The sequence below is a fragment of the Arthrobacter sp. PTI12 genome, assembly GCF_056679915.1.
This window is the reverse complement of record NZ_CM155256.1, coordinates 619,639-733,755: the sequence shown is the minus strand read 5'-3', so window position 1 is coordinate 733,755 and position 114,117 is coordinate 619,639. Positions and strand designations below refer to the sequence as shown.

The 114,117-nt window shown below is 63.5% G+C and carries 108 protein-coding genes, 1 pseudogene and 1 riboswitch (2 of these 110 cut by a window edge); of the genes and pseudogenes, 54 read left to right on the top strand and 55 right to left on the bottom strand.

All coding sequences use genetic code 11. From position 1 onward, the window contains the following. Positions 1–449: the 5' end (the start) of an ABC transporter permease gene (locus AC1MBU_RS03640; protein WP_277358806.1), read on the bottom strand. Its footprint begins 682 nt before the window's first position; the window shows 449 of its 1,131 coding nt (coding positions 1–449); the start codon lies at positions 447–449; its stop codon lies beyond the left edge, outside the window. Beyond that, positions 446–1,378, bottom strand: a complete 933-nt coding sequence (locus tag AC1MBU_RS03635) for an ABC transporter ATP-binding protein (protein ID WP_277358807.1) — start codon at positions 1,376–1,378, stop codon at positions 446–448. Before AC1MBU_RS03635 ends, AC1MBU_RS03640 begins: the two co-directional genes overlap by 4 nt. Positions 1,379–1,593: 215 nt before the next feature. Here AC1MBU_RS03635 and AC1MBU_RS03630 point away from each other — a divergent pair, with 215 nt between their 5' ends. Beyond that, entirely contained in the window at positions 1,594–2,880 is a 1,287-nt protein-coding gene (locus AC1MBU_RS03630) for an aspartate kinase (RefSeq protein WP_479788599.1), read from the top strand. An 8-nt stretch (positions 2,881–2,888) separates the two neighbouring features. Here the strand turns inward: AC1MBU_RS03630 and AC1MBU_RS03625 are convergent, their stop codons facing one another. Together AC1MBU_RS03625 and AC1MBU_RS03620 are read right to left on the bottom strand one after the other, a co-directional pair. After that, entirely contained in the window at positions 2,889–3,167 is a 279-nt protein-coding gene (locus AC1MBU_RS03625) for a hypothetical protein (RefSeq protein WP_346027912.1), read from the bottom strand. 138 nt (positions 3,168–3,305) lie between these two features. After that, entirely contained in the window at positions 3,306–6,380 is a 3,075-nt protein-coding gene (locus AC1MBU_RS03620) for a S8 family peptidase (RefSeq protein WP_479789712.1), read from the bottom strand. 302 nt (positions 6,381–6,682) lie between these two features. Between AC1MBU_RS03620 and AC1MBU_RS03615 the strand changes: the two genes are divergently transcribed. The 6 genes from AC1MBU_RS03615 to AC1MBU_RS03590 all read left to right on the top strand — a co-directional run bounded on the left by AC1MBU_RS03615 (position 6,683) and on the right by AC1MBU_RS03590 (position 12,302). Continuing rightward, the gene (locus tag AC1MBU_RS03615; RefSeq protein ID WP_479788597.1) at positions 6,683–7,657 is read left to right on the top strand and encodes a 3-methyladenine DNA glycosylase; all 975 of its coding nucleotides are present in this window, start codon (positions 6,683–6,685) and stop codon (positions 7,655–7,657) included. A 239-nt stretch (positions 7,658–7,896) separates the two neighbouring features. Next, positions 7,897–8,292, top strand: coding sequence for an SSI family serine proteinase inhibitor (locus AC1MBU_RS03610; protein WP_346027910.1), 396 nt, complete (start codon positions 7,897–7,899; stop codon positions 8,290–8,292). A gap of 193 nt (positions 8,293–8,485) precedes the next feature. Next, positions 8,486–8,743, top strand: a complete 258-nt coding sequence (gene purS / locus AC1MBU_RS03605) for a phosphoribosylformylglycinamidine synthase subunit PurS (protein ID WP_277358811.1) — start codon at positions 8,486–8,488, stop codon at positions 8,741–8,743. Next, on the top strand, positions 8,740–9,516 hold the full coding sequence (purQ, locus tag AC1MBU_RS03600; protein ID WP_056546083.1) for a phosphoribosylformylglycinamidine synthase subunit PurQ: 777 nt from the start codon (positions 8,740–8,742) through the stop codon (positions 9,514–9,516). The genes purS and purQ overlap by 4 nt, the downstream gene beginning before the upstream one ends. An 11-nt stretch (positions 9,517–9,527) precedes the next feature. Continuing rightward, on the top strand, positions 9,528–11,801 hold the full coding sequence (gene purL / locus AC1MBU_RS03595; RefSeq protein ID WP_479789711.1) for a phosphoribosylformylglycinamidine synthase subunit PurL: 2,274 nt from the start codon (positions 9,528–9,530) through the stop codon (positions 11,799–11,801). A gap of 114 nt (positions 11,802–11,915) precedes the next feature. Further along, on the top strand, positions 11,916–12,302 hold the full coding sequence (locus AC1MBU_RS03590) for a DUF1304 domain-containing protein (RefSeq protein WP_479788594.1): 387 nt from the start codon (positions 11,916–11,918) through the stop codon (positions 12,300–12,302). A gap of 6 nt (positions 12,303–12,308) precedes the next feature. Here the strand turns inward: AC1MBU_RS03590 and AC1MBU_RS03585 are convergent, their stop codons facing one another. Continuing rightward, positions 12,309–12,788 (bottom strand): DUF1990 family protein, encoded by a 480-nt coding sequence (locus AC1MBU_RS03585; RefSeq protein ID WP_479788590.1) that lies wholly within the window; start codon positions 12,786–12,788, stop codon positions 12,309–12,311. A gap of 79 nt (positions 12,789–12,867) precedes the next feature. Beyond that, positions 12,868–12,966 (bottom strand): annotated as a pseudogene (locus AC1MBU_RS03580) (MmcQ/YjbR family DNA-binding protein); the annotation flags it as partial. A 58-nt stretch (positions 12,967–13,024) separates the two neighbouring features. On the opposite strand from AC1MBU_RS03580, the gene AC1MBU_RS03575 reads away from it, so the two are divergent. Beyond that, a complete protein-coding gene (locus AC1MBU_RS03575; RefSeq protein ID WP_479788588.1) occupies positions 13,025–13,846 on the top strand; it encodes a DUF1206 domain-containing protein in 822 nt (273 codons plus the stop codon). Positions 13,847–13,863: 17 nt separating this feature from the next. Here the strand turns inward: AC1MBU_RS03575 and AC1MBU_RS03570 are convergent, their stop codons facing one another. The 3 genes from AC1MBU_RS03570 to AC1MBU_RS03560 all read right to left on the bottom strand — a co-directional run bounded on the left by AC1MBU_RS03570 (position 13,864) and on the right by AC1MBU_RS03560 (position 16,093). Then, positions 13,864–14,280 carry a CoA-binding protein gene (locus tag AC1MBU_RS03570; protein WP_277358815.1) on the bottom strand — a complete coding sequence of 139 codons (417 nt, stop codon included), beginning with the start codon at positions 14,278–14,280 and terminating at the stop codon, positions 13,864–13,866. Positions 14,281–14,347: 67 nt separating this feature from the next. Continuing rightward, complete coding sequence (locus AC1MBU_RS03565; protein ID WP_277358816.1) at positions 14,348–15,127, bottom strand: alpha/beta fold hydrolase; 780 nt, start codon at positions 15,125–15,127, stop codon at positions 14,348–14,350. Positions 15,128–15,139: 12 nt separating this feature from the next. Beyond that, positions 15,140–16,093 (bottom strand): aldo/keto reductase, encoded by a 954-nt coding sequence (locus AC1MBU_RS03560; protein ID WP_479788585.1) that lies wholly within the window; start codon positions 16,091–16,093, stop codon positions 15,140–15,142. Between the two features lie 137 nt (positions 16,094–16,230). Here AC1MBU_RS03560 and AC1MBU_RS03555 point away from each other — a divergent pair, with 137 nt between their 5' ends. Next, positions 16,231–17,277, top strand: coding sequence for a D-2-hydroxyacid dehydrogenase (locus AC1MBU_RS03555; RefSeq protein ID WP_479788583.1), 1,047 nt, complete (start codon positions 16,231–16,233; stop codon positions 17,275–17,277). A 25-nt stretch (positions 17,278–17,302) separates the two neighbouring features. Here the strand turns inward: AC1MBU_RS03555 and corA are convergent, their stop codons facing one another. From corA to AC1MBU_RS03535, 4 genes are all read right to left on the bottom strand, one after another. After that, positions 17,303–18,319, bottom strand: a complete 1,017-nt coding sequence (gene corA / locus AC1MBU_RS03550; protein WP_277358819.1) for a magnesium/cobalt transporter CorA — start codon at positions 18,317–18,319, stop codon at positions 17,303–17,305. A 123-nt stretch (positions 18,320–18,442) separates the two neighbouring features. Further along, positions 18,443–18,694: a helix-turn-helix domain-containing protein gene (locus AC1MBU_RS03545; RefSeq protein WP_479788580.1), complete on the bottom strand. Its 252-nt coding sequence runs from the start codon at positions 18,692–18,694 to the stop codon at positions 18,443–18,445. Beyond that, positions 18,694–19,185: a DUF2975 domain-containing protein gene (locus AC1MBU_RS03540; protein WP_479788578.1), complete on the bottom strand. Its 492-nt coding sequence runs from the start codon at positions 19,183–19,185 to the stop codon at positions 18,694–18,696. The genes AC1MBU_RS03545 and AC1MBU_RS03540 overlap by 1 nt, the downstream gene beginning before the upstream one ends. Positions 19,186–19,351: 166 nt before the next feature. Next, entirely contained in the window at positions 19,352–19,993 is a 642-nt protein-coding gene (locus AC1MBU_RS03535; RefSeq protein ID WP_471672786.1) for a nucleoside/nucleotide kinase family protein, read from the bottom strand. A gap of 59 nt (positions 19,994–20,052) precedes the next feature. Here AC1MBU_RS03535 and AC1MBU_RS03530 point away from each other — a divergent pair, with 59 nt between their 5' ends. Then, positions 20,053–20,721, top strand: a complete 669-nt coding sequence (locus AC1MBU_RS03530) for a ThuA domain-containing protein (RefSeq protein WP_479788576.1) — start codon at positions 20,053–20,055, stop codon at positions 20,719–20,721. On the opposite strand, the gene map is transcribed toward AC1MBU_RS03530, so the two are convergent. Then, a complete protein-coding gene (gene map, locus AC1MBU_RS03525) occupies positions 20,718–21,494 on the bottom strand; it encodes a type I methionyl aminopeptidase (RefSeq protein WP_346027900.1) in 777 nt (258 codons plus the stop codon). The genes AC1MBU_RS03530 and map overlap by 4 nt on opposite strands. A 96-nt stretch (positions 21,495–21,590) precedes the next feature. Then, positions 21,591–21,688, top strand: a riboswitch (SAM riboswitch). A gap of 5 nt (positions 21,689–21,693) precedes the next feature. On the opposite strand from map, the gene AC1MBU_RS03520 reads away from it, so the two are divergent. From AC1MBU_RS03520 to AC1MBU_RS03485, 8 genes are all read left to right on the top strand, one after another. Continuing rightward, positions 21,694–22,518 (top strand): ABC transporter ATP-binding protein, encoded by an 825-nt coding sequence (locus AC1MBU_RS03520; RefSeq protein ID WP_277358825.1) that lies wholly within the window; start codon positions 21,694–21,696, stop codon positions 22,516–22,518. Positions 22,519–22,650: 132 nt separating this feature from the next. Then, a complete protein-coding gene (locus AC1MBU_RS03515; RefSeq protein WP_479788573.1) occupies positions 22,651–23,679 on the top strand; it encodes an aliphatic sulfonate ABC transporter substrate-binding protein in 1,029 nt (342 codons plus the stop codon). Next, a complete protein-coding gene (locus AC1MBU_RS03510; RefSeq protein ID WP_479788571.1) occupies positions 23,679–24,593 on the top strand; it encodes an ABC transporter permease in 915 nt (304 codons plus the stop codon). Before AC1MBU_RS03515 ends, AC1MBU_RS03510 begins: the two co-directional genes overlap by 1 nt. After that, positions 24,584–26,626 carry an acetate--CoA ligase gene (gene acs / locus AC1MBU_RS03505; RefSeq protein ID WP_479788569.1) on the top strand — a complete coding sequence of 681 codons (2,043 nt, stop codon included), beginning with the start codon at positions 24,584–24,586 and terminating at the stop codon, positions 26,624–26,626. Before AC1MBU_RS03510 ends, acs begins: the two co-directional genes overlap by 10 nt. Further along, positions 26,616–27,977 (top strand): O-acetylhomoserine aminocarboxypropyltransferase/cysteine synthase family protein, encoded by a 1,362-nt coding sequence (locus AC1MBU_RS03500; RefSeq protein ID WP_479788567.1) that lies wholly within the window; start codon positions 26,616–26,618, stop codon positions 27,975–27,977. The genes acs and AC1MBU_RS03500 overlap by 11 nt, the downstream gene beginning before the upstream one ends. Further along, positions 27,974–28,468, top strand: coding sequence for a CoA-binding protein (locus AC1MBU_RS03495; protein ID WP_277358830.1), 495 nt, complete (start codon positions 27,974–27,976; stop codon positions 28,466–28,468). Before AC1MBU_RS03500 ends, AC1MBU_RS03495 begins: the two co-directional genes overlap by 4 nt. A 196-nt stretch (positions 28,469–28,664) precedes the next feature. Further along, a complete protein-coding gene (locus AC1MBU_RS03490; RefSeq protein WP_479788564.1) occupies positions 28,665–29,438 on the top strand; it encodes an ATP-binding cassette domain-containing protein in 774 nt (257 codons plus the stop codon). Positions 29,439–29,701: 263 nt separating this feature from the next. Next, complete coding sequence (locus tag AC1MBU_RS03485) at positions 29,702–30,550, top strand: hypothetical protein (protein WP_479788562.1); 849 nt, start codon at positions 29,702–29,704, stop codon at positions 30,548–30,550. On the opposite strand, the gene AC1MBU_RS03480 is transcribed toward AC1MBU_RS03485, so the two are convergent. The 3 genes from AC1MBU_RS03480 to AC1MBU_RS03470 all read right to left on the bottom strand — a co-directional run bounded on the left by AC1MBU_RS03480 (position 30,537) and on the right by AC1MBU_RS03470 (position 34,118). Further along, entirely contained in the window at positions 30,537–31,796 is a 1,260-nt protein-coding gene (locus AC1MBU_RS03480) for an FAD-binding protein (protein ID WP_479788559.1), read from the bottom strand. The two genes, AC1MBU_RS03485 and AC1MBU_RS03480, sit on opposite strands and share 14 nt — an antisense overlap. Before the next feature lie 79 nt (positions 31,797–31,875). Continuing rightward, on the bottom strand, positions 31,876–33,390 hold the full coding sequence (gene araA / locus AC1MBU_RS03475) for an L-arabinose isomerase (RefSeq protein WP_479788557.1): 1,515 nt from the start codon (positions 33,388–33,390) through the stop codon (positions 31,876–31,878). Then, positions 33,387–34,118, bottom strand: coding sequence for an L-ribulose-5-phosphate 4-epimerase (locus AC1MBU_RS03470; protein WP_479788556.1), 732 nt, complete (start codon positions 34,116–34,118; stop codon positions 33,387–33,389). Before AC1MBU_RS03470 ends, araA begins: the two co-directional genes overlap by 4 nt. A 186-nt stretch (positions 34,119–34,304) precedes the next feature. Here AC1MBU_RS03470 and AC1MBU_RS03465 point away from each other — a divergent pair, with 186 nt between their 5' ends. Beyond that, the gene (locus AC1MBU_RS03465) at positions 34,305–35,930 is read left to right on the top strand and encodes a xylulokinase (RefSeq protein ID WP_479788553.1); all 1,626 of its coding nucleotides are present in this window, start codon (positions 34,305–34,307) and stop codon (positions 35,928–35,930) included. Between the two features lie 39 nt (positions 35,931–35,969). Here the strand turns inward: AC1MBU_RS03465 and AC1MBU_RS03460 are convergent, their stop codons facing one another. Further along, complete coding sequence (locus tag AC1MBU_RS03460) at positions 35,970–37,019, bottom strand: LacI family DNA-binding transcriptional regulator (RefSeq protein WP_479788551.1); 1,050 nt, start codon at positions 37,017–37,019, stop codon at positions 35,970–35,972. A gap of 662 nt (positions 37,020–37,681) precedes the next feature. Here AC1MBU_RS03460 and AC1MBU_RS03455 point away from each other — a divergent pair. After that, a complete protein-coding gene (locus AC1MBU_RS03455) occupies positions 37,682–38,131 on the top strand; it encodes a GreA/GreB family elongation factor (RefSeq protein ID WP_479788549.1) in 450 nt (149 codons plus the stop codon). On the opposite strand, the gene AC1MBU_RS03450 is transcribed toward AC1MBU_RS03455, so the two are convergent. Continuing rightward, the gene (locus AC1MBU_RS03450) at positions 38,128–38,784 is read right to left on the bottom strand and encodes a cyclodeaminase/cyclohydrolase family protein (protein WP_479788547.1); all 657 of its coding nucleotides are present in this window, start codon (positions 38,782–38,784) and stop codon (positions 38,128–38,130) included. The genes AC1MBU_RS03455 and AC1MBU_RS03450 overlap by 4 nt on opposite strands. Before the next feature lie 73 nt (positions 38,785–38,857). Between AC1MBU_RS03450 and AC1MBU_RS03445 the strand changes: the two genes are divergently transcribed. Both AC1MBU_RS03445 and AC1MBU_RS03440 read left to right on the top strand, forming a co-directional pair. After that, entirely contained in the window at positions 38,858–39,229 is a 372-nt protein-coding gene (locus AC1MBU_RS03445; RefSeq protein WP_346027893.1) for a hypothetical protein, read from the top strand. 29 nt (positions 39,230–39,258) lie between these two features. Beyond that, positions 39,259–39,615 (top strand): VOC family protein, encoded by a 357-nt coding sequence (locus AC1MBU_RS03440; protein WP_346027892.1) that lies wholly within the window; start codon positions 39,259–39,261, stop codon positions 39,613–39,615. Between the two features lie 34 nt (positions 39,616–39,649). On the opposite strand, the gene AC1MBU_RS03435 is transcribed toward AC1MBU_RS03440, so the two are convergent. The 5 genes from AC1MBU_RS03435 to AC1MBU_RS03415 all read right to left on the bottom strand — a co-directional run bounded on the left by AC1MBU_RS03435 (position 39,650) and on the right by AC1MBU_RS03415 (position 45,674). Continuing rightward, on the bottom strand, positions 39,650–40,636 hold the full coding sequence (locus tag AC1MBU_RS03435; RefSeq protein WP_346027891.1) for an AEC family transporter: 987 nt from the start codon (positions 40,634–40,636) through the stop codon (positions 39,650–39,652). Positions 40,637–40,676: 40 nt separating this feature from the next. Further along, the gene (locus tag AC1MBU_RS03430; protein WP_479788544.1) at positions 40,677–42,005 is read right to left on the bottom strand and encodes an enolase C-terminal domain-like protein; all 1,329 of its coding nucleotides are present in this window, start codon (positions 42,003–42,005) and stop codon (positions 40,677–40,679) included. Further along, positions 42,002–43,648, bottom strand: a complete 1,647-nt coding sequence (locus AC1MBU_RS03425) for an aldehyde dehydrogenase (NADP(+)) (RefSeq protein WP_479788542.1) — start codon at positions 43,646–43,648, stop codon at positions 42,002–42,004. Before AC1MBU_RS03425 ends, AC1MBU_RS03430 begins: the two co-directional genes overlap by 4 nt. Before the next feature lie 51 nt (positions 43,649–43,699). Next, the gene (gene kdgD, locus AC1MBU_RS03420) at positions 43,700–44,647 is read right to left on the bottom strand and encodes a 5-dehydro-4-deoxyglucarate dehydratase (RefSeq protein ID WP_346027889.1); all 948 of its coding nucleotides are present in this window, start codon (positions 44,645–44,647) and stop codon (positions 43,700–43,702) included. A gap of 142 nt (positions 44,648–44,789) precedes the next feature. Next, positions 44,790–45,674: a LysR family transcriptional regulator gene (locus AC1MBU_RS03415; protein ID WP_056546006.1), complete on the bottom strand. Its 885-nt coding sequence runs from the start codon at positions 45,672–45,674 to the stop codon at positions 44,790–44,792. Positions 45,675–45,830: 156 nt separating this feature from the next. On the opposite strand from AC1MBU_RS03415, the gene AC1MBU_RS03410 reads away from it, so the two are divergent. From AC1MBU_RS03410 to AC1MBU_RS03395, 4 genes are read left to right on the top strand one after another with little or no spacing between them, the layout of a single operon-like run. After that, positions 45,831–46,835: a Bug family tripartite tricarboxylate transporter substrate binding protein gene (locus AC1MBU_RS03410; protein WP_056546004.1), complete on the top strand. Its 1,005-nt coding sequence runs from the start codon at positions 45,831–45,833 to the stop codon at positions 46,833–46,835. A 38-nt stretch (positions 46,836–46,873) separates the two neighbouring features. Continuing rightward, entirely contained in the window at positions 46,874–47,437 is a 564-nt protein-coding gene (locus AC1MBU_RS03405) for a tripartite tricarboxylate transporter TctB family protein (RefSeq protein WP_277359323.1), read from the top strand. Positions 47,438–47,462: 25 nt separating this feature from the next. Then, positions 47,463–48,977 (top strand): tripartite tricarboxylate transporter permease, encoded by a 1,515-nt coding sequence (locus AC1MBU_RS03400; RefSeq protein WP_479788539.1) that lies wholly within the window; start codon positions 47,463–47,465, stop codon positions 48,975–48,977. 22 nt (positions 48,978–48,999) lie between these two features. Beyond that, positions 49,000–49,401: a universal stress protein gene (locus tag AC1MBU_RS03395; protein WP_056545999.1), complete on the top strand. Its 402-nt coding sequence runs from the start codon at positions 49,000–49,002 to the stop codon at positions 49,399–49,401. On the opposite strand, the gene AC1MBU_RS03390 is transcribed toward AC1MBU_RS03395, so the two are convergent. The 4 genes from AC1MBU_RS03390 to AC1MBU_RS03375 form a co-directional block, all read right to left on the bottom strand. Continuing rightward, positions 49,402–49,665, bottom strand: coding sequence for a glutaredoxin family protein (locus tag AC1MBU_RS03390; RefSeq protein ID WP_479788536.1), 264 nt, complete (start codon positions 49,663–49,665; stop codon positions 49,402–49,404). Between the two features lie 19 nt (positions 49,666–49,684). Next, a complete protein-coding gene (locus AC1MBU_RS03385) occupies positions 49,685–50,383 on the bottom strand; it encodes a FadR/GntR family transcriptional regulator (protein WP_471672752.1) in 699 nt (232 codons plus the stop codon). A gap of 67 nt (positions 50,384–50,450) precedes the next feature. Continuing rightward, positions 50,451–51,584: an L-talarate/galactarate dehydratase gene (locus AC1MBU_RS03380; protein ID WP_056545993.1), complete on the bottom strand. Its 1,134-nt coding sequence runs from the start codon at positions 51,582–51,584 to the stop codon at positions 50,451–50,453. Positions 51,585–51,649: 65 nt separating this feature from the next. Next, a complete protein-coding gene (locus AC1MBU_RS03375) occupies positions 51,650–52,456 on the bottom strand; it encodes a carbon-nitrogen hydrolase family protein (RefSeq protein WP_277359769.1) in 807 nt (268 codons plus the stop codon). Between the two features lie 61 nt (positions 52,457–52,517). Between AC1MBU_RS03375 and AC1MBU_RS03370 the strand changes: the two genes are divergently transcribed. Continuing rightward, positions 52,518–53,012: a DUF427 domain-containing protein gene (locus tag AC1MBU_RS03370; protein WP_277359770.1), complete on the top strand. Its 495-nt coding sequence runs from the start codon at positions 52,518–52,520 to the stop codon at positions 53,010–53,012. A gap of 3 nt (positions 53,013–53,015) precedes the next feature. On the opposite strand, the gene AC1MBU_RS03365 is transcribed toward AC1MBU_RS03370, so the two are convergent. Next, positions 53,016–54,128 (bottom strand): alanine racemase, encoded by a 1,113-nt coding sequence (locus tag AC1MBU_RS03365; protein WP_479788534.1) that lies wholly within the window; start codon positions 54,126–54,128, stop codon positions 53,016–53,018. Positions 54,129–54,229: 101 nt separating this feature from the next. On the opposite strand from AC1MBU_RS03365, the gene AC1MBU_RS03360 reads away from it, so the two are divergent. After that, positions 54,230–54,970 carry a SurA N-terminal domain-containing protein gene (locus tag AC1MBU_RS03360; protein WP_479788532.1) on the top strand — a complete coding sequence of 247 codons (741 nt, stop codon included), beginning with the start codon at positions 54,230–54,232 and terminating at the stop codon, positions 54,968–54,970. 66 nt (positions 54,971–55,036) lie between these two features. Here the strand turns inward: AC1MBU_RS03360 and AC1MBU_RS03355 are convergent, their stop codons facing one another. Then, the gene (locus AC1MBU_RS03355) at positions 55,037–56,326 is read right to left on the bottom strand and encodes an adenylosuccinate synthase (protein WP_479788530.1); all 1,290 of its coding nucleotides are present in this window, start codon (positions 56,324–56,326) and stop codon (positions 55,037–55,039) included. Positions 56,327–56,471: 145 nt separating this feature from the next. Further along, positions 56,472–57,041, bottom strand: coding sequence for a hypothetical protein (locus tag AC1MBU_RS03350; RefSeq protein ID WP_471672747.1), 570 nt, complete (start codon positions 57,039–57,041; stop codon positions 56,472–56,474). A gap of 203 nt (positions 57,042–57,244) precedes the next feature. On the opposite strand from AC1MBU_RS03350, the gene AC1MBU_RS03345 reads away from it, so the two are divergent. The 8 genes from AC1MBU_RS03345 (at position 57,245) to AC1MBU_RS03310 (ending at position 64,789) form a co-directional block, all read left to right on the top strand. Then, positions 57,245–58,129 (top strand): DUF72 domain-containing protein, encoded by an 885-nt coding sequence (locus AC1MBU_RS03345; RefSeq protein WP_479788527.1) that lies wholly within the window; start codon positions 57,245–57,247, stop codon positions 58,127–58,129. Positions 58,130–58,205: 76 nt separating this feature from the next. Beyond that, positions 58,206–59,438 (top strand): saccharopine dehydrogenase family protein, encoded by a 1,233-nt coding sequence (locus tag AC1MBU_RS03340; protein WP_479788525.1) that lies wholly within the window; start codon positions 58,206–58,208, stop codon positions 59,436–59,438. Positions 59,439–59,545: 107 nt separating this feature from the next. Next, positions 59,546–60,325, top strand: coding sequence for a GAF domain-containing protein (locus AC1MBU_RS03335; RefSeq protein WP_277359933.1), 780 nt, complete (start codon positions 59,546–59,548; stop codon positions 60,323–60,325). A 244-nt stretch (positions 60,326–60,569) separates the two neighbouring features. Continuing rightward, positions 60,570–60,809: a hypothetical protein gene (locus AC1MBU_RS03330; protein WP_277359932.1), complete on the top strand. Its 240-nt coding sequence runs from the start codon at positions 60,570–60,572 to the stop codon at positions 60,807–60,809. 122 nt (positions 60,810–60,931) lie between these two features. After that, positions 60,932–61,435: a MarR family winged helix-turn-helix transcriptional regulator gene (locus AC1MBU_RS03325; protein WP_277359931.1), complete on the top strand. Its 504-nt coding sequence runs from the start codon at positions 60,932–60,934 to the stop codon at positions 61,433–61,435. A gap of 228 nt (positions 61,436–61,663) precedes the next feature. Next, on the top strand, positions 61,664–62,743 hold the full coding sequence (locus AC1MBU_RS03320; protein ID WP_479788521.1) for a tyrosine-type recombinase/integrase: 1,080 nt from the start codon (positions 61,664–61,666) through the stop codon (positions 62,741–62,743). 4 nt (positions 62,744–62,747) lie between these two features. After that, positions 62,748–63,068, top strand: coding sequence for a helix-turn-helix domain-containing protein (locus AC1MBU_RS03315; RefSeq protein ID WP_277358996.1), 321 nt, complete (start codon positions 62,748–62,750; stop codon positions 63,066–63,068). 629 nt (positions 63,069–63,697) lie between these two features. Next, positions 63,698–64,789 carry a hypothetical protein gene (locus AC1MBU_RS03310; RefSeq protein ID WP_479788518.1) on the top strand — a complete coding sequence of 364 codons (1,092 nt, stop codon included), beginning with the start codon at positions 63,698–63,700 and terminating at the stop codon, positions 64,787–64,789. A gap of 129 nt (positions 64,790–64,918) precedes the next feature. On the opposite strand, the gene AC1MBU_RS03305 is transcribed toward AC1MBU_RS03310, so the two are convergent. Further along, positions 64,919–65,449, bottom strand: coding sequence for a hypothetical protein (locus tag AC1MBU_RS03305; protein WP_479788516.1), 531 nt, complete (start codon positions 65,447–65,449; stop codon positions 64,919–64,921). A gap of 38 nt (positions 65,450–65,487) precedes the next feature. Then, a complete protein-coding gene (locus AC1MBU_RS03300; protein ID WP_479788514.1) occupies positions 65,488–65,952 on the bottom strand; it encodes a M57 family metalloprotease in 465 nt (154 codons plus the stop codon). A gap of 845 nt (positions 65,953–66,797) precedes the next feature. On the opposite strand from AC1MBU_RS03300, the gene AC1MBU_RS03295 reads away from it, so the two are divergent. Together AC1MBU_RS03295 and AC1MBU_RS03290 are read left to right on the top strand one after the other, a co-directional pair. After that, entirely contained in the window at positions 66,798–67,826 is a 1,029-nt protein-coding gene (locus tag AC1MBU_RS03295) for a trypsin-like serine peptidase (protein ID WP_479788512.1), read from the top strand. An 870-nt stretch (positions 67,827–68,696) separates the two neighbouring features. Continuing rightward, positions 68,697–69,008: a hypothetical protein gene (locus tag AC1MBU_RS03290; RefSeq protein ID WP_346027878.1), complete on the top strand. Its 312-nt coding sequence runs from the start codon at positions 68,697–68,699 to the stop codon at positions 69,006–69,008. A 30-nt stretch (positions 69,009–69,038) separates the two neighbouring features. On the opposite strand, the gene AC1MBU_RS03285 is transcribed toward AC1MBU_RS03290, so the two are convergent. After that, positions 69,039–70,154 (bottom strand): FUSC family protein, encoded by a 1,116-nt coding sequence (locus tag AC1MBU_RS03285; RefSeq protein WP_346027877.1) that lies wholly within the window; start codon positions 70,152–70,154, stop codon positions 69,039–69,041. A gap of 156 nt (positions 70,155–70,310) precedes the next feature. On the opposite strand from AC1MBU_RS03285, the gene AC1MBU_RS03280 reads away from it, so the two are divergent. The 3 genes from AC1MBU_RS03280 (at position 70,311) to AC1MBU_RS03270 (ending at position 72,306) form a co-directional block, all read left to right on the top strand. Beyond that, positions 70,311–71,495, top strand: a complete 1,185-nt coding sequence (locus AC1MBU_RS03280) for a N(5)-(carboxyethyl)ornithine synthase (protein WP_277357346.1) — start codon at positions 70,311–70,313, stop codon at positions 71,493–71,495. A 48-nt stretch (positions 71,496–71,543) separates the two neighbouring features. Continuing rightward, a complete protein-coding gene (locus AC1MBU_RS03275; protein WP_277357345.1) occupies positions 71,544–71,684 on the top strand; it encodes a spore photoproduct lyase family protein in 141 nt (46 codons plus the stop codon). Between the two features lie 148 nt (positions 71,685–71,832). Continuing rightward, a complete protein-coding gene (locus AC1MBU_RS03270) occupies positions 71,833–72,306 on the top strand; it encodes a cupin domain-containing protein (RefSeq protein ID WP_277357344.1) in 474 nt (157 codons plus the stop codon). Positions 72,307–72,384: 78 nt separating this feature from the next. On the opposite strand, the gene AC1MBU_RS03265 is transcribed toward AC1MBU_RS03270, so the two are convergent. The 3 genes from AC1MBU_RS03265 to AC1MBU_RS03255 are packed head-to-tail and all read right to left on the bottom strand — an operon-like array spanning position 72,385 to position 76,440. After that, positions 72,385–73,536 (bottom strand): mannitol-1-phosphate 5-dehydrogenase, encoded by a 1,152-nt coding sequence (locus tag AC1MBU_RS03265; RefSeq protein WP_479788509.1) that lies wholly within the window; start codon positions 73,534–73,536, stop codon positions 72,385–72,387. After that, on the bottom strand, positions 73,536–75,653 hold the full coding sequence (locus AC1MBU_RS03260; RefSeq protein WP_471672732.1) for a PTS mannitol transporter subunit IICBA: 2,118 nt from the start codon (positions 75,651–75,653) through the stop codon (positions 73,536–73,538). The genes AC1MBU_RS03265 and AC1MBU_RS03260 overlap by 1 nt, the downstream gene beginning before the upstream one ends. Before the next feature lie 58 nt (positions 75,654–75,711). Then, complete coding sequence (locus AC1MBU_RS03255; protein ID WP_346027874.1) at positions 75,712–76,440, bottom strand: TetR/AcrR family transcriptional regulator; 729 nt, start codon at positions 76,438–76,440, stop codon at positions 75,712–75,714. 66 nt (positions 76,441–76,506) lie between these two features. Between AC1MBU_RS03255 and ptsP the strand changes: the two genes are divergently transcribed. Next, positions 76,507–78,207, top strand: a complete 1,701-nt coding sequence (gene ptsP / locus AC1MBU_RS03250; RefSeq protein ID WP_346027873.1) for a phosphoenolpyruvate--protein phosphotransferase — start codon at positions 76,507–76,509, stop codon at positions 78,205–78,207. Between the two features lie 91 nt (positions 78,208–78,298). After that, a complete protein-coding gene (locus AC1MBU_RS03245; protein WP_479788505.1) occupies positions 78,299–78,514 on the top strand; it encodes a hypothetical protein in 216 nt (71 codons plus the stop codon). Positions 78,515–78,539: 25 nt separating this feature from the next. Here the strand turns inward: AC1MBU_RS03245 and AC1MBU_RS03240 are convergent, their stop codons facing one another. The 8 genes from AC1MBU_RS03240 to AC1MBU_RS03205 form a co-directional block, all read right to left on the bottom strand. Further along, positions 78,540–81,230, bottom strand: coding sequence for a multicopper oxidase domain-containing protein (locus tag AC1MBU_RS03240; RefSeq protein ID WP_479788502.1), 2,691 nt, complete (start codon positions 81,228–81,230; stop codon positions 78,540–78,542). Between the two features lie 40 nt (positions 81,231–81,270). Further along, a complete protein-coding gene (locus AC1MBU_RS03235) occupies positions 81,271–82,440 on the bottom strand; it encodes a globin domain-containing protein (protein WP_479788500.1) in 1,170 nt (389 codons plus the stop codon). Between the two features lie 105 nt (positions 82,441–82,545). Beyond that, positions 82,546–82,995, bottom strand: a complete 450-nt coding sequence (locus tag AC1MBU_RS03230; protein ID WP_056545952.1) for an RrF2 family transcriptional regulator — start codon at positions 82,993–82,995, stop codon at positions 82,546–82,548. A 57-nt stretch (positions 82,996–83,052) separates the two neighbouring features. Next, entirely contained in the window at positions 83,053–84,291 is a 1,239-nt protein-coding gene (locus AC1MBU_RS03225) for an MFS transporter (RefSeq protein ID WP_056545950.1), read from the bottom strand. 21 nt (positions 84,292–84,312) lie between these two features. Beyond that, positions 84,313–85,065, bottom strand: a complete 753-nt coding sequence (narI, locus tag AC1MBU_RS03220; protein ID WP_056545949.1) for a respiratory nitrate reductase subunit gamma — start codon at positions 85,063–85,065, stop codon at positions 84,313–84,315. Between the two features lie 2 nt (positions 85,066–85,067). Further along, positions 85,068–85,745: a nitrate reductase molybdenum cofactor assembly chaperone gene (gene narJ / locus AC1MBU_RS03215; RefSeq protein WP_479788497.1), complete on the bottom strand. Its 678-nt coding sequence runs from the start codon at positions 85,743–85,745 to the stop codon at positions 85,068–85,070. Then, complete coding sequence (narH, locus tag AC1MBU_RS03210) at positions 85,742–87,442, bottom strand: nitrate reductase subunit beta (protein ID WP_277357334.1); 1,701 nt, start codon at positions 87,440–87,442, stop codon at positions 85,742–85,744. Before narH ends, narJ begins: the two co-directional genes overlap by 4 nt. Beyond that, a complete protein-coding gene (locus AC1MBU_RS03205; RefSeq protein ID WP_479788494.1) occupies positions 87,442–91,158 on the bottom strand; it encodes a nitrate reductase subunit alpha in 3,717 nt (1,238 codons plus the stop codon). Before AC1MBU_RS03205 ends, narH begins: the two co-directional genes overlap by 1 nt. Before the next feature lie 173 nt (positions 91,159–91,331). Here AC1MBU_RS03205 and AC1MBU_RS03200 point away from each other — a divergent pair, with 173 nt between their 5' ends. Next, the gene (locus AC1MBU_RS03200; protein ID WP_277357332.1) at positions 91,332–91,967 is read left to right on the top strand and encodes a hypothetical protein; all 636 of its coding nucleotides are present in this window, start codon (positions 91,332–91,334) and stop codon (positions 91,965–91,967) included. Positions 91,968–91,972: 5 nt separating this feature from the next. On the opposite strand, the gene AC1MBU_RS03195 is transcribed toward AC1MBU_RS03200, so the two are convergent. The 4 genes from AC1MBU_RS03195 to sigK form a co-directional block, all read right to left on the bottom strand. Further along, the gene (locus tag AC1MBU_RS03195) at positions 91,973–93,358 is read right to left on the bottom strand and encodes an MFS transporter (protein ID WP_346027868.1); all 1,386 of its coding nucleotides are present in this window, start codon (positions 93,356–93,358) and stop codon (positions 91,973–91,975) included. Between the two features lie 180 nt (positions 93,359–93,538). Then, positions 93,539–93,961 carry a DUF3151 domain-containing protein gene (locus AC1MBU_RS03190; RefSeq protein WP_056545938.1) on the bottom strand — a complete coding sequence of 141 codons (423 nt, stop codon included), beginning with the start codon at positions 93,959–93,961 and terminating at the stop codon, positions 93,539–93,541. Beyond that, on the bottom strand, positions 93,961–94,980 hold the full coding sequence (gene fbaA, locus AC1MBU_RS03185; RefSeq protein WP_277357329.1) for a class II fructose-bisphosphate aldolase: 1,020 nt from the start codon (positions 94,978–94,980) through the stop codon (positions 93,961–93,963). The genes AC1MBU_RS03190 and fbaA overlap by 1 nt, the downstream gene beginning before the upstream one ends. A 96-nt stretch (positions 94,981–95,076) precedes the next feature. Beyond that, a complete protein-coding gene (gene sigK, locus AC1MBU_RS03180; protein WP_346027867.1) occupies positions 95,077–95,682 on the bottom strand; it encodes an ECF RNA polymerase sigma factor SigK in 606 nt (201 codons plus the stop codon). A gap of 168 nt (positions 95,683–95,850) precedes the next feature. Between sigK and AC1MBU_RS03175 the strand changes: the two genes are divergently transcribed. Next, positions 95,851–96,360 carry a MarR family winged helix-turn-helix transcriptional regulator gene (locus AC1MBU_RS03175; protein WP_346027866.1) on the top strand — a complete coding sequence of 170 codons (510 nt, stop codon included), beginning with the start codon at positions 95,851–95,853 and terminating at the stop codon, positions 96,358–96,360. Here the strand turns inward: AC1MBU_RS03175 and AC1MBU_RS03170 are convergent, their stop codons facing one another. Further along, on the bottom strand, positions 96,361–97,005 hold the full coding sequence (locus tag AC1MBU_RS03170; RefSeq protein ID WP_346027865.1) for a TrmH family RNA methyltransferase: 645 nt from the start codon (positions 97,003–97,005) through the stop codon (positions 96,361–96,363). 69 nt (positions 97,006–97,074) lie between these two features. Here AC1MBU_RS03170 and AC1MBU_RS03165 point away from each other — a divergent pair, with 69 nt between their 5' ends. Further along, positions 97,075–97,854 carry an HAD-IIA family hydrolase gene (locus AC1MBU_RS03165; protein WP_157359012.1) on the top strand — a complete coding sequence of 260 codons (780 nt, stop codon included), beginning with the start codon at positions 97,075–97,077 and terminating at the stop codon, positions 97,852–97,854. A gap of 122 nt (positions 97,855–97,976) precedes the next feature. On the opposite strand, the gene AC1MBU_RS03160 is transcribed toward AC1MBU_RS03165, so the two are convergent. The 4 genes from AC1MBU_RS03160 to AC1MBU_RS03145 form a co-directional block, all read right to left on the bottom strand. After that, positions 97,977–98,975: a thioesterase domain-containing protein gene (locus tag AC1MBU_RS03160; protein ID WP_277357325.1), complete on the bottom strand. Its 999-nt coding sequence runs from the start codon at positions 98,973–98,975 to the stop codon at positions 97,977–97,979. A 10-nt stretch (positions 98,976–98,985) separates the two neighbouring features. Beyond that, positions 98,986–99,549: an orotate phosphoribosyltransferase gene (gene pyrE / locus AC1MBU_RS03155; RefSeq protein ID WP_056545924.1), complete on the bottom strand. Its 564-nt coding sequence runs from the start codon at positions 99,547–99,549 to the stop codon at positions 98,986–98,988. 238 nt (positions 99,550–99,787) lie between these two features. Continuing rightward, positions 99,788–100,621, bottom strand: a complete 834-nt coding sequence (locus tag AC1MBU_RS03150) for a sugar phosphate isomerase/epimerase family protein (protein WP_479788489.1) — start codon at positions 100,619–100,621, stop codon at positions 99,788–99,790. A gap of 557 nt (positions 100,622–101,178) precedes the next feature. Then, the gene (locus AC1MBU_RS03145; RefSeq protein ID WP_056545920.1) at positions 101,179–102,387 is read right to left on the bottom strand and encodes an ROK family transcriptional regulator; all 1,209 of its coding nucleotides are present in this window, start codon (positions 102,385–102,387) and stop codon (positions 101,179–101,181) included. A 240-nt stretch (positions 102,388–102,627) separates the two neighbouring features. On the opposite strand from AC1MBU_RS03145, the gene AC1MBU_RS03140 reads away from it, so the two are divergent. From AC1MBU_RS03140 to AC1MBU_RS03105, 8 genes are all read left to right on the top strand, one after another. Further along, positions 102,628–103,695 carry a sugar phosphate isomerase/epimerase family protein gene (locus AC1MBU_RS03140; protein WP_277357322.1) on the top strand — a complete coding sequence of 356 codons (1,068 nt, stop codon included), beginning with the start codon at positions 102,628–102,630 and terminating at the stop codon, positions 103,693–103,695. Between the two features lie 80 nt (positions 103,696–103,775). After that, positions 103,776–105,026 carry an inositol-3-phosphate synthase gene (locus AC1MBU_RS03135; protein WP_277357321.1) on the top strand — a complete coding sequence of 417 codons (1,251 nt, stop codon included), beginning with the start codon at positions 103,776–103,778 and terminating at the stop codon, positions 105,024–105,026. Further along, positions 105,023–105,916: an SCO3242 family prenyltransferase gene (locus AC1MBU_RS03130; RefSeq protein ID WP_479788485.1), complete on the top strand. Its 894-nt coding sequence runs from the start codon at positions 105,023–105,025 to the stop codon at positions 105,914–105,916. Before AC1MBU_RS03135 ends, AC1MBU_RS03130 begins: the two co-directional genes overlap by 4 nt. Next, entirely contained in the window at positions 105,913–107,400 is a 1,488-nt protein-coding gene (locus AC1MBU_RS03125) for an EboA domain-containing protein (protein WP_479788483.1), read from the top strand. Before AC1MBU_RS03130 ends, AC1MBU_RS03125 begins: the two co-directional genes overlap by 4 nt. A 13-nt stretch (positions 107,401–107,413) precedes the next feature. Beyond that, positions 107,414–108,292 (top strand): TatD family hydrolase, encoded by an 879-nt coding sequence (locus AC1MBU_RS03120; RefSeq protein ID WP_479788481.1) that lies wholly within the window; start codon positions 107,414–107,416, stop codon positions 108,290–108,292. After that, entirely contained in the window at positions 108,292–109,416 is a 1,125-nt protein-coding gene (gene eboE, locus AC1MBU_RS03115; RefSeq protein WP_479788479.1) for a metabolite traffic protein EboE, read from the top strand. Before AC1MBU_RS03120 ends, eboE begins: the two co-directional genes overlap by 1 nt. A 59-nt stretch (positions 109,417–109,475) precedes the next feature. Then, positions 109,476–110,897: an alkaline phosphatase family protein gene (locus AC1MBU_RS03110; protein ID WP_479788477.1), complete on the top strand. Its 1,422-nt coding sequence runs from the start codon at positions 109,476–109,478 to the stop codon at positions 110,895–110,897. A 209-nt stretch (positions 110,898–111,106) separates the two neighbouring features. Next, positions 111,107–113,305, top strand: a complete 2,199-nt coding sequence (locus AC1MBU_RS03105; protein ID WP_479788475.1) for a PQQ-dependent sugar dehydrogenase — start codon at positions 111,107–111,109, stop codon at positions 113,303–113,305. Positions 113,306–113,425: 120 nt separating this feature from the next. Here AC1MBU_RS03105 and AC1MBU_RS03100 read toward each other — a convergent pair whose 3' ends face one another. Next, a protein-coding gene (locus AC1MBU_RS03100) for an ROK family transcriptional regulator (RefSeq protein WP_479788473.1) crosses the window boundary here: on the bottom strand, positions 113,426–114,117 show its 3' portion. 577 nt of this gene lie beyond the right edge of the window; the window shows 692 of its 1,269 coding nt (coding positions 578–1,269); its start codon lies beyond the right edge, outside the window — the gene reads right to left on this strand; the stop codon is at positions 113,426–113,428.

The window sequence follows — 114,117 nt, the reverse complement described above, 5'->3', positions numbered from 1 at the left end:
ACCCCTCCCAGCGCCAGCGCCCAGAAGATAAACGGCGAGCTCAGTGCAAGAAACCCCAGTGACGCAACCCAGGACGCCAGCCATTTACCCCACAGGATCTGCCCTGGCGTGAGCAGCGTGATCTGGAGAATGGCAAGGGTTCCGCCAGTCCGGTCGCCATTGATTGCGTTCGCTGAAAGCCCCGGCGCCACCAGCAGGCCAAAGAGCAGGACAAAGCCGACCACCAGGTCAAACAGGAACGGACCCGCGCCGTCCATGGTCGCCGTCGTCAGTGTGGCGAGCAGGAACACCAGGCCGATCACAAGGAACCAGACGGCCATCATGATGTACCAGGCACGGCCCCGCAGCCGCTGCTTCATCTCCAACCCGAAGATGGTGCGCACTCCCGTCACGTAGCCAAGGTGGTGTGTACTGCTCTCCTGCAGGGACTGGGTCTCCATGGCGCTCATTGCCGCTCCGTATCCAGGCTCATATAAGTCTCTTCAAGGGCGCCGCCCGCAGGCGCGAAGGCGGTGACGACGACGTCCGCCAGGATGAGCGTGCGCAACAGCCACGCTGCCTGTTCGGTGCTGCTGAGGAGCACCTGATACTCGACGCGCCGGGAATCACCGGGCTCCTCGAAGACGACGCCGTGGCTCGTCAAGGCGTCGGCGAGCGCTCCCATCGGTTCAGCCTGAATGCAGTATCTGCGCAGCTGCGTTCCTGCCTCATCCAGTGTCTGGCTCTTCACGGATTCACCGCGGTTGACGAAAACGGCGCGGTCCGCGATCTCATCCAATTCCGACAGGACGTGGCTGGACACAACGATGGTCTTGCCTTCTCCTGCCAGCCGCCTCAGCATGATCCGCAGTTCCACCCGGGAACCCGGGTCCAGTCCGGATGCCGGTTCATCCAGCAGGAGTACCTCCGGGTTGTGAATGAGCGCCCGGGCCAGGCTGAGCCGCTGCTGCTGGCCACGGGACAGTACCCTCGCGGGGGCATCGGCGTAGTCGCTGAGCCGAACTTCTGCCAGCAGTTCAGCGGCGCGGTGAGCTGCCGCCGTCGGGCTCAGTCCGTAGAGCGCACCGACGGTGGTGAGAATCTCCCGGGCCTTGAGGGATTCCCACACGCCCAGCGTGTCAGGCATCCAGCCGACCTTGCGCCGTACGGCCGCCGTGTCCTTCCCCGGATCTGATCCGCCGACGGACAAAGTGCCGGCATCCGGCGCCAACAGCGAGGCGAGGATCAGCAGCAGGGTGGTCTTGCCGGACCCATTGGGCCCGATCAGCGCTGTCACCTCTCCCGGCGGCGCCTCAAAATCGATGTTGCGGACGGCAGCAACCGAACCGAAACTTCGTTGAATACCCCTGGCAATGATTCCCCCATACCCATTGGTCATGATGTGACACTAGCAAGGCACACTGACATCCCGGCACAATTCGACTTCCAATTGGGTGAGCCGAATCCGAACAGTTAACATGGTGTGCGGTTACCGGTGGTTCATTTCGATCCCACGGCCGGTCTCCAGGGCGGGAGCAATCCCGCGCAACTGACCAGTTTCGGGCGCCGAAGACGCCGCCGGACATCATCTCCCAAGTTTCAGCGAGCGTGCGCATGGCCCTAATTGTCCAGAAGTTCGGTGGCTCGTCCGTGGCGGACGCCGAAGGAATCAAACGCGTCGCCAAACGCGTCGTCGAGACACAGGCCGCAGGCAACCGGGTCGTCGTCGTCGTTTCCGCCATGGGAGACAGCACCGATGAACTGCTTGATCTGGCCGGGCAGGTCAGCTCGTCCTCCAACCCGCGGGAGATGGACATGCTCCTCAGCGCGGGGGAACGCATCTCCATGGCACTGCTCGCCATGGCCATCCATGAAGCAGGCTCCAGCGCGCAGTCCTTCACCGGCAGCCAGGCCGGCATGATCACCGATGCCATCCACGGCAAGGCCCGGATCATCGCCGTATCGCCGCACCGGATCAAGACCTCAATCGACAAAGGCGACATCGCGATTGTCGCCGGGTTCCAGGGGATGAGCCAGGACAGCAATGACATCACCACTCTCGGCCGCGGAGGTTCGGACACCACGGCTGTTGCGCTCGCAGCGGCGCTGAATGCCGACGTCTGCGAAATTTATACCGACGTCGACGGCGTCTACACGGCTGATCCGCGTGTTGTCCCTGCCGCCCGGAAGATCGCCACCATCTCCAGCGAGGAAATGCTCGAGATGGCCGCCTCAGGGGCAAAAATCCTGCACCTTCGCTGCGTGGAGTACGCTCGCCGGTTCGGCGTTCCGCTGCACGTCCGCTCATCCTTCAGCCAGCTCGAGGGGACCTGGGTACTGCCCAACCCCGATGACACCATCAAGATTCAAGAGGGAGAACCCTTGGAACAGCCCATCATCTCCGGTGTTGCCCATGATCGGTCAGAAGCAAAGGTCACAGTGGTCGGCGTTCCGGATATCCCGGGCAAGGCAGCTGAGATTTTCGGGATCGTTGCAGGCGCCCACTCGAACATCGACATGATCGTCCAGAACGTTTCGACGCACGGCTCCGGACGCACGGATATTTCCTTCACTCTGCCGATTATTGAAGGCGCAGACGCCCGCGCGGCATTGAAGACCGCCCAGGCGGATGTCGGCTACGAGAGTGTTGAATACGACGAGCAGATCGGCAAGCTGTCGCTCATCGGCGCCGGCATGCGATCAAATCCCGGCGTCTCCTACAAGTTCTTCAAGGCACTGTCCGACGCCGGTGTGAACATCGACATGATCTCCACCTCCGAAATCCGTATCTCGGTAGTGACCAGCGCAGATCTGCTCGACACTGCGGTACGCGCGGTGCATGCCGCGTTCGACCTCGACGGTGAGGCCGTCGCCACCGTCTATGCGGGCACGGGTCGCTAAACCACGCGTCAATCCTCGGTGTGAAGGACAGGCTTCGTGAAGTAGTCCGGGTACTTCTGGACCGGTTCGGTACGGCGCACCGCCTCGTGGTCCGGATGCCTCCGGACGGCGTAGTGATGCCCGTCCGAGTCCACCTCGATGTTGAGTTCAGCGAGTTCAGTTTCTGAAGCCAGCTCGAACTCATCATGCCGGTGTACTACAGGCCCATCGAGATCGTCCCTCTCGGCAGGACCGAGGAAGATCGGTATCGGATTCCTGATCCAGCGGCGCCGGTTTCTCTCAGCCATGGGTATCGCCTTCTCTCTGCGGCTGGTCGAGTACCCACATCTTAAGTCCGTACGGGGTAAAAAGAGCCTGCTGAACGCAGAAATCCCCCGCACCGTTACCAGTGCGGGGGATTTGCTGTGCTTTCCTACCGGCGAATGCTACTTACCGTTTGTCGGAGTAGCGTCCCCCTGAGGGGCAGTGCGCAGCTTGTCTGCATCACCGGTCGATGACACTGCCGTCGGTGCGGCTACACCGTCAGCGCCTACAACAACCGAAACGAACGTTACGGCTGCGGATCCTTCGTAGGTCACGCGACCTACGTAGGAGCCCGGCTCGAGGCCGGTCCAGTTCAGCGTGACTTCACCGGACTCACCGTTGGCGAGCTCCAGCGGGTTCGGCGTGAGCGAGGCGTTGCCCTCATCGGCGCCCAGGATGGCGGCGTTGAAGGTTCCGGCAGTTGCCCGACCGTCAGGGCTAGCGAACAGGTTGACGATCACCCTGTAGGTACCCGGAGTGGGATTCTGCAGGTTCAGGCTCTCGCTTGCCGAGCCCGTAGCTGCCTGATAGGCAATCTGATTACGCGAGTTGACCACGAAGAAGTCAAAGTCCGCAGTCGGATCGGCGGAGACAACGGACAGCTTCGCGAACGGAGTGCCCTCAGGGATAGTCAGGGTACTCACGTAGTTTGATGCGTTCGTTGAGAGGGATAGTCCTCCGCCATTCGGGACCAGTGAGAAGTCTTCATTGGTTGCCTTGGACAAACCGAGAAGTTCCATGGCGATAGGAGCGTTGGATCCCGAGGTTACCGGGATCGTTCCGCTGCCGTCAGGACCCTCGGAGGTGAAGGACACCTCGGACGGAGCCTCTACCGACTGGGGCCGAACTGCAACAGGCGACGTAACCGCTTCCTGCTTGCTCTGCCAGGTGAGCGAGCCCTTGGCGAACTGGCCGAGGGCCGCTGTGTCGTTCTCGAAGGTCACCGTGAAGCTCTGGCTTTCGCCCGGCTTGGTGAACTTCAGGACCGACGGGGTAACCGTCACATCCACACCAGGCACGTTCGCTGATGCGGTGTAGGTGCCCGGCTTCATACCGGTGACCGTACGGGTGACGGTGACCTTACCGGTCAGGTTGCCCACGGCGAAGGACGGGACGTTCATGTCCTTGGCGTCGATGCCCTCGAGGCCATCGACGTCCGCAAAGCCGGTTCCCTCAACGAACTGCAGGTATTCTTTCAGACCGGCGTCGTAGATGAGGCCCGGGCTGAGCACGCCAGAAGGGTTGACCTGGCCTGCGCCGGTTGCGAAGACGTCGCCGTCTACGCCGCCTTCAGCGTTCTTCACGGGGGTTGCAGTGGTCATCATGGCGGACTTGACCGCAGCGGGTGACCACTTGGGGTTCTCGGCCAGAATAAGGGCTCCGACGCCGGCAACATGCGGGGACGCCATCGAGGTTCCGGAAAGGAACCCGAACTCGTCACCACCGGTACCGATCGGTGAAACACCTGCGAGAACGGCCACGCCGGGAGCTGCGATGTCCGGCTTCAGGAGGTCCGAACCCGTTGCGAGCAGCGGACCGCGTGAGGAGAAGCCTGCGATCTGCGGGACGGGAGGCAACGGCTCTCCGGTGGTGTCCTCCGGGACCAGCGCTACCTTGATGTCCGGGTTGGCTGCAACCTTCTCCTTGAGCGCGAGGCTCTGGGGAGCATTGACGTGCACGGTAGGTACCGAGTGCTTGTCCGTGTCCATCGAGGAATCGGTGAGGTTGACCAGGATCATGCCGATGCCGCCCGCTCGTTTCACCTCAGCGGACTTGGCAACGCGGTCAAAGACACCGCGATCACAGACAACGATCTTGCCGGTCACCAGTGCGGGGTCAAGCGAATCGGGTCCACACAGGGCAGGACTGACCCCGCCTGCTGCAGCCGCGTCGGCACTGAGAATAACCGGGCTGGCGGGTACGCCGGCGTTCATGATGCTGGCGCCGCGGAACTTGGTCCCGTCGGAGAACTCGGCAGTGCCCTGCAGCGCGTGGCTGAAGGTGCTCGCGGCGACGGTCGTGACCCATGGCGCACCGTGGTTGACGGTGCTGGCGGTCGGACCGGAGTTACCGGCCGAGGCTGCCACGAAGACTCCTGCGGATGCTGCGCCGAGGAAGGCCAGCGACACAGGATCGGTGGTGGTGGTCGCGCTGCCTGAGATCGAGTAGTTCAGCACGTCTACGCCGTCCAGAGTTGCCTGCTCGATGGCAGCAACTGAGGAGGACGAGTAGCAGCCGCCGGTAGCGGGATCATCATCGGCCCAGCAGACCTTGTAGACCGACAGCTTGGCCGCTGGAGCTACGCCCGCAGACACACCGAAGTCGCGGCCGTCAACGGTCTGCGTGACGCCGCTGTTGCCCGCGGCGGTGCTCGCCGTGTGGGTTCCGTGCGTGTCGACGTCGACCGGGGACAGGAGCTCCTCCGGTGCACGATTCGCTTCGGGAACGAAGCGGATGAAGTCCTCGGCAAAGTACTGTGCCGCAAGAACCTTGGAGTTGCACTCCTCGCCGGTGAAACCTTCGCCGGCCTGGCACTCACCGAGGAAGGTGGAGCCGTCCGCCTTCAACATGGCGATCTGGCCTTCAGCGTTGAGGTAGGGGACGCCGACCTTCGGCTTCGCGTTGCCCTTGAGCGGCTGTACTTCCTCGCCGGCGAAGAACGCGCTGCCCGGTGCGTACCCGGTGTCGATGACGCCGACGACTGTCCCGGCGCCTGCGTTCTTCTCGCCGCTGAACTCGGTCTTCCAGGCACCCTTCTTACCGCGGAGTTCAAGGATGTCCATGCTCGAGTAATCGTCCGGCGCGTTTTCGACGTCCGGAGCAACCATGCGCACGTTCGGATCCTTGGCGAGTTCAACCGCCTGCTCCGATGTCAGCTTGGCACTGAAGCCGTTGAGCGCGGCAGCGTAGGAGCGGTTGATTTCCACACCCTCCTCGGCGGCCACAGCCCGCTGATTCTGCTCCAGGTGCTTCTTGTACTTCTGGAAGTCCTTCTTGCCGGTGAGTTTTTCGCCCTTCGCCGGCTTGGTGGCTTCGATGCCGGGCACACCGCCGTCGTATGTAGCCGCAGGCTCTTCATTGAGCACAACGATGTAGCGGCCGTCCGGGTAGTTGCTGGGGTCCACTTTCTTGACCGGCTGGATCTGCTGGGTAGCAGTAGGACCAGCGGGTGCTGCAGCGGCAGGTACCGCTGTCATGGATCCGAGAATCAGCGGCAGGCCGAGTACGAGAGCTGTAGCTCCACGCAGACCACCTGCCCGCGGATTCCTGTGTTGGGGGTCTTTCACGCGAGAATACCTTTCATCGAAAAAGCGCCCGGACCTGCCGGACTGAAAGCAGCTGGTGTGGGGCTGTGCCCTGAATCACAACCGAGCCTCACATAGGCTACCCCCGAGTAACGTCATGAGGGCATACTCCTGAGCAGATCCTGCCGGTAAACAGAGACTTCCAGCAAAATCGGGTTTTCATAACGCTCGTTCATTCACTTTGGACGGCCAGGATGGTAGAAGACGGTTGCTCGAGGCCATCAGGTGATAATGGTGAGGTGCCACTGACAGTCCTGGCTCCGGAAGAGTGGGAGCCCCGAGCCCTCGCCCATGCCGAGCGTGCTCGCGCCTACACCGAGCCGTACCTGCGTCGCCGCGCGCAACAGCGCAAGCATCCGGTGGAGGACTTCCTCTTCACTTACTACACCCAGAAGCCCGCCCAACTGCTGCGGTGGCATCCGGGTGCGCATACGGTGCTGACCGGACCGGCCGCCGTCGAACGCGCCGGTTGGAAGTTCTACCGCCCGCTCACGGGCAGGGAACAGCAGCAACTGAACCTGAACGACGACGGCGCAGTCATCGTGGATCTGGAAGCTTTCCTGGCTGCACGGCGCGAAGCGGTCGACTTCGCGGGGATCATCCTGTCCGGCACGGCTGCCCGTCCGGCGCAGCTTGGCTGCTTCGGGCTGCATGAGTGGGCCATGGCGTACAAGTCGGAGGACAACGCCATCCGGCACGAATACCTGAACCTCCGGCTTGGCTCCAGCGGGACGGACGAGGTGGTGGAGGCTAACCGCATCCGGTGCACACACTTCGATGCCTTCCGCTTCTATGCGCCGCAGGCGGTCCCGCTGAACGAACTTCAACCGACTCGCACAACACAGCGGACCCTTGAACAGCCAGGCTGCCTGCACGCGAACATGGACCTCTACAAGTGGGCGTACAAGCTGGTGCCGGCGCTTCCGAGCGAGCTCGTGATGGACTGCTTTGAACTCGCCTGGCGGATCCGGATCATGGACATGAAGGCATCTCCCTACGACCTTGCCGAGTGGGGCTACCCTCCGATCGCCATCGAGACGCCGGCAGGCCGGGCAGACTATGTGCGGGCGCAACGTGAGTTCTCGGCTGAATCCCAGCTAAAGCGTGCACAGTTAAGCAAGTACATCAATCAACTTCAGCCGGGAAATCAACCCGGCGTCGGGCGCTGAGTGCGGGGATCACCCCGCGAAAAGGTGCTTCGAGGGTGACTAGGAGTTTTCCCATGGGACTGGCACACGGCGCTGCCGTCAGGATAGCCTGCATCCTTACCGCCACGGCACTTTCGGCTACCCTGGCAGCGTGCGGCACGGCGGGTCAGCCCGCTACGGAGCTGACCGCTGCCCCTCCCACGACGCCCAGTACCGAATCAGCGGGACCATCCTCGTCGCCGACAGCCACGGAGAGCAGCATGCCAACAGATTCACAGAAGCCCACCCCCAGCCTGCCGTCGGACCCCGACGCCGTGGGTACCGCCATGCTGGCCATCAGCATCAAGCCCACCCCGGACTCCCAGCCAACCGAGTATTTCCTCGAATGCACTCCGGACGGCATCGGCGAAACCACAACTGTGCCCAACCCGGAAGCGGCGTGTGCAGCTGTGAAACGTCTGGGCGCTGCCTTCTTCAACGCACAGCCGGACCCCAACCAGATGTGCACCCAGCAGTATGGCGGTCCGCAGACAGCAACAGTCAAGGGCACCGTCGACGGACACCGGGTGTACGCCTCCTTCTCGGCCACGGACGGCTGCGAGATTGCACGATGGAATGCCCTCGAAACCGTGCTGGGCGCTGCCGGCGCACGCTAGTTCTTCGCTGACGCACGCTGATTCCGGGCGAACGGACGCGAGTTTCCGGGCCGGGGAGTTCGGCCGGTAGAATGGAACGGCAAGCTCGCGGAGCGCTGGAACAGGCTGTAAATATCCAAGCGTGAGACGGCACCCGTCGGGCACCCGCATTTAACCGCATTTTCCAGTGCGCACACTTCACAGGAGTTGCCGGATGCCCCGGATCGTTGTTGACGTCATGCCCAAACCCGAAATCCTGGATCCGCAGGGCAAGGCCATTGCCGGCGCCCTCCCCCGCCTCGGATTCACCGGCTTCGCTGAAGTGCGGCAAGGGAAGCGGTTCGAGCTGTCCGTCGAGGGCGATGTCACGGAAGAAGTGCTGCAAGCCGCCCGCGATGCGGCCGCTACCCTGCTCTCCAATCCGGTGATCGAGGACGTGACGCGCGTCGAGGTTATCGAGGACGCCCAGTGACCGTCGAAACTCCGCTGATCGGGCATTCGAATGCCGCGGTGGTGGATTCGAGTTTGTCGGGCGTCCGCGTCGGTGTTGTCACGTTCCCCGGATCGCTCGATGATCGCGATGCCCTCCGGGCCGTCCGCCTCGCAGGAGGCACCGGCGTCGCGCTGTGGCACGGCGACCATGACCTCAAGGATGTGGACGCAGTCATCATCCCCGGCGGTTTTTCCTACGGGGATTACCTGCGTGCAGGTGCAATCTCGCGTTTCGCTCCGCTGATGGAGCAGATCACCGCTGCTGCAACCGGTGGTTCACTCCCCGTGCTCGGCATCTGCAACGGCTTCCAGGTCCTCACCGAGGCACACCTCCTCCCCGGCTCAATGGTCAAGAACAACCACCTGCACTTCCTGTGCAAGGACCAGCGCCTGAAAGTGGAGAACAGCTCGACGGCGTGGACCTCCTCCTACGCCGAGGGCAGTGAGATTGTGGTTCCGCTGAAGAACCAGGACGGCCAGTTCGTTGCCGACGAGCGCACTCTTGACGAGCTTGAGGGCGAGGGGCGCGTGGTCTTTCGTTATCTGGGCGGCAACCCCAACGGCTCACGCCGCGACATCGCCGGCATCACCAATGAGCACGGCAACGTTGTTGGCCTCATGCCCCACCCTGAGCATGCAGTCGAGGCGGGCTTCGGTCCTGACTCCTCAGCTCTCGGTGAGGTTGAGGTCCGCGGCGGCGTGGACGGACTCGGCATTTTCACCTCGGTACTGCAGAAGCTGGTTAACAAGTGACCACAGAGACAATGTCCAAGAAGTTCAATATCGACACGGTCGAGCACGCGGAGCAGACTCCCGAGCAGCCCCTGCCCTGGGCCGAACTGGGCCTGAAGGAAAACGAGTATCTGCGGGTCGTCGAGATTCTCGGACGCCGGCCAACCGCTGCTGAGCTCGCCATGTACTCGGTCATGTGGAGCGAGCACTGCTCCTACAAGTCCTCGAAGGTGCACCTGCGCCAGTTTGGTGACAAGGTCACCGAGGCCATGAAGGAGCACCTGCTCGTCGGTATCGGTGAGAACGCCGGCGTCGTGGATATCGGTGACGGCTGGGCGGTGACCTTCAAGGTCGAGTCCCACAACCACCCCTCGTTCGTGGAGCCCTATCAGGGCGCGGCGACGGGCGTCGGCGGCATTGTCCGCGACATCATCTCGATGGGTGCGCGCCCGGTTGCGGTCATGGATCCGCTGCGTTTCGGAGCTATCGATCACCCGGACACCCCGCGCCTGGTGCACGGCATCGTCTCCGGCATCGGCGGGTACGGCAACTCCCTCGGCCTGCCGAACATCGGCGGCGAGGTGGTGTTCGACTCCGTCTACCAGGGCAACCCGCTGGTCAACGCCCTCGCAGTGGGCGTCCTTCGCCACGAGGACATCCGGCTGGCCAACGCGTCCGGCGTCGATAACCGCGTGGTGCTCTTCGGTGCGCGGACGGGCGGCGACGGAATTGGCGGCGCATCGGTGCTGGCGTCGGAATCGTTTGATTCCTCCAAGCCGTCGAAGCGCCCCGCCGTTCAGGTGGGTGACCCATTCGCCGAGAAGGTCCTCATTGAGTGCTGCCTTGAGCTGTTCAAGGCCTCAGTGGTGGAGGGCATCCAGGATCTCGGCGCAGCCGGTATCTCCTGCGCAACGTCGGAGCTGGCTTCGAACGGCGACGGCGGTATGCACGTCGAGCTCACCAGCGTCCTGCTGCGGGACCCGTCGCTGACTCCGGGCGAAATCCTTATGTCGGAATCGCAGGAACGCATGATGGCGGTGGTGACACCGGAGAATACCGCCGCGTTCGAGGCCATCATGGACAAGTGGAACGTCGAGTACTCCTGGCTGGGTGAGGTCACGGACACCGGCCGCCTCATCATCGAGTGGGCCGGCGAAAAAATTGTCGACGTCGATCCCCGCACCGTTGCCCACGACGGCCCGGTCTACGAGCGCCCGTACTCCCGCCCCGAGTGGCTGGACGGTGTGCAGGCAGATTCCTTCGCCGGAGACCGGCCTTCCGACCTCAAGGCAGCGGTGCTCGAACTCATGGCCTCCCCAAACATGTGCTCCAAGGACTGGATCACCAACCAGTACGACCGCTACGTCCAGGGCAACACCGCCCTGGCCATGCCGGATGATGCCGGTGTGGTCCGCGTTGACGAGGAAACCGGCCTGGGCATCGCGCTCTCCACTGACGCAAACGGCCGCTACTCCTACCTCAACCCTTACGACGGCGCCCGCCTGGCTCTCGCGGAGGCCTACCGTAACGTTGCTACCTCCGGTGCGAAGCCGATGGCCGTCACTGACTGCCTCAACTTCGGATCCCCCGAGGACCCGGAGGTGATGTGGCAGTTTGCCGAGTCCGTTCGCGGTCTCGCTGACGCCTGCCAGGAACTGGGCGTACCAGTGACAGGCGGCAACGTGTCGCTGTACAACCAGACGGGCGGCGTGGCAATCCACCCCACGCCGGTGGTCGGTGTGCTGGGCGTGTTCGACGACGTCGCCCGCCGCACGCCGTCGGGCTGGCGGGAGGACGGGCAGGCTATCTACCTGCTCGGCACCACCCGCGATGAGCTCGACGGCTCCGAGTGGGCAAACCTTCACGGCCACCTCGGCGGGCAGCCCCCGGCGCTGGATCTCGGTGCCGAGAAGACGCTCGCGGCGATCCTCATCAACTCCTCCCGCGACGGCATGATCGATGCGGCACACGACCTCTCCGAGGGCGGGCTCGCCGCCGCACTGTCGGAGGCAGCCCTGCGCTTCGGTGTAGGTGCGCGGATCGCAATTGACGAGCTGTGCGAGCGCGACGGAATTGACGCGTTCACCGCGCTGTTCAGTGAAAGCCAGGCCCGCGCCGTCGTTTCCGTTCCCCGTTCGGAAGAGGTGCGGTTCAACGATATGTGCGCCGCGCGGAACTTCCCGCGTACGCGGATCGGTGTTGTGGATGTCGAGAGCAACGCGCTCGACGTGCAGGGTCACTTCACCCTCCCGTTGACGGAGCTGAAGGAAGCACACGAAGCCACGCTTCCGAAGCACTTCGCGTAAGCCTTCGGGCGAGCGCTGATATGGCAGAGCACCGGCGTACTGCACGCCGGTGCTCTGCCATATCGTTACGTGAGCTGTCCATGGGTAGAGCAACCCAGCAGATAGGGTTGATGTATGACATTTCCGCTGTTGAGTGCGCTTTTCGCCATGATTGCGGGTCTGTTGCACGTGTACATCTTTGTGCTCGAAAGTGTGCGTTGGCGTCACCCGTCCGCGTGGCGGAAGTTCGGGATTGCCTCCCAGGAACACGCAGACATCATTCGGCCCATGGCGTTCAACCAGGGCTTCTATAACCTCTTCCTGGCTGGCGGTGTGATTGTGGGCCTGGCTCTGTCCGGCACCCTCGTTGGTTACGGCATGATTGTCCTCGCGCTGGCAGTCATGGTGCTCGCCGCCGTCGTGCTCGTGGTCACCAACCGGACGCTATGGATTGCCGCCCTGGTCCAGGGAGCCCCTCCTCTTCTTGCGCTGTTGACCCTGCCCATGGTGCAGCAGGCCTGAATCTGCTTACGCTGGACCTGCCGCCAGCTGGCGGGCAGCATTAAGGTACCAGCGGGTAGCGAGTTCCTGGCAGAACCGCGCTACCGGAGCACCGAGACGGTAGAACCAGTTCCCATGCCGGCTGTAGGCGTGCAGTTCGAAGAACACCGAGCCGTCGGCCTCCAGCACTGCAACGAAACTCTCCTCGCCGGTCTCCGGATGACCCGGCAGGGTGGCGTAACCAAAGCCGGCCCGGCGGGCGCCGCGAGCGGCACCGCCGTCGTCGTCGCTGGTTGGGTTCACTTCTTCCACCCATACCACTTCACACGGCGCATCTAGGCGTAAATTGCCCACACCGAACCCCACGGTTACGGAGCCTCCGACGGCGGCTCGTGGTTCCGCCGCGATACGCAGGTTGGAGCGGCGGTGGAGTTCAAACGTGAGGATGCCCTCGGCCAACCGGCGAAAGGCGGCTCCTCCCGTGCCCACCCGGATTCGGTGGCGCATGGGCCGAAAGCCTGCCGGCCAGGCGCCAAGCCGCGTCCACCCTATTGCGGTGTGAGTGATATCAGGCATCACTGCCCTGTGCGCGCACCTTGAAAACGAAGGCTTCCGGCCCGAACGGGAAGTCCTCGAACGTGCCGGGGAAGGCCAGACAGGCCACCCGAAGCTGTTCTGCATCCACGTAGTGAGCCTACAGCGAAGCGGTGACACACTATAGGGACCACGATCAAGGAGTGCACATGTCAGACCTGGGCCGACAGGCGCGGAAGGTTGCAGACGGAGCCGAAGACGCAGCTGATTCCAAGCCGTTCATCATTGCTGCCCGTGCAGGGTATGTCGCGGCGGGCCTGCTGCACATCCTCATCGGCTTGATTGCTGTGCGCGTTGCCTCGGGAGGATCAGGCAGCCCCGATCAGGCCGGGGCCATGTCATCGCTCGCCAGCACGCCGTTCGGCGGGATCCTGCTGTGGGCCTGTGCAATCGGGTGCTGTGCCCTTGCGCTGTTCCTGCTGAGCGAGGTGTTCTTTCCGCCGCAGCGCCTCGACGGCAAGGAGGATGTCATCTACCGGCTGAAAAACGGTGGAAAAGCCGTGGTGTATGCGGCAATCGGAATCGGGTTTGCCCAGTACGCGCTGGGCGGAGGCGGAGGCGGCTCAACCCAGTCGACCAGTGCGGCCCTGATGGCGAGCCCCGCCGGGCCCGCGCTCCTGCTCGCGATCGGCGTCGGTATTCTCATTGTGGCGGGGTACTTCGTCTACAGCGGCGTTACCCAGAAGTTCGAAGAGCATCTGTCAGGCAAGCCCTCGGGCTCGACAGGCAAGGCCATCACCACGCTGGGGACCATCGGCTATGTCGCCAAGGGGATCGCGCTGGGCGTGCTGGGCATTCTGGTCATCACCGCGACCGTCACACACGACCCGGAAAAGTCGAGCGGGTTGGACGGCGCACTCAAGTCACTGCAGGAGCAGCCATTCGGCGTCTACATCCTGGGCGCGGTTGCACTGGGGCTGATCGCGTACGGCGTCTTCATGGTGGTGCGCTCCCGCTACCAGCGCATGTGAGTGCGGGGGCTTCGTGCTTACAGCCCCAACCTCGGAGCCTCGATGGCGGGGCAGGTGTTCATGACAACGTCCAGTCCTGCATCAGCCGCCCGCTGGGCCGCCGCCTCGTCGATCACTCCGAGCTGCAGCCAGACCGCCTTGGCGCCCACTGCGATCGCATCGTCGACCACCGCGCCCACCCGTTGGCTGTTCACGAAGCAGTCGACGACGTCGATCTCTCCCTGCACGTCGGCCAGCCGCTTGTATCCGGTGCGGCCGTAAACGTCGTCACCTTTCAGACTGACCGGAACAACCTCCATTCCGAGCTGGTCGATCAGGAAGCGCGATACCCCCATAGCGGCCCGCCGCGGATTGTTCGAGAGCCCGACGACGGCCCAGCGCGCCGGAGTGGTCAGCAGCCGTTTGATGGTGGCTGGGTCATTGGAGTGCGGCATGGAGTCTCCTTCTCAGACAGGCTGCCAGTGTGGCAGGTTTGCGACCTATAGGTAATATCCAGCCACGCTAGAGATGTGGTGCTTTCCGGGCGATGAACTGTCCGATCCAGTCGACGGTTTCGGGATGGTCGAGATGAAAGCCGTGCCGCCCCTTCGCTACTTTCACCAGTACCGAGTGCGGAATAAGTTCACGAAGGGCCAGTGCGTTGTCCAGCGGGGTGAGGGGATCATCTGTGCCGTGAAGGATGAGCGTCGGCGCCTCCAGCGAGCCGAGGAGGTTCCGCGCGTCGTGCTCTGTGCTTGCACGGAAGTGCCGGCGTTTGGCCTGCTTCGATGCGCGTGATGTGAAGAAAGTCCGGACAGCCGAGCTGTGCGCGGTTGCCCAGTCTGCGTCGAAGAAGAGCGGTTCGAGCTGGGCCGGGTCGCCGCTGGTGAGCGCCCGGGTGGCGTCGGGATCGCGGTTCTTCCCGAGGAACCCGCCCGCCGAGGTGGCAGCGAGAATGAGGGCGCCAACCCGGTCCGGATGATCGATCGCGAGCCACTGCGCAACGCGGCCGCCCATCGAGTGCCCATAAATGTGCGCGCGTTCCACACCGGCGGCGTCGAGGACTACGAGGGCATCGGCGGCGAAGTCCCTGGTGTTGAGGTGTCCGGTGGGGCCGTCATCGCTCTCGCCTACCCCTCGATGGTCAAAGCGAATGACGCGGAAATCCTCGGCCAGACTGGGAACGATCGGTTCCCAGCCGGTCAGCGCGGTTGCCTGGCCGGCGATGAGCAGGAGCGGAGTCCCGGAGCCGTCCGACCGCCAGGCCAGGCGGGTGCGGTCCGCAGTAACCGCGAAGTTCACGGGCCGACCCGCTCAATCGGTGATGGGCGACGGCGGTGTGCCCAGGTTGTCCAGTTCCTCCCAGAACGACGGCGGCACTTCTGCCTGCCGCGCTTGTTCGAGCTGGTCGATGCGCTTCACCGATGAGATGCCGACGATGGTGGAATCGACCAGAGGTGAGCGCAGGGAGAAGTGGAGTGCCGCCGTCGGGAGGTCGATTCCATGTTTGGCGCAGAGGCCCTCGACCCGAGCTACCCATTCGAGGAGTTCCGGCGGGGAATCGTTGTAGGCGTAGGTTGCGCCGCTGGCGGAGCCGCGAGCGAGGAGTCCGCCACCGAAGGGCGCAGCGTTGAACACGCCCATCCCCTGCTCCACTGCCTCTTCGATGAGCGGAAGTGCACTTCGGTCGACCAGCGTGAACCGGTTGTGGGTGAGGAGTACGTCGAAGGCTCCGGTGGCGACGTACTGCCGCATCAGGCTGACAGTTCCTGCGGCGATGCCGATGGCATCTACCAGCCCCTCTTCCTTCAGTTCCAGCATTCCGGCGATTGCGCCACCCGGCGCTGCCGCCTCTTCGAAGGTGATGGAGTAGGGGTCGTGCAGGTGCAGCAGTCGAAGCCGGTCCACTCCGAGCCGCCGGCAGCTCTCTTCGAAGGACCGCCGGACCCGGTCCCGGTCGAAGGAGCCGGTTTCGGGGTCCTGGTCCGCCTTGGTGACAACTGACCGGCCCTCGGCAGCGCCGCCGTTCGCCAGTGCCAGGCCCAGAACTGCCTCGCTTCGGCCCTTTGCGTAGTTGTTGGACGTGTCGACGAGTGCGTACGGGCCGTGCAGCATTGCCTGGGCGAGTTCGATGGCGGCCGCCTCCTCACGGTCCCCGGAGCTGGTTCCGGCACCGAGCGATGAGGTGCCGAGCGTGATGGGACTGGCCAGGAGACCGGTACCGCCCAGCGGCCGGGGATCGACGGGGTGGTGAATCTGCTGGGGCACAGTGTCTCCGTTTCGCGGGTCGAGATGTTTGGCTGGGACTCTGCTTAGGAACTTACCGCGAAGCCCGGGTTCCGGCGAAGAACCGTTGTCAGTGAGCTCCCCTATGCTTTTTCAAGAACCCCTTCGACTGGAGAACCGTGGCCGAGCTTCGCGTCTTTGTACCCACTCCCCTGCCCGAGCCCCTCTGCGAGCTGATCGAAGAGCTGGAGCCGCGCATCGAATTGGTGCGGGACCAGTCGCTGCTGCCTCCTCAGCTCTACGCGGGCGACCACCAGGGCGCCAGGGACTTCCGGCGGACGCCATCGCAACAGGCAAAATACGAACGCCTCATTGACAGCGCGGAGGCCCTGTACGGCGTACCGGGCCAATCGGGGCAGGAGTTGCGCCGCACTGCCCGTGCCAACCCGCACCTTCGGTGGGTCCACACCACGCCTGCAGGCGGCGGCAGTCAGGTGAAAGCGGCGCAGCTCACTCCGGATGAGCTGGAGCGCATCACATTCACCACTTCAGGCGGCGTGCACGCCGAACCGCTGGCCGAGTTCGCAGTGTTCGGCGTCCTTGCCGGCGCGCAGGGCGTGCCCCAGTTACTGGAGGATCAGCGCAACCGCGTCTGGGGAGCACGGCGCCCGGTGCCGCTGGTGGCAAACCAGCGTGTCGCCGTCGTCGGGCTGGGCGGAATCGGGCGCGCGGTGGCGCGCAAGCTGAGTGCGCTTGGAGCCGACGTCGTGGGTGTGCATCGGCGCGAGATTGAAGCGGAAGGTGTCTCGGGCATCGTCCCACCGGAACGCCTTGGCGCTCTTCTTCCGGACGTTGACGCCGTGGTGCTGTGCCTACCCGCTACCGAATCAACCCATCACATGCTCAGCCGGGACCTGCTCGAGCAGGTGAAGGAAGGCATCACCGTGGTCAACGTCGGCCGGGGTGCCACCGTGGACGAGGAAGCGCTCATCGGGGCGCTCAGGGACGGGCGGGTCGGTTTTGCCGCGCTCGACGTTTTCGAACAGGAGCCGCTGCCGGGTGACAGCCCGTTGTGGGAGCTTCCGAACGTCCTCGTAAGCCCCCACAATGCCGGCACATATGAGGAAGAGGAACGGAAAATCGCGGAGCTCTTCGCGGAGAACGCCCGGCGGCTGCTCGACGGCGAACCGCTCCTCAACGTTGTTGACACTGTGGAGTTCTATTGAGCGGGTGTCCCGGTGGGGCGGGGTTCTAGAGCCATTTCTTGCGTTTGAACGTCAGATACAGGCCGACGCCCATCAGCAGCATCAGCGCAAGCGCGAAGGGGTAGCCCAGCGGCCAGTCCAGCTCCGGCATGAATTCGAAGTTCATCCCGTAGACGGTGCCCACCAGGGTGGGCGCGAAGAGGATTGCAGCCCAGGACGAAATGGCCTTGACCTCTTCGCTCTGCGCCAGGCTCGCTTCCGAGAGGTGCCGCATTTCCTCGTTCTGCCGCTGCGTCACGAGGGTCGCATGGACCGAGAGGGCGTTCTGGAGCAGGATCCGGAAGGAGTCGATCCGCTCGATGATGCGCAGCACGTGGTCCTGCACATCCCGCAGGCGGGGCTGCAGTTCCGAATCCATGTCCTCCTTTTCGGCGTCAGCCAGGAGCGCATCGAGCATTGGCCGCAGCGGGTGAGTGGCGCGCTGAAAGCCGATCACTTCGCGGGAGAGGTCATAGATGCGGCGTGCTACGTCAGGAGCGGAGCTGAAGAGCTCGTCCTCGATTTCGTCGATGTCATTCTCGAGCCCCGCGACAACGGGCGCGTACTGGTCAACGACCTCGTCAAGGATTGCGTAGAGCACTGCCTGGGGTCCGAGTGCGAGCAGTTCGGGCCGCGCTTCCAGACGCCGCCGGACCTTCGCGAGGTCGGGTGATTCGGCCTGGCGGATTGTGACAATGAAGTCCGGGCCTACGAAGACGTGCAGTTCCCCGAACTCCACCATTTCCTCGGCATCGAGATACCTGGCCGGCCGGAGGACCGCGAAGAGGGTTTCCCCGTAGCGCTCGAGCTTGGAACGCTGATGGCCGTGCAGCGCATCCTCGACGGCGAGTTCGTGAAGCGCAAACTCATCCGCCACCCGCTGGATTTCAGCATCATCCGGCCGGTACAACCCGATCCAGGCCATTCCGCCGTGATCACGCTTGAGTTCAAACGTCTGGTCCAGATTCTCCGGGTTAGCGGTCCGTTGGCCGTCCACATACACGCCGTTGTCAACGATGGCCACCGTGCCGTCCTCACTCTTGTCTGCTGCGCTCCGCCGCATTCCGTCCGTCGGAAACGGGCTTAGGCGAGTTTCTCACAGCATCGGCGGCCGCTGCGGTACCGCGCCCGAATCTCGGGTGCGCGGTCAGCGCCTGCTGTTGCCGCCGTCGTCGTCGTTGCTTTCCACAGTGCCTCCCAGCTCCCAGCGCAGCAGGTCTCCGGGCTGGCAGTCCAGAATCTCGCAGATTGCCTCCAGGGTGGTGAAGCGGACGGCTTTGGCGCGGCCGTTCTTCAGGACAGCCAGGTTGGCCGGGGTGATGCCAATACGTTCGGCCAGCACACCCACGGGCATCTTGCGCCTGGCCAGCATCACGTCGATGTCCACGATGATGGGCATCAGATGACCTCGTCGAGTTCGCTGCGCAGGTGTTTCGCTTCGGCGTCACGGGCTACGGCTTGGGCGAGCAACACCCGCAGCACCAGCACGATCAGCGCAACACCGCCGATCAACAATGAGGCACCGCAGATGAGCAGGATGACCCCCGGAGCAATTTCCCCCGGAGCCAGGAGAACCGCGAGACCGAACACCAGGACCGACGCAGCGGCGATGGCCCCGAAGATGATGTCGACATACCGGAATGCTCCATCGGAGAAGACCGTGCCGCTGCGGACCATGGTGAGCAACTTCCACAAGCAGACGGCGCTCACTTGAACCGTCAGGATGCCGAAGACGACGATCGCGTTGAACGTGATGCGCAGCCCAGTGGGCACGCCCGACTGCTCAAGATCAGCGGAGATCAGCGGGACCATCCAGAGCTGGATGAACAACGAGCCCGCAATGACCATCGCGATGACGACCTGCAATGCGAGGACGGCCAACTTTCCCATCGGGATTCTCCTTCGATTGATTAACAAGGAGAATATATCGAGAAACGATAGGTGGTCAAGCGTGGAGCAGCCTTGAGGCAGCAAAGGTGCCGGAGATGCGCAGGAACGTGGTGACGTCCCCACGATCCTGCGCATCCCCGGCACCTTTGCGTTCGAACCCGACCGGCTACTCGACCCGAATCACCAGATCCGCCCGGTTCTTCGTCGCCTCGATCAACCGCGCGTTCGGTTCATCCACCCGCTCTACCCACTCCGCCGCCGCAGCCGGACTCTTTCCGAACAGGATGTGCCGCTGGATCAGCCGGTCCAGCCGCAGGTTCTCATCCTGCTCGCAGTACCAGACCTCAGTGCACTGAGCCTGGGCCTGCCGCCAGCCCGGGCGATCGAGCAGCAGGTAATTGCCCTCCGTGAGAATGGTGCGCACCGACGGATACACAGGGATCACGCCGGCAATGGGCTGCTCGATGGTGCGCTCGAAACCTGGGGCATACACTACAGAATCCCGCCGTCCACGAAGCCGCTTCAACAGAGCAGCATAGCCATGCTCGTCGAACGTCTCGGGTGCGCCCTTGCGTTCCAGAAGACCCAGGCGCGCCAGCTCCTGATCGGACAGATGGAACCCGTCCAAAGGAACATGGGCGAAGCGCTGCTGATCCGGGTCGGGTTTGTTCTGGTTCAGTGAAGCCATCAACTGCTCCGCCAAGGTTGTCTTGCCGACTCCCGGCGCGCCGACAATCCCAACAACCACGACGCCGGCCTCACGCGCCGATATGCGCTCTATTCGATCAACAAGTTCCGACAGCGTCACCGTGCCATCCTGACATGTGACCCGGGTCGAGAACGCCGTTTATGGGCAGAATGGGTCCCATGACAACGGCACTCATCCTCAGCGGCACCGGCCGGTACGCGGACCCCTGGCACCCGTTCGCGGAAACTTCCGCGGCCATCGCGGACCTGCTCCGCGGTCACGGACTCACCGTAGAAACAGCCGACGACGTCGACACCACCCTCGGTAGCTTCCGTGACTCTGCTGCCTGGCCGGATCTGCTGGTGGTGAATGTCGGCCTCCCGCGGGACGGCGGCACTTCCCCCGGTACAGATGCCGCCCGTGATGGCCTGGACGCCTGGGAAGCCGGCGGCCGTCCGCTGCTCGCCCTGCACTCGAGCGCCACGAGTTTTGTCGATTCCGAGTCCTGGGAAGCGGCGCTCGGCGGACGCTGGGTACGCGACGTGTCCATGCACCCGGAGTACGGCGCGGCAACCATCCTGCTCGAGGGCTCCTTCCCCGTCGGTATTCCCGACTTCACTCTCGCCGACGAACGCTACAGCTGGCTGCGCACCTCACCGGACGTCGTCGTTCACGCCCGCCACGAACACGAGGGGCACTTGCACCCACTGGTGTGGTCGCTGGAGCGACAGGTTGAAACTGGACCGGCACGAAGCTTCTATGACGCGCTCGGGCACGACGCGGCGTCGTACTCCTCACCGGAACACCACGAACTGATGAAGCGCGCGGTGGACTGGCTGCTTGGCTAGGTCTCTTGTCGCAGGGTCAGGATCTCCGCGCCATCGTCGGTGATCGCGATGGTGTGCTCACTGTGCGCGGTCCGGCAGCCCGTAGCGCTGCGGAGTGTCCACCCGTCGGCGTCGACTGCCAGTTCAGCGGTATCCGCCATGACCCATGGCTCCAGCGCCAGCAAAAGCCCCGGGCGCAGCACGTATCCCCTGCCGGGCCGTCCGGTGTTTGCCACGTGGGGATCCTGGTGCATTGTCGACCCGACGCCGTGACCGCCGAATTCCGTGTTGATCGGATATCCCGCGGCGCTGAGGACTGAACCAATGGCAGCGGAGATGTCGCCGATGCGCGCGCCTGGTCTGGCTGCGGCAATCCCGGCAGTCAATGCACGTTCGGTGGCATCAATCATCGCGACGCTCTCCGCCGGCTTTGACTCGCCAACGATGAAGCTGATGGCGGAGTCTGCGACGATTCCGCGCTGGGAGACGGCGAGGTCCAGGGAGAGCAGGTCGCCGTCGGCAAGCGAGTAGTCATGCGGCAGACCGTGGAGCACGGCATCGTTGACGGACGTGCAGATATAGGCGCCGAACGGGCCGCGCCCAAACGGCGGCTCGTAGTCGACGTAGCAGGACACCCCGCCTGCCTCAGCGATCATCTCTTTGGTCCACTGGTTGATCTCCAGCAGGTTTGTCCCGACCGTGCTGCGGCTCTTCACCGTCTGCAGAATGTTGGCGACCAGCGCACCCGCTTCCTTTGCCCTGGCCAACTCGCTCGCGTTCAGAATTTCAATCATGTAGATGACCCTCTCACGCTGCCGATGTCCGGCTGAAGCGTTCCTTTGTTACGACACATATTGCGCCGGACCCTTGCAAAAGCGTTTAGTGGAATTCCACCATCCCGAGCGGCCGAGAGACCTGGATCGTTGACGCCGCAGCAACCCTTACCTGCTTGCAGGAGAACGGGTGCTACTGCCAGGAGCGATGGAGTTATACATGAGCACCGTTCTTCGAGCGCACCGTACCCAGGCCATTTCCACTGATGGCAACCAGACACTGCCGCTGACTTTCTCTTCGTTGACCCGAAGTTTCGGGAGCGGAAGCGAGCAGCACGTGGTGCTTCGCGACGTGACCCTGGACGTTGAAGCAGGCGAGGTTCTCGCCATTGTGGGCGCCAGCGGTTGCGGGAAATCAACCCTCCTGCGAGCCGCGGCAGGACTGGACGCTCCCACCAGCGGTGCGGTACTCATCGACAGCACAGCAGTGGACGGGATCGATCCCCGCTGCGCCGTCGCGTTCCAGGAACCCCGACTCCTCCCCTGGCTCTCGCTGCGCGAGAACATTGCTATCGGCCTGCCCAGGGAAACCAGTTCCGCCGCGGGCAAGGCGAAGGTGGAGGAGCTTTTGGGCCTCGTGGAACTCGACGGGTTCGCCGGCCACCGGCCCCGCGAAGTGTCCGGAGGCATGGCACAGCGGGCATCGCTGGCACGTGCACTGGCACGCAACCCGGGCGTCCTGCTCCTCGACGAACCCTTCGGCGCACTCGATGCCCTGACGCGGCTGAAGATGCAGGACCTCCTGCTGCGTATCCACCAAACCACCCCGACCACGGTCCTGCTGGTCACCCATGATGTTGACGAAGCGCTGCAGCTCGCCGACCGGGTGATCGTTCTCGCGAAGGAGCCTGACGTCCAGGGTGCAACCATCAGCCGCGTGCTGGAGGTTCCGGGCGACCGTCCGCGCGACCGCGGCTCAGCCGAACTTGCCGCGCTACGCAGTTCGCTGCTGAGCAGCCTCGGCGTCGACAGCCACCAGCACTAACCGCGCGCCTGCGGCCAGTTCGCAGCGCCGTATCCCAGCGCGTGCGGCGCCCACCGTGCCGCCATGTTGCGCCGACACCCCCAAGAACAAGCCCCCTACACCCGTCCCACGCACTCTCCGAAAAGGATCACCATGAAGAGCACCGCACGTTTTCAGTTCGCCGCCACCGCCGCAATCGCCGCCCTCGCCCTTAGCGGCTGCGTTGCCGGGGAAAACGCCGACGGCTCAGTCGGCGAAGCCGCAGCCGCGACCGGCGGAGAACTCACGGTGGACTTCGCCACCTACAACCCGCTGAGCCTCATCATCAAGGACCAGGGCTGGCTCGAGGCCGAGTTGGAAGATGAGGGCGTAACGGTCAAATGGGTCCAGTCCGCCGGTTCGAATAAGGCCAACGAACTGCTCCGCTCCGGCGAGGCCGACGTCGCCTCGACGGCCGGTTCGGCAGCGCTGATGGCACGCGCCAACGGCTCCCCCATCAAGACCATCGACATCTACTCCCAGCCCGAATGGTCCGCACTGGTGACAACGGCGGAAACCGGTATCGAATCGGCGGAAGACCTTCGCGGCAAGTCCATCGCCGCCACCAAGGGCACCGACCCCTACTTCTTCCTGCTCCAGTCACTGGCCGAGCACAACGTTGATCCGAGCGAAGTGACAATCCAGAACATCCAGCACGCCGATGGCTGGGCCGCCCTCAACACCGGCTCGGTGGACGCCTGGTCCGGCCTCGACCCGATCATGGCCGCAGCCGAAGAAGACGGCGCCGAGCTGTTCTACCGCAACGTGGACTTCAACACCTACGGCTTCCTCAATGCCACCGAGTCCTTCCTGGAGGAAAGCCCTGAGCTCGCCCAGGCCGTGGTCAACGCCTATGAGAAGGCACGCCAGTGGGCTCAGGAGAACCCGGAGGAAACCGCAGCGATCCTCGCTGAGGTTGCGGGCATTGAAGAATCCGTGGCCACCAAGGTCATCACCGAACGGTCCAACCTCGACGTCAACGGCACCCCCGGTCGGGCCCAGCTGGACGTGCTCGAGGTAGTCGGCCCGATGTTCGTCGAATCCGGTGACGTCGCAAGCCAGGAAAACATTGACGAAGCCCTCTCCACCCTTCTTGATGACACCTACGCAACCAACGCCGACCCGTCCGCCATTGGAGAGTAATGAGCAACCCTTACCTCACCGGTAACAGCATCGTGCCCGGCGGCGTCGGCACCGGCCCTGCTTCGGTTCTCTCGCCGAAGGGGACGAACTCCCCGAACGGGACAAATCAAAACGACGACGACGGCAGGCAGGGCAATGCCCTCACCCGCCGCAAGCCGCGAGGCAAGGCAGTCGCCAAGCTCGGACTGGGACTGATTGTGCCGCTGGCGCTGTTGGCGGCCTGGCAACTGGCCGCCGTCGTCGGTTTGATCAGTCCGGTCACCTTGCCGGCGCCAACCGCTGTCTTTGACGCCGCCGTCGATCTGATCCAGCGCGGGGAACTTCGCATCCACATTGCAATTTCGACCCAACGCGTGGTCATCGGCTTTCTGATCGGCGCGATCGCCGGTCTCGTGGTCGGAGCGTTTGTCGGCCTGTCCCGATGGGTGGACACCCTGTTCTCGCCGACCATCGGCGCCATCCGCGCCGTGCCGTCACTGGCGTGGGTTCCCCTGTTGATGCTCTGGGTGGGGATCGGCGAGGATTCGAAAGTCATTCTCATCTCCATCGGCGCTTTCTTCCCGGTGTTCACCACTGTTGCCATGGCGTTGCAGCACGTGGACAAGAACCTGGTCGAGGCAGGAAGGGCGTTCGGCCTGAACGATCTGAGGCTGTTCACTACGGTGCAGCTGCCCGCCGTTGTCCCCTCGGTCATCTCGGGGCTGCGGCTGGCGCTCGCGCAGGCATGGTTGTTCCTCGTCGCGGCTGAGCTCCTGGCGTCCTCGATGGGGCTGGGCTTCCTGCTGACCGATTCCCAGAACAACGGACGGGTCGACCGGCTGCTCCTGGCAATCGTGCTGCTGGCAATCCTCGGCAAGCTCACGGACGCGATCCTGGGTGTCTTCGAGAAGTGGGCTATCCGGAAATGGGCGTAACTGCCGTAGATTCCCTTGTTCACGGGGGCTTCACCAACGAGGAAGAGCGGATCGCCTTCTGGGAGGAACAGGCGCGGCGGCTGCACTGGTCCTCCGACTGGCATACGGCCCACACATTCGATCCGGCACGGCAGGGACCGGACGGCGAGCTGTCGGTGCCGCGCATTGAGTGGTTCGCCGGCGGCACCCTGAATGCCGCCTACAACTGCGTGGACCGGCACGTCGCTGCAGGCCTGGGCGACAAGCCTGCCCTGTTCTTCGAGGGCGAGTCGGGAGACCGCCGCACGGTCACCTACTCCGAGCTTCAGGACGAGGTGTGCCGGGCGGCCAACGCCCTGACTACCCTGGGGATCGGCAAGGGCGACCGCGTGGTCATCTACCTTCCCGTGCTGGTGGAGACCGTCGTCGTGACCCTGGCGTGCGCGCGTATCGGCGCCGTTCACTCGCTCGTCTTCGGTGGCTTTTCCGCCGAGGCGCTGCGCTTCCGGGTCGAGGACACCGGCGCCAAACTGCTGGTGACCACCGATGGGCAGTACCGGCGCGGCACCGCGGTGCCGGTGAAGGACAACGCCGATACCGCCGTCGTCGGGAAGAACGCCATTGAACACGTGCTGGTGATCCGGCGGACGGGCAGCAAGGTCGCGTGGACCGAAGGCCGCGACGTGTGGTGGCACGACGTTGTTGGCGCCGCCTCCCCGGTACACGAGCCGCAGGCGTTCGACGCCGAGACGCCGCTGTTCATCATGTACACCTCCGGCACCACGGGGAAGCCCAAGGGCCTGGTGCACACCACGGGCGGCTACCTGACGCAGGCGTCGTGGAGTTACGAGTTTCTCTTCAGTGACCCGGATCCCGCGGGCCGCGTGAACGACGTCCACTGGTGCACCGCCGACCTCGCGTGGGTCACGGCACACACCTACGAGATCTACGGTCCACTCTCCAACGGTGCCACTCAGGTGATCTTCGAGGGCACACCGAACACCCCGCATCCCGGGCGGCACTTCGAGATCATCGAACGCTACGGCGTCACCAGCTATTACACGGCGCCCACGCTGATCCGTTCGCTGATGGGCTGGTTTCCCGACGGCGTTCCGTCCTCCTATGACCGCTCTTCCATCAAAGTCCTGGGCACGGTCGGCGAGGCAACCAATCCCGAGGCGTGGCGCTGGTTCCGGGAGAAAATCGGCTCCGGTACCGCTCCCGTTGTGGACACGTGGTGGCAGTCGGAAACCGGCGCGACAGTGCTCAGTCCCCGCCCCACTGATGATTCCTTCAAACCCGGCTGCGCCTCACGCGCCCTGCCCGGTGTGAGCACGCGCATCGTGAACGACGACGGCGAGCCAGTCAGTCCCGGAGAGCAGGGGCTGATCGTGGTGGACCGGCATGGCCCGGCGATGGCCCGCACAGTGTGGGGAAATCCGCAGCGTTATCTCGATTCCTACTGGCGGAAGTTCGCTGCGCAGGGCTGGTTCCTTGCCGGTGACGGCGCCAAATACGACGACGACGGCGACACCTGGATCCTCGGGCGCGTTGACGACGTCATCAATGTGTCCGGGCACCGGCTCTCGACAATCGAGATCGAATCAGCGCTGGTGTCCCATCCCCTTGTAGTTGAGGCGGGCGTTTGCCCGGTGGCTGATGCGGTGACGGGGCATGCGATCGCCGCCTTCGTCGTCGTGCATGGCGAGGCAGGTAATCCAGCGTTTGAACAGGACCTGCGCAACCATGTCGCGAAGGCCATCGGTCCGATTGCCAAGCCGCGCGCCGTCGTCGTCGTGGAGGATGTGCCGAAGACGCGTTCCGGGAAGATCATGCGGCGACTGCTGACCCAGCTGTACGAGGGAACGCCGCTCGGCGACACCACCTCGCTGCAGAACGAGGGTTGCGTGCCGCGGATCGCGAAAGTCCTCGCCCTGAAGAACCTACCGGGGAAGGCACCGGAAGTTTCGGGCACGTATGGTGGATTCGAACGCCCAGAAGTCACCGCAGGTGCACAAAAGTTGGATCAATTTGGAGGAAACATTGGGCACTGACCGCACCTTCGGCTTCCGCACCCGTGCGTTGCACGCCGGCGGAACCCCGGACGCCACACACGGCGCACGAGCCGTACCGATCTACCAGACCACGTCGTTCGTCTTCAAGGACACCAATGACGCCGCCAACCTTTTCGCGCTGCAGAAGTACGGCAACATCTACTCGCGCATCGGCAATCCCACCGTTGCAGCCTTCGAGGAGCGCATCGCCTCGCTTGAGGGCGGCATCGGTGCCGTAGCGACGGCATCAGGCATGAGCGCAGAGTTCATCATCTTCGCTGCACTGTGCCAGGCCGGCGATCACATCGTTGCAGCAGCCCAGCTCTACGGCGGCACCGTTACGCAGCTCGATGTGACGCTCCGTCGCTTCGGCATCGAAACCACGTTTGTTCCGGGCACCGATCCGGCCGACTACGCCGCCGCCATCAAGGACAACACCAAGGCGGTCTTCACAGAGATTATCGCGAACCCGAGCGGTGAAATCGCGGACATCGCGGGCCTGGCAAAGATAGCGCACGACGCCGGTGTCCCCCTGATCGTCGACTCCACCCTCAGTACGCCCTACCTCATCCGCCCCCTTGAGCATGGTGCTGACATCGTGATCCACTCGGCCACCAAATTCATTGGCGGGCATGGCACCACGCTGGGCGGGGTCATCGTTGAAAGCGGCAGATTCAACTGGGGCAACGGCAAGTTCCCCACCATGACCGAGCCTGTCGCTTCCTACGGGAACATCCAGTGGTGGGCAAACTTCGGTGAGTACGGTTTCCTCACCAAGCTGCGCACCGAACAGTTACGGGACATCGGGCCGTCGCTGTCGCCGTCGTCGGCCTTCCAATTGCTGCAGGGCGTTGAGACGCTGGCGCAGCGCGTCGATGAGCACGTGGCAAACGCTCAGGCCGTTGCCGAGTGGCTTGAGAAGGATCCGCGGGTTGAGTACGTGAACTATGCGGGGCTCCCCTCGCACGTGCACCATGAGCGGGCGAAACAGTACCTGCCGCAGGGTCCCGGCTCGGTGTTCAGCTTCGGCGTGAAGGGAGGCCGGGAGGCCGGGCAGAAGTTCATCGAAGCCCTGCAGTTGGCGTCCCACCTCGCCAACGTCGGCGATGCCCGGACACTCGTGATCCACCCCGGATCCACCACGCACCAGCAGCTCTCAACCGAACAGCTTGCGGCCGCCGGCATCCCGGAGGATCTCATCCGGATCTCCGTTGGCCTTGAGGATCTGGATGACATCCTCTGGGATATCGACCAGGCGCTCGAGACCGCCGTTGCAGGAACATCCGAGCACCTTGAACGGGCGCTGGACGTCAGCGAAGAGGAAATCGCCGCAGAGGGAGTGAAGGCATGAGCACACAGGACCGCACCTGGGAGGGCCCGTCGGCCCCCGAACGCCTGAACATCCTCCGCAACGCGAAGTCGATCGCCATCGTCGGGGCCTCGGACAAGCCGTCACGAGCGTCGTATTTCGTGGCGACGTACCTGCAGTCATCCGCGCCGTATCGGCTGTACTTCGTGAATCCGACAGCGACCGAGATTCTCGGGCAGCCGGTTTACAAGTCCCTGGCGGACTTGCCGGAGCAGCCGGACATCGTTGACGTGTTCCGCAAGCACGATGACCTCCCCTCGGTCCTGGAGGAATCCAAAGCCGCCGGCGCGAAAACTCTATGGCTTCAGCTGGGTTCCTGGCACGAGGACGTGGCGCGGGACGCCGAAGCTGCCGGCATGAACGTGGTCATGGATCGCTGTGTGAAGATCGAGCACGCACGTTTCCATGGCGGCCTCAACCTGGCTGGCTTCAACACTGGAGTCATCTCCTCGAAGCGTCAGGTGACCGCTTAGCACGACGGCAGGCGGGATCAGCTTGAGTGCGGCAGGAATCGAAGAAGCGTTCCGCCCGTGCCGGTGACATGCCGTTCGTAATGTTTCGAGACATATCCCCGAGGTGGCCATATGCAGTCCAGCTCCGGCTAGGTTAGTGGAGATCACTGGCGGGCGGACGGGGCTGCCCCGCCACCTGGATGCAACGGAGTAACCGATGAGTCCCAGCACGGTTCCACCCCCTCACGCCGCGGTGAAGCGCGCTTCCATGCCGTTGCCCGTCTCCTTTGTGAGCCTCCACGCCGAGGGCTTGCGGGATGTCAATCTCGAAATTCGCGCGGGCGAAGTGCTCGCCTTCGTAGGAGCCCCGCCCGGCACCGAGAACCTCGTGGGAACAGAGAGCCTTCTGGGCACAGAGAACGACGGCGCCTCCCGCCTGCTGCGTGCAGTCGCCGGTCTCGATCATCCCCGGTCAGGATCGGTTCTGGTTGGCGGGGAACCTGTTCGCCGGACCGACGACCGCTGTTCCTGGACGCCGAGCGATGCCGCTCTGCAGCCGACCCACTCGCTGCAGGCGAACCTCGCGCTCGGGCTTCGTAAGAGTTCCAGCGCCAGCGAAGGCAAGGCGAAGATCGCTGAACTGCTCGACCTTGCGGGCCTCCATCGCTTCGCGAAGCTGCTGCCGACCGACGTCACCGCTGAAATAGTCCGCCGGGCGGCACTGGCTCGGGCTTTGGCCAGCGGGCCGGGCGTCATGCTGCTGGACAATCCGTTTGCAGCCGTCGAGGGCGCTGCCCGCACCGTGCTGCACAACGTACTGCAGACCCTTCACCGCGCGCTTCCCACCACCGTCCTCCTGGCGACCAACAGCATGGAAGAGGCGCTCCGGCTGGCCGACCGCGTGGTGGTGCTCGGCCGATCAGCCGCCGAAGACGTCACCGGAGCGCTTTCCATCCGCGAGATCCGGGACGGGCAGCGGAAGCAGCGCTGACTGTTCAAACCCCGTGGATAACTGAAGCTACGGGGGACCGTTCCCTTCTCCCTGGTTAGCGCACGAACAATGATTCCCGAGTTGATTGCATGGATGGGCGCAGGCTTCGGCGGGTGAAACTGAACCCGGCGGGATACAAATCGGGAGCCGCTGTGTAAACTCGTAAGCACACTGACGGTCAAGCAATCGGCCCTCCATCAAGCGGGCACCAGCCCGCGTTGAGCTGTACCGCGTATTTCGACCGGCAGCGTTGGGAGAATGCCGTGCATAGCACTGAAAACTGGTTCAGATATACCGCAGGGGTTGCACTGATCATCGGTGCAACGCTCACCGCTGCTCCGCCCGCCAGCGCGGATCCCAACTCGGATTCTGGTCCTTCTCCATCAGGTCCTGCAACGGGATCCGACGTCGGGCCGCTATCTCAGGTTGGACCGCCTGACACCGATATCGAGCCGCGACGGAATCGCGATCGCGATGATGACGGCGAGCGTGATCGCGATGATCCGACGACGCCACCTCCCTCGCCAAGCGAGCCGCCGGCAACCGGGCCGGTGATGCCGCCGTCCGAGCCTCCGCCATCCTCTGAACCCGAACCGGCGCCTGAGCCTGCCCCGCCAGCCAAACCTGCGCCGGCACCGCCCGCTCCAGAACCCGCTCCCGCACCGCCCGCTCCAGAACCCGCTCCCGCACCTGCCCCGGCACCCGATCCAGAGCCCGCTCCGGTTCCTCCGCCGCCAGCACCAGCACCAGCCCAGATCCCCCAGCAGTTCATATCTCCCGCACTGCCCGCGCCGGTGCTGACCGTGCCGGTGCTGACCGTGCCGATGCAGATTGTCCCGGCCGAGCAGCCAGCGCCGGAGAAGACCAAGGACGCCGAAAAGGAGCCCGCTCCATTCGCGATGCCGCCCTATGCCTGGGCACCCATGTACGTGGAGCCGACAGAATCACCCACTGCCGCACCACCGGCGGCCGAAAGCGCATCACCGGATGTCGTGTCAGCAAGCTCTCCACCGGTGGTCGGAATCAGTGCTGCGCTGCTGATCCTCCTGGCCGCGGGAGTGGTTGTGCTCGGAAGACGCTCCCGCGGACCGAAGGGCGTTAACGGGCCATAAGGCTTGCGGTGAACGGGTTAGCGAAGATGCCCTCGGGATCCAGCCGCTTGGTCAGGAGCCGGAAGTCCTCAAGCCGCGGGTACAACCGATCGAAGTCGTGCGCTCCGGGGGTGAACACTTTCCCCCAGTGCGGCCGGGCCAAGAATGGTTCCAGTGCAGCCTCGAGGGTGGGCAGCAGTGCCTCGACGGCCGGCTGATCCTGAACCCAGGTGAAGTGCAGCCCAATGGCGTCGGTGGCGTAGCTTGAGCTGAGCCACAAATCGTCAGCGGCAACGGTCCGGATTTCATTGACCTGCAGCAACGGCACAATCTCCGGGCTGAGCTCCCGAACCGCACGAATCGCGTCAACGGCGTGTTCGCGGGGAACCAGGTACTCGGATTGAAGTTCCACGCCGTTGCTCGGCGTGAAGTCCAGCTTGAAATGCGGCAGCCTGTTGTACCAGGGACCGGCCACGCCCAGCTGCGGAGTACAGCCGATTGCAGGCAGCCCGGGAAGCGGGTGACGCTCATCCTTTGCAGCCACCGCACCGAACAGAGTCTCCTCAAGGGGCGCATCCTGATCGGGGCGGCGCTTCACCCATACCGAGTCGGCAACATCCGGATCCCGCCAGGTGGTGAAGACGCTGACGCTGTACGCGGCGCCGGTCACGCCGTCGAAATTTTGAAGCAGGTTCTCCAGCGGAAGCCGCCCGAAAACAGTTTGCTCAACCTCGAAAGCGGGCTCAACCTTGAGCTCCAGTCTGGTCACAATACCCAGCACCCCGAGGTTGATCACCGCACCCTCGAAGTCCGGGTCGCCGGTAGTGAACCGCACCAGGTCACCACTGCCGGTCACCAGCTCCAGCCCGACGACGGCGGCAGCCAGACTGCGGTTCCGCTTACCGGACCCGTGGGTCCCCGTAGCGACAGCCCCTCCCACCGAGATGTGCGGCAAGGACGCAAGATTCGCCAGAGCAAAACCTTCCCGTTCCAGTTCCTGCGCCAGCTCCCCGTAGCGGATCCCCGCACCGACGGTGACGGTCGAGTGGTCCCGGTCAACCGTCACCGGACCGGTCAAAGCCGCCGTCGACAGCAGCTCAGCCGTCCCGTCGGCGATGCCATTGAAGGAGTGCCGCGAACCCAGCGCACGGATGGACGACACCCCGGCGACAATCCGCCGCACCTCGTCCACCGACGCCGGCTCATGAAGGATGGAAGCTCCATAGGCGAGGTTCCCCGCCCAGTTGGTGCCGACGTCGTTCGCCATCGATGTTCTCCTCGCGTGAGTTGGCAGGACACTCCCCTAATGGAGACCCATAAGGGGTGTGTCCTGCGAAATGAACGGGTTAAAGCTTTTGCGCCAGCCGGTAGTAGGCCGAGTTCCACCGCAGTTCACGCTGGAACTCGCGCAACGTCGTCGTGCTGTCGATGCGCAGGAGCTCCGTGCCGGCAATGTCTGCGAAGTCCTCGAACACATCAAGCCCGACGGCGGTGCTCATCACAGTGTGGTGCGCAGCACCCGCGCTCAACCAGGCCGCTGCGGACGTCGCCAAATCCGGCTGCGGCTTCCAGACGGCGCGCGCCACCGGAAGGTTGGGCAGCGGCGCGTCCGGCGGAACCACTTCGACGGCGTTGGCAGTCAGCCGGAAGCGGTCGCGCATGTCGGACATGGCGACCACGACGGCGTCCCCTGAGTCCGTATCGAATACCAGCCGGACGGGGTCCTCCTTGCCGCCGATTCCCAGCGGGTGCACCTCGAGGGTGGGCTTCGAGGTGGTGAGCGTTGGACAGATTTCCAGCATGTGCGCGCCGAGGATCTTCTCCTCCCCAGGTACCAGGTGATATGTGTAGTCCTCCATCAGCGACGCGCCTCCCGGAAGCCCTGCGCCCATCACCTTGGCTGCGCGGACCAGCACAGCGGTCTTCCAGTCGCCTTCCGCGCCGAAACCGTAACCGGCGGCCATGAGCCGTTGAACCGCGAGGCCGGGAAGCTGCCGCAGGCCGCCCAGGTCTTCGAACGTCGTCGTGAAGGCACCGAAGGAGCCGGCCTCGAGGAAGGACTTCAGCGCCAGCTCCTGACGCGCGCCGTACCGGAGGGACTCGTGACGGTTCCCTCGGCGCCGCAGTTCAGGAACGACGTCGTACGTCGCCTCGTATTCCTCGACGAGGGTGTCGATGTCGGAATCGGACTGCGCATCGACCACCTCGACGAGCTCATTGACGCCCCAGGTGTTGATGGAGACGCCGAAGCGCAGCTCTGCCTCGGTCTTGTCACCCTCGGTAACGGCGACGTTGCGCATGTTGTCACCGAACCGGGCAACCTTGAGCTCGTGGACGGCGGCCCAGCCGGCTGCGGCGCGGGACCAGGTGGAGATCTGGGCAGTCACGGCCGGGTTGGAGACATGCCCGACGACGGTCTTCCGCGCCACGGACAGGCGCGTCTGGATGTAGCCGAACTCGCGGTCGCCATGGGCGGCCTGGTTGAGGTTCATGAAGTCGAAGTCGATGTCCGCCCACGGCAGCTCGACGTTGATCTGGGTGTGCAGGTGGAGCAGCGGCTTGCGCAGCGTGTCGAGGCCGGCGATCCACATTTTGGCGGGGCTGAACGTATGCATCCAGGCGATGACGCCAATGGTCTTGTCGCTCGCGTTCGCCTCAAGCGCCATCCGGCGGATTGAGGACGAGTCCTTCAGCGTCGGTTTCCAGACCACCTTGACCGGTACGTCGGACGCTTCGATCATTTTCACGATCTGCTGGGACTGCTCGGCGACCTGGCGGAGTGTGTCTTCGCCGTAGAGGTCCTGGCTTCCAGTGAGGAACCAGATCTCGTACTGGTCGAGTGAGGTATTCAGGGTAGTCACAGTGCTGCTCCGGTTCTAAGCGGGTTTGGCTGCCCGTACACGTTTTGGTAGCGGTCAAAGAGGGATTCAATGTGGCGCTGTTCGATTGGCAGCGGCTCCCCGAGCTGGCGGGAGGTGTGGATGGTGCGGGCCACGTCCTCGAGCATGACGGCGGCCTTGACGGCGTCGCGCGCGTCCTTGCCGATGGTGAAGGGCCCGTGGTTCTGCATCAGGACGGCACGCGAGCGGTGGCCGGTAAGGGTTTCCACGACGCCGCGGCCGATCGAATCGTCTCCGATGATCGCGAACGGACCTACCGGGATCTCCCCGCCGAACTCGTCCGCCATGGCGGTGATGACGCACGGGATGGATTCGCCGCGCGCAGCCCACGCTGTGGCATAGGTCGAGTGGGTATGCACCACTCCACCGACGCGGGGCATGTTGCGGTAGACGTATGCATGGGCGGCAGTGTCGCTCGAAGGCGACCGCTCCGAACCCGGCGTTCCTTCGATGACGGCTCCGTCGAGGGTGCACAGGATCTGGTTCTCGGGCGTCAGCTCGTCATAGTCGACGCCGCTGGGCTTGATCACAAAGAGGTCCATCCCCGGCACGCGTCCGGACACGTTCCCGCCGGTCCACACCACCAGGTTGTAACGGACCAGCTCTGCGTGCAGCTTGGCCACATCGCGGCGGACGGCGTTGATGGCGTCCGTTTCACGATCTGAAAAGGACCGGGTGGTGCTAGTCATGCTTGACCATCGCTTTCGAGTAGGCGGTCCGGCGGAGTTCCTTGAACTACCCAATGTGACCGTTCACACTATATGCTCGACGTCACGTTCACTGTCAAGCACCACCGGGTCCGGACATTTCTCATCGCAGGGAATCGCCGGAAGGTCGCGTGGAGCGGCGACGTCTATTTGAAGGAGATTCTGCTCATGACCGATTTCAAGGACGTTATAGCCGGCGGCCGCACCAGCCTCGGAATCGAACTCGGCTCAACACGAATCAAGGCATGCCTCATCGGTGAGGATCCTTCGACGGTCCTGGGGGTAGGCAGCCATGAGTGGGAGAACCAACTCGTCGACCGCCTGTGGACCTACTCGCTGGCAGATGTCTGGAAGGGCGTCCAGGCCGCCTATGCGGAGCTGGTTGCCGACGTCGAACGCCGGTACGGTGCGCGGCTCGAGAATCTCGGGTCGATCGGCGTCTCGGCGATGATGCACGGCTACCTTGCCTTCGACGACGCCGATGAACTGCTTGTGCCCTTCCGTACCTGGCGCAACACCAACACCGGAGCGGCTTCAGCGGAACTCACCGAGCTCTTCAGAGTCAATATCCCGCTGCGGTGGTCAATCGCCCACCTGCATCAGGCTGTACTGGACGGTGAACCTCATGTAGCGCAGGTTCGCTCGATCACAACCCTGGCCGGCTACGTGCATCGTGAATTGACCGGCCGCAATGTCCTTGGCGTGGGCGATGCCTCCGGAATGTTCCCCATCGACTCCGGCACCAGCAACTACGACGCCGGGCTGCTCACCCGCTATGACACCCTGGCAGCCGAAACCGTACCCGGCCTGAAGCTATCCGAACTTCTGCCCGAGGTCCTGGTGGCCGGCCAGCCGGCAGGCGAACTGACTGCTGAGGGGGCCGCTCTCCTTGACCCCACCGGCGGCCTCCGCCCGGGTGCCCTGCTGTGTCCGCCGGAGGGCGACGCCGGCACCGGGATGGTGGCAACGTCCTCGGTTGCCCCCCGTACCGGCAATGTAAGCGCCGGCACGAGCATCTTCGCGATGGTGGTTCTCGAACGTCCGCTCGAGCGGGTGCACCATGAACTGGACCTGGTCACGACCCCTTCCGGTGACCCCGTTGCCATGGTGCACTGCAACAACGGTGCCAGTGAACTCGCCGCGTGGGTGGGCCTCTTCTCCCGCTTCGCAGCGGCTTCGGGAGCCGTGTCGGCTTCCGGTGCTGCCCTGAATTCGGACGACGTCTTCACTACCCTCTTCCGGGAAGCGCTCGACGGCGCTCCCGACGCCGGCGGTCTGCTCGCCTACAACCACCTCGCCGGAGAACCGATCGCCGAAATTCCTGAAGGCCGGCCCCTGTTCCTGCGGACCCCGGACAGCGAATTCACCCTGGCCAATTTCATGCGCGCGCAGCTCTACGGGGTCTTCGGCACGCTCGCCCTCGGGATGCGTGTTCTTTCCGGAGAGGGCGTTGAGCTGGACCGCATGTTTGCGCACGGAGGTATGTTCCGTACCGCGGACGTGGCGCAGCGTTTCCTCTCCGGCGCTCTCGCCGCACCCGTCTCCGTCGCGGCAACGGCCTCGGAAGGCGGCCCCTGGGGGATGGCGGTGCTGGCTTCCTATGCTTCGGCCAACGCCGCCGGCGATGAACTGGACCTGGACGCCTACCTTCGTAAACACGTCTTCGCCGACGCAGAATTCGAAACAACCGAACCTGACGCGGCCGACGTCGCCGGCTTCGCAACCTACCTCGACCGCTACCACACGGGTCTGCAGGTCGAACGCGCCGCGATCAGCGCCCTGCCAGTGGAATAGTCCGGGACGAATCCCCGCGGCGGATGTCCGACGGGCGGTCTACCGGGGGGAGGCGGCTGACTGCCGGACGATGAGTTCGGGAACAACGGTCCGCGGTGCGCTCTGTACGGGCACTCCCAGTTGAGTGAGCAGGTGCGCCACGCAGCGCCGTCCCAGTTCGTCGAAGTCCTGGCGAACCGTCGTGAGGGGTGGGGCGAAATGCCGCGCATCAGGCACATCGTCGAACCCAACAATGCTGATGTCCTCAGGAATCCGGAGACCGCGGTCACCGCAGGCATGCGTGAGCCCCAACGCCATCTGGTCATTGGAGGAGAAGACTGCCGTGGGCGGGTCTGCGGCAAGGAGCTCCTGGCCTATCCGGAAACCGCTGTCGGAGGTCCAGTCACCGGTGACAATCCGGGACGAATCCAAACCCCAGTTCGCCATTTCAGTACGAAACCCCCGAATTCTCTCCTTCGACTCCACCCAGCCGTCCGGTCCCGCAACATGCGCGATGCTGCGGTGGCCCAACTCCAGCAGATGTCGGGTTGCGAGCCTGGCGCCGGCCACCTGATCAACCGAGAGCCCGTGATTGTCCGCTGCTGATGTCGAATGCACCGTGACCATGGGCAACTTGACGGGCAGGTGAACGAGCTGGCGCAGGGTAGCCTCCTGCGGCGCCAGGACAATGAGTCCCTCAACCGCGTGATCAACCAGCCGTCCAAGGGCTTCTTTGAAAGCGGTCTCTTCAAGGGACGTAAGCGTAGCCGTATCGACAAGGTAGCCGGCAGTGGAGGCTGCAGATTCAATTGCAGCCCTGGTCGACGCCGGACCGAAGTAGGTGCCGTTTGTGACCAACACGCCGATCATGCCGGAGCGGCTGGTGACCAGCGAGCGGGCCGCGCGGTTGGGGCGGAACTGGAGTGCTTCCATCGCGTCGAGAACCCGCTGCCGCGTGCTCTCGCGCAGGCTCGGGTGCCCGTTGATCACGCGCGAGACTGTCTGGTGAGAGACACCTGCCGCCTTCGCGACGTCGCGGATGTTCGCGGAGCGGCTGCGCGCGGGCGGCTGCCCGGCAGACGACGGCGTCGGTTCACTGTTCACGGTCACACAGGAAACGGTACTTGATCAGGGAAAAACTCTGCAGAAATAGCACAGCCAGTCGCGTGGAAATGTTCATCCGCACCACGCCATAAGATACCCAAAACCCCTTGAACCGTGCTCCGAAAAGAGAAGGTTTGACTACTTATCAGGAATTTAACTGAACCCGGCGAGCGCGATATTCCGCCGCGAACAGTTCACCCGGAAAAGGACCCGAATTGCATACAAAACCGATCAGCGGCATCCCGCTCACGCCCGATCTTCACCAACCCGTGGGAGGAACGTCGACTGGCGGAAGGCATGAGCGGGACACCACTGAAGCTTCAGCTACCGCTGGTTCTTGCGGGGCTTGGCGAACAGCGATTCGCTGGACTCTGCCTTTGCCCTCTTCTGGGCACGCTTTTCAAGGATGGACTTTCCTTGCTTTTTCACGCCAGCGCTCCGGGGAGACTTTCCTGACACGGGGATCACCGCCTTCCTCATCAATACCCAGAACCATACCCAGTTATATTTTTAAAGCCAGTCCTGACGCTGTCGAAGAAATATGCAGCCCTCACGATCTCCGGAATTGCTAAAAAACAGGAATGGGCTATGCTCAAACATTCATCACCGCCCCGGACCTTCGTTCACTCGGTTCTTCCGGTGGTGCCCGCACGTATTTTAGGAGTGAAATGCTGCATTCAGTTGCCCCCGCTACCTGGCTCACACAGGAGGCCTATACGCGTCTGAAGCGGGAACTGGACGTATTGCTCAATGCACGGGGGCAGCAGGAAGAGTCCAGCCAACAAATGGGCAGGGAATCACGCATCAGGCAGCTGACGGCACTGCTGAAGAACGTGAACATCCATTCACCCGCAGATGATGGAATCGTAGAGCCGGGCATGCTGATTGAAGCCTGCATCGACGGGCAGCCCGAAGTGTTCCTGATGGGAAACCGAGTCATCCTGGGAACGGAGGAGCTAAACGTTTTCAGCGAACAGAGCCCTCTGGGTGTAGCCATCCGCGGTCTGCGACCCGGGGATGTCACCTCTTACACGGCGCCGAACAAGCGGCAGGTCACCATCTCGATCATCGCTGCCACTCCGTACACGGGACCCGGCCAGGCGGGCGGCCAGCGTTAGGCCGAGTCGGTGGGGGCAGCACGGTGGTCCACGGCAGCCGTCGCCTCATCGATCCGCACAATTGCTGCATCAAGCTTCTCGACGGCTGCCCAGAGGCGGGGTTGCTGCTCGCGGACCTGCTCGAGTGTGAGGCCGGAAGATCTCAGCGTGGCCAGATCGAAGCTGACATTCGTTCGGGCTCCGGTCACGGCCGCGCGCAGTGCACCAAAGGCCACCACGACGTCCGCTATCAGTGCCTTATTGCCGTTCTCCGCCAACCAGGACAGGTCATCAATCGCAGCGATGGCGTGATCTCCCAGCATTGCGGATGACCGCGCGGCGCCCAGCGATGCCTCGCGGATGGCCCGGTCGCGCTCGTCGCCCTCGTTCAATCGGAACGCGGAACCGAAGGCGCGCGAAGCGGCCGCGTCATCATCCGCCAACCGCAGGGCGGTCCGGCGCAGCTCCTGCGCCCGGGCCAGCAGACTCTCCAACTGCTCTCCCTGCTCAGCGCCGGGATCGGTGTACCCCGCGACCATAGAGGTCAGCGACGCTGCAATGGCGAGCATGACCCCTGCTCCTGCACCGCCGCCGGGCGAACCCACCGATTCCCCGAGAGCCTGTGTCCATTCCTCGACTGTGGAGCCGGAAGTTGTGATTTCTGAATCAGCCATGAGGCAAGTCTGTCCCAATGTACGCATGCATGAAATGGAGCGGGATGTCAGAGCCGGCTTCTATGCTGACGCCATGCTTGCGAGAGACCCTCAGATTGTCGCTTCATGGGTGGCCGGGACCGCCATCCGTCACGCAACAACACGGCCCTTCGACCTCGGCAGCGCCGTCAGCGAAATCAGGACTATTCACGGCGTCAGCCCGCAGGTCCTCGCGGAGGTCGCCGGAATGTATCTCGGATCGATCGAGGGCAAACCGACCAGCAGCTGGTCGCATCCCCTCGTTGCACAGATCTGCTTTGAGGCCGGTGCGGACCTGTCCCTTGTACCTGCCGCGATGAAGCGCGCACGCGGCCGGTCCAAGATTGTCTGGCCGGGCATCACCCTGCCGGACGAATCCGTGTTGCACGCAGTGACCGCAGGAAAAGACCCCTCATGCGGACACTAATCGACCGCAACTGTACGTACGGTATGGGCATGGCTATCGCAAGGTTTCCCACGACCGTTATTGATTGTCCCGATCCCCTTGCCCTCGCACGGTTTTACGGGACCATGCTGGACTGGAAGGTCAAGCAAGAGCCTGACTGGGTTGAGGTCCAGGCGGACTACGGCCAGTGCATCTGCTTCCAGAAGGTGGGGGACTATTCGCCGCCTGAGTGGCCGGGCCAGCACTCCCCGCAGCAAATGCACCTGGACGTGATAGTGGATGATCTGGATGCAGCCGAGGCCGCCGTACTCGAACTCGGAGCAATCAAGCACGAGCACCAGCCGGGCGAATCATTCCGCGTTTTTCTGGACCCGGCTGGACACCCCTTCTGCCTCTGCTCGGGATAGCCCCGGCACAGCCCTGTCCCTCCCGGCGGATCGCTTATCCCAGCAGAACCGCCACCAACAGAGACGCCGGCAGTGCCAGCAACGAACTCATCAGGATGATGTCGCGGACCAGCGTGACCTTCAACCCGAACTGGGCGGAGAACAGGAACACGTTCTGCGCGGTGGGCAGCGCCGCCATGGCCACCACGCCGAGCAGCGCTGTGCCCTCGACACGGAAGAGGTAGTAAGCAACCACCCACGCGATGACCGGCATCAGCGCGAGCTTCACCACACTTCCGAGCACGACGTCGGCACGCAGGCTCCGCTGTGCCAGCGGCTTCTGTCCCCGGAGACTCATACCGAAAACCATCAGGAGCAGCGGGATTGACGCTTGGCCGAGCATCTCCAGCGGCGTCCAGATTATTGCCGGCAGCGTGAGCGAGGTTGCGGCAAACAGTGCCCCTGCGGCCGTCCCGAGGGTGACGGGATTGGCCACCGACCGCAGAACCGTCCGCGCAAGCGTCGGTGACCTGCGCTGAGACTGGGAACCACCGGCGGGCCCGGGCGCCGTCGATGAGCCGGCAGGGCTTGTCTTCCTGCCGCACCAGGCGAAGATTGTGAGGAAGACCGGCGCGATCACCAGCAATTGGGCCAGCAGCACCGAGACCACCGGGGCGGAACTCCCCACCGCATACAGGGCAATAGGTATGCCGATGTTGCCGGCGTTGACGTAGCAGGACGCCATCGCCCCCACCGCTGTCTGTGCCGCCGGGCGTTTGAGGATGAAGCGGCTGAACAGCGCATAGACAACGGCGGTCGCGGCAGCAACCAGGAGCGCGATCGGCGTGTAGATGCTCAGGACTTCAGCAAGTTCGGTCTCGGCGAGCAGGATGAACATGAGCGCCGGGTTGGTGATGTAGTAAATCACCGGCGTGAGCCCCTCCTGCATGGCCCGGGTGCGGGTTGGGAGGAGGATCGAGGCGACAATGCCAACGCCGACCAGCGCCAGGACAATGCCGAACCCGAGGAGAACCCCCTCCACAAACCCTCCTGTTTACCTGTCGATTCCTACTGACCCTGCATCAGCGGACCAGGCAGGGCCTCTTCGGGTCAAACGTCCACTCGGAGATCAGGTATTGCATGGACGCGGCATCATCGCGGGCGCCAAGACCGTGCTCAAGATACAATGCATGCGCTTCTTCGAGGCGGCCGCGGTCCAACTCGATCCCTAGTCCGGGTGCGTCCGAAACCCTGATCTCGCCGCCACGGATCTGCAGCGGGCTGGTGGTGAGCCCTTGGCCGTCCTGCCAGATCCAGTGCGTGTCCATCGCCGTGATTCCGCCAGGAGCGGCAGCGCCGACGTGGGTGAACATGGCCAGCGAGATGTCGAAGTGGTTGTTGGAGTGCGATCCCCAGGTCAACCCGAACTCGTTGCAGAGCTGCGCCACCCGGACCGAGCCGGCCATAGTCCAGAAGTGCGGATCAGCGAGCGGGATGTCCACGGCGTTGGAGCGAACGGCATGGGCCATCTCCCGCCAGTCCGTCGCGATCATGTTGGTCGCCGTCCTCAGCCCAGTGGCGCGGCGGAACTCCGCCATGACCTCACGGCCGGAGAACCGTCCTTCGGCGCCGCAGGGATCCTCGGCGTAGGCCACAACGCCCTGCATCCGCTTCCCCAGCCGGATGGCATCCTCCAGCAGCCAGCCCCCGTTCGGATCGAGCGTGATCCTCGCGTCCGGGAAGCGTTCCTTGAGCGCGACGACGGCGTCCACCTCGTCATCGCCCGCGTGCACTCCGCCCTTGAGCTTGAAGTCCGCGAAACCGTAGCGTGCCTGTGCTGCCTCGGCCAGGCGGACGACGGCGGCAGGCGTCATCGCTTCTTCCCGCCGGACACGCACCCAGTCGTCGGAGGAATCCTGCTCGCGCAGGTAAGGCAGGTCGGTGGAATCCGGATTTCCCACATAGAAGAGGTAGCCGAGCATCGGCACCGCGTCACGCTGCTGGCCGTCGCCCAGGAGCTCGGCAACAGGAACTCCGAGGAACTGCCCGTGCAGGTCCAGCAGCGCCGACTCGATCGCGGTAACCGCGTGGACAGCTGTGCGCAGGTCGAACGTCTGGAGCCCGCGGCCGCCGGCGTCACGATCAGCGAACGCAGCGGCGACGATGCGCAGGAGGCTACGGAAACGCGCTATCGGCTTGCCCGTCAGCAGCCGTCCTGCTTCCTCGATGGTGGAGCGGATCGCCTCCCCGCCGGGAACCTCGCCCAGCCCGGTACGGCCGTCGGAATCGGTGATAATGACGACGTTGCGGGTGAAGAACGGCCCGTGCGCACCCGAGAGGTTGAGCAGCATCGAGTCGTGCCCGGCAACCGGGACAACCTCGACGACGGCGATGGTTGGCTGGGCGGTCACGCGTCCTCCCCGGTGGCCTTGATGGTAGTACCGCTGCCCTCACCCTCCGTTGCCGGCACTACCGTGCCGTCAATCCGGCGGTTCAGCTGCCAGGGATTGCCGTCCTGGATGGCGGCGGGGCGGAGCACCTCTGGAATGTTCTGGTAGGCGACCGGCCGCAGGAAGCGCTCGATCGCGAGGGTGCCGACCGACGTCGTGCGGGTATCCGAGGTGGCAGGGAACGGGCCGCCGTGAACCATCGCGTGACCAACCTCGACGCCGGTGGGCCAGCCGTTGGCGAGAATGCGGCCAACCTTGCGCTCCAGCACGGGCAGGACGCTCGCCGCGGTCTCGTAGTCCGAGTCGGTGAGGTGCAGGGTAGCGGTCAACTGCCCTTCGAGGCGCTTCGCTGCCGCCACCAATTCCTTTGTGGAGGAGTAGTGCACCACGAGCGACGCGGCACCGAAGATTTCCTCGTGCAGAACAGGGTTGCTGAGAAACGTCTCTGCCTGGGTGCCGTAGACAACCGGTGCGGGCGCGTTCTCTGTGGCCCCGTCTGTGCCCTGGGCAACCAGCTCGACCCCGGCCTGCGATCCCAGCGCTTCAACGCCTGCATTCCAGGAGTCCGCGATTCCACGCGTGAGCATGGTCTGTCCCGCCGAAGGTTCGAGCGCACGGGTGACCGCGGCAAGGAAGTTGTCGCCGGCCTCGCCGGTTGGCACGAAGACCAGGCCGGGTGAGGTGCACAGCTGTCCACTGGATCCGGTGACGGAGGTGACATACGCGGCAGCGAGCCCGTCGAGATCGCCCTGCAGGGCACCCTCAAAGAAGATGACCGGGTTGATCGAGCTCATTTCCGCGTACACCGGAATGGGCTGGGGCCGCGCGGCGGCTGTTGCCATGAGCGCCGTGCCACCGGAACGCGAGCCGGTGAAGCCGACCGCCTGAATGACCGGATCCGAGACGAGGGCCTGGCCAATACTGGCACCGGGACCGTAGATGAGGGAGAAGACGCCCGGGTGGAGGCCGGCGTCGTTCACGGCCTCCGTGATAGCGCGGCCAACCAGCTCGCTGGTGCCGGGGTGGGCGTTATGCGCCTTGAAGATCACCGGGCAGCCCGCGGCGAGCGCCGACGCAGTGTCACCACCGGCAGTGGAGAAAGCCAGTGGGAAGTTGCTCGCGCCGAAGACGGCAACGGGACCGAGGGGCACCTTCCGCTGCCGGATGTCCGCGCGTGGCATCGGGGTGCGGTCGGGTTGTGCAGGGTCTATCCGGACGCCGCGGTGATCGCCCTGGCGAACCACCGAAGCGAAGAGACGAAGCTGGGCGGTGGTGCGGGCAAGCTCCCCGCGCATGCGTGGTTCCGGCAGGCCGGTCTCGAGCATGGCACGGGCAACGATTTCCTCACCCGCTGCTTCAATGCGGTCGGCAATGCTCGCCAAAAAAGCCGCATGGGTTTCGGGATCGAGGGTGCTGAGGGAGTCGAAGGCTTCCTCCGCGGCGGAGGTCGCTTCACTGAGCTGTGCCTCGTCGATCAGGGAGTAGGCGGGCTCCAGCGTCTCGTTGGTGGCCGGATTGAAGCCGCAGACGGTCTTGCCGTTCCCGGCAGTTCCCTGCCCGGCGATGATGGAGTGACCCTGAAGTGTGGCGTGCTGCGTAGGCATGAAAGCTCCTTACCGATGGTGTCCGGTTGGTTTTTTCTGGAAGTGCTGGTGTCAGGCGTGGGTGAGCGCGGCGGGTGCAGGACGGATACCGGCGGCGTCGATGAGCGCCCCGAGGTCAGCGAGATCAGCCTCCGTCAGGTTCTGCAGCGGCGGGCGGACGCCGCCGACATCGCGGCCGACTACCTTCAGCCCGCCCTTGACGATCGAGACGCCGTAACCGCGCACCCGGTCGCGGATGTCGAGGTAGGGCAGCACAAAGCGCTGCAGCTTCTCGGTGACCGCTGCGTGGTCCTGCCTCCGGACGTCGCCATAGAACTCAAGCGCGAACTCGGGAACGAAGTTGTACAGCGCCGAAGAGTAGGTGCTCATTCCCAGCTGCAGCAGCGGGAGGGCGAAGGTCTCGGCGGTGGGCAGGCCACCCAGGTAGAAGAGCCGGTCGCCGTTCCTGGCGTAGACCTTGGTGAGATGCTCGATGTCCCCGATGGCGTCCTTGAACCCGATGAAGTTCGGGTGGCGCTCGGCGAGGCGGGCAACGGTATCTGCCGAGTAGATGGCATTGGCGCGGTTGTAGACGATGACGCCGATGTTCGTAGCGGAGCAGACCGCGCTGACGTGGGCCAGGAGCCCCTCCTGGTCGCACTCGGTGAGGTACGGCGGGAGCAGCAGGAGGCCCTCGGCGCCGGCAGCCTCGGCGTCCTGAGCGTTCTGGATGGCCTGGGCGGTGGAACCACCTGCGGAGGCGAGGACAGGCACCTTGGTGCCGACCTCCTCGACGGCCGCGCGGATGACCTGAGCCGCTTCTGCGGGCGTCAGGCTGAAACCCTCACCGGTGCCGCCGGCCGCGAAGAGACCTGCGACGCCGAAACTCGCCTGCCAGGACAGGTGCTGCCGGTAGGCGTCCTCGTCCACGGCCAGCTCCGGCGTGAAGGCGGTTACCGGGAAGGACAGCAGGCCGTCCTTCAGCTTTTGGGCAAGTTCCTGGGGCTCGTACTGGGCCACGATGCATCTTCCTTAGGGCAGATCGCCGTGAACGGCGAGGGGTGGTGCTTCCTTGATGGATTACTTCAACCGTAGGAAATCGGGTGATGCCTGTCCAAGCCCACTTTTGAATGGACTGATGCCCTGCGGGTATCAAAAGGACCTACAGGTCCTTGGTCCGGATGACCTCAAGGAGCCTGCCGAGGGCCGGGTTACGCAGCTCCCTGCTCCAAATGGCATAAAGCTCGACGGCGTCCGGTTCAATATCCGCCAGGCGCAGGTAGGAGACACCCTCTACCCCCAAGAGGCTTGTCGACTCCGGAACGAAGGCCACTCCCCGCCCGGCAGCAACCAGCGCCACCATCGTGAGGACCTGGCTCACCGTATGAACTACATTGCCGTGCTCCACCGGAATGGTGCGGACCACCAGGTCGTAGAAGTACCGGGCCTTGGTCGGCGAATGCATGATCAGCGGGACGCCCTTGAGGTCCGCCACCGTCAACAAGCGGTTCAGCTGGTCAAGCTCGTGCCCCGATGGGACTGCCAGCAGGAGATCCTCGGTGAACATTAGATGCGACTCGAAGAGATCAGCGTCGAAAGCCGGCCGGGCGAGGCCAAGGTCCAGGTCGCCGTCGATGAGCGCTGCCAGCTGCTCACCGGTGACGAGCTCCTGAAGCTCCACATCGACGTCGGGCAGTTCCGTTGCGATCTCCGTCAGCAGCGGCCCAAGGAGGCTGAAACCGGAAGCGGCGGTGAACCCGACCCGCAGTTGACCGGACTTGCCTGCCGCAATGCGCTGCGCCGTCCGCGGTGCCCTCTCGGCGGCGACGACGAGCTTCCTGGCTTCCACCAGGAAGGCGCGGCCGGCAGCAGTGAGCGACACTTTCCGGTTGTCGCGCAACAGCAGCTCGACGCCGACACTGCGCTCCAGTTTCTGGATCTGGCGGCTCAGCGGGGGCTGGGTCATATTGAGCCGTTCGGCTGCCCGGCCGAAGTGCAGCTCTTCGGCGACGATGACAAAACTGTGTGCCTGATCAAGAGTGAACATGATGCCTTCCGGGTATCACTTCATGCATATGTTGGCTTGGACATGCATCATAACCGCTCCGTACAGTCTTCTCAGGGCCGAGCCGTGAGTGCCATCACACCTTTGCTCCAGGCCTGTAGCCGAACAACGCCGTTCCTGAATGAGGAGTACCAACACGTGAAAGCATCATCTACCCGCCGCACCCTGATCACAACCACTGCCGCTGCCGGTGTTCTCGCCCTGTCAGCCTGCGGCGGTAACGTGGCCGGGGGCAGCGCTGAATCCGGCGAAGCGTTCCCAAGCGGCCCCGTAACGATCACTGTTGGACAGGATGCCGGTGGTTCGACCGATCGCATCGCACGCGCCGTTGCCGAGGGGATGGCGGAAGACCTCGGCGTTGCCGTGCCCGTGGTTAATAAGGCTGGAGCCAACGGCGCGCTGGCCACCAAGGAAGTTGCCGCCATGGAGGCGGATGGACAGAATCTCATCCTCCTCAACGCCTCCCTCATCACCATCACGCCGCTCGCTGTCGGCGAGGACGAGGCAGTGAATCTGGACAATCTGGACGTCATCGCGGGTCTTTCCCAGGACGATTACGTATTGGTAGCCAGCCCGGAGTCCGGGTTTGAGACCCTCGCAGACATTCAGGAAAGCACCGAAGAACTGAACTTCGGCACCACCGGCGTCGGCACCGGCTCCCAGCTGGCCCAGGCGGTTCTTTTTGCCCAGGCCGAGATTGACGGAACCGCAGTACCGTTCGATTCAGGCTCGCCGGCCCTGACCGCTGTCATGGGTGACCAGGTCGACGTCGCCACAATCCAGCTTGGTGAAGCTCTCCCCCAGATTGAAGCCGGCACCGTCACGCCGATCGTTACCTTCGCTGAAGAGCGCCCCGAGTTCCTTCCCGACACCCCGACCGCCATCGAAGAAGGCTATGAGGTTCCCGTGTCGCAGTACCGCGCACTGGCTGCGCCCAAGGGTCTTCCCGAGGACGTGAAAGAGCGACTCATCGAGTCCGTGCAGTCGGTCCGTGACTCCGAGACCTACCAGGAGTTCAACCAGCAGAACATCCTGACCCCGTGGGAAGTAACCGGTGAAGAGGTTGTCGAGGAGTGGAACGCCCTCGCAGAGCAGTACAAGGCACTGGTTGAGGAGTACGACATCTCGCTTTCCGGCGAGTAAGAGCCCGTTTCCTGTCCCAGCCGAGACCATCAGCTGAAATGAGCATCACCATGAAGCGGAATCACGACTTCGAAGCCGAAAGCACAGGCACCGATGTCCCTGGTGTTCCAGATCTGACGCCGGAGGAACTCGCCGCCGAATGGGCGGCAGATTCTCCACCGCCGTCGGGCTCCACGGCCAACCTTGCCGCCTCACTCGTGGCGGCCGGCGTCGGCGTCGCAGGCATGGTCATTGCTGTTGGTCTCGGCCTGGGCACACCGGGCGAGCCACGCCCCGGGACGTGGCCGTTCATTATCAGTCTCATCATCGCCGTCCTCGCCCTCGCGCAGCTGGTTGTCGGCCGGCGCGGGGGTGTGGACGGCGAAAGATTCTCCCCGCTGTCCCGCATGGCAGGCTTCGGCTTCGTCACGCTGTTGGCCATGGTGTGGCTGATGCCGGTCATCGGCTTCGAGATTCCGGCGCTACTGCTGTGCTTCGTCTGGATGAAGTTCCTCGGTGGCGAGACCTGGCGTTCAGCCACTCTCTATTCAGTGCTCGTTGTTGCCGCTTTCTACGCCATCTTCATCCTGGGTCTGGGGACGTCCATCCCCCACCTGTTCTAAGACCTGACGGACCAAAGGACCCACAATGGATTTCTTCGACCCGGTTCTGAACGGCTTCGGCGTAGTGCTGGACCCGCAGAACCTCCTCTACTGCCTGATGGGCGTCGTCATCGGCATGCTCATCGGCGTACTGCCGGGCCTCGGCCCCGCAGCAACCATCGCAATCCTGCTGCCCCTGACCTACGGCATTGACCCCGTCACCGCGATCATCATGCTCGCCGGCATCTTCTACGGCGCCCAATACGGCGGAACCATCACCTCCGTCCTCCTGCGGCTTCCCGGCGAGGCGAGCTCCGTGGTGACTGTGTTTGACGGTTACGTCCTCGCCAAGCAGGGCAAAGCCGGAACCGCCCTGGGCATCGCGGCCATCGGTTCATTCATCGGCGGGACGGTCGCCATTATCGGCCTCACCTTCCTGGCGCCCCTCGTAGCCAGCTTCGCGCTCGACTTCGGCCCGCCGGAGTACACGGCCTTGGCGCTTGTCGGCATCCTGCTGGTTGCAACCATCAGCGGTGGAACCAAGATCAAGGCACTCATCGCCGCCGCCGTCGGCCTGCTACTGGCGACCGTCGGCCGCGACGTCTTCACCGGCGCCGAACGGTTTACCTTCGGTAACCTGAGCCTCGCCGACGGCATCGACTTCGTACCCATTGCGATGGGTCTGTTCGGAATCGGCGAGATCCTCTACAACCTTGAGGAGCGCCACCGGGCGGTCAGCGCACCGGCGAAGGTTGCCAACGTGTGGCCCTCCCGCGCGGACCTGCGCAAATCCTCCGGCGCTATCGGCCGTGGCTCCGTCCTGGGCTTCTTCCTCGGCATCCTTCCCGGCGGAGGGGCAACGATCTCCTCCATGGTGTCCTACGCGGTGGAGAAGAAGCGGGCCAAGGACCCCTCCCGCTTCGGCAAAGGTGCCGTCGAGGGCGTAGCCGGACCGGAGACCGCCAATAACGCGGCTGCGACGAGCTCCTTTATCCCGCTGCTCACGCTTGGCATCCCGGCCAACGCAACGATGGCCATCATCTTCGGCGCGCTGCTGATCCACGGCATCACCCCTGGACCTCAGCTGATCTCCGAAGACCCGGAGCTGTTTTGGGGCGTGGTGAACTCCATGTACATCGGGAACATCCTGCTCCTGATCCTGTCCATCCCGCTGGTGGGGTTGTTCGTGAAGATCCTGCGGGTTCGGGCCGCCATCCTCGCCCCCATCACGGCGCTAATCACCATCCTCGGCGCGCACACCATCCGTAATTCAATGTTCGATGTGCTGCTCGTGGTGCTCTTCGGGGCGCTCGGCTATCTGATGAAGAAGTTCGGCTTCGAGCCCGGGCCGCTGGTTCTGGCGTTCGTGCTCGGTGAGCTCCTCGAGTCGAACCTCCGCCGCTCGCTGCTGGTACTCGAAGGCGACGTCTCGGGCTTCCTCACCCGCCCCATCTCGGCCACCCTGCTGGTGATCTTCGTCCTGGTAGCAGTGGGCCCCATGATCAAGTCCGCCCTGGCCCGCCGCCAGCGCGACACCGCCCGCGTTAACGCAGATTCCTAATCGCACACTCCTAGGAGAACCCATGAGCATCATGGTCGGCTACGTGCCCACACCCGTCGGCGAAGCGGCCGTCGCAGCAGCAATCACCGAGGCGAAGCTCCGCGGCGAGGAGCTGCTGATCGTCAACTCCGTGCGCGAGGGCTCCCGCGTGGACAAGTCGGTTGCCAGTGACGAAGACCTTTCGCGGCTGCAAAAATCAGCCGCCGACGCCGGCATCACCGCGCGCGTTCTTCGCCCCTCCCACAGGGATGACCTCGCGGACGAAATCCTCGAGCTCGCGGTCGAACACGACGTCTCGCTGATCGTGATCGGCCTTCGCCAGCGCACGCAGGTGGGCAAGTTCATCATGGGCTCACACGCGCAGCGCATCCTCCTGCAGGCGGACCGCCCGGTACTCGCGGTGAAGCCGGACGGCCGCGACTGACTAACCGAGCAGGTTCAGCTCGCGAAGCTTCGCCTCGACGTCAGGGTTGGTCGGTTCGACCTGGTGCGCGCCGTCCGGGTACACCACTACCGGAATGTTGGTCCTGCCGGAGATGCTCTTGGCTTCTTCAGCGGCATCCGGCGTTTCAACGAGGTTGACGTACTCGTAGCTGATGCCGAGTTCATCCAGCTGCCGCTTGGTGCGGATGCAGTCACGGCACCAGTCGGCCCCGTACATCCGGATGGTTTCTGGGTTTTTGGTCATGCGTCCATCGTACGGCGAGCTAGGAGCCGGACTCCTGGCCCAGCCGGGACCGCGAGTTGACCAGGTGCAGCCGCATGGCAGCGGCGGCGGTCAGTGAATCCCCCGCAGCTATCGCGTTGCGTACCGCACGATGCTCTGCGGCGACGCGCTGCAACCGCTCTGACTGGCCGCCGTCGTCGGCTGGTTCAAGACGCTCCGGCGGCATCGCAATCATGGCGGGCCCCAGTGACAGCAGCGCGTCAACGAAGTAGAAGTTTCCGCTGGCCTCGGCCACAGCCCGGTGGAACGCGAAGTCGCAGGAGACCGCCGTTGCCGCGTGGTTGCCGGCTGCGTCGAATGCCTCGAGGGCGCTATCGAGCGCGGCAATCATGGCAGGCGTGGCGTTACCGGCCGCAAGCGCAGCCGCCTCACTCTCCACCCCCGCGCGAAATGACAGCAGCGCGCGCCGCTCCTCCAGGGTCCGGGGCCGCCGCATGCCGCCCGTCGAGTCTTCGTCCGGGGACGGCGGGGTCAGCGCGAAACTGCCGCTCCCCCGCCGCGTGTACACAAGCCCCTCGGCCTGGAGACGCGATACCGCCTCCCGCACCACTGTGCGGCTGACGCCGAACTCGCCGATGAGCGCGCTTTCGCTCGGCAGCTTCTCGCCGGAAGGGATGGTGCCATCCACAATCCGACGGCGGAGGCTGTCGACGAGCGAGACTGCCAGCGTTTGCTTCATGCGCTTAATGCTCACACGACGTCACGCCTGACACGGCCAGGGCCGCTGCCTGCCACAGCCAGCCTGATCAGCGCCGGCCGAACTCGACGCTGTCCGTAGTCCACGCGCGAGCCTGATCGCTGAACGTCACGCCCAAGCCCGGACGGTCGGGGACGATCATGCGGCCTTCGCGGGTCTCGAGCCGCTCGTTGAACAGCGGGTCCAGCCAGTCGAAGTGCTCAACCCACGGCTCGCGCGGATACGCAGCGGCGAGATGCAGGTGAATTTCCATGGCGAAATGCGGCGCAAGGTCCAGCCCCGCCTGGTCCGCCAGGGTGGCGAGCCTGAGGAACTGGGTGATGCCACCGACGCGCGGGGCGTCGGGCTGGATGATGTCGCAGGCGCGGGTCGCAATCAGCCGCTCGTGCTCCGCGACGGACGCGAGCATCTCGCCCGTGGCGATGGGGGTATCAAGTGCCAGCGCCAGCGCTGCGTGCCCCTCGGCGTCGTAGGCGTCCAGGGGTTCTTCGATCCAGACCAGGTCGAACTGCTCAAGCTTGCGCCCCATGCGCAGGGCGGTGGCGCGGTCCCACTGTTGATTCGCGTCCACCATCAGCGGCACGTCCGGGCCGATGTGCTCGCGGACTGCTGCAACGCGGCGCAGGTCCTCCGCCGAATCCGGCAGGCCCACCTTGATTTTGATGCCGCCGATACCCTCGGCGAGTGACTGCGAGGCACGCTCCTTCACCTCGTCAATCGACGCGTTGAGGAAGCCTCCGGAGGTGTTGTAGGTGCGCACCGAGTCCCGGTAGGAGCCGAGCAGCTTGGCCAGCGGGAGTCCGGCGCGCTTCGCCTTCAGGTCATACAGCGCGATGTCCAGTGCAGCGAGCGCCTGGGTGGCAACACCGGAGCGGCCCACCGAGGCGCCTGCCCAGAGCAACTTGTTATACAGCTTGGCGATGTCGTTGGGATCCTCACCGATCAGAATCTCGGCGACTTCCCTCGCGTGTGCATACTGCGCCGGGCCGCCTGCCCGCTTCGAGTAGGAGAAGCCGAGCCCGGACACCCCCTGCTCCGTGAGGATCTCCGCGAGGAGGAAGACCACTTCGGTCATGGGCTTCTGCCTGCCGGTGAAAACCTTGGCGTCGGAGATCGGTGTGGCCAGCGGCAGCGTGACGGTGGAGAGTTGAACGTGGCGGATCGCATCGGGCGTGTAAGTCATCGCGGAAGCCTTCTAAAGAGCGGATCGGATAACTTATAGTACAACTACATAACTTGTCCTACAAGTTAGTGACCCTCGACGATCTCCTCATTCCGCGCGAACCGGCGGTTCCGCAGCACGGGCAGGAATTCACGCACTTCTTCGATGCGCTTCCGGGTCACCTCGGCCGTCACCACACCCTGCTCCTCGTCGTTCAGGAAAACCTGCGGAACGCCCATCGGATCGAGGATGGCCGAGTGCCCGATCGTGTGTGAGGACGACGTCCCCGCCGCCGCGATCCACACCGTATTCTCGATGGCCCGCGCGCGCAGCAGCGTCTCCCAGTGCTCGATTTTGTGGTCCCCCTTGAACCACGCAGCAGGCACCAGCACGACGTCGGCACCACGGTCTGCGAGCGCCCTCGCCTGCTCCGGGAAACGGAGGTCGTAGCAGGTCATCAGCCCCACATTGAGGCTACCGACCGGCACCACGGTGATTCCGCCGTCGCCCGGTTTGATGCGCTGCGACTCGGAGTAGCTGAAGGCGTCATAGAGGTGCAGTTTGCGGTAGGTGTCCACAATCCGCCCGGTGTCCTCGATGAGCACCAGCGTGTTGTACGGGCGTTCTTCGCCGCTGGACTCATACCCGCCGGCGACGACGGCGATCTTCAGTTCCGCCGCCAGGAAAGAGAGCTGCTGCACGAAGACGGACCAGCCTGCGTCCACAGCAGCAGCGAGCGCGCCCTCAACTTTCCCGATCGAGAACATGGATTCCTCGGGGAAGACGATCAGCTCCGACCCGTCCTCCACCGCCTGGCCGGCGAGCTCCCGCATGGTCGCGACATTTGCGGAGACGTCCCCGCCCGGCCTGAATTGTCCAACACTGATCTTCATCGCGGACCTCTCGGATAGGAAGTGGGGCTGTTTCAAGGGTACCGAAGAGTAGCGTGGCCCCATGGGTATCAGCAGAGAGAAGCCGGGGCCGGGCCAGGAGTCGGTGTGGGACTACCCGCGCCCGCCCCGCGTCGAGAACTATCCGGGCGTCGTCGTTCTCGAATTCGGCGGTCAGGAGATCGCGCGGACTCAGCGCGCCATGCGCGTCCTGGAAACGAGCCATCCGCCCGTCTTTTATGTGCCGCAGGCGGATTTCGCTCCGGGCACCCTGCACCGGGTGGATGGAACCACCTGGTGTGAATTCAAGGGAGCGGCTACCTATTACGACGTCGTTGCCGGCTCAGCACGCGCGGAACGGTCCGCCTGGACGTACCTTGAACCCACGGCCGGCTTTGAGCAGCTGACCGGAACCATTGCCGTGTATCCGGGCCGGATGGACCGTTGCCTCGTTGACAATGAGGTGGTCCAGGCTCAGCCCGGCGACTTCTACGGCGGCTGGATCACCTCGAAGGTGGTGGGTCCCTTCAAGGGCGCGCCGGGCACCTGGGGCTGGTAGCCCTCAGAACTGCGGGTGCCACAGCTCCGTTGAGTTGCCGTGCACTGCAAGCGCCGTTCGCCACCGGTCAAAGACGGAGCAGGGGTGGGAAATGCCGAGATCAACGGTGTCGCCCATCTGAAGGGATCCGGCGCTGTCCACCACCGCATGGTGGTCAAACAACCGAACGACGACGCCCGTCGGCTCAGGCAGCGCCTCACCGTCCCGGTGGTGTGCCACGAGGGTGGGCAGGCCGGCGTCGTATGCCAGCTCCCGCTTCCCCGCACCCACGATTGCCCGCCCCACTTCCGGCACGGAAAGCACGACGGCGCGCACTACCGCTGCGGCCCGCAGACCCGGCAACGGCGAGACCTCCGCGTAGGTGCCGTGGTCATGAATGACGTAGCAGCCGGAACGGAGCACGCTCAATGCTCCTTCCGGAAGGAATTGTGCAGCACGGTCCTGAAAGGCCGACCCGCCGACCGAGAAGAGTGGCCGCTCGACCTCGAACTGGTCTCGCAGCGCATCGAACACTTCCATCGCCGTCCGGCAGTGCGCGTCGATCACCGCCAGGTTCTCGGGGGTCCTTACATTCGGCGCAATCCCCTCGTAGGCGCTGATGCCCGCGAGGCGGAGACCGCGGGCATCCTTCACCGCTGCGGCGAGACGGGGAGCCTCCGCAGGATGTCGGATGCCGGTGCGCCCGCCCGAAATACCGACGTCGAGCAGCACGAACAGCTGCCGGTCAGTGTCCTCGAATCCGCGCGCGAGTGCTGAGACGGCAGCCGAAGAGTCAGCCAGGCAGTACACCTCGACGGACGGATTGATCTCCAGCAGCCGGCGCAGTTCGCGGACCAGCGGAGGAAACACCACTTCGTTGGCAATCAGGATCCGCCGGGCACCCCAGCCCACGGCATGGGCTGCCTGCGCCGTCGTCGCGACTGTTACTCCCCACGAACCCGGAAGCTGACGCTGGACTATTTCGCGGGTCATCGTTGTTTTGATATGCGGAGCCAGCACCATGGAGTGTTCGACCGCCCACTGCTCCTTGAGCTCAATGTTGGCATCAATGGCATCAACATCAAGCAGCAGCTGCGGGAGGCTGGTCAGGTGCAGGTCGGCGCTGAAGTTCGGCATCTTGCGCATCCTACCGTCCAGCGTCTGTCCAGCCGACGCCGAGCCGACGCACATTCCCGATTGCTACAGTTTTACGTCGGTCATCAACATGAGGAGAGTCCGTGAAGAAGAAGTTGCTCTTGAGCGTTGTCCTGGCGGGCTCGCTCGCCTTCGCAACTGGCTGCGCCGGTAACACCGAGGCAGAGCCTGCACCGAGTGAAAGTGCAGCAAGCACACCGGCTGAAGCCGCTACCCCCGATCTTGAAGGGGTCCCGGACGTCGTCGCAACCGTCAATGGCATCGAGGTCACCAAGGAAGAATTCACCACTTCCTATGAGGGCGCCTTCACGCAAATGTCCATGCAGTCCCAGGTAACCGGGCAGGAAGTCGACCAGGAACAGCTGAAGACGCAGACACTCGACAACCTCATCGGCAACAAGCTTCTCATCCAGGAGGCTGACGCCCGTGGGATCGAAGCCAGCGAGGAAGCCATCACAGCGACAACTGATGAGCTGGTTGCATCGAACCAGTTCACGTCCGCTGACGAGCTGTTCGCGGCGCTTGAAGAGAAGCAGGGCATTCCCAAGGAGGAAGCCATCGAGCAAATCAGGCAGCAGGTCCGAATCGATGCGCTGCTCGCAGAGGAAGGCGCTGACGCCGCGCCGACCGAGGAGGAATTGAAGGCTCTGTACGAAGAGGCCAAGGCCTCGGGAGCCGCGGCCGCGCAGGGCGGAGAAATCCCGCCGTATGAGGAAGTGAAGTCGCAGCTTGAGCAGCAGGCCAAGCAGCAGAAAACGTCGGAAGTCGCGCTTGCGCTGGTAGAGAAGCTGCGTGAAGAGGCCGACGTCGTCAGTAATCTTTGAGCCAACCCGGACAATAAGAACGGCCAGGTCCCCGCAACGGGAACCTGGCCGTTCTCATGAGGAAAGCTAACCGCCGATCAGATCATTGATCACGATCGTCTGGTCGCGGTCCGGGCCAACGCCGATCGCGGAGAACCGGGCACCGGACATCTTCTCGAGCGCCCGCACGTAGGCCTGGGCGTTCTCCGGCAGGTCCTCAAGGGTGCGTGCGCCGGTAATGTCTTCGGTCCAGCCGGCAAAGTACTCGAAGATCGGCTTGGCGTGGTGGAACTCGGTCTGCGTCATGGGCATTTCATCGTGGCGGACGCCATCCACGTCATAGGCCACGCAGACCGGAATCTGCTCGATCCCGGTGAGGACATCGAGCTTGGTCACGAAGTAGTCGGTGAAGCCGTTGACCCGCGCAGCGTGGCGGGCCAGCACGGCGTCATACCAGCCGCATCGGCGCGGCCGGCCGGTGTTCACGCCGAACTCACCGCCGGTCTTCTGCAGGTAGATGCCCATGTCATCGAACAGTTCGGTGGGAAACGGCCCCGCGCCTACCCGGGTGGTGTAGGCCTTGATGATGCCGACGGCGCGGCTGATCCGGGTGGGCCCGATGCCGGAGCCCACCGACGCTCCACCCGCGGTCGGGTTGGATGACGTCACGAACGGGTAGGTGCCGTGGTCCACGTCGAGGAACGTGGCCTGGCCGCCCTCCATGAGGACCACCTTGCCGGCGTCGAGCGCTTCGTTGAGCACGTACGTGGAATCGATGACCAGCGGGCGCAGCCGGTCGGCGAAGGACACGAAGTACTGGACGATTTCCTCGACCTCGACGTCCCGCCGGTTGTACACCTTGAGCAGGAGTTCGTTTTTCTGCTTGAGCGATCCCTCAACCTTCTGGCGAAGGATCGACTCGTCGAAGACGTCCTGTACGCGGATGCCAAGGCGCGCGACCTTGTCCATGTAGGCCGGTCCGATGCCGCGACCGGTGGTTCCGATGGCGCGCTTGCCGAGGAAGCGTTCCGTGACCTTGTCGAGGACCTGGTGGTAGGGAGCAACGAGGTGTGCGTTGGCGGAAACGCGCAGCTTCGAGGTGTCAGCGCCGCGTGCCTCCAGCCCGTCGATCTCCTGGAACAGAGCCTCGAGGTTGATGACGCAGCCGTTGCCGATGATCGGAATGGCGTTGGGGCTGAGAATGCCGGCGGGAAGGAGCTTGAGCTCGTACTTCTCTCCGCCGACGACGACGGTGTGCCCGGCGTTGTTGCCGCCGTTTGGCTTCACGACGTAGTCCACACGCCCGCCGAGCAGGTCTGTGGCCTTGCCTTTGCCTTCATCGCCCCACTGGGCTCCGACGATCACGATTGCTGGCATGGGATCCTCCCCCATTGTTTGGCGGCAACAAGTGCGCGCCGCGTGCCGCGCGAAAAGGTGCCGCCGTGCATGAGAATGCCCCAAGACTTGTAAGAAGTCCGGGGCTCTTACCACCCAAGTTTAGCGGACAACACAAAAGGAGACGCTAGAGAAGGTCTGAGCTGTTGATGAACCCGACAACCATCGCCGTCCACCAGCAGGTTTGCGAAATTGCGAGGCAGATCAGCAGGTGAACCCGCATCCCGGCGGGGACGTCGCCAAACCGGGTCCCTGCCGGCATGGAGTTCAGCCGTCGCATGCACGGTATGAGGAGGATCCCGTTGAGCATCAGCACCAGCACCGCGCAGACCTTGATGATGGTCAGGGGATTTTCCATGGCCGGGTTGATCAGGGCGCCGGTGACCAGCAAGCCTGCGAGCCCACCCCAGATGATGGGCATAGCCGCAGACTCTATCCGGCTGGTCTCGACCAGTTTCCGCCGCGAGATCAGCCAGAGGAACCCCACCCAGTCGACCAGCAGGACAGCACCGAATGCCGCGACCAGGGAGATGGTATGCACAATGAGGGCAACCTTCGCGACCCCCGGATCAACCTCGAGCAAAGCGCCGATCGTCACGGACAAAATCCAGGCTGCCGTGGCGCCGACGGCAAAGAGTGCAATGCGCGGAGGTGAATAGGAGGTTCGCAGGGAAACGCGGGGTAGGGCGGAATCCATGATGTTCAGCTTCTCTGGGGTGCCACGCTGGTCGCGGCGGACGTGAGGGAACGGGTGTCTCCGACTCCTTTCACGTCGGCCCCCAACAGTGAACTGAGGACTGCATTTTACGCCCGACACAACTGCCCCAACAAGGACAATTGCCTCTGCCAACTGTCCGGCGCCACTGGTGCCGGAAGCGCCGCGCGGGGTAGCGTTCGCCCATGTCGGATTCCCAGGCCCGAGCCCGCTGCGGCATCTCCGGTTGGCGGTACGCACCCTGGCGTAAGTCCTTCTACCCGGCCGGCCTTCCGCAGCGCCTCGAACTTGAGTACGCCGCGTCCCAGCTCGACACCATCGAGATCAACGGGACCTTCTACTCGCTCCAGCATCGCGACAGCTTCCTCCGCTGGCGGGACACCGTGCCGGGTGACTTCCGGTTCTCCGTCAAGGGCCCGCGCTACATCACGCACATGCTCGGACTACGGAATGCCGAGACCGCGCTGGCCAACTTCTTCGCCTCCGGAGTGCTTGCCCTTGGCGAGAAACTCGGGCCCGTTCTCTGGCAGCTGCCAGCTACCCGCCGCTTCGATCCGGAACTCCTGGATACCTTCTTCTCTCAACTACCCAGAACGACGACGTCGGCCGCCTCGCTCGCCGGCGGCCACGATGAGCGGCTCAAGGACCGGGACTGGGTAACAACTGACGCGGACCGGCCGATTCACCATGTGCTCGAGCCTCGGCATGAGAGTTTCGGCACCGAGGAATGTTACGAGATTCTGCGTCGTCACGGCGTCGGGCTGGTGGTGGCGGACTCGGCAGAGAAATGGCCGCAGTTCCGGGAGGTGACCGGCGACGTCGTCTATGTCCGGCTGCACGGCAGCACCGAGCTCTACACCAGCGGTTACACGGATACAGAGCTGGACGAGTGGGCGGCGCTCAGTGAGGGCTGGCTGTCCGGACGTGCCTGCCCGGACGGGCGCGGTCGCGACGTCTACCTGTATTTCGACAACAATGTGAAGGTCCACGCCCCGTTCAACGCGATAGGCCTCGCTGAGCGGCTAGGCAAGAGCAAACCCCAGAACGACGACGGCCCTGCACCTTCGTAAGGCCCGGAGTGGTTGCATCAGCTCCAGGAATCCGCCCACATATGTCGCGAAGCCGCTGCCATGGAAGACTGCTGGCATGGAGGCACCAACGCGCGACCACGACCTCGTCCTTTTCGGTGCGACTGGTTTCGTCGGTGAACTGATCGCCGGATATTTTGCGGACCACGCTCCGCCGGACCTGCGCGTGGGACTCGCCGGGAGGTCGAGAGGGAAGCTGGAGACCGTACGGTCCAGGCTGCCCGTCACCGCACACGATTGGGCTCTCATCGAGGCTGACTCGGAGAACCCTGACTCGCTCGCTGCGCTGGCCGCGGGCACCAGGGTTCTCTTCACCACGGTCGGTCCCTACGCAAAGTATGGGCTGCCCGTCGTCGAGGCATGTGCCCGCGCCGGCACCCACTACGGTGACCTGACGGGCGAGGTGTCCTTCGTCCGTGAAGCCATCGACCGCTGCGACACTCTGGCAAGGACTACCGGTGCACGGATCGTCCATGCGTGCGGCTACGACTCGGTCCCGTCGGACCTCGCAGTGCTCCTCCTGCACCACGCCGCGGAGGCCGACGGCGCGGGCGGACTGATCGAAGTGCAGCTCGTCGCCAGGGCGAAGGGTGGCTTCAGCGGCGGCACCATCGAGTCGATGCGCGGGCAGCTCGACGGCATGCGGTCGGATCCTGTGCTGCGTTTCCTCGCGGGTGATCCCTATTCCCTCAGTCCGGACCGGACGGCGGAGCCCTCCACCCGGCAACCGGCGGACCTGGGATGGGTCGGCCGCACGGAGGGCGGCCTGTGGACCGCTCCCTTTCTCATGGCGTCAGTGAACACGCGGATCGTTCGTCGCAGCAATGCCCTGCAGGGTTGGGCTTACGGACAGTCCCTGCGATATGGCGAGGTGATGGGTATGCGGCGCGGGCCCGCCGGGGCCGTTCTTGCCGGAGCGACGGCGCTCGGCCTGCGGGTGTTCGGCACCGCACTGGCCCTACCGCTCACGAGGAAATTACTGGACCGCGTCCTTCCCTCGCCCGGGGCGGGCCCGAGCGAGGCCGCGCGGCGATCTGGCTGGTTCCGTTCCCAGGTGACTGCTTCCACCCAGAGCGGCCGGCGGTACCGGGCCGTCGCAGCCGGATCCGGGGACCCGGGATACGCCGCCACCGCCGTCATGGCCGGAGAGGCAGCGCTCTCGCTTGCCCTCGACGGCGACCGCCTGCCGCCCGCGGCAGGATCGCTGACCCCGGCGACCGCCCTCGGCGACGTGCTGGTTGAGCGGCTTCGCGCGGCAGGCCATACCTACGAGGTCATTCCCCTCACCTGACGAAAAGCGTCTAGGCTGGGATGATCAGCACGCTTATCATCCCAGCCTCCTGCTTCCTACTGCTCGGCTGCTGCTGGGATCGCTAGTTGGATTGCCCTGGAGGTACGTTGAACGAGCAAGTGCAGATTGACATGACGTCCACGGCTTTGTCTGAGGCGGAGTTGAGTGTTGAGGATCTGTGGATCCGTTACTACGGACTTGGAGGCGGCATCTCAGCGTTCGAGGTGCAGTGCTACCTGACGGGCCAACTGTCATTGCCGTCTCTGGAACGAAATCTTCTGGCCGAAGCCGCCAATGAACTGCTTGAGCTGACAACGGTGCAGACCCGTGTACCGGTTCATTCCGAGAGCGACGCCGACTCCCCTGACAGGGACCCGCGACGGGGACTCGGTGCGGCAGGGGCATTCCTGTTCAGCGCCGTCGAACAGGAGAATGAACGCTTGGCCGCATTGGACCGGACCCGCTTACTGGACTCCTTCCCCGAGGCCCGGTTTGATCGGTACACGCAACAGGCAAAGGAGCACTTCCAGGTCAGCTCGTCAATCATCGCTCTGCTCGATGACCGGCGCTTGTTTCTCAAATCAGTGCTTGGGCCGATTGAGCAGAATCTGCCGCGGGAGATCACTTTCTGCGATACGACGGTCCGGAACGCCGGCCCGCTCATCATCAATGATGCACTTGAGGACGAACGGTTCCGGCAGAACCCACTCGTGCTGGGCGAGCCATTCATCCGCTTCTATGCCGGTTACCCCTTACGGGGACCCGGTGGATGGACCGTGGGCACACTGTGCGTCATCGATCAGAAACCACGCGACTTTTCCGTCGAAGACGGGCAGTTCCTCAAGGACCTGGCCCGCCTCGTCCAGGAAGAAATTCTCAACCGTTGATCCCGGGCGCGAGCTTCGTGGGCTCACGGCGCGAGTCGGGTCAGGTGAAATGGGTTTGGACGGGCGCGGACTGTTACTGTCTCGCAGCGAAAGCCGCCGGATGCTGAGTAGTGCTACGCACTCTTAATCCACGTGAAACGCATCAGGATTGCGGGACGGTTATGATTCTGACTGCCACGAGATTTCACATCTCGGGCTGGGGTCCAGAAGCAGGCCCGAAAGTGCTGATCGATAGGCGATTACTTTGAGTTCCAAACTCGGCCCCTCTGACCCATTCCCCGAAGACCTCAGTGAGCTCGCGCTCACTGAGGTGGAGATCCTCAACAGCAAGGTGCACCGCGAGCTTGACCTTGAATACGTTCGGGACGGCACGCCGTCGTTCGAGACGGAAATCCGCAAGGAAGAACTTACGGATGAACTTGACCGCCGCGATGCTGAACTGGACGAACAGGACGCTCCCCTGATCCGGCTTGTCCAGGGTTGAGCGTTTCTTGTGTGAAACCACGGCATAATACTCAGGTGAAATAGGGCCACCATCAGTAGGCTTACCTATCAACAGCCCGCGAGTGAGGTGACCGGGCTGGCACAAAGGGAAGTTGGGAACCAGTGGAAATCAACTCATGGTCGATCGGTCGGCTGCTCAATACGGCAGCCCGGATGAACGAACGCTACGAGAACGAGCGGCTGAAAGCCCATGGAATCACCCACTCCGGCCTGACTCTGTTGCGGGTCCTCTCCGATCGATCGGCGGTTGCCCAGGCCCGCCTGGCCGCCGTGCTGCATATTCAGCCGCAGACTGTGGGCAAGACCGTGGAGCGGCTGGAGCTGCGAGGCTTTGTGCACCGGGTGCGTGACCAAGAGGACCGCCGTGTCCTCCTGGTCGAGCTCACTGCTATCGGCCGGCAACTCCTGTCGACTCTGGAGGCAGAAGAGGAAGAATTCGATCGGTCCACCGGGCTGGCTAATCAGAACCTTCGCGCCGCGTTGGAGAACGTCATAGTTTCTCTTCATCCTGCAGTCTCCAACGTCGATCAGCAGCAGGCCGGCTTGGCGAATTCGGAGCTGATTTCACTTTCAGCTTCGGTTCGCGGTGACCGCCAGAGCGCCTGAAACCGGAGAATTTCGCGGCTTTGGCTGCAGGTTGAAGTGGTCGAACGACCGTCGTCTGTCTGGAATCCCGCAGGTTCGTTCATGAGTAGCTAACCTCCAGTCCATGCGGGATCTGGCCAAGACCCGACTTTTGACCGGCGGAACAAATTGTGACGCGATTTCATAATTCCTGAAGCTTCCGTGATATTCATGATCAGTGCTAAATATTACCGAACCCAGGTGTGCGTGATGGCGCTTGCTACCGTCCGCTCCATCGGTTTCAGTCGGGCACTGCAATCTTTGCAGGACGAGGAGGATTTTGAGCAGGAGTTGGTGGATCAGTTTGCGCTGGCCCAGGTAGGTGCGGGGCTTACTGATCAGTTCGTGCGGACGGAGCGTTCGGTGATTTTCGAGTTCACCCGTTTCCTGGGGCAGCCGGTCTGGACGGCCTCGCCGTCCGATGCGGACCGGTTCCTGACCCATCTGCGGCAGGAGCGACGAAACACTCGGAGCACACGGGAAAGTAAAGCAGGAACCCTTGCCCGTTTCTTCGACTTCCTAATCGCCAGATACCAAGGGGATGTCCACGCGCTTACCGGTTATGTGCTGACGCAGCCGATCGACGAGTTCAACCGACCTTCAAGTTCCTCCTCACCGGCCGTTCGGGTTCCGCCCAGTGACCCTGAAGTTGAGGCTCTCTTCGGGCAGTGGCGTGATGCGTTACCCACCGCACGCAAGTACCTCCCCGCTGCCCGTGACTATCTCGCCGCGTCCCTCTGGCGCCGGGCAGGACTGCGGATCAACGAGACCGTGATGCTCGACGTCAAGGACTGGCGCCCGGACCTCGGCGACCACGGCAAGCTCCACATCCGTTACGGGAAGGGCAGCCGCGGCCGCGGCCCGAAACCGAGGCTTGTCCCCGCGATCAATTCCGTCGATGCACTGCTGGATTGGTGGTTCACCGACGTGCGTCACCAATTCGGCGATGACTACCTGAACCCTGACGCCCCGCTGCTTCCCAGCGAGCGGCACGACCAGCACACAGGGGGCTGTGCTCGGGCCGGCGATGATGCTCTGCGCGCCGGCCTGGCAGGGGCTGTGGAACGTTGGCTGCCAGGTTGGAAAGGGCGACTGAGCCCACACGGCTTACGCCACTACTGCGCATCGTCCCTCTACGCTCGTGGCCTGGACCTGAAAGCAGTGCAGGAACTACTCGGACACGAATGGCTGTCGACCACAACCCGCTATATCCATGTCCACGAGAACCACGTTAACCACGCATGGGCGGTCGCTAACGAACGAGTGGCCGCCCGGCTGACAGGAGAGTGACACGATGCGTTGGAATCTACGGATGGTCGCCGCCGAGCGCGGAATCTGGAAATCGACCGAACTGCGCCGCCAACTCGCTGATGCCGGCCTGGAAATCAGTGCTGGCAAAATGTCCGGTCTCTGGACCGGGACCCCGACCACCATCCGCCTCGAAGACCTCGACATCATCTGCTTCGTACTCAACTGCTCGCCCACTGAACTGCTGATCCGCGAGCCGGAGAAGATCGCCGCGGCACGCCCGCAAAAGGCGCAAGTTTCATCAGGCGGGTCCGTGCCTTCCATGGTTCCCCGGCTCGGCCGCAACCGAACCACACCTCCCGCATGAGGGGATCCAATCCACCACCGAACTGCACGATCTGCGCCCAGCGGCCCGTCGCATGGAGCGCACCCCGGCGCACGAAGTTCTGCTACGACTGCATGCCCGGCGGACCCTACGTCCCGCCACCGTGCCGGCGCTGCGGACGCACCGACGGCTACTACTCCGCCGGCCTATGCGACCGATGCCACCGCAGCTCACCCCAACCAGTGGCCGCATGCAGGGACTGCCACGCTTGGGGCGTGACACGCACCCACCAATGGCTCTGCGACGCGTGCCGACACTGGCGAAAGAAGCACCCCCAAGGGCGCTGCAGAATCTGCTCTGCGGACGTCGCCGTCAACGACGACCAGGCATGTCGGCTCTGCCGGAGCCAATTCGTTACCAGTGGAGGTAGGAAAAGCGGGATCAGCTTGGTAGAGGCCAACCGGTTCGGACAGCAACTGTTCCTAGCGAATCTCCGACATGCCAGAGTGGGGCAGCACCGCGGCACCCGACGGAAGCGCACAAAGCCCCCCATCACAAGCCCAGCACCAACCTTCGAAGCGTTCGACCACCGCCAACTCACCCTGTTCCCGGCATTTCGCAACCTTGCCAACGGAGCCATCCATGGGTTCCCGGCACCTGCTGAACCGAAAATGGCTGCATTCCTGAATCAATTCCTGATCGAACACGCCCGCGACCACGGGTGGAGTCTCACAACCACGAAAAGGACACGTCGCGGACTGGCCATCGCGCTTGGCCTGCAGGACACTCCCGGCGCCCCGCTACTCGCCACTGACCTCGTGAACCTGCAAAGTATTGGAATCACGTCCCTTCGGCTGCAGGAAGTCTGCGCAGCAGCAGGCCTGCTCGACGACGACAGAGAATCCGCCGTAGACAGATGGTTTGAGACCACCGTGTCTGAACTGCCAAAACAGATAAGGACCGAGCTCGAGCGCTGGTACACCATCATGCTCAAAGGCAGCAACACCCCGCCCCGCAGCAAGCCCCGCTCAGAAACAACAACGCGCCTATACCTGCGCTGGTCTCTGCCTGCCCTGCAAACTTGGGCCGCCGCCGGACGGACTTCGCTTCGGGAGATCACACCCGAGGAAGTCAGAGACGTCCTTCCAGAAGCAGGCAACCCTCGCGCCCGGATGGGACAAGGATTACGCTGCCTGTTCCGTGTGCTCAAGGGTCACCGCCTCCTGTTCCTCAACCCGATCGACCGCATTCGAACCGGCACCCATGAAACTCTTCTTCCGATGCCTCTGGCCTCAGCTGCACTGCGCGACGCAATCAACTCCGCAGACCCGGCACGGGCAGCCCTCACAGCGATAGTCGCTTTTCACGGTCTTAGATCCGGTCAACTGCGCACGCTGCAGTTGACCGATATCCATGATGGGCGCCTCCATTTAGGCAAGCGCACCATTCCGCTGGCACAGCCTGTCCAGGACCGACTTTTCCTCTGGCTGGCCTACCGCGAACAACGCCGGCCCTCAACGAGGAACCCGCACGTCTTTATCAGCCGACGCACAGCCCTCGACAGCGCACCAGTCGGCGTCCAATGGATCACCACCTCGATAGGGATGACCGCCCAACAAGCCCGCGAAGACCGAATCCTAAATGAGCTACATGCCAGCGGCGGCGACCTCCGCCGCATCTGCGACATGTTCGGCCTAAGCATCGCCGGAGCAAGCCGCTACTCCACCGTCCTAGCCCACCCAGACCTCCTCGGAGAAGGCTAGGTAGCGCCCGTTCATCGCCCAGAGCGCCATGCGCGGGTCCGCTAGATATTGGGCAGAGCTGCAGTTCATAGCCACATGGGGCAAGCTTCGTATGACAGCTGAAGCACCTCTATCCTGGGGGTTCCATCCTTATCCCGCTAGATCGGCAGTAGTCAATTGGTTCGGCAGCTGATCCCTCGAGTCCCTCACTAAACGAGAAAATGTTCCCGCGTCGGCGACGAAAATCCCGGCTACGCCGCCTACGACGTAGAACAGTTCACTAGCTTCCCCTGGCAGCTCCGTTGGACGCAGGAAGAGTAGGTAGCTCTGTCCCACTTCCAAGATGGGCGCCGGTGTCTCGGACATGTCCGGAGTCCCTAGCTGACGGACGCCCACAGAATCACCAGAACCGAGAATGGGAAGCTCGGGTAACCCTATTGCTTCGCCGAGCGCTGGAGGGGTTTCGATCGAATTGATAGCGACAGTGGAAACGGTGTTCTTCTCACTGTCGGTCTCTTGAGCAATAACTTCACCGACGACGACAGTACTGCTGTCTGAAACTAGTTCGGTGACGCTCTCATATAGCTTTTCCCTGGAAGCCGACATTCCGGAGTCGCCATCCGGAGAACTGCTGCATCCGGCAAGAAGCGCGACAACTATCGATGCAATGCCGAAGGTCATTCTGGTTCGATGATGTTGGTTCTGTTGCACTTTTCCCCCTAGTAGCGCGCGTTCATGCCCGCGATATCATCGGACTGCGGGTCACTGTAGTAATAGTTGTTATAGACACACGCCGGACAGGTATACATGACGGCGTTGGAGTACTGACTGTGGTGCAACCCGACCGCGTGTCCGATCTCGTGAACGAAAACCGTCTTCTTCTTCAGAGTTGGGTATGCGTCGGCGTAGTAGGTGTTAAGCCTTGCTTCTGCACTGATTGTCTGCCCGTAATACGGGCAACTCCAGTATGAATAGCCGGCATATCCGTCTGCTCCCGTGTACGACTGATATACACGGATGTTGCCCCCGGTCGCCGACAGATTGACATCTGACAACTGTGACCATCGGTTTCCGGCTGCCAATGCCGCCGTCGAATATGTACCGGAAGTTTGATTACTCCAAGCGATATTCGCACTAGGCCATTTGCACCCGGTAAACGTGTAAGCACTGGCGCCGCTAGGCACTGACGTTAAGAGCACGATTGCAAGAACGCCAACGATAGAAGTTATGCGATTACCACGGCTTTGAGTTCGATTCTGAAAACCTTGATGTGACACTGGTCCACCCCCATGTGGTCTATAGGAAGCTTCACCATGCCACGTCAGCGTGCGGCGAACAATACCCAAGGTGGATACTGATACAAAATTGATGACTTACATAACCGTCCAAAGGAGCCAGCACCGATCCGAAGTCATCTACAGATCAACCATGCAGGTGGTCCCCGGCAGGACGGTCATCAGCGACGCGGCGAACTCACGGTGTCCTACCGATGGACTTAGGCTCGGTCGCTTGGGTTCCCACCGACGGAGGCTTCGGTTTTCCTGAACCCACGGGGGACGGGAGCGGATCTTCCTCTGGTTGGCCTACCGCGAACAACGCTGGCCGTCAACGAGGAACCCGCACGTTTTCGTCAGCAGGCGCACAGCCCTGGACAGCGCCCCGGTGGGCGTCCAGTGGATCACCACCTCAATTGGGATGACCGCCCAACAAGCCCGCGAAGACCGGATCCTCCACGAACTACATGCCAGCGGTGGCGACCTCCGCCGCATCTGCGACATGTTCGGCCTAAGCATCGCCGGAGCAAGTCGCTACTCCACCGTCCTAGCCCACCCAGACCTTCAGAATGGCTGACGGCGCTTGCCTTACAGCCGAATAACTTATCGGTAACGATCGACGAAGTTGCTAGGTAAGGCCACGGCATTGCCAGATGCTGAGTACATCACATTGAACGGCAGATTTGGGGAAATTGCCCTGTTCATGATCTTTATTTCTGCTGCCTTCCAAGCTGCTATTCATTCAGCTTGCGCGCATGGAAAATACGGTTACAGCACCGCAGAAAGCAGTCTCATCAGTGAAAAATCTTAGGTCTCGAAAATCATTTGTCATCTATTTGGCGGCTATCACACTAGCTGTCACGGGGTTTACTATTCCCGCTCAAGCGTCTCCGGACGTAGCGTCTGAAAAGTCACCCTCAGCATCCGAGAGCTTCTCCACTTTAGCAGCACCTCAAGACCTCACGAGGGAAGAGATGCTCAACGCGATACCGTTAGACGCCCCGAAGGGCCCGGTAGCAAAACCCTCTGATGTTTCCTCATTCACTACCGACGCCACTGAAGAACCGGTCGTCGGCTCACACCCTGTGGAGCCTGAGCAGCAAGAAGATTTCCAGATCCAGTCGGCGTTCAACCCGCAGATAGGGAAAGTGTTCATGCGGAAGGCTGGCACTGACACGGTGATCTCTTGTTCTGGATCCGTGATTAACAGTGAGGGCAAGAACATGGTCCTCACTGCTGGCCACTGCAACTACAACCACACTTCCGGTTGGTATATCGGCGCGAATTGGAATTGGACGTTCGTTCCCGGATACGATCACGGTCGCTCACCCTACGGGCAATGGCATGCCCACACGCTGGTCACCACCAATGACTGGTACAACAGCAGGGACTTCAATGACGACGTCGGATTGGCACTGGTCAACCCGCGGTATGGCGTGTCGCTGGTTTCCGCTATGGGCGCCCTTGGAGTGACGTGGGGACGGCCAGCTATCGGACAATTCACTGTCCAGGGTTACCCTGCTGAAGGTAAGTACGATGGCCAGTGGCAGCACTATTGCACCGGAACCTCCAGACACCACAGCACCAACCAGATAGAGCTTTCCTGCGACATGACACGCGGAGTCAGCGGTTCTCCCTGGTTGATCGGATACAACACCAGCAGCGGTTACGCCAACGGGGTGGCGAGCAATATAGACAGGGTGGTTAACCCGACAGTCCTACGTTCCCCATATTTCTCTAGTTCCAATATCGGTACCATTTATAACGAGTACCGGTATGGGTAAGAAGCGAGTTCCGATGTCATCACGATCGAAGCGAACCAGCACTCTCCGCGGAGCACTGTTCATCATTATGGTTTCGTTGGTCGTTACCGTGACGGCGTGCGGATCGCCGAACGGTCAGCCGCCGGGCGAGGAACCGTTGCCGCCTGCAACCTCAACTCCTTCCGCTGAGGAGACGAGCGAAAATCCTGAGGATAAGTGTGAGGAAGGCGCTCAGCCCACAGGCGATGGAGACGGACCGTCGTCCCCCTCATCGAACAGTGAGCAGACACAGTCCTCGAAGAACCCGAGCGCCCACGAATGCGCCGGTGAAGTACCCGAGGATCTAACAGAGGATGAAATGCGCAGCGCCGAACCCGCGCCTATGCCCGTAGATCCATGATCGAGTTGAGGGCAAGTTAGACGGTATCACCGGGGCTCGTGACGTGCCCCGGTGATACGCGCTCGGTCAAGGACAAGATGCGATCAATCAGTTGCTACACCCTTTCGGTGTGAAACGGCAGCCGTTAAGAACGTCTGCGTGCACGCACCCCGGACCCATGTCAGCCCTTCGGGAGTTTCATCTGTTTCTACAGCCAACTCACGGTGTTAGACCGACACATTTAGAACTGATCGCTTGGGTTCCCGCCCACCGGCGCTTCAGTTTTCGTGAACCCACGGGGGACGCGCCCATATCGCAACCCTGCGATCTTGTTCCCCTTGAACCGCGTGGAGCAAACTTCTAGCGCGCTATCAGGGAATACGAAGCGGGCTTGCACACTGCTGTCAGCCATCTCTCGGGTCCTAGCCATGCCCTTTCTCTAGCGTTGAAGGCGTAACGCTTCAATGACAGGGAATGAAAACATGGCAGGTTTGAGCAGGATTCGTATTGGTATGGCCGTACTTGATCGGACCGGCGCTCTCATCGGTGTCGTGAAAGCTCTAGAGCTTGCTCAGGGCGTGAAACCATCACCGGACCTGGTACTTGATGGAGCACAGGCCCGAAGAATGCTGGCCGCAGGAGTGCGCTGCAATGACGGCACACATACGCCCTCTTTCAAAGGGCGGCTGGTAATCGAAACCCCCGACGGCGATGACGTTGTCGAATCGTTGGACTCGATCCACCGAGTCGCGGACACTGCTGTCCACCTTGGAGTGGTGCGTCGTGTCGAGAAATCCGGCGAGGGTTCACTCGAAGGTGTGTGAGACGACGCAGCTATCCAATCAACATTTCCGTCAGTCCGCGTGACCCGCGCGGGCGCCCTCCAGCCGGATCCTGACGGCTGCCAGTATCCGCTGCAGGGCCATGGCAACAGTGGCACCGGCGCTCATCGATGCCGGACCCCCGGAACGATGCTCATCAAGTCCAGCGTGGAGCCGTTCAATACTGCGTTCTGCATGCTTGATGGGTTCCTGTGGGTCCGCCTGCCCGTCCCAAGCGTCCAGCACGTCGGCTACCGCGAGAATCGCTTGGCTGAGTGGTTCACATAGGGTTGCCGGCAGTTCCACCGGGAAAGGCTTTCCCCACACCGCCCCCGCGAGTACCTCGGTTAGGTCGCGGATATGGAAGGTGACGTTCTCAAGGGCAGCCAAGTCCTCATAATCTGCTTCCAGGTTCCGCTTATGAATTTTTGCCCGCGGGTTGCCCTTCCTGCTGTCATCAGCGAGGTGGATGGTCCCCCGCACTTCCGCTGCCGCTGCAGCCAATGCATCATTTTGGCCGGCCCAGTCCTCGCGGGTGGGAGGCCAGCTCTCCGTCAGCGCGGTACCGACGTCGTTGAGGTGACGCGACAGGCTCCGACGGAAGCGTGATGCCTTCTGTACAGCAGAATCGAATGTCAGGGGCGGAAGAACTAGGAGGTTGACCAGGAGCCCTACGGCTATGCCCACGATCATCTGCACAAGGTAGCCGATCGCGTACCCGCTTGCGTCCTGGCCGCCCACAATCAGGACGAATAGTGCCGCGATGGGCAAGTATTCCTGGCCCGGGGCTCCAAGCCAGCGCATGCTGCCAATCAACACACCGACGGCGACCACGAGCGAGATAGTCAGGAAGTTTGGCGCACCGACAACCAGCACGATCGCGGCGAGGAGAATACCGAGGGCGAGCCCTGCGAGGATCTGCAGACCGTATTTCGCCGACCCTTTGAGCGTTGAATGCATGCTGAGCAACGCGCCGAGCGGGGCGTAGTAGGGGTATTCATCCACGACTCCGGGCATTAGCGGCGCAACCACCCAGGCTATACCTACGGCGAGGGCAGCCTTGCAGGCGAGTAGCAGCTTCGAGCGTGTGACGGAGGGCTTCAGCCAGCCCAGCCTGTTCACTAGTGTGCGTTGCGTGTCCTGTGGCAAAAATTCCTATCTTGGAAGAGGTCGATTAACAAGCATACTTACTATCGTATGCCGGGGTGAAATGCAGTGGTTCCTTGATATAGCTTCCCGCAGAGCCCCGGCATGCCTGTAACGTTCAAAGCAAGGAACCCCTTCGGTTCCGCGACAGGAGCGATCATGGCAGATAAGTCCCCCCGCCAGGCACCATCCGAGACCGATCGCCTCACCCTCGGCGTCCTTTCCAGCACCCGAAAACCTGATGAGCGGCGCCTGCCGATACACCCCCTGCATCTGACACGCATTGCCCCCGAATTGCTGCAGCACCTGATCCTGGAAGAAGGGTACGGTGAGCGTTTCGGTGTTTCAGACTCCCAGCTGGCACCACTCGTAGGCGGCATCGTCCCACGCGAGCGTGTACTGGCGGAGGCCGACGTCGTTCTCCTGCCCAAACCGCAACCCGAGGATCTCGCCGAACTCCGCGACGGGCAGATCCTGTGGGGATGGCCGCACTGCGTTCAGGATCGGGCCATCACCCAACTGGCAATCGACAAAAAGCTCACGCTGATCGCCTTCGAGGCGATGAACCACTGGGCCAGCGACGGCGGCTTCGGCCTGCACGTGTTCCACAAGAACAACGAACTGGCCGGCTACTGCTCAGTGCTGCACTCCCTCGCCCTGACCGGCGCTACCGGCGACTACGGACGGCGGCTGAGCGCCGTCGTCATCGGCTTCGGGGCAACGGCACGCGGGGCCGTCACCGCCCTCAATGCCCACGGCATCCATGACGTCCAGGTTCTGACCAACCGGGGAGTGGCCGCCGTCGGATCACCCATCCATTCGGTACGGATCGCCCAGTTTGACCACAATCATGAGGCACCGTTCCTCAGCGAGGTCATCACCGAACGCGGACGGGTACCGCTGGCGCCATTCCTGGCCGAAAGGGACATCGTGGTCAACTGCACTCTGCAGGACCCAAATGCACCGTTGACCTACCTGAGCACCAAGGACCTGGACGCTTTCAGGCCCGGCAGCCTGATTGTTGATGTTTCCTGCGATGAGGGTATGGGCTTCAGTTGGGCCAAGCCGACCACCTTTGCCCAGCCTATGTTCACGGTGGGCGACCACATTGACTACTACGCGGTCGATCACAGCCCCTCCTACCTCTGGAATTCCGCCAGTTGGGAGATCAGCGAGGCTCTGCTGCCCTTCCTGGAAACCGTCATCACAGGCCCGGCGGCCTGGGCTCGGAGCGAGACCATCAGCCGCGCGATCGAAATCCGCGAGGGGGTCATCCTGAACCCGGACGTACTGCAATTCCAGCAACGAGAACCCGAGTACCCACACCTCCCAGTGCCTGCTTGAAGGAGGAACACCGCAGCCCTTCGCGCGGTATCGACGGCCGGCTATCGGGTGGGTCTGACGATCGCGCCCATCATGCCCGTACCCGGTTGGCAGGAGCAGTATGGCGCCCTGCTGAATGACGTCTCCGAGGCAGTCGACGGCGTCAGCGACCTCGACCTGACGGCCGAAATAATCACCCTCCGTTTTTGATCCTGGGATACCAGCGCAGCAGCATTTCCTTGCTCGCGGGAGTAACTTCTTTACTGGACCTGAACCGAAGGCCCATCAGCCTTCCGAGGCCGGCGGGTGGCCCGCCATCACTCTGGCGGTCCTGGCCGGGATGGTCAAGGATGGATTCATGGACATCACTGACAACGGACCGAACCCCAACGCGTTCAACATCGAGGACGCCACAACGGAAAACGCCGCCTACCGTCGCGTCGCCTGGACAGGCAAGCACCTGCAGGTGACGCTCATGTCGATTGAGCCGGGCGGTGCAATAGGCCTCGAAGTGCATCACGGCACTGACCAGTTCCTGCGTATTGACGCAGGAACTGGTCGCGTGAAGATGGGGCCGTCGAAGGACGACCTCTCCTACCAGCAGGATGTCGAGGACGGCTGGAGCATTCAGGTGCCAGCCGGAACCTGGCATGACGTCGAAAACACCGGCGACGAAGCACTCCGCCTCTACACCATTTACGCGCCTACCCACCACGCCCAGGGCATCGTGCAGCAAACCCCGGAAGACGCCGAGAAGGACGAGGACCAGGGCAAGGACGAGCCGCCGAGCTGGGTTGAGGAAGTCGACACCAAGGGTGAAGAGAGCGCCTGAGTCAGCGCACCCTCAAGAAGAACGACGACGGCGCCGCACCCCCGATGGGGTACGGCGCCGTTTCGGTGTGATCAGAACTCAGACCAGCGCGCTCTGCCGCTCCTCCACAAGCTTCAGCACATCCGGGAACAACGGATGGTCCGATGAGAGCCCGGTGATCTGTTGAGTAGCTTCGGCTGCCCCTGAGGACCGGAGGAGCTTCTGTAGCTCAACCGCCTCGGCATCCGCCGGGTCATCAAAACGCAGCGCTGACGCAATCGCCTTCAGCAACGCCGAGGGCGTAGTACCGCGCTCGGCGAGCTCGGCAGCGGGACCGATGAACCGCTCATTCCGGCTGAGCTTGCGCAGGGGCGCCCGCCCCACCCGGTTCACGGTGTCCGGAAGGTGCGGGTTGGTGAAGCGCCCAAGGATCTTCTGGACGTACGCCTCCTGCTCGGCCTCATCGAAGCCGTGCTTGTCCACGAGGAGCTGCTTGGTTTCCCCGAGCACCGCTCGAACGTCGGCGGCTACTGACGGATCAGCCATAGCCTCGGAGATCTTCTCCAGGCCCGCCTGGTACCCGAAGTAGGCCGCCGACGCGTGTCCCGTGTTCACGGTGAACAGCTTCCGCTCGATATACGGGCCGAGCCGGTCCACGAACATCGCCCCCGGAATCACCGGCGGATTGTTCCCGAACGGGGTACGGTCGATCACCCACTCGTAGAAGGTCTCCACCGTCACGTCCAGGCCTTGGCCGGGCTCCTGATTTGGAACGATGCGGTCCACTGCAGTGTTGGCGAAGACCGCACGGTCTGCCAGGTCCCCGCCTGCCTCATCCCAGGATGCAGCGACGAACTCCCGAAGGATGTCGGTCGCGTTGATCGCGTTTTCACAGGCCATGACCTGCAGCGGAGCGGATCCGCCGGCCCGGGCGGCTATCCCCTTCGCGATCACCGGTGCCACGAACTTCAGAATGTGCGGGCCCACAGCTGTGGTTACGATGTCAGCGGAACTGATCTCCTCGACCAGCCGGCTCTCCTCCGTAGTGGAGTTCACCGCACGGAAGTTGTCGACTGCATGCACGGCCGGCTGCTCACCCACCTCGTGGACGCGGTAATTCTCCGCGCCCGCCAGCTCGCTGATGAGAGCGTCCGCGACATCCGCGAACACCACCTCATAGCCGGCCTGATGGAGGAGCAGCCCAACAAAGCCGCGCCCGATGTTCCCTGCTCCAAAGTGGACTGCCTTCACTATGCGTTGACCTTCCGGAAGATTTCGAGGATCTCCTCAGCCGAGGTCGCTGCCTCCAGCTGGGCCACCTGCCCCTTGTCCGTGAAGACCTTCGCGATGGAGGACAGAATGTGCAGGTGCTCGTTGTTCACACCGGCCACGCCGACCACGAACTTGACCTCCTTACCGTTCCAGTCGATTCCCTCCGGGTAGCGGACAAAGGACACCGCGGACTTGCGGATGTGGCCCTTCGCCGCGTTGGTGCCGTGCGGAATCGCCAGGAAGCTGCCCATGTAGGTGGAGACGGATTCCTCGCGTTCATGCATGGCGCGGAGGTAGCCCTCATCCACTGCGTCGCGAGCCAGCAGCAGCTGCCCTGCCTCGTCGATGGCTGCATCCCTGTTGGTCGAGGAACCGCTGAGCACAACACTTTCGGCAACCAGGATGTCCGACGCCGATTCCTCACCATCCGCAGACGCTGCGGCAGCGTGTGCGCCGGCTCCTCGAGCATCAGGAGACGTCCCGCCGGCTGCCTCTTCCGCGGCATTTCCCGCCGCGTGCGCTCCGGCAGCGTGTGCGCCGCCGAAGGATCCGGCATCAGCATCCGAGCCGGCGCCGGTACCCGCTGCTGCACCTGCATCCGCCCTGTCACTGCGGCTTTCCTTGACCAGGTCCACGATTTCCTCATACCGGGGGCTGTTCATAAAGTTGTCCACAGAGACGTGCACTGCGCTGGAGGTAGCGGGCTTGGCCCGTTCCGTCAGGTCCTGGTGGGTTACCACGACGTCGTAATCATCCCGTAGATTCGCGATCGAAGCATTGGTGACCTTGACGTCCGGGTAGCCGGCCGCCTTGATCTTGTTCCGCAGTACCGATGCGCCCATCGCGCTTGAACCCATGCCGGCGTCGCAGGCAAAAACAATGTTCTGGATCGGTCCGGCCATCACAGCAACGTTCCCGCCACCGGTCAGGTTGGAGGCAACAGAGCTCTTCTTGCCCTTCATCGATTCCATCCGCGAGGTGGCGGCCGCAAGACCGCCTTCATCGCCGTCGTCGTCTTTCTGCTTCGAGGTCTTCAGGATCACCGAGGCAACCAGGAAGGACACGGCGGCCGCAAGGATCACCGACAGAATCACACCGAAGTAGCTGTCACGGGCCGTCTGGGCGAGTACAGCAATGATCGAACCGGGAGCGGCAGGGGCGACCAGGCCGGAGTTGGTGACGGCGAGCGTCGCGATTCCGGTCATGCCGCCGGCAATGGCGGCCAGGATCAGCAGCGGGCGCATCAGGACGTATGGGAAGTAAATCTCGTGGATGCCGCCGAGGAAGTGGATGATTGCAGCTCCGGGAGCGGACGCCTTGGCAATGCCGCGGCCGAAGAACATGTACGCCAGCAGGATGCCGAGGCCCGGGCCGGGGTTTGCTTCGAGGAGGAACAGGATGGACTTGCCGTCCTCCAGTGACTGTTGGACACCCAGCGGGGTGAGGACGCCGTGGTTGATGGCGTTGTTCAGGAACAGGACCTTGGCGGGCTCGATGAAGATGCTGGTGAGCGGCAGGAGCCCGTTGTTCACCAGGAACTGGACCACGTTGCCCGCAGCCGTGCTGAATGCCTCGACCAGCGGGGAGATACCGTAGAAGCCGATCAGCGCGAGTGCTGCTCCCCAGATGCCGGCGGAGAAGTTGTTGACCAGCATCTCGAAACCGGGCTTGATCTTGCCGTCCCAGATTTTGTCGATCTTCTTCATGGTCCAGCCGCCGAGCGGGCCCATGATCATGGCGCCGATGAACATGGGAATACCAGCGCCTACAATCACGCCCATGGTGCCGATTGCACCGACGACGCCACCGCGGACGTCATAGACCATCCGGCCGCCGGTGTAGGCGATGAGGAGCGGCAACAGGTAGGTGATCATGGGGCCCACAAGGCCGGTATTCGGGTTGCCCTCCGCATCCGTTCCGAAGCCGCCCAGCTCCGCAACCGGAAGCCAGCCCGCTTCAATGAAGAGCGCGGTAATGAGTCCCCACGCAATGAATGCACCGATATTGGGCATGATCATGCCGGACAGGAACGTCCCGAACTTCTGGACGCCGACGCGCATGCTGCCCTTGGGCTTCGCAGCTGTCTCTGTTGCCATGTGATTTCCTAACCGTGAGTCCCGCGCCAGCGCAGGATGGTCCGATAGATGTGGAGCACTATGTGGTGGAACTGGTTGAGATCCGGTGGAGCCACTCAAGGAAGAGCTTGAGTTCGGAACTGGACAGCTGATCGGAGTGCGATGACTGCAGTGCTGCATTCAACGCGATCGCAGCCACCACAACCGACGATTTTCCAGACGTTTCGTTCCCGTTCTGCTCCGCCTGATCCGAAGCCACCGCATAGATCATGGCGTCCCGGGTCATGGTGGACAGATCGAGGTTCCGGTCAACGGCAGCTTCTGCGATCAGCATGAGCGTTACTCCCACGTTGGCTGCCAGGATGCTCCTGGCCGCCTCCCGCGGCTGAACGCTCAACTGGCCGGCAGCAGCGGCCTTGTTCAGCATCTCCTCCATGAGCGCCTCGGCATCTGCAACGATGGCCGGGCGGCTTTCCGGGCGGATATTGCCGAACATCACCAAATAGAGCTCCGGCTGGTTGAGCCCGAATTGCACGTGGTTGTCCCACATCCGCCGGATGTCCACCAGCGGCTGTCCGGACGGGGCAAAATCTCTCTCGCCCGCCACATACTCTTCGAAACCAGCTGAAACCACCGCATCAAACAGGCCTTCTTTATCACCGAAATGGTGGTACAGGGTAGGCGCGCTCACCCCCGCCAGCTGGGTGATCTGGCGGGTGGAAACGGGAGCTCCAGCAGAGTTGGCCAACAGTTCTGCGGCTGCACGCAGCAGTCTCATCTTCGCCGGTGGCTGGCCTTCGAAACTCATGGCCGCTAGCCTAGCACCTATAGCAACGCTATATGAACTGCGTCACAACGAAAATGAGGACCTCCAGTGCAGAACTTTCAAGGAGTAGGCGTCAGCCCCGGTCGAGTGATCGGACCGGCCCGCCAGATGCCCAAACCCGTCAGTGAACCTCCGGCCGGGGAACAGCTTCCCGACGGCGTGAGCGTCGAGGAGGCAACGGCGGAGCTGAAACAGGCAGCAACGGCGGTCCACGACGAACTCAAGTCGCGTGCCGAGCGTGCCTCAGGTGACGGCAAGGCGGTCCTTGAGGCAACGGCGCTGATGGCCAGGGACACGATGTTGCTCAAAGGCGCCGGGAAGCTGATCGCGAAAGGCCTGTCCAACCAGCGGGCCGTCTGGGAATCGGCGGCCTCAGTGTCCGAGATGCTGCACAACCTCGGCGGGTACATGGCCGAACGCGCAACGGACGTCCTCGATGTCCGCGCCCGCATCGTCGCCGAGCTCCGCGGCCAGGCAGCACCCGGCATCCCCGCCTCCGCCACACCGTTTGTCCTCGTCGCCGAGGACCTTGCGCCGGCCGACACCGCCACGCTGGACCCCGCCGTTGTCCTCGCCCTCGTCACATCGGGCGGCGGCCCGCAGTCGCACACCGCCATCATTGCCCGCTCCCTCGGGCTGCCTGCCGTAGTGGCAGCACCCGGCGTCGACGACCTGCCCGACGGCGCGGAAGTGTACGTCGACGGCGCGGCCGGCACGCTTGTCGAGGAACCAGGGGATGCCGAACGGAGCGCGGCTGCCGCGTGGGAGGAAACAGCTTCACTGCTGGCTGACTTTGACGGCCAGGGCACGACGGCGGACGGTCATCTGGTGCCCCTCCTCGCCAATGTGGGCGGAGCGAAAGACGCTGTGGCTGCAGCCGAGCTTGGGGCCGAAGGAGTTGGCCTGTTCCGGACCGAGTTCTGTTTCCTTGAGCGGGACAGCGAGCCGACCGTCGATGAGCAGGCAGCTGCCTATCAGGGCGTCTTCGACGCTTTTCCCGGCAAGAAGGTTGTACTCCGTACCCTCGATGCCGGAGCGGACAAGCCGCTCCCCTTCCTCACGGACGCGACGGAGCCTAACCCGGCATTGGGGGTCCGCGGTTACCGCACGGACCTCACCTCCCCCGGCGTGCTGCAGCGGCAGCTCGAGGCAATTGCCCGCGCCGCTGAACAGTCGGAAGCAGACGTGTGGGTGATGGCACCCATGATCTCGACGGCGGACGAGGCTGCGAAGTTCGCCTCCATGTGTGCCGACGCCGGCCTGAAGACGCCCGGCGTGATGGTGGAAGTGCCGTCCGCTGCCCTGACCGCGGACGCCATCCTCCGCGAGGTGTCGTTCGCGAGCCTCGGCACCAACGACCTCACGCAGTACGCCATGGCGGCGGACCGCCAGCTTGGCCCCCTTGCAGCGCTCAACACACCCTGGCAGCCGGCCGTGCTGCGACTGGTCCGCCTTTCAGCCGAAGGCGCGGCAACCGAGGGCGCAGCCGCAGAACGTAACGCCAAACCGGTGGGAGTCTGCGGTGAGGCGGCAGCGGACCCTGCGCTCGCCGTCGTACTGGTGGGTCTGGGCGTCACCACGCTGTCCATGACCGCGCGGTCCCTGGCCGCGGTGGCAGCTGTGCTCAAGACCGTGACGTTGGCGCAGGCGCAGGAACTGGCAGAGCTTGCACTCTCCGCGCGCACCGCTGAAGATGCCCGGAGCGCCGTGCGGGGCAAGCTACCCGTATTGGAAGACCTCGGCCTCTGACCTGCCCGGCGCCCCGGTGACGGCCTTGACGCGGACCGTCGCCGGGGCATAGGACTCAGGTATCAGCTATTCGGATACGCGAGGAGAGACCATGAGCGAAAGCACGTCGGACAAGCCGCAGGAAATCGACGAGGACCTGCCGGGCAAGCCGCCGGTCGATCCGGATGTCCAGTCCGATCCCGCCGCCGACGCCAGCGATCAGGGCGACTGGACAGGCGAGGGTGGGGCAACGCCGTCGGGCGCGGCAACTGACGCGGCAGATGACTACCGCCCCACCAACGAGGAGGACGAGCAGGGCGGTCAGTGAGGCTTTTCGACGAGAGTCGGTGACATCACGGTGCCTCGGTGACCGCGATCATCCCCTGCGCACCCCGCTCGGCATCAGCGAGGGAATGATTGAGGAACATGTAGTTTCCAGGTCGGTCGAACTGAAGTTCCACGTAACCGCCCTGAGCCGGCGCAAGGTCGAGTGATTGGGCACCGCCCTGCTCCGGATTGTCCTTTCTCAAAAGGTAGGCGCCTTCCTTGAAGACGGTGTCGAACTGATCGCCGACGATGTGGAAGCTGGTACCGCGCGAAGGCCCGGCCGCCAACACCCACACGCGGACGCGTTCACCGGTCTCCGCCTGAAGCGGCTGGAACATGTACTGGTTGGCGTGTCCGTTCCATATGACGGCGTCCGGTTGCCCCGCAGCGATCGCCCTTACATCCACCGCACCGGAGCCGTCCTCAAGGTAGGCCTCCGACTGCACCAGGAGGTACTCGCGGTCGGCGGGTGGCAGGTTCGGCGGATCAATAATCACCGCACCGAACATCCCGGAGGCAATGTGGGCCGAGACAGGCGCGGTGGCGCAGTGGTACAGCCAGATGCCGGACCGCTCGGCGCGGAACCGGTAGACCAGGGATTCCCCGGGCGGGATGGAGCGCATGACTTCGTCAGGAGAGACCGCGCCCGCATGGAAGTCGATTGAATGCCCGATGCTCCCGTTGTTGACCAGCGTGATCTCGAAGGTGTCGCCGACCCTACCGCGCAGGGTTGGGCCGTTAACCTGCCCGTTGTAGGTCCACGCTTCCTGGAGAACCCCCGGAGCGATGGCGCGCTGCTCCTGCTTGATCTCGAAAGTGAAGCGGTGCACCGTGCCTGCCGGCGCCGGTTGGAGGGCCGCTTCGCGCGCCACAAAGCCGGGGCCGGGGTCCTCGCTGAGGTTGAGCGGCCCGCCGGTACCGCCGCTCCCGCCATGGCCGCCATGGTTGCTCTCGCCACCGTGGTTGGCCCCGGCTGCCGCAGCCGGATCATCGTTGGGGCCGCCAATCACGTTGACCTCGAACACCATCCCCATGCTCCGGTGCCCGACGACGGTGCACCAGCCGTCCGTGCCTGCCGTGATGAGGCCGGCGTCCAGGATGGCTGTTTCTCCCGGGCGGAGGCGCTCCGACCGTTCGCCCGTTTCGAGCGCGAGGTCATGCACGGTGGTGGGATCATCATTGCTCAGTTCGATGACCAGCGTGTTCCCGGCAGGCACGTCCACGGACGCCGGGTGGAACTGCATGTCCCGCGCAGAAACCTTGACGCGGGTTTCTTCACCGGTTGCCTCTACCTCGGCGGTCCCGGCCCGCTGAGCCAGGTTCAGTCCAACCGCCGCCGGGTCCAGCATGATGCCCGCTCCTGCTCCCGCCAGGACGATCACGACGCCGGCCGCGGCCAAGGCCAGATGGCGTTGCGGAGCCGGAGGAGGCTCGATGGTCACCCGCACCGGGCGCCGGAGTCCGTTGGACCCATCCTGGTCGCGGAACGTCGCTTTCCGCGCAGCCACCGAGACCCTTACCGCGCGGACCATGAGCGGCAGGAAGGACACATAAGCGGCGAGAACCAGCGCTGAGGTAATCACCCTGACCCAACTGGCCTCACTGAACACGAAGATGAGCAGGCCGAAGTTGATGACTGCGATCCGCAGCATCGCGAAGCGGTTGGTTTCCTGCAGCGCGTTGCGGACAGCCACCGGACCGCCGCCCATAACGGTGGGCATCAGGAAGCTCATGGCGCCCAGGAGTACCTGGGCGGCGAAACCGGCAACCACCGGAACGGTGAGCAGGTGCAACCGCTCCGGGTCCGCCGGCCCGGTGACGATCAGGAGGAAGAGTCCCAGCAGTGAACCGGTGAGCCAGAGCAGTCCCGCAGCCACAGAGAATGTGGAATAGTCGTTGGGCCGCTTCTGCAGGGCGCACTTGACGAAGTAGAACCCGGTGATCACTATGCCGTCGAGGTAGACGAGCACCCCCAGCGCAGCGGGAACGGCCCACCCAGCCAGCGCCCCAACGGTCGTCAACAGCGTCCCGGCGAGCATGGCCGCGAGACCCCAGCGCCCCGCGCGCGCAAGCCCGTCCACCATGCGGGTCCTCAGCATGGTCGGCCAGAGCGTCACCAGCGTTCCGATGACCGTGAGACCGACAAAGCCCAGCACATTCAGCGCCTGGTGAGCCAGCAGGAACCGCGCATGCGCGCGCTCATCGAGCCCGTACGCCAGAACTGCACCGAAGGCAGCACCGACCGGCAGCAACAGCGCGGCTGCGATGTAGTACTTAATCGTTGACCCGAAGCGGGACGGCAGAGCCGTCCGCAGCTGTTGCATCAGGGACACTGCATGCCAGGTCACCATGGCTCCGATAACGACGGCGCCCACCAGCGTCAGCGCCCAGATGCCGGTCAGTACACCCGCAACAGTGGCTGCGATGCCGAGGTTCAGCAAACGGATGCGGAGCACCTGGATGTTCCGCTGCTCCTCGCCGAGCCGGTTCTTCAGCAAAGCCTCTGCGAAGTGCTGGCTCCAGATGAGGATGGAGTTCGTGACCATTCCCAGCACGAACATGTGGACCAGCAACCAGCGGGACTCCGGCACCCACCGGTGAACCAGCGCCAGCACTAGCAGCAGCACAAACCAGACCAGCACCGGCCTGCTGGCCTTCCGATGCCAGGACGCCCGTGCGGCCGGCAGCCGGCCCGTCGTCGTCGTCGTCGTTCTCATAGTGCTTACCGCCGCTTCATGGTGCTAGCCGCCCACCGGATCAGTTGGCTGAATTCATCCAGAGGTCAGGACCGAAGACCTCGTAGTGGATGCGGTCGGCCGGGACCCCGGCGGCGAGCGCCTCCGCGCGGATGTTCTTCATGAAGGGAAGCGGACCGCACAGGTACACAGACGCGCCATCGGGAATGTCCAGCCCCTTCAGGGACATGAACCCGGGGTGTGCAGTGCCGGTCGGGTTCTCCAGCCATAGTGTCAGCCGGGCGCCGGTGAGTGCATCGACGTCGGCATTCATCTGGTCCTTCAACGCCCACTGGTCGAGGCTGCGCTCGGCATGGAGCACCAGGACCTCACGCTCAGAGCCGCGCTCCACCAGTGAGCGCAGGATGGACGCTGACGGAGTGCAGCCGATGCCTGCGGTGGCGAGCACCAGCGGCGCGTTCCCGTCAGCAAGAATGACGTCACCATATGGGTTGGATACCTCGATCACGTCCCCGACAGCGACGTCGTTGTACAGGACCGGCGAAACCTCTCCGTTGTCATCGCGCTTCGTGGTGAAGACCCGCCGGCGGGAGCTGGTCTCCGCCGACAGCGAGTACTGGCGCACCTGACGGAGGCCGTCGGCCAACTGCACGCGGACGCTGACAAACTGACCGGGCTTGGCGAGGGTTACCGGCGTGTCATCCGCCGGCTCAAGCGTGAAGGTCATGGCCGCGGTTCCCGCCGGCTGCTTGGCGACGACGGTCCAGGAACTCCAGGGCTGAGTGTTGGCCTGTTCGGCGTAGAGCCCCTTTTCGATCTTGATAAGGGCGTGGGCCATGAGCCAGTACACCTCGCTCCAGGCAGCAGCGATCTCGCTGGTGATGACGTCGCTGAGCTCATGGGCGATTGCCTCAAACAGGTATTTGTAGACGACGTCGTACTGTTCGGGTGCGATTCCCAGGGAGGCATGTTTGTGTGCGATGCGCGAAAGCATCACCTCGGGGTAGGTGTCCGGGTTGCGGACCAGGTGCGCAGCGAATCCGGCAACGCTTCCGGCGAGCGCCTGTTGCTGGGAGCCGTTTTTCTGATTGGCCCGGCTGAACAGACCGTCCAGCAGTTCGGGATGCGCTGCGAAGAGGCGCCCATAGAAGTTCTTTGCGATGCCCGGCATGCGCTCTCCAACGAGCGGGAGGGTGGCTTCAATAATGGGAAAGGACTGGTCCGAGAGCATCGTTTTCTCCTGCGTAGAAGGGCTTACACAAGAAAAGTAGCATTTCTGATACCAGTTTTTGCAGGGATTTCTACACCACGTAGAAAGTTCCTTGAATTTGAGCTGTCAGGCCGACTTACGTGTGTGCAAAGTCACGAAGACCGGGCCCATCTGCTCCGTTCTAGGCAGTTCTGAAATGACGAGGTCATCCAGTTCCGAGTAGAAGGCCTCGCGTGCCCGGCGCAGTGCAGCGCGCAGCGAACAGCGATGGTTCAGCGGGCATCCGCCTGCGGCACTTTCACAGTCGACGACATCGGCACGGTCATCCAGCTGCCTGAGGAGCCAACCCACCGTGGCGTGCCGCCCGGCTTGGCTGAGGGTCACGCCCCCGCTGCGTCCCCGCGTAATGTCAACGAGTCCAAGCGTACGCAGACGCGCGATGGCCTTGCTGACGTGGTTGTAAGGAGTGCCGATGCCGTCCGCGATGTCCCGGGATGTGAGCAGGTCCCCTTCCGGGGCCGCCGACAGCAGCATGACTGCGCGCAGGCATACGTCTGCAAACGCGTTGATCCTCATGCTTTAAGTCTAGGTCAGCTAACAAAATCAATGCACCGCCACCCCATGCTCCGCGGGTCAGGACGGCGGCTGAGAGTTTTCGGGCTTGCCCTTCACCGCGAAGAGAGTGAAAAGGAGCGCAACCAGTGCTGTGACCGTGAGCAACATCAGCCCGATGAAGTAACTGTTGTCCTCGGCGTCGTAGGTGGCGCCCATAATCAATGGCGGAAAGTAGCCGCCCAAACCGCCCGCAGCGCTGACAATCCCTGCAACCGCACCTACCTTCTCCGGCGGAGACAGTACCCCCACCCATGCGAAGACGCCGCCCGCACCGAGACCGAGCGCCGCAGCCATTGCAAGGAAGGTCAGCCCCGCCGGCACCTCGCCGGCCGGCTTGAGGTTCACCACCCAGGCGAGGATGGCAACAGCGGCAAGGGAGGTGAGAACCACTGGTTTCGCCCCGATCCGGTCCGCCAGGATACCGCCCACCGGGCGAGCCAGCACCGCCGCGAGAGCAAAGCCCGCTGTGCGTGTTCCGGCCGCCGTGAGGTCGAACTCATAGATGTCCCGCAGGTAGGTGGGCAAGTAGGTCGAAAATGACACGAACCCGCCAAAGACCACGGCGTAGAGGAAACACATCCGCCAGGTCACTCCCAGCCGGGCGGCGCCCAGGAGTTTCGCGGCGACTCCGGTTGACGGGACCGACGGTCTCGCAGGTGCCTCCTGCATGAAAAGCCACACCACGATGGCCGTGGCCACCAGCAGCCCGGCAATGAGAAGGTGCGTGGCAAGATAGCCGATCAGGTCCACGAGCCGCGGTGTGAAGAAGGCAGACAGTGCGGTTCCGCCCATGCCGGCACCGAAGACGCCGGTGGCGAATCCCCGCCTTTCGGGCTCGTACCAGGCGGAGACAAAAGGTATCCCGACGGCGAAGACGGTTCCGGCGATCCCCAGCAGGAACCCTGCCGCAATGAGGAGGAGGTAGGAATTGATGGTTCCCCCCAGGGCCACCAGCAGGATCGGCGGGACGGCTGCGAGCAGTACGGCAGTGAACATGACCCTTCCGCCGTAACGGTCCGTGAGGACACCGACCACAATCCGCCCGACCGACCCCACCAGCACGGGCATCGCTACCAGTGCTGCCGTTGCGGAGGGGGCAAGGCCCAGCTGCGCAGTGTACGTGCCGCTGAGTGGTGCAATGACCGTCCACGCGAGGAAACCAACCACTGAGGCGAGCGTTGCCAGCGCCAGGTTGCGGGTCTTCCCCGGTGTATGGGTAGCCGGCGGAGTTGCGCTGGCCGGCGTCTGTGGACCCATCTCTTCCCCTCTGCCTCGTCCTTATCGCCTGCGGTTATCGCGGTCCGGTGTACCGACGGGCGCCCAGCCCCGACGCGAGGGTGAACTGCCCGAACCTCTGCGATCCCTCGACCTGTAGACGATGTAGGGCCGGAACAGGTAATGGAGGGGAGCAGTGAACGCATGCACCAGGCGGGTGAATGGCCAGATGACAAACAGCAGCATGCCCACCAGCGTGTGCAGGTGGAAGGAGAACGGAGCGGCCGCCATGGATGCAATGTCCGGTTGGAAAATGAAGAGGGAACGGAACCAGGGCGCTACCGTCTCACGGTAGTTGTGCCCGTGCCCGCCAAGGAAGACACTCGCCAGCGTGGTCCACAATCCGAAGACGATCGCGGCCGCGAGAACCACGTACATCATCTTGTCATTGCGTGTTGTCGCCATGAAGACAGGGCCTGTCTTACGGCGGCGGTAGATCAGGATCGCGATCCCGCCAAGAGTGCCGATTCCTGCGATCCCCCCGACGAAGAGCGCGTTGAAGTGATAGAAGTCCTGGCTCATCCCCACTGCTTCGGTCCAGGACATGGGAATGACCAGACCAAAGAAGTGGCCGGCCACTACCGCCAGAATGCCGAAGTGAAACAGCGGTGATCCGATCCGCAGCAGCCGGGACTCGTACAGCTGCGAGGAGCGCGTCGTCCAGCCGAACTGGTCATAGCGGTACCTCCAAATGAGCCCGCCGATGAGCACCGCCATTGAGACGTACGGGGCAATTCCCCAGAGCAGGACGTCCATGGTCAACCTTTCGATGAACTCAGGGGGAGCAGGCGCGGATCATACGGATCGAGGCCCACGGATTCCGTCTGCGGCCCCTGTCTGGCCAGCCGCATGACGGCGTTGCGGTCCGCGGGTGACGGGCCGGGCAGGGTGTCGCACACTGCACGCACGAGGTCGGCGTGCGCCAGCTTGTCGTCCTCGAGAGCCAACCGGATCAGTTCGACGCTCGGGCGGAATCCCAGCAACAGATCCCTTCCTGCAGCCGGGTCCACCGTGGCTGCGAACTCAAGGACCATCGGCAGGTAGTCAGGCAATTCACCGTCCAGGTCCACCAACACCTCGCTGCGCCGGTACACCCGCTTAAATTCGCCCAGCACCTCGCCCCTGCGCCGGGTATCGCCGTCGGTCCAGTAGGACAGATGGAGCGAGTGCCGCCGGCTCAGGTCGAATTCCTGCACATACGTCGCCTGGACGTCGGGCAGTGCACTGGTCTCGAGCTGACGGAGGACGGACTCAAAGGGTGCAAGCGCGCCGTCGTGCTCGGAGAGAGCCGCCCGGATCAGCGGGATCCGGCCGAGCAGCTCCTCATCGGGATAGGACAGGCACCAGGCCGCGGCGAGGTAGGTGACGGCCTCCCTTCCCTCGCGTCCCTCCTGCGTAGACCTCTTCGACGTCCAGCCGCCAAAGAGCTTGCTCATCGCCGTTCCTCCCCATCGGAGTGATCGTATTCCTGCGGATCATCGCGCGGCTGGTCAGGGAACATGCCCTCAGGCACTCCATTGCCGTCCCAATTCAGCAGATTGACCCGACCACGCAGCGTCTCCCGACCTCCGGGAGCGTCGGAGGTCTGCCGCTGCTGCAGCGCATTGAACGTTTCCACTGCGACCGGTGTCGGTACGCCGCTGGCCTCCCCGAAGGGGGAGTCCTGCATGCCGGGGCCGCCGTCGAAATCGAGGGAACATCCCAGCTCCTCGAGATCGTGTGCCTGCTCCACGTGGGCTTTCGGAATCACATAGCGTTCGTCGTACTTGGCGATAGCCATCAACCGGTACATCTCATACATCGTTTCGCCCTCCATCCCGACGGAAGCCGGAATGGAATCGTCCGGATCGTTGCCCAGGCTGATGCCGCGCAGATAGGAGCGCATGGCAGCGAGCTTCTTCAACACACCGGTAACCATCTCGGAATCGCCCGCGGTGAAAAGCTCGGCAAGGTACTCAACCGGAATGCGCAACTCGTCGATGGCGCCGAACAGGTTTCCGTGGTCTTCAGCGTCATGCCCCTGGTCGCGCAGCAGGTCAACAATCGGAGAGAGCGGCGGAACGTACCAGACCATTGGCATGGTGCGGTACTCCGGGTGCAGCGGAAGGGCAATCTTGTAGACTTTCGCGAGCGCGTAGACGGGCGAGCGCTGCGCGGCATCGATCCAGTCGTCCGGGATGTCCTGCTCGCGGGCAGCCGCAACCACGGCCGGGTCATTGGGATCCAGCAGTACGTCCAGCTGCGCCTGGTAAAGGTCCTTGTCATCCGGAACCGATGCCGCTTCGGTTACTTTGTCTGCGTCATACAGGAACAGGCCCAGATAGCGCAGGCGGCCAACACAAGTTTCCGAGCATACGGTGGGCAGTCCCACCTCGATCCTGGGGTAGCAGAACGTGCACTTCTCCGCCTTCCCGGTCTTGTGGTTGAAGTAGACCTTCTTGTACGGGCAGCCCGTGATGCACTGACGCCACCCGCGGCAGCGGTCCTGGTCAATCAGCACGATTCCGTCTTCCACCCGCTTGTAGATAGCGCCGGAGGGGCAGGAGGCCATGCAGGAGGGGTTGAGGCAGTGCTCGCAGATCCGCGGCAGGTAGAACATGAAGGTCTGCTCGAACTCGAACTTGATCTTGTCTGCGGACTCCTTTCGGACTTTCTCGACCATCGGGTCCAGATGGCCCATCTCCGTTGTGCCGGCCAGGTTGTCATCCCAGTTGGCGGACCAGGTCACCTTGGTGTCTTCCCCGGTGATGAGCGACTTCGGCCTGGCAACGGGGAAGTCGTCGCCGAGCGGGGCGTCCACGAGGTTCTTGTAGTCATACGTCCAGGGCTCGTAGTAGTCGGCCAGCTCAGGCTGCACGGGACTCGCGAAGAGCCCAAGCATCTTCTTCAGCCGTCCGCCGCCCTTCAGCTTCAGGCGGCCGCGCTTGTTCAACTCCCAACCCCCGCGCCATTTATCCTGGTCCTCGTAACGCCGGGGGTACCCCTGCCCGGGCCGGGTTTCAACATTGTTGAACCAGACATACTCGGTGCCCGCCCGGTTGGTCCAGGCCTGCTTGCAGGTCACCGAGCAGGTGTGACACCCGATGCACTTGTCCAGGTTCATCACCATGCCCATCTGAGCCATGACACGCATCAGTACTTCACCTCCTGTGAACGACGGCGGACCCTCGTAACCATGTCCCGCTGGTTTCCCGTTGGGCCCAGATAGTTGAAGGCGTAGGCGAGCTGGGCGTAGCCGCCGATCATGTGGGTCGGTTTGACCAGCAGCCTGGTGACCGAGTTGTGAATTCCGCCGCGCCGGCCGGTCGCCTCGGACTTCGGTACATCGATCGTCCGTTCCTGTGCGTGGTAGACGAAAACGACGCCGGACGGCATCCGGTGGCTGACGATCGCCCGGCCGACCAGTACGCCGTTGGTGTTGACGCACTCAACCCAGTCGTTGTCCTTCACCTCAATGGAGGCAGCGTCCGCAGGGCTCATCCAGACGGTCGGGCCGCCGCGTGAAAGCGAAAGCATCAGCAGGTTGTCCTGATACTCCGAGTGGATGGACCATTTCGAGTGGGGGGTGAGGTACCGTACCGTGATTTCCCTGGTGCCGTCGGGGCCCAGCTTCGGCTCACCGAACAGCCGGTTCATGTCGAGCGGCGGCCGGTAGATGGGCAGGGCCTCCCCGACGTCACGCATCCAGTCGTGATCCAGGAAGAAGTGCATGCGTCCCGTCAGTGTGTGCCAAGGCTTCAACCGTTCAACGTTGACGGTGAACGGAGCGTAACGGCGGCCCCCGGTCTCCGAGCCGGACCATTCCGGCGAGGTGATCACAGGAACCGGTCCTGCCTGCGTCTGGGCGAAGGTAATGCGTTTCTCCTCCGACCCCTCCGCCAGGTCCGCCAACTTCACTCCGGTGCGTTTCTCGAGGTCCTTGAAACCCTGGACGGCAAGCTCACCGTTTGTGGTTCCGGAGAACGCCAGGATTGCCTCAGCCATTTTCGAATCGGTGTCGATCGCCGGCCGGCCGTTGCCCGCGCCGCCCTGCATGACCCCGTTTGAGTGCCCCAGCCGGTCAACTTCCCGTTTGACACGGTAAGTGATGTTTTTGACGGTGAAGCCCAGCGTGTCGGCCAGCGGCCCCACGGACGCGAGCTTGTCGGCAATAGCGGTGTAGTCCCGCTCGACAATATGGAAATTGGGCATGTTCTGGCCGGGAACAGCCGGAATGTCCTCCCGGCGCCAATCGCGCACCACACCTCCCGGCTGAGCAACCTGCCCGGGGGTGTCATGCTGCAGCGGCACACTCACCAGGTCTTTGCGCACACCGAGGTGCGTCTTGGCCTGGCGGGAAAACTCCCTGGCCAGCAGGTGGAAGGTCTCAAAATCCGACTTCGATTGCCACGGCGGGTCAATAGCCGGGGTGAAGGCGTGGACAAATGGGTGCATGTCGGTGGAGGAGAGATCGTGTTTCTCATACCAGGTTGCGGCGGGGAAGACGATGTCCGAGAGCAGCGTGCTCGACGTCATCCGGAAGTCCGCGGTGACCAATAGGTCCAGCTTCCCCTGCGGCGCTTCCTCATGCCACGTGACGTCCTCGGGAAGCTGGCCGCTGGAATGGTCCTCGCCCATCACGTTGTTGTGGGTCCCGAGCAGGTTGCGGAGAAAGTACTCGTTTCCCTTTGCCGAGCTTCCGAACAGATTGGACCGCCAGAGCATCAGGGTGCGCGGCCAGTTTTTCGGGGAGTCGACGTCCTCAATGGCGGGATTGAGCTTGCGGCTTTTCAGCTGATCCGCAATGTACGACGGCGCGTCGGCCACCTCACCGCGATCCACCGCGTCTTGGGCCTCCTCGGCCAGATCCAGCGGGTTCCGGTCGAACTGCGGGTAGAAGGGCATCCAGCCGAGCCGGTTGGACTGCGCCAGGGCATCGGCGGTGTGCATGCCGTCGAGGTTTCCGGTGGACAGCGGTGACTTCAGCGCGTCAGCGGAGTAGCCGTCCTGGCGCCACTGGTCAGTGTGCATGTACCAGTAACCCGTGCCGATCATGGTGCGCGGCGGCCGGGACCAGTCCAACGCGTTGGCCAGTGAGATCCATCCGGTGATCGGCCTGCATTTCTCCTGGCCGACGTAGTGGGCCCAACCGCCGCCGTTGCGGCCCATGCACCCGGTGAGCATCAGAAGCGACAACACTGCCCGGTAGGTTGCATCCCCGTGGAACCACTGGCAGATTCCCGCGCCCATGATGATCATCGAGCGGCCGTTGGACTGCTCGGCATTGCGGGCGAACTCGCGCGCCACCCGGATGCAGGCCTGCGCGGGGACGCTCGTGATCTCCTCCTGCCACGCCGGCGTGTAGGGAGTAGAAGCATCGTCGTAACTGCCCGCCCACTCCCCCGGCAGCCCCTCGCGGCCCACACCGTACTGGGCAAGCATGAGGTCGAACACCGTGGTGACGAGGTGCCCTTCGACCTCCAGAACGGGAACGCCGCGGCGCTGGACTCCCGCCTCGCCGGACGGGTCATCGAAGCGCGGCATGAGGATCTCGGCGCTGCCGGCACCGGAGGTTTCCAGCATGGACAGCGCGGGGTCAATCTCTCCCAGGTCGAGGTTCCACTTGCCCATGCCGCCGTCGTTGTAGCGGTGTCCCATCGTGCCGTTGGGGACGGCGACCCGGCCGGTCTTCTGGTCGAACAGGACCGTCTTGAACGCATCATCCTCGCCCGGAGCATGTGAGCTCAGATCCGCGGCGGTGAGGAATTTGGTCGGGACCAGTGCGCCGCCGTCGTGCTGTTCCAACCGGACAAGGAATGGCAGGTCCGTGAACTGGCGGACGTAGTTGCGGAAGAACGGGACCTCCCGGTCCACGAAGAACTCCTTGAGCATCACGTGGCCCATGCCCATGGCCAGCGCGGCGTCCGTGCCTGCCTGGGCAGGCAGCCACTCGTCGGCGAACTTGGTGTTGTCCGCGTAGTCGGGGCTCACCGAGACCACCTTGGTTCCGCGGTAACGCACCTCCGTCATCCAGTGCGCGTCCGGCGTACGGGTCACAGGTACGTTCGAGCCCCACATCATCAGGTAGGTCGCGTCCCACCAGTCGCCCGACTCCGGAACATCCGTCTGGTCACCGAACACCTGCGGGCTGGCCACCGGCAGGTCCGCGTACCAGTCGTAGAAGGACGTCATCACTCCGCCGATGAGCTGGATGAAGCGGTTACCCGCGGCGTGGGACACCATGGACATCGCGGGAATCGGCGAGAAGCCGGCCACCCGGTCCGGTCCGTGGGCTTTGATGGTGTGGACATGCGCAGCCGCGGCGATCTCGATTGCTTCCTGCCAGGGAATCCGGACGAGGCCGCCCTTGCCGCGGGCCTGCTGGTAGCGCCGCCGCCGGTCGGGATCGTTCACAATGTCTGCCCATGCCAGCACAGGGTCCTTCAGCCGGGCCTTTGCCTCCCGGTACATCTCAATGAGCACACCGCGTCCGTACGGGTAGCGGACCCGGGTTGGGGAATAGGTGTACCAGGAAAAGGCCGCTCCGCGCGGACAGCCGCGCGGTTCATATTCCGGGCTGTCGGGACCTACGGAAGGGTAGTCGGTCTGCTGCGATTCCCAGGTGATGATGCCGTCCTTGACGTACACCTTCCAGGAGCACGAGCCCGTGCAATTGACCCCGTGCGTGGAGCGGACCACTTTGTCATGGCTCCAGCGGTCCCGGTAGAAGATGTCGCCGCTTCTTCCGCCTTCCCTGAAAACCGCCCGGCCGTCATCGGTTTCTTCCCACTTGCTGAAGAAACGCCCCAGCTTCAACAACGCGTCAGAGGCCGAACCATCAAGCCCCGCACGAACAGGTCCCTGTGCCATAAAACCAACCTAGGCGAGGCAAGTATTACTGACCAGCGTTTCTCAGCTGTTTGGAATAAGTCAACGCAAATGTGTGGTATTCCCGGGCAACAAGTTCGATCGGGCGCATCAACATCGGGCGCACCAGCCTCCGGTTCTCGGCGGCCGAACGCACACCGTACATAATGGAAACCATGAGCGCCGAGACCGAACAATTCGTTGGACACATCGCCAGCCTGGGCACCACATCGGGAGTGCGCATCGTCATCGGCATGTGGGGCGCGTCCCCGTACGGTGCGTTCACCGACGTGATGGTGCAGAGCGCCGAAGGAACGCGCACGCTGCTCGCTCCGACGTCGGCCGTCGCCGACTACGTGTCCGGAGCCTATTCCTTCGACATTGTGCGCACCGTTCCGCTGACGGTCAGTATGGGAGAGGATTCGCTCGCCCTCGATGCCGGCCCGCTCAGTATCCGCGCGGAACTGGGTGAGTCAACCGTCGTCGGGCGTGTGCTCGGCCTGATTCCTACCATGATCGCCACCCATCCGCGCTGGCTGACTGCCATCAACCCCATCTCCAAAATCATCATGCCCGGCGTGCGCACAGCAGGTACCACGAAGGACGGCCGCCGGCAGTTCTACGGCGTCACCGGCGCCCGGGTCATCACCGCCGCAACGGCGTCGTGGGCGGGCGATCCACTCGGCGAGCTCACGAGCGTGCGTCCCCGCGTGCGGTTCGGGTTCAGCTCGGTGCCGAAGAAGCCGCAGGTGGTGGACGTAACGACGACGGTGCTGCCGCTCACCGAATCAACGGCAGTTTCCGGTACCTGACGCCGCTAGGCAGCTTCTGCCGCCACTTTGCTGCCGGGTGTGTTGCGTCCGCGCAGCGAGAGGCCCGCGGTCTCGGGAGTCTTGATGAGCGCGAGAGCTCCGATCACGCACGCGCCCATCATGTACATGGCCGGGACCAGATTGTTCCCGGTGCTTTCCACGAGTGCTCCGTTGACCACCGGGGCTGTTCCGCCGAACAGGGCAGTGGCGACGTTGTAGGTAATGGCAAAGCCGGCAAACCGTACGTGGGTGGGAAACAGGGATGGGAACATCGCCGAAATGGTCGCAAGCTGCGGCAGGTAGAGGAGTCCGAGGACCGCAAACGCCAGCAGTGCAAATCCGAACCCCAATCCCATGAGCATGTACATCGGCACTGCCAGGACAAACAGCCCGATCAGAGAGAACCACCACAGAGGCTTGCGTCCGACCCGGTCGGACAGTGCTCCAAAAAAGGGGATCAAGGCCATCAACACGACTTGTCCGATGAGCAGCAGGGTAAAAGTGGCGTCCGCGTCCATGTCGATCGTGACCTGAAGGTAGGTAGGCATGTACTGCAGGAACGTGTAGTTCACTACGTTGAGGGCGATTACGAGCCCTGACATCGAGAGGATCGGACGCCAGTACTTGGTCAGCAGGTCCTTCAGCGCCACCCCGGCTTTGGATTCGGTTTCGCCCTTCGACTCCGCCTCCCGGAAGACGGGAGTGTCCTCGAGCTTCTTGCGAAGGTACCAACCAACCGCTCCCATGGGACCCGCGATGAGGAACGGAATGCGCCAGCCCCAGTCGGCCATGGCGTCGGCGCCGATGATCAATTGGCACAACAGAGCGACCAGGCTGCCCAAGGCAAACCCCGCGAGCGTGCCGAACTCCAGGAAGCTGCCGTAGAAACCGCGTTTCCTGTCCGGGGAGTATTCAGCCATGAAGGTCGCCGCGCCACCATACTCACCGCCGGCAGAGAAGCCCTGAATCAACCTCAGCAGAACCAGCAGCGCCGGAGCGAGGAAGCCAGCGGCGTCATACGTTGGCAGCAGACCGATGCAGAAAGTGGAACCCGCCATCAACAGGATGGTCATCGCCAGCACGGACTTCCGTCCGATCTTGTCACCCAACGGACCCCAGAAGAACCCGCCGAATGGCCGCACCAGAAATGAGACGGCGAAGGTTCCCAGCGCCCAGACCGTTGCCTGGTCTCCCGGGAAGAAAATGGAACTGATGTACACCACCATCAGTCCGTAGATGCTGTAGTCGAACCACTCGACACCATTGCCGATCGCGGAGGCGCCGATCGCCTTCCGAAGTGTCCGTTTCCCTTCGGGAGTTTCGGAATCCGGAGTGGCGAATTCCCCTGCGTCCGTTGTGGGAGGTCCGGTTGTTCTCTCCTGCTCAGCCATGCGTCTCCTTCGTGTGGAGGCGCCCACGGCGCCCATGGGTCTCACAACGAAACTATGAGTTCGGCTGCGGGAGTGTCAAAGGGCGCCCACCACCATGGGAACTTTTGCGCAGATCCGGCGACTTGCCGACGTCGTCAGCTCACCAGACCTGCGCAAAAGTTCCTGTTCAAGGAGCGACAGTTACGAACCGGAAAGCTTCTCGCTTGCCTCCGGGTCCGATTCGCGCAGGAACTTCGCAATGCGCTCCGCCTCATCGATCTCACCGATCGAGGCCGCCGCACGGCCGAGCGCGTTCAGCGCGCGCAGGAAGCCGCGGTTCGGCTCATGCGAGTACGGCACCGGACCCGCTCCCCGCCACCCGTTCCGGCGGAGCGCATCCAGCCCGCGGTGGTAGCCGGTGCGTGCGTAGGCGTAGGACTCGATGGTGCGTCCGTCGCCATACGCCTCGTCGGCGAGGATGGCCCACAATAACGACGACGTCGGGTGCTTGGCTGCCAGATCGACAGCCTCGTCCCCTGCCGCCAGCCGGGACACAACATCCGGTTCCTCGGGAAGGAGCGTAGGCTCCGGGCCCAGGAGGTTCTTGCGGAACTCGTCCGACATCAGAGCTTCTTGCCCGCTGATCCAAGCGACTTGGCGGCCTCGACAACACGGGCTGCCAGGCCGGCTTCTGCGGACGCACCCCAGACGCGCGGATCATAGGTCTTCTTGTTGCCCACCTCGCCGTCGACCTTCAGGACGCCGTCGTAGTTCTTGAGCATGTGGTCCGCCACCGGGCGGGTGAAGGCGTACTGCGTATCCGTGTCGATGTTCATCTTGATCACGCCGTAGGAAACGGCGTCAGCGATTTCCTGGTCCGAGGAGCCGGAACCACCGTGGAACACGAGGTCGAAGGGCTTGTCCTTTCCGATCTTCTGACCCACCTGCTCCTGAATGTCCTTCAGGATTTCGGGGCGCAGCTTCACGCCGCCCGGCTTGTAGACTCCGTGTACGTTTCCGAAGGTCAGCGCAGTGATGTAACGGCCGTGCTCGCCGGCTCCGAGGGCGTCAATGGTTGCCATTGCGTCTTCCACCGTGGTGTAGAGCTTGTCATTGATCGCGTTTTCGACTCCGTCTTCCTCACCGCCAACGGTGCCGATTTCAACCTCGAGAATGATCTTCGCCGCAGCGGCGCGGGGCAGGATTTCCTTGGCGATCCGCAGGTTTTCCTCGAGCGTCTCGGCCGAACCGTCCCACATATGGGACTGGAAAAGCGGGTCTTCACCGCGCTTGACTGCTTCCTCCGATGCGGCCAGCAGCGGCAGCACGAAGTCGTCAAGCTTGTCCTTCGGGCAGTGGTCCGTGTGCAGCGCAATGTTGACGTCGTAGCTCTTGGCGACCTCGCGCGCAAAGGCTGCAAAGCCGAGGGATCCGGCAACCATGTTCTTGACGGAGGCGCCGGACCAGTAGGCTGCACCGCCCGTGGAAACCTGGATGATGCCGTCAGAGCCCGCTTCGGCGAAACCCCGAATGGCCGCATTCAACGTCTGGGAGGACGTTACGTTCACCGCCGGGTAGGCGAAGCCGCCGGCCTTGGCGCGGTCGATCATCTCGGCGTAACTGTCCGGTGTGGCGATGGGCATGGCAACTCCTCGTATGGGTTTCGGGCACTCAAGGCTCACGCAGGTGAAGCCTCGCTTCTGTCCCATCCTAACGAGGGCGCTAATTGCGCGGAAACCTTACGGCGCGAGTGATGAATTGGGTTCGAGTGCATCCTTGAGCCGTGCAAGGCCGTCGCGGATCCGGGCCTTCACCGTGCCGAGAGGGGTTCCCAACACTTCCGCCACCTGCGCGTAGGTGAGCCCCTTGTAGTACGCCATCTCGATTGCCTGCCTCTGCTTCTCGGTCAGCACACCGAAGGCAGCCTTCACCGCCTGGGACTCGTCCTGCGCCAGAACCGATTCCATGACGCAGTCAAAAGGCGTCAGCACCTCGCCAGTGGACCACCGGTTGAACCTGTTCCGATGAGCCTGCTCCGACCGGATCCTGTCCACTGCACGACGATGCGCGAGTGTCATGAGCCACGCGATGGGCGATCCGAGTGCCGGTGAGAATTCCGGCGCCTTGTTCCATACCTGAAGGAAAACCTCCTGGGTCACTTCCTCCGACATCGTGGGGTCTACGACGATCCTCCGCACCAGCCCGAAGATCCGCGCGCTCGTGGCCCGGTAAAGGGCGGTGAATGCACGTTCGTCACCCAACCCCACCTGCATGAGGAGAGAGGCGAGGTCCGGCTCCGGCATCTCACTCAGCGAAGGAAGTCTCTCCGCAACGGTCACCGACATGAGACAACCTGACGTGAGATCCGGGGCGGTCTGTTAATTCTCATCGTCATCGCGGTTGTTCCTTCTGATAGTTAGCCTCCTAGCAGTTCTACACCCATTTCCCTAGGAAAACTAGCTACATGGCAAGCGTCCTGCAAGGCTCGCTAACAAAATGCTAGGCTGACAGACATGAGCACTCTTCCGCAGGCTGTTCCCGTCACGGGGGGAACCTTGACTGACCGGTTGGATCCGGGTATCTCCGTGCTCAACGCCTTACGGGACTACCGTGCCTCCGAAACAGCCATGCGCCGACGCACTCGCTCCTCCACCGGCATGGGCGAAACCGACTTCCTTGCGCTGCGCTACCTGCTTGAGGCGCAGCATGATCATCGCGAAGTCAGCCCCAAGGAACTCGCTGTTCGGCTGGGGATCTCCTCTGCCTCCACCACGAGCCTCATCGACAGGCTGGCCCGGACAGGGCACGTGCGGCGCAAACCGCACCCCAGCGACCGCCGGGCACTGGTCCTGGAGGCGAGCGCAGAGCCGGATTGCGACGCCCGGCGGACCATGAGCAATACGCACCAGCGGATGATGGATGTCGCTCAGACGCTCCCACCGGGGGATGCGGCCGTCGTCGTTGACTTCCTTGTCCGGTTGCGCGAGGCCGTGGACGGGATCGACGCGGACCAGCAGGGCTGACTACTGCGGAATGGTGTGTTGCCCAAACACGTGGCGCCGCACCCAGCCGTGCATGGCGATGGCCGCTGCTGCTGATGCGTTGATCGAACGGGTGGAACCGAACTGGGCGATGGACAGCGTGGCATCGGCGGCGGCATGGACTTCCGGAGTGAGGCCCGGGCCCTCCTGCCCGAACACGAGCACGCAATCGCGCGGCAATTCATACGTTTCCAACGGCACGGAATCGGGGAAATTATCGATACCGATCACACGTAGCCCGGCTGCCTGCGCCCACTCGACAAACTCCTCAACCGTGGGATGGTGCCGAACGTGCTGGTAGCGGTCGGTGACCATGGCTCCGCGGCGGTTCCACCGTCGTCGTCCGATGATGTGCACTTCACGCGCCAGGAAAGCGTTGGCCGTGCGGACCACTGAGCCGATATTCAGGTCATGCTGCCAGTTCTCGATGGCCACGTGGAAGTTATGGCGCTTGGAATCGAGGTCGGCAACGATGGCGTCATGCTGCCAGTAGCGGTATTCATCAACTACGTTCCGGGTATCCCCGTGTGCCAGCAAATCCGGGTCCCAGTGCGGACCAGAGGGCCACACGCCCTCCCAGGGACCCACACCCACGGTTGCCGGAGCGTTTTCCACAGTTTCTTCCACCCCCCAAGACTAGAGTGAAAGACTGATGCCGGGTTTATGTCCCCTCCAACGTCGTCACGGAAGAAGCAAATGCGCGAAAACGAACACATCGAGTGCTGGCTGACTGATATGGATGGCGTCCTGGTCCACGAGAATCAGGCCATCCCGGGAGCTGCGGAGCTAATTGACCGGTGGGTGGCAACCTCCCGCCGCTTCCTCGTTCTGACGAACAACTCGATCTACACCCCGCGTGACCTGGCTGCACGGCTGAAGGCCTCCGGACTCGAGGTTCCGGAGGAGAATCTGTGGACTTCGGCGCTCGCCACAGCGCAGTTCCTGCGCGATCAGCTGCCCGGCGGCCGAGCTTATGTGATTGGTGAAGCCGGACTGACGACGGCGCTGCACGAGGCCGGCTTTGTCCTCACCGACCAGAATCCGGACTATGTGGTGCTCGGCGAAACGCGAACCTACTCGTTCGAAGCGATCACAAAGGCCATTCGCCTGATCCTGGACGGCGCCCGGTTCATTGCCACCAACCCGGACACCACCGGCCCCTCCAAGGAGGGCCCGCTTCCCGCCACCGGGGCAATAGCGGCGCTCATCACAGCGGCAACCAACCGCGAGCCGTACATCGTGGGCAAGCCGAACCCGATGATGTTCCGCTCGGCAATGAACCAGATCGACGCGCATTCGGAGACCACCGCCATGGTGGGTGACCGCATGGACACGGACATCATCGCGGGCATGGAGGCCGGTCTCCATACTGTCCTGGTGCTTACCGGCATCACCAAGCGGGAAGACGTCGATGCCTACCCGTTCCGGCCGGCGCAGATCGTGGACTCCGTGCAGGACCTCATCGAGCAGGTCTGATGCCCGGCATCCTCAACCTGCGGGACATCGCCGCCTAGCTCTGGGCTGCATTCCGCGCAAGTGCGAGGTCTGCCACCGTTCTGAAGCGACTATAGGCAGGTTGGCGCCGGTTCTGCACGAAACTAGGAGATGCTCTTCACTGCTCCACCGGTGGGAATCGGAAGGAATTCCTGCTGCAGTTCGCGCACCACAGCCTGGTAAATCAGCGGGTTCCACTGCGGGCTGGCGTGGGGCGGGAGAGCACCCTCGGTAATGAGGTCCGCTGAAACCAAGCTGTCCGGGAAGGCCGCCGCCCAGCCGGGACGCGCCGTCGCGTAATCCACCGTGCCGTCATTCGGGTTGCCGATGAACGCCAGTTCGGTGCTGCTGCCCAGACTGAACCGGGCAACGTTGTAATGAAAGATGTACGACGCCTGGGACTGGATCAGCACACTGGACGGAGCCAACGGTGAGAGCTGCTCAAGGGTCTGATCGACGATCTGCGACCAGGTGCGCTCGTTCTTGTGCACAATGCGCTCAGCCAGCTCGTAACTACCGCGAAGAACGGTGGGAACACGGTAACCGGCCTCGTAAAGGTAGACAACGCCGTCGAACATTGCCTGGTCGATCACGTCAAACCGGTCATGCGGGCTCGAATCCAGCAGGATGAACCGGACGTCGATACCCACCTCACGAAGCCGGGAAGCAACCTCCACGGCCACCATTCCCCCGAAGCTGTGCCCGTAGAAATACAGGGTGTCAATCTGCTGGGTGCGGATGTAGCGCCGCAGGGAGCCGACGATGGTGGAGATATCCAGGCCCCGGTTGGAGTAGCCCATGACGGCCAACCGTGCCCGCCGGCTGAGCACCGGCCGGAGCGAGTTCATGATCCAGACACCTTCTTCCCAGCTCGTCTTGTATCCCGGGAACAGGATCCAGCGAGCGTTGGGGAAGGTGGCGTCTGCGTACTCATCCTCCACAGGGATAATGGTGAATTCTTCGCGGGCTTCCTGAATCTGGCGCGTAACGAACAGGTCCGTGGCCAGGGCCAGCCCAAGAGCGGAGCCGGTAAGGAAGCGCCGGCGCGACATGCCTTTCAGGCCATGCGCATAGGTGAGGAGCCGCTCCGGATCGGTGGTCATGGGTTGGCCATTACTCCAGACCGAGTTCGTCCTTGCTGAACGCGAAGAGGTAGGGCACGCCCGCTTCGGATTCGATCCGCTCCTTCGAACCGGTATCGCGGTCCACGATGACCGCGACTGCCACTACATTCCCGCCGGCCTTGCGCACGCCCTCCACTGCGGTGAGCGCGGATCCGCCGGTAGTGGAGGTGTCCTCAAGAACGACGACGTCGCGACCTGCTACATCCGGGCCCTCGACCTGGCGGCCCATTCCGTATGTCTTCTGCGCCTTGCGCACCACGAAGGCGTCAATAGCGCGTCCGTCCCGGGTGGCGGCGTGCATCAGCGCTGTTCCCACCGGGTCCGCCCCCATTGTCAGGCCGCCCGCGCTCTGGAAGGTGATGCCGGCGTCGTCGAGCAGGCCCAGCATGACCTCTCCCACCAGCGCCGACGCTTCATGATGCAGCGTCACCCGGCGGAGGTCGATGTAGTAGTCCGCCTCCTTGCCGCTGGAAAGTGTGACCTTCCCCCGCACCACCGCCAGTTCCAAAATGAGATCGCGGAGTCGGTCACGGGCGGTGGGGATATCGGTCATGAGAATCAGTTTAGACGGGGCGACGGTTGCACATTTCAGCTCAGCGCATCATTCCGGTGACGATTGCGTGGGCGTTTGCCGGGTGAAACCTGCCATTCGGCTGTACATGGGCTTTCCCAAGCCCCGACGACGACGAAAGCCGGGCAGGTGCCTCTGTGGGAGACATCTACCCGGCTTTCACCGGACGGCTCGACTGGGAGCGTCGGTCCGCTCTACGGCTCTACTGGAGCAGTTCCCACTAGAAGCGGAGCGCACGCAGGTAGTCGTAGCCCACCTCTGCCGTCTGCAGGGGCGTGACGTCCGGCTGGTCGTTCTCGACGATGTATTCCTTCGGTGTGTGGGCCCGGAAGATACGCGCAAAGTCGATGATTCCGGTGCCGAGGTCGGCGAATCCGCCCGCAGTATCCCGATCCTTCACGTGATACTGCAGAACCTTCTGCGGCGCCTGCTGAATGGTGTCGATGGCGAACTGAACGGGATCTTTCGCGCCCACGCCAACACCGCCGGTGACAGCCCAGTACAGGTCTACCTCCAGGTGGACCAGTTTGGGATCAAGGCGGCTGGTGAAGATGTCCCATGGGGTCTCTCCGCCGCCGACGTCGGTTGTGAACTCGTGCGCGTGATTGTGGTAACCGTACTTGAGCCCCGCTGCGCGGGCGGCTGCGGCCTCCACGTTCATCTGGTCCGCCCAGCGGCGCCAGTCATCCCCGGAGGTTGAAGCCAGATACGGCACGTTGATGTGCGTCTGGCCGAGGGTGACGGCGTTCGCGATCTTCGCCTCCAGTGCGGCCGGCGAGGAACTGATGCCGTCGTGGCTCGACGATGGGGTGATGCCAAGCGAATCAAGGGTTGAGCGCATCGATTCAGCGGTGCGTCCGTAGAGGCCGGCAAGCTCAACCTTGGTGTAGCCGAAGTCAGCAAGGCTCGCCAGAGTTGCATCCACTCCCTCGCCGCGCATGATGTCGCGCAGCGTGTACAGCTGGATGCTGATGAGTCCGGGAGGCACCGGCCGGCCCTTCCTGCCACCGGGAGCGGCGATGGCAGCAGTCCCGCCAACGCCGGCCAGACCCATTCCTACACCTACCGCTGCGGCTCCCCTCAGGAAGCTGCGCCGGTCAACCCCCTTCTCTTCCAATGAACGACGAAGGGCGCCTGGGGCATTGAATCCAAAGCACATATGTTTGCCTTTCCTGGCACTGGATGCGTTCCGCCGCCGACCTTGGTGCGGAAGCATGTGAAGCTGCGGTGCAGCAATTGGTTACGGGGCTCACGGCAGGAACCGAAGCAGCCGGGCAGCAGCGCTACCCACGGTTGGTTGCCTCACCCACAGCGTCCTCGCCGTGCGCTCAACACACCACCGTTGCCGTCAATCGGTGCCAGACGCGATAGTGGCAGGAAGTCATGGTGCTGATGTAATCCGAGCTTTCACAACCACAACTTCCCCGATTTCAAGAGCAATTGCACCTGAAATCCGGGCAGGAAGGTGTTGACCCTCCCGCCTGGCCAGCCGGCGGCGACGCTTACCGGGAAGGTCAGTGCCGCCGTCGTTCGGGCTTGTGGTCTGACCCTAATTCGGGGTTTTGTTGTCTGTCAAGCAAAAGTCGGAAGGGTGTCAGAAGAAGTCGGCGGCTAGCCCGCCATCGAGTCAGACAGGCCCAGGACCATGGCATCGATGCGCTGTGGGGACATGGCATGGTGGATGGCCAGCATGCTGGCGCCGAGCACGCCGGCATCGAGGCCGGAACTTGACTGCACAATCTGCAGGTGCTGGGTAGCCAGGGGGATAGTTCGGGAGTAGACCACTTCGCGGATGCCCGCGATGAAGTGCTCGCCAGTGAGTGCCATCGAGCCGCCGATGACAATGACGGACGGATTGATGAGGCTGACACAGGCAGAGAGCACCTCACCTACATCCCTGCCGGCCTGGCGCACGGCATGCACGGCTTCGGTGGTTCCCGCGCCAACCAGCCGAACCACATCCTCGCTGGTAGTGGCTTCCAGTCCGAGGGCGCGCAATTTCGACGCGACGGCCGGCCCGGATGCCACTGCTTCCAGGCAGTCCTTGTTCCCGCAGTGGCAGGGCACTCCACCGCCGTTGTGCACGCGGATATGGCCGATGTCCCCGGCGACGCCGTCTGCACCGCGCTGCAGCATACCGCTGGAGACGATGCCCGAGCCGATGCCGGTGGCGACCTTGACGAAGATGAGGTTGTCTACTGTGGGCCAGGCGACGTTGCGCTCACCGAGCGCCATGATGTTCACATCGTTGTCTACGAGGACCGGCACGTGGAAGTGGGCCTGCAGGTGGCCCGGCACGTCGAAACCGTTCCATCCGGGCATGATCGGCGGGTTGATCGGCCTGCCGGTCCGGTGCTCCACCGGGCCGGGCACGCCGATGCCGATGGCCAGCAGGTCTTTGACGGCCCGCCCTGATTGCTCGAGCAACTCGGTGCCCAACTCCACAACTGCCTGCAACACAACATCGGGGCCCTGCGTGACTTCGATGGCCCGCGAAGCTTCATGCAGGCGGTGGCCCGTCAGGTCCGTAACCGCGACGTGCAGATGCGAAGCGCCAATGTCCACACCGAGTACTACCTTGCTGCCGGCCTTCAACGCGATACGTGAGGAGGGACGCCCGCCGGTCGAAACCGCATCATCCACGAAACCAACAAGACCGAGTTCCATGAGCGCCTCGATGCGCAGCGTGATGGTGGAACGGGCAAGGCCCATTTGCTCGGCGAGCTCGGTCCGCGTACGCGGACGGCCATCGCGCAGGATCTGGAACAACTCGCTCGCGCCGGATGAACCAAGGCCATTGAAGCTACTTATGTCACTCATCGACTAATTACAGCACACCTTTCGACGAAACAGAGGGTTGGAAGCGGGCTCGGTGGGCACCCGGAAGAAAGGGCGCGTGCACGCGCTTCAACCGCTTCCACCGCCGTCGAAATGATCGAATGCCACGCAATCCGCGTTACTGCCCGCAATTTCGCCTTATTGGTCACGCTGGGTTGCGCGAATATATCGAAGGAACCACTACATCCGTTGGTCATCGTCATTAGTCGTGTTAGGTTCTTTGTGACCGGCGTCTCTCCACAGGTCTCCCAGCAGGAGAGAACCTCCGGCACAGCTACGACGCAGCATCACTTCAAGGAGGAAGCTTTGATCAAGGACACCCGTACCGGCAGCACCCGCTCACACCGGGGGGCTATTCGCAGGCTGGCAGGCGCCGCTTCACTTGCCATCGCGGCGACCGCTCTATTGACCGGGCCCGCTGCTGCGGCTCCCGCGTCCAGCAATGCAAACCCGGCAGCCGACTGCGCAGGCAAGAGCATTCCGGCCAGCAAGATTTCGTTCCAGCTCTACAGTTACGCGGGCTGGCAGGGGGAGATCGGTACCGAGGCCGTCCTCGCCGAGCTGGCTGAGATCGGCTACAAGAACGTGGAGCCGTTCGGCGGTTCCTATGAAGGACGAAGCGCGGAGGAGTTCCGTGCACTGCTCAAGGAATACAAGCTCAAGGCTCCGTCGGCGCACGGAAGCACAGCTGAAGCGACCTTCGACCAGACCCTTGCGTACGCCAAGACCATCGGCCAGAAGTACACGGGATCCGGCGGCTGGGCCGCACCCGGTATCAACAGGGATGGAAGCAGCACCTACGCAGACGTGCTGGCCACCGCCGAGGCAATGAACCATCTCGGCCAGCTCTCCGTCGAGGCCGGCACCGGCAAGCACTTCGGGCATAACCACTGGTGGGAGTTCACCACGCTGGTTACCAACCCGGAGACCGGCGAGCAGACAACCGCCTATGAAGTGCTCCTGGCGAACACCGACCCGCGTTACGTGGCCTTCCAGCTGGACGTGTACTGGGCATCTGACGCGGGAGTCGACGTCGTCGACCTGCTTGAGCGCCACGGTGACCGGATTGAACTGCTGCACATCAAGGATGGCGCACTGCCGGCCGACACCCTCGGTTTCGAGAGCTTTCCCCTGCTGACCGACGTCGGAGAAGGGGACATTGACTGGGCGCCCATTCTCGACGCCGCGCAGGGCCATGTGAAGTACTACGTCATTGAACGCGACGGCGCCCCGGCGACGGCGGAGTTCGCCGAGGACAGCTTCAACTTCCTCACCTGCTACTCCTACTGACGCGCAAGCTCTCCGGGTGGTCCTGAACAGGTCCGCCCGGGGGGCCTCAGCGCTGCCGAACTTTCGAAAGGAACACCGAATTGGGTACATCAGCCGAAGGAACTCAGAGCGAGGCCGAAAGGTCAGAATCAACCGCTCCTGCCTATGGCAGGACCGGCATCTGGCTCATCGGTGCGCGCGGATCCGTGGCCACCACTGCCACGGTGGGACTCGCTGCCATCTCTTCGGGCCTTGCCCCCGCCACGGGCTGCGTCACGGACCAGCACTCCTTCAATGCGGCTCTGCTTCCCGACTTCACCGACCTCGTGGTGGGCGGACACGACATCAGCGGCGTCTGCATGACCAAGCGTGCCGAGGCACTCGTTGATTCGGGAATGCTGCCGTCTCACCTGCTCGAATCCGTCCGCTCACAGCTCGGTGAGGCGGACCAGCGCGTGCGGCCGGGTTACGACCCCGCACAGAAGTCCGAGTCACAGGAAAAGGTGGCCCAGCGGCTCGCGCAGGACATCACCGACTTCAAGCAGGCCAATAACCTTGACCGCGTCGTCGTTCTTGATGTCGCTTCCACCGAGGCACCCGTTGAACCGATCGCCGAGTTCTACAACGTAGACCTGCTTCTCGCCGCCCTGAAGGATCCGGCCCGCCGCGTGTTGCCGCCGAGCTCGGTGGGCGCCTACGCAGCTATCCTGGCCGGTTCCCCCTATGTGTGTTTCACACCCTCCACGGCTCTCACCATCCCAGCGCTGCGTGAGCTCGCCGCCCGGCATCAGGTGCCGTCCGCCGGCCAGGACGGCAAGACCGGCCAGACCTGGCTGCGGTCAGTCCTCGCACCCGCTTTCGCAGCTCGCGGGCTCCGTGTCCTGTCCTGGGCCGGCACCAACCTGCTCGGCGGTGGGGACGGCGCAACCCTCGCCGATCCGCAGGCCGTCTCAGGCAAGCTTCAGTCCAAGAACCGCGGCCTGCAGGAGCTGACGGGGGGTGCGGTCACTCCGCTTCACATTGACAATGTCCAGGATCTCGGTGAAACGAAGGTGGCCTGGGACCACATCAACGTTGAGGGTTTCCTCGGATCGCGCCTGACCCTGCAAACCACCTGGAGCGCCTACGACTCCATGCTCGCCGCTCCCATGGTGCTCGACCTCGCCCGGCTGATGGCCCTCGCCCACGCTGCGGGAGAGGAAGGCCATGTCGAGGCACTGGGGTTTTTCTTCAAGGATCCCTGGGGCAGCGACGAGCACTCGTTCGCCAACCAGACCCGCAACCTCGTGGAGTGGGCGGAGACGGCAAGTGCCCGGTTGGCGGCCGGCGGCGGGAGCTCAGAGCAGCCGTGAGCGTCAACGACTACCTTGAGCTCGTGCGCGCGCCGGCCGTGCTGACGGTACTTGGCGACACTCTCGCGGGCGGATCTGCAGCCGGGCATGCACTAGGCGGCCGCCGGGTGGCTCTCCCTTTGGCGAGCGCGTGCCTTTACGCCGGCGGCATGGCACTCAACGACTACGCCGACCGCACAATCGATGCCCGCGAGCGCCCCGAGCGCCCCATTCCGTCCGGGAGGATCAGCGCACGCAGCGCTCTTGCTGCCGCCGCGGGTTTGACCGTCGCCGGGCTGGGCCTCAGTGCGGCCGGCGGAGGCAGGCCGGCGCTGGCGGTGGGAGTTCCGCTCGCAGCCTCCATCTGGACTTATGACCTGATCGCCAAGAATCATGCCGTCCCCGGCGCGCTCACCATGGGCGCCTGCCGTGCCCTTGACGTCCTCATGGGTGCCGGTTTCGGGCACCTGCGCCCCGCCCTGAGTGCGGCGGTCATCATGGGCGGCCACACGGTCGGGGTCACCGTCCTCTCCCGCGGGGAAGTCCACGGAACAACGCCGACGACGGCTTCCGGCGTCGCTGCCGGCACCGCCCTGCTTGCCAGTGCAGTAGTGGGCGGCACTCTGCAATCCGGTGGCAAAGAGTCCCGCAACCAAATCCTTGCCCTGCTTGCCGCTACAGCTGCCTACGCCGGCCGGTGCGCCCCGGCGCAGGTGCGCGCTGCCCGCAACCCGGTGGCAACAAATGCACTCGACGCCACTAAGGCGGGCATTCGCGCAATGGTGCCGCTGCAGGCAGCGCTCACGGTTCGCCACGGAAACCTGGCCGCCGCAGGCGTGCTTGCGTCGGTGGACCTGTTCGGGAAGCTCATGCGCACACGTTCGGGGAACAGGAAGTTGAGCGAGTCATGACGGCATCACCATTGCCCTTCAGCCTGGGATACGGCACCAACGGATTCACGGACCACCCCCTTCCAGTGGCCCTAGATCTCCTCGCCGAGCAGGGCTATGGAGCAGTGGCTCTGACCCTGGGGCATCCACACCTGGACCCGTTCGCCGAGGACCTGGCTGAACAACTGCAGGCCCTGCGGAAGACGCTCGGTGAGCTGAAGCTTCGCGTGGTCATCGAAACGGGCACCCGCTTCCTGCTCGATCCGCGCCACAAGCACCGTCCCGCCCTGGTGGATGAGGAGGCCGCAAGCCGCGTTGGCTTCCTGCGCCGCGCCGTCGACATCGCGGCACAGCTGGAGGCCGAGTGTGTCTCCTTCTTCTCGGGAGTCCTCCCGGACGGAACGTCCCCGGAAGCGGGGTGGCAGCGGCTCACCGAACGTGTGGCGGACGTCGTTGAGTATGCCCGCGGCAAACGCGTGCTGCTGGCCGTGGAGCCTGAGCCGGGCATGCTGGTCGAGACGGTGTCGGACGCCATGCGCCTCCGGGCAGCGCTCGGCGATCCGGACAACCTGCGGATCACCGTGGACATTGGGCACTGTGTAGTGGTCGAACCGGACGGCATACGCGGGGCACTTCTTGAGGCCGGGCCGCTGCTGGCGAACGTCCAGCTGGATGATATGCGCCCGCACGCCCACGAGCATCTGCCGTTCGGCGAAGGAACCGTGGATTTGCCCCTCGCGCTCGGCACCCTCGCCGAGTTGAACTACCGCGGTGTGGCCGCCGTCGAACTGCCGCGGCACTCCTACGACGCCCCGGGACTCGCCGCCCGCAGCATCGCGGCGCTCGGCGACGCCTGGGCGGAATCAGTACGCAGCAGGGAATCTGAGCGCTGGCTTCAGGAGAGCACGACGGCGGTCACCGCCGATCCCTCCACCCTCACCACCGTCTTCGCCCAGGCCGGGCGCCGGCTGGGCCGCACGCCCCTGTACCCGGATGCCGACCCCACCGGCGTACTCTTCGGTACCACCAGCGACTCCGCCCGTGGCCTGCTGCTCGGCCGACTCGGTGAACTGCTTCCGCCCGAAGAGCTGGCGCTTGCGCTGTCGGCACTTTACGACGGCGGTGACTCCGCGGAGCGCCGCGGCGTGCTTCGCGGACTGGCAGCGCTGGCCGCGCGCTCACCGAAGCTTCCCGACGTCGTCGTAATCGCGGGATTGAGGCTCACCACTGAGGCCCTGAGAACCAACGAAAGCGGCCTTGTTGCCGCCGCCGTCGGGCCGTTTGCAGCCGCCTACCTGGACCAGCACAGCTGGCGCCACGCCGTGCTGAAGCTGGTGTTCATGGGGGTCAGCCTCCGTGCCGTCACGGACCTGCAGGAACGTGCGGATGACGAGCTTGCCCGGATGGCAGGCGACTTCGCCGCCGAACGGACAGCCGCTGGGCGGCCGGTCCCGGACGACGTCACGCTGCTCCTGGCCACCTCCAGCCATTCGACCACTTCCTAAGGGGAAACCAGCCATGCGCATTTTTGACCCTCACATCCATATGACCAGCCGCACCACCAATGACTACGAGGCGCTGTACGCCAGCGGTGTGCGCGCGCTCGTTGAGCCGGCTTTCTGGTTGGGGCAGCCGCGCACCAATGTCGGTTCCTTTCTCGACTACTTCGACTCGCTGCTTGGCTGGGAGCGGTTCCGTGCCGCGCAGTTCGGCATCCGGCATCACGCCACGATCGCCCTCAACCCCAAGGAGGCGAATGACGCGCGCTGCGTTCCCGTCCTCGAGGAGATCCCCCGTTACCTCGTGAAGGAGGGCGTGGTCGCCGTCGGCGAGATCGGGTACGACTCCATGACTCCCGCCGAGGACCACGCGTTCAGCCGCCAGTTGGAGCTTGCCCTCGAATATTCGCTGCCGGTCATGGTGCACACACCGCATCGGGAGAAGCTGGCCGGCACCCACCGGACCCTTGATGTTGTCCGCGAATCCGGCATCGCCCCCGGCATGGTGGTGGTGGACCACCTCAATGAGACCAACGTCGAAATAGTGAAGGACGCGGGCGCGTGGATGGGCTTCTCCATTTATCCCGACACCAAAATGGATGAGCAGCGCATGGTCGCAATTCTCAGCCGCTACGGAACAGAGCGCGTGCTCGTCAACTCCGCTGCCGACTGGGGCCGGTCTGATCCGCTCAAGACCTCAAGCACCGCACACGCCATGCTTGATGCCGGTTTCACCGCCGACGACGTCGATCAGGTCCTCTGGCGCAACCCTGTCGAGTTCTACGGTCAAAGCGGCCAGCTGATCCTCGACCCAATCCCCGGCTTCGACGCGGCAGAGCCTCCCAACGCTACAGCGGGATTCGAGGGCAACTCGGTCCTGCGGGGTGCACGCGCCTGATGCTCCTCTCCTACTGCACGAACGTCCATCCGGCCGAGGACTTCGACGGGCTGATCCGGCAGCTTCACGAGTACTCCGGCCCCATCCGGCGGAAGGCGGGCCTGAACATTCTCGGCGTGGGGCTCTGGCTTCCCGCCGGGCTGGCGCGCCGGCTGGCCCACAATGCCGATGATCTGGCGGCGCTCCGTGAGGTCCTGTTGGTGGAATGCCTCCAGCTGCACACCATCAACGCCTTTCCCTACGGCGGTTTCCACAACGAGGTGGTCAAACTCGACGTCTACAAGCCCACCTGGGCTGAGCCGAGGCGGCTGGAATACACCCTCGACTGCGCTGAGATCCTGGCTGCGCTCCTGCCGGAAAACACAGCCGGCTCGATCTCGACGCTGCCCCTTGCCTGGCGGGAACCCTGGACACAAGCCGACGACGACGCCGCCACCGCCGCTTTTGTGGAGCTAAGTTCCCGCTTGCGGGAGCTGAAGGAGCGTACGGGAAAAACTGTCCGCATCGCCGTCGAACCGGAGCCGGGCTGCGTACTAGATACGGTCGCCGATGTTGCCGGTTGGCTGGAAGCGCGGATTGACCGCGGCATTGATCCCGAGTTCATCGGCCTGTGTGTGGACACCTGTCACCTCGCTGTGTCCTTCGCTGACCCGGTTGACGCCGTCAACCGGATCGAAGCGGCAGGCCTAAGAGTGGTCAAGATTCAGGCCTCGGCCGCCCTGCACGTAACCGACCCCTCCAGCGCCGCCGCACGGGCCGCACTCACGGCCTTCGCCGAACCGCGCTACCTTCACCAGGTGCGGGAACAGGGTGAGAACGGGATCCTGGCTGCCGATGACCTGACGGAGGCCCTCGACACCCTGCCCGGGAAGGCGCCCTGGCGGGTTCATTTCCACATCCCGCTCCACCACATCCCCTCCTCCCCGCTGGAGACAACTGCCGCTGTGCTGCGGCACACCGTGGCCGAGGTTTCCCGCAGGCACTACGGCTGGGAAGTGCACCTGGACATCGAAACCTACACCTGGAGCGTCCTGCCCAGCGGGCAGGTGGGAATTGTCGACGGCATCGCCGCCGAGATCGGGTGGGCCGAGTCCCATCTGCTCGCGGCAGCACCGGCGTCGTAATCGCTGGGAGCACTTGAGCATTCATCCGTATTTAGGTAAGACAACTGCAAGGAAGAACCGTGAAACCAGTACTGCTGCTGGATGTTGTGGGGCTGACTGCCCTGTCCCTCCGTTCAATGCCCCGCCTGAGCAAACTCGCGTCACAGGGATGGTCGTCCGAACTGGCGACGGTCCTGCCGGCGGTGACCTGCACCGTGCAATCGACCATGCTGACCGGACTGGCTCCGGCGCAGCACGGCATTGTTGGGAACGGCTGGTATTTCCGCGAACTGGGAGATGTGCACCTTTGGCGCCAGCACAACAGGCTGGTTTCCGGAGAGAAGATCTGGGAGGCCGCCCGGCAGCAGGATCCCGGGTACCGGGCAGGGAATATCTGCTGGTGGTACGCCATGGGAATGACCACTGATCTTACTGTGACCCCTCGACCGATCTACCATGCAGACGGACGGAAATCACCGGACGCGTACGTGCGTCCGCCAGCCCTGCATGATGAGCTGGTGGGAAACTACGGCGAGTTCCCGCTATTCCAGTACTGGGGACCGACCGCGGCTATCCAGTCGACGCAGTGGATTGTGAATTCCACCCGCCATGTCCTGCGGAACCAGGCGCCGGATCTCCTGATGGCTTACGTGCCGCATCTTGATTACGATCTTCAACGGTTCGGACCGGATTCACTCCAGGCAGCCCAGGCAGCAACCGACCTGGACGGGGTCCTCGCCCCGCTGCTGGACGAAGCCGAGGCGCGCGGCTGCGCGGTGATTGTCGTCTCGGAGTACGGCATCGAGGAAGCGCGAAAGCCGGTGGACATCAACCGGACGCTTCGGCGTGAGGGCCTGCTCGAAGTGTATGTGCAGGACGGGAAGGAGCAGTTGGACCCGTGGACCTCGCGGGCCTTCGCCGTTGCAGACCACCAGGTTGCCCACGTATACGTCTCCGACCCGGCGGATGTTAAGCGCGCGGCTGTGATTCTTCGCGCAACCGACGGGGTCGATGAGGTCCTCGACCGCGAAGCGCAGGCCCGTTACGGGCTCGACCACGAGCGGTCCGGTGAGCTGGTAGTGGTTGCCGAACCCGGCGCATGGTTCACGTATTACTTCTGGCTCGACGATGACCGGGCTCCGGAATACGCGCGCGGGGTCGATATCCACCGAAAGCCCGGATACGACCCGGCTGAACTTTTCTTCAACCCGGCGGACAGACTGGCCAAGGCAAAGGCCGGCTTGAATCTGGCCAAGAAGAAGCTCGGCCTGCGGTACGCCATGAACACCGTGCCGCTGGACCCGACGCACGTTCGCGGAACGCATGGACGGTTACCCGATTCGAAGAACGGCACGCCCCTGATCATCGCTTCCCACGAACAGGTCCCGGCGTCCATCGAAACCCTCGTGAACGGTGGCAGGCAGGTGCCGGCGGCGGCGGTGAAGCAGCTGGTGCTCGAGACACAGGGGATGCGAAGCTCAACGACCGCAGCCCTACTTTAGCTGTATCGAACAACAAAGATTCTCCGGCGGGCGTTAGTGCCGATTTCACAGGACACAAGTCACTTTTGCACGCCCGAAATCTGTTTGCGCGTCGGAAGAATTGCAAACTTTGTTTATTGAAACCACTAGCGGAACCGAGACGCTTCTACTAGCGTTCTAGGTGACCTGACTCCGGCTGGCCCGGGTCCTCAAAGGCGAGAAGAAAGTGAATGATGACAGTCAATCAACACGGGATAGCGCAAGCTTCCGGGCATCGAACCGATGCCGCACGATTCTCAATGAAGCGCGCTGCACGAGCGGGCGCAGGTTTGGCAATGGTGGCACTGCTGGCCACCTCATTCGCCGCTGCACCGGCTCAGGCCAAGGACGCCGCAGCACCGCCGGTGGCTCCGCCGGACGCAAACTTCGAAAAGGTGACCCTGAATGACACGCCGGGTGAACCGGTGGACCTTGCCGCCCTCCCCAACAATGACGTCCTGCACACCACCCGCGGCGGCGAGGTGTGGCTCAATGATGCCGAATCCGGCCTCAACACTCTGGCGGCAACCCTCGATGTCTACGAGCATGACGAGGAAGGTCTGCAGAGCGTCGCGCTCGATCCGAACTTCGGAACCAAGGGCAACAACTGGGTCTACCTCTACTACTCGCCTCCAGGGGACACTCCGGTAGATGATCCGGCCACTGAGGGCATCAACGAGGGTGACGCACCGACCACCGGCACCGCCGCCGATTTCGCGCCCTTCAAGGGCTCGCTTGTCCTGTCCCGTTTCCAGTTCGACGGTTCCACCATCGATCTGGCCAGCGAACAGGAAATCCTCGAGGTTCCCGTTGACCGCGGCATCTGCTGCCACGTCGGCGGCGACATCGTCTTCGATGCCGAGGGCAACCTCTACCTGTCCACCGGCGATGACACCAACCCCTTCGCATCCGGCGGCTACACCCCTATTGACGAACGCCCGGACAGCAACCCGGCATTCGATGCACAGCGGACCTCCGCCAACACCAATGACCTGCGCGGCAAGGTTCTCCGGATCACCCCCACCGAGGGCGGCGGCTACACCATCCCCGAGGGCAACCTCTTCGAACCGGGAACTCCACAGACCCGCCCCGAGATCTACGTCATGGGCCTGCGCAACCCGTTCCGCATCGAGCTCAACCAGAACACGGGTGAACTGCTCATCGCTGACTACTCCCCCGACGCCCGGTCAGCCGATCCGCTTCGTGGTCCGGCAGGAACCGGCAAGTGGATGTCGGTGACCGAGCCTTCCAACTACGGCTGGCCCTACTGCGCCACCGCCGAACTGCCGTACGTTGACTACAATTTCGCCACCAACACCTCCGGTGAGACGTTCAACTGCGATGCTCCGGTCAACGAGTCCCCGAACAACACCGGGCTCCGCGAGCTGCCGCCGGTATCCCAGCCTCAGGCATGGTACTCGTACGGCGCTTCGGCTGAGTTCCCTGAACTGGAGACCGGCGGAATCGGTCCCATGGCCGGGCCTGCCTATGATTTCGACAAGAAGGCCACCAAGGGCCGCGCACCCGTCGCCTGGCCGGAGTACTACGACGGAATGTCCTTCTTCTACGAGTGGACCCGCGACTACATCAAGGGCATGACCACCGCCGACGGTGAGCTCGTCTCCATTGAGAACGTGGTGGACTCGCTGGTCACTGACAACCCGATCGACATGGAGTTCGGCCCCAACGGCGCGCTCTACGTACTCGAGTACGGCGACGGCTACTTCGGCGAGAACCCTGATGCGCAGCTGTCCCGCATTGATTACATCGGCGAGAACGGCAACCACAGCCCGGTAGCAGTGGCCTCCGGTACTCCCACCGTTGGTTCAGCCCCGCTGACCGTCCAGTTCTCAAGCGAAGGCACGGCAGACGCCGACGGCGACAAGCTGCGTTACGCCTGGGACTTCAACTCCGACGGCACCGTGGACTCAACAGAGGCGAACCCCACGTTCACCTATGAGGAGATCGGCTCCTACACCGCAAGCCTTCAGGTCACCGACCAGGGCGGAAAGCACCGGGGAAAGCACTCCTCCGCAGAAGTGACGATTGAAGTCGGAAACCAGGCACCGGTTGTCGAATTCATTACTCCGGTTGCGGACCAGCCCTTCCAGTTCGGCGACACCGTTTCCTACGAAGTCCGCGTCACCGACGACCAGCCCGTCGATTGCGCACTGGTTCAGGTCACCTACATCCTGGGCCACCACACCCACGGACACCCGCAGACCACCACCACCGGCTGCACCGGAACCATCACCACCACGGTTCCTGAGGGACACGATCCCGCAGTGGACGATCTCTCGGCAGTATTCAATGCGTCCTACACTGACGCCGGCGATGCGGCTTCCGATCCGCTGACCGGAACCGCTGAAGTGGTGATCATCCCCAACTGATTCCGCACGAATCACGCTGATCGCGCTGTAAGGGCCATCTGGCCCTGATAAGAAAAGCGGATCCTGTTCGAGCAAAGGCTGGAACAGGATCCGCTTTTTCGTGGTCCGAAAGATTGTCCGCTATGCGAAGGAAAGCGGCACGTCGGCGTCGTCGTCGTGAAATCGAAGGAAGCCGGCAGGATTCCGGATGAGGGGTTCGAACGCGAGCTCCGCGGCACCGACCAGAATGGGATCTTCGCCCAGGGGAGCCAGTTCGATGGCCACGCGCTCTCGTGGACCGCGCGTACCCGGAGTGCGCAGCGCCTCGCTCAGGGCGTCGGGGGCGGCGCGATCCAGGATCCGCAGGAACCCTCCCAGTACGATCATGGAGGGATTCAGCAGATTGACGACGCTCTTGAGCCCTACGGCCAGGAGCTGGACCTGCCGCTCGATGATGTCCCTCAACTCCTGGGACCCCTCCTGCTGCAGCTTCTCCATCACTGCTTCTTCAAGATTCTCCGTCTCACCCGCGGGCAGACCGACGGCGGCGATCAGCTCTTCGCGGGTGACCTCGGCTTCCAGGCAGCCGGAAGACCCGCACGTACACGCCGCGCCACCCAAACGCACATGGGTGTGTCCCAGCTGACCTGCAAACCCGGTCGCCCCACTGATGAGACGGCCGCCGCTGATGACACCTCCGCCGATACCGCTGGCTCCCCCATAGAGATAGACGAGGTCTGACACGTCCCGGCCCGCGCCGAAGGTCGCCTGCGCACGGGCGCCCACAACGGCGTCGTTCGCGGCGATGACCGGAAGCTTCAGTGCATCGCTGA

Bases quoted from the DNA above. Each gene is read 5' to 3' on its own strand.
- AC1MBU_RS03585 (WP_479788590.1), bottom strand. From the start codon at position 12,788: ATGCGCCACCGAATCCGGGTGGGCACGGGAGGAGCCGCCTTTCGCCGG.
- AC1MBU_RS03455 (WP_479788549.1), top strand. From the start codon at position 37,682: ATGCTGCATTCAGTTGCCCCCGCTACCTGGCTCACACAGGAGGCCTAT.
- AC1MBU_RS03440 (WP_346027892.1), top strand. From the start codon at position 39,259: ATGGCTATCGCAAGGTTTCCCACGACCGTTATTGATTGTCCCGATCCC.
- AC1MBU_RS03590 (WP_479788594.1), top strand. From the start codon at position 11,916: ATGACATTTCCGCTGTTGAGTGCGCTTTTCGCCATGATTGCGGGTCTG.
- AC1MBU_RS03635 (WP_277358807.1), bottom strand. From the start codon at position 1,378: ATGACCAATGGGTATGGGGGAATCATTGCCAGGGGTATTCAACGAAGT.
- AC1MBU_RS03380 (WP_056545993.1), bottom strand. From the start codon at position 51,584: ATGACTTACACGCCCGATGCGATCCGCCACGTTCAACTCTCCACCGTC.
- AC1MBU_RS03365 (WP_479788534.1), bottom strand. From the start codon at position 54,128: ATGCCGAACTTCAGCGCCGACCTGCACCTGACCAGCCTCCCGCAGCTG.
- AC1MBU_RS03145 (WP_056545920.1), bottom strand. From the start codon at position 102,387: ATGAGTGACATAAGTAGCTTCAATGGCCTTGGTTCATCCGGCGCGAGC.
- AC1MBU_RS03415 (WP_056546006.1), bottom strand. From the start codon at position 45,674: ATGTTCACTCTTGATCAGGCACACAGTTTTGTCATCGTCGCCGAAGAG.
- AC1MBU_RS03495 (WP_277358830.1), top strand. From the start codon at position 27,974: ATGAGCACACAGGACCGCACCTGGGAGGGCCCGTCGGCCCCCGAACGC.
- AC1MBU_RS03200 (WP_277357332.1), top strand. From the start codon at position 91,332: ATGAGCGCCGAGACCGAACAATTCGTTGGACACATCGCCAGCCTGGGC.
- AC1MBU_RS03615 (WP_479788597.1), top strand. From the start codon at position 6,683: ATGGTAGAAGACGGTTGCTCGAGGCCATCAGGTGATAATGGTGAGGTG.
- AC1MBU_RS03450 (WP_479788547.1), bottom strand. From the start codon at position 38,784: ATGGCTGATTCAGAAATCACAACTTCCGGCTCCACAGTCGAGGAATGG.
- AC1MBU_RS03235 (WP_479788500.1), bottom strand. From the start codon at position 82,440: ATGCTCTCGGACCAGTCCTTTCCCATTATTGAAGCCACCCTCCCGCTC.
- acs (WP_479788569.1), top strand. From the start codon at position 24,584: ATGGGCGTAACTGCCGTAGATTCCCTTGTTCACGGGGGCTTCACCAAC.
- purL (WP_479789711.1), top strand. From the start codon at position 9,528: ATGTCCAAGAAGTTCAATATCGACACGGTCGAGCACGCGGAGCAGACT.
- AC1MBU_RS03120 (WP_479788481.1), top strand. From the start codon at position 107,414: ATGCGCATTTTTGACCCTCACATCCATATGACCAGCCGCACCACCAAT.
- AC1MBU_RS03540 (WP_479788578.1), bottom strand. From the start codon at position 19,185: ATGGGAAAGTTGGCCGTCCTCGCATTGCAGGTCGTCATCGCGATGGTC.
- AC1MBU_RS03570 (WP_277358815.1), bottom strand. From the start codon at position 14,280: ATGCCGCACTCCAATGACCCAGCCACCATCAAACGGCTGCTGACCACT.
- AC1MBU_RS03355 (WP_479788530.1), bottom strand. From the start codon at position 56,326: ATGCCAGCAATCGTGATCGTCGGAGCCCAGTGGGGCGATGAAGGCAAA.
- AC1MBU_RS03610 (WP_346027910.1), top strand. From the start codon at position 7,897: ATGCCAACAGATTCACAGAAGCCCACCCCCAGCCTGCCGTCGGACCCC.
- AC1MBU_RS03385 (WP_471672752.1), bottom strand. From the start codon at position 50,383: ATGAAGCAAACGCTGGCAGTCTCGCTCGTCGACAGCCTCCGCCGTCGG.
- AC1MBU_RS03165 (WP_157359012.1), top strand. From the start codon at position 97,075: ATGCGCGAAAACGAACACATCGAGTGCTGGCTGACTGATATGGATGGC.
- AC1MBU_RS03465 (WP_479788553.1), top strand. From the start codon at position 34,305: ATGACCGATTTCAAGGACGTTATAGCCGGCGGCCGCACCAGCCTCGGA.
- AC1MBU_RS03340 (WP_479788525.1), top strand. From the start codon at position 58,206: ATGGAGGCACCAACGCGCGACCACGACCTCGTCCTTTTCGGTGCGACT.
- AC1MBU_RS03630 (WP_479788599.1), top strand. From the start codon at position 1,594: ATGGCCCTAATTGTCCAGAAGTTCGGTGGCTCGTCCGTGGCGGACGCC.
- AC1MBU_RS03400 (WP_479788539.1), top strand. From the start codon at position 47,463: ATGGATTTCTTCGACCCGGTTCTGAACGGCTTCGGCGTAGTGCTGGAC.
- AC1MBU_RS03240 (WP_479788502.1), bottom strand. From the start codon at position 81,230: ATGAGAACGACGACGACGACGACGGGCCGGCTGCCGGCCGCACGGGCG.
- AC1MBU_RS03620 (WP_479789712.1), bottom strand. From the start codon at position 6,380: ATGACAGCGGTACCTGCCGCTGCAGCACCCGCTGGTCCTACTGCTACC.
- AC1MBU_RS03510 (WP_479788571.1), top strand. From the start codon at position 23,679: ATGAGCAACCCTTACCTCACCGGTAACAGCATCGTGCCCGGCGGCGTC.
- narH (WP_277357334.1), bottom strand. From the start codon at position 87,442: ATGCGTGTCATGGCTCAGATGGGCATGGTGATGAACCTGGACAAGTGC.
- fbaA (WP_277357329.1), bottom strand. From the start codon at position 94,980: ATGCCCATCGCCACACCGGACAGTTACGCCGAGATGATCGACCGCGCC.
- AC1MBU_RS03345 (WP_479788527.1), top strand. From the start codon at position 57,245: ATGTCGGATTCCCAGGCCCGAGCCCGCTGCGGCATCTCCGGTTGGCGG.
- AC1MBU_RS03225 (WP_056545950.1), bottom strand. From the start codon at position 84,291: ATGGGTCCACAGACGCCGGCCAGCGCAACTCCGCCGGCTACCCATACA.
- AC1MBU_RS03190 (WP_056545938.1), bottom strand. From the start codon at position 93,961: ATGTCGGACGAGTTCCGCAAGAACCTCCTGGGCCCGGAGCCTACGCTC.
- AC1MBU_RS03425 (WP_479788542.1), bottom strand. From the start codon at position 43,648: ATGCCTACGCAGCACGCCACACTTCAGGGTCACTCCATCATCGCCGGG.
- AC1MBU_RS03105 (WP_479788475.1), top strand. From the start codon at position 111,107: ATGATGACAGTCAATCAACACGGGATAGCGCAAGCTTCCGGGCATCGA.
- AC1MBU_RS03320 (WP_479788521.1), top strand. From the start codon at position 61,664: ATGGCGCTTGCTACCGTCCGCTCCATCGGTTTCAGTCGGGCACTGCAA.
- AC1MBU_RS03255 (WP_346027874.1), bottom strand. From the start codon at position 76,440: ATGAGTTTCGAAGGCCAGCCACCGGCGAAGATGAGACTGCTGCGTGCA.
- purS (WP_277358811.1), top strand. From the start codon at position 8,486: ATGCCCCGGATCGTTGTTGACGTCATGCCCAAACCCGAAATCCTGGAT.
- AC1MBU_RS03295 (WP_479788512.1), top strand. From the start codon at position 66,798: ATGGAAAATACGGTTACAGCACCGCAGAAAGCAGTCTCATCAGTGAAA.
- AC1MBU_RS03315 (WP_277358996.1), top strand. From the start codon at position 62,748: ATGCGTTGGAATCTACGGATGGTCGCCGCCGAGCGCGGAATCTGGAAA.
- AC1MBU_RS03375 (WP_277359769.1), bottom strand. From the start codon at position 52,456: ATGAAGATCAGTGTTGGACAATTCAGGCCGGGCGGGGACGTCTCCGCA.
- AC1MBU_RS03305 (WP_479788516.1), bottom strand. From the start codon at position 65,449: ATGACCTTCGGCATTGCATCGATAGTTGTCGCGCTTCTTGCCGGATGC.
- AC1MBU_RS03405 (WP_277359323.1), top strand. From the start codon at position 46,874: ATGAGCATCACCATGAAGCGGAATCACGACTTCGAAGCCGAAAGCACA.
- AC1MBU_RS03350 (WP_471672747.1), bottom strand. From the start codon at position 57,041: ATGGATTCCGCCCTACCCCGCGTTTCCCTGCGAACCTCCTATTCACCT.
- AC1MBU_RS03625 (WP_346027912.1), bottom strand. From the start codon at position 3,167: ATGGCTGAGAGAAACCGGCGCCGCTGGATCAGGAATCCGATACCGATC.
- AC1MBU_RS03230 (WP_056545952.1), bottom strand. From the start codon at position 82,995: ATGAGGATCAACGCGTTTGCAGACGTATGCCTGCGCGCAGTCATGCTG.
- AC1MBU_RS03480 (WP_479788559.1), bottom strand. From the start codon at position 31,796: ATGGCGAACGACGTCGGCACCAACTGGGCGGGGAACCTCGCCTATGGA.
- AC1MBU_RS03515 (WP_479788573.1), top strand. From the start codon at position 22,651: ATGAAGAGCACCGCACGTTTTCAGTTCGCCGCCACCGCCGCAATCGCC.
- eboE (WP_479788479.1), top strand. From the start codon at position 108,292: ATGCTCCTCTCCTACTGCACGAACGTCCATCCGGCCGAGGACTTCGAC.
- AC1MBU_RS03290 (WP_346027878.1), top strand. From the start codon at position 68,697: ATGGCCGTACTTGATCGGACCGGCGCTCTCATCGGTGTCGTGAAAGCT.
- AC1MBU_RS03545 (WP_479788580.1), bottom strand. From the start codon at position 18,694: ATGCCCATCATCGTGGACATCGACGTGATGCTGGCCAGGCGCAAGATG.
- narJ (WP_479788497.1), bottom strand. From the start codon at position 85,745: ATGAGCAAGCTCTTTGGCGGCTGGACGTCGAAGAGGTCTACGCAGGAG.
- AC1MBU_RS03490 (WP_479788564.1), top strand. From the start codon at position 28,665: ATGAGTCCCAGCACGGTTCCACCCCCTCACGCCGCGGTGAAGCGCGCT.
- AC1MBU_RS03310 (WP_479788518.1), top strand. From the start codon at position 63,698: ATGGCTGCATTCCTGAATCAATTCCTGATCGAACACGCCCGCGACCAC.
- AC1MBU_RS03260 (WP_471672732.1), bottom strand. From the start codon at position 75,653: ATGGCAACAGAGACAGCTGCGAAGCCCAAGGGCAGCATGCGCGTCGGC.
- AC1MBU_RS03205 (WP_479788494.1), bottom strand. From the start codon at position 91,158: ATGGCACAGGGACCTGTTCGTGCGGGGCTTGATGGTTCGGCCTCTGAC.
- AC1MBU_RS03445 (WP_346027893.1), top strand. From the start codon at position 38,858: ATGCTTGCGAGAGACCCTCAGATTGTCGCTTCATGGGTGGCCGGGACC.
- AC1MBU_RS03575 (WP_479788588.1), top strand. From the start codon at position 13,025: ATGTCAGACCTGGGCCGACAGGCGCGGAAGGTTGCAGACGGAGCCGAA.
- AC1MBU_RS03270 (WP_277357344.1), top strand. From the start codon at position 71,833: ATGGACATCACTGACAACGGACCGAACCCCAACGCGTTCAACATCGAG.
- AC1MBU_RS03395 (WP_056545999.1), top strand. From the start codon at position 49,000: ATGAGCATCATGGTCGGCTACGTGCCCACACCCGTCGGCGAAGCGGCC.
- AC1MBU_RS03390 (WP_479788536.1), bottom strand. From the start codon at position 49,665: ATGACCAAAAACCCAGAAACCATCCGGATGTACGGGGCCGACTGGTGC.
- AC1MBU_RS03175 (WP_346027866.1), top strand. From the start codon at position 95,851: ATGAGCACTCTTCCGCAGGCTGTTCCCGTCACGGGGGGAACCTTGACT.
- AC1MBU_RS03520 (WP_277358825.1), top strand. From the start codon at position 21,694: ATGAGCACCGTTCTTCGAGCGCACCGTACCCAGGCCATTTCCACTGAT.
- sigK (WP_346027867.1), bottom strand. From the start codon at position 95,682: ATGTCGGTGACCGTTGCGGAGAGACTTCCTTCGCTGAGTGAGATGCCG.
- map (WP_346027900.1), bottom strand. From the start codon at position 21,494: ATGATTGAAATTCTGAACGCGAGCGAGTTGGCCAGGGCAAAGGAAGCG.
- AC1MBU_RS03280 (WP_277357346.1), top strand. From the start codon at position 70,311: ATGGCAGATAAGTCCCCCCGCCAGGCACCATCCGAGACCGATCGCCTC.
- AC1MBU_RS03530 (WP_479788576.1), top strand. From the start codon at position 20,053: ATGACAACGGCACTCATCCTCAGCGGCACCGGCCGGTACGCGGACCCC.
- AC1MBU_RS03370 (WP_277359770.1), top strand. From the start codon at position 52,518: ATGGGTATCAGCAGAGAGAAGCCGGGGCCGGGCCAGGAGTCGGTGTGG.
- AC1MBU_RS03470 (WP_479788556.1), bottom strand. From the start codon at position 34,118: ATGACTAGCACCACCCGGTCCTTTTCAGATCGTGAAACGGACGCCATC.
- AC1MBU_RS03245 (WP_479788505.1), top strand. From the start codon at position 78,299: ATGAGCGAAAGCACGTCGGACAAGCCGCAGGAAATCGACGAGGACCTG.
- AC1MBU_RS03160 (WP_277357325.1), bottom strand. From the start codon at position 98,975: ATGACCACCGATCCGGAGCGGCTCCTCACCTATGCGCATGGCCTGAAA.
- narI (WP_056545949.1), bottom strand. From the start codon at position 85,065: ATGGACGTCCTGCTCTGGGGAATTGCCCCGTACGTCTCAATGGCGGTG.
- pyrE (WP_056545924.1), bottom strand. From the start codon at position 99,549: ATGACCGATATCCCCACCGCCCGTGACCGACTCCGCGATCTCATTTTG.
- AC1MBU_RS03125 (WP_479788483.1), top strand. From the start codon at position 105,913: ATGACGGCATCACCATTGCCCTTCAGCCTGGGATACGGCACCAACGGA.
- AC1MBU_RS03195 (WP_346027868.1), bottom strand. From the start codon at position 93,358: ATGGCTGAGCAGGAGAGAACAACCGGACCTCCCACAACGGACGCAGGG.
- AC1MBU_RS03150 (WP_479788489.1), bottom strand. From the start codon at position 100,621: ATGGGTCTGGCCGGCGTTGGCGGGACTGCTGCCATCGCCGCTCCCGGT.